The following is a 115,343-nucleotide window of genomic DNA, read 5'->3' as shown; positions in this document are numbered from 1 at the left end:
TGCTGCGTGCGGCCACAGGTCAGTTGACCCGACCGAGGTAGGACCCGTCGCGCGTGTCCACCTTGACCTTGTCACCGGTGTTGAGGAAGAGCGGGACGCCGATCTCGGCGCCCGTCTCGAGGGTGGCGGGCTTGGTGCCCCCGGTCGAGCGGTCGCCCTGCAGGCCCGGCTCGGTGTACTGGATCTCGAGGACGACCGACGCGGGCAGCTCGATGAAGAGCACGTTGCCCTCGTGCCGGGCGACGATCGCGTCCTGGTTCTCGAGCATGAACTTCGCGGCGTCCCCGACGACCGCCGGCGTCACCGTGATCTGGTCGAAGGTGTCGCCGTCCATGAAGACGTAGTCGGTTCCGTCGTTGTAGAGGTACTGCATGTTGCGCTTGTCGACGCTGGCCGTCTCGACCTTGGTGCCGGCGTTGAACGTCTTGTCGACGACCTTGCCCGAGAGCACGTGCTTGAGCTTGGTCCGCACGAAGGCCGGGCCCTTGCCGGGCTTGACGTGCTGGAACTCCACCACGGTCCACAGCTGGCCCTCGAGGTTGAGGACGAGGCCGTTCTTGAGGTCGTTCGTCGATGCCACGTGTGTGTCGCTTTCGCTGGAGGTCGAGGATCCCGTATGCCGTCGCGCCGGGCGCGCACGAACGTCCCGGAGGACTGGGGTGCCGGAGTCGCGGGCGAGTCTAACGGTCGCGGACACCCCTCCCCGAATCGCCGACGCGGGAAGCGGCGGCTCAGAGGAACTGCGCCGGGTCGAACTCCTCGATGGGGATGACCCGGATGCGCGGCAGCGGTGACGTGAACGCCTTGACGTCGAACTCGAGGTCGAAGCTCTCCAGGCCGTCGGCCTGCAGCGCCGTGAACCCGCTGTTGCGGAACTCGCGGAACGCCATCACCCCGACCCGTCGCTCGTCCTCGAGCAGCCCCTCGAGCTCCTCGAGGAAGTCACCGTCGTGGCTGACGAGCATGACGTCGGCGTCGCGGTCGCGGATGGCGCGCAGGGTGCGCTGGATCGCGACGTCGACCACCTTGACGTCGGAGTCACCGGACAGCGGGACCGGCTGGAACCCCAGCGCCTTGAGGGCCTGGATGAAGGACATCGGCATGCCGGAGCTGGCGTTGAGGAAGAACAGCCCCCGCACCTCCTGGCCCCAGGTGTCCCTGGCGAAGGTGAGGAGGCGGTCCCAGCGGGGCCGCTCGTCGGGCTGCGGGCGCCGGCCGAGGATCGACGTGCCGAGGGTGGCGTCGATGTTCTCGCCGTCGACGAGGAGGTAGGTCAGCACGTCGCTGCCGCCGTCGTCGGTCGAGGACGCGGACGGGGGCGGGGACTGCGCGGCTGCCATGCCCGGAGTCTAGGCGGCCCGCGGTCTCAGACGCCGATGGTCAGGTTGGCGACGTAGCCCGACGACGCGTCATCGGTGACGGTCGCGAGCTGGTGGACGCCGCCGGCGTCGCCGAAGACGGTGTCGGAGGGGAGCGAGGTCCGCTGCATGGTGCGGACGCTGTCGTCGTGGCCCGCGGTGGCGTAGACGGCGGCGCAGGGCGGCGGTCGAGGAGCGTGGCGACGTCGAACTCGAGCCCGCGGTCGTGGTCCGGGTGCGGCTGCTGCGGGAGGTGTCGTTCGCTCAGGTGCGCCACCCTCCCGGGGAAGGCCGTCACCGAGGTGTCCGTTCCTGTGCGCCTCCGTGAGCGCGTAACCCGGGCACCGGGCCCCCGCCGGGGGCAGACTGCGGGACATGAAAGCGAAGTCGCTCATCGGTGTCGCCGTCGCAGGTCTGGCCGGGGTTGCGGTCCGTGACCTGACGCAGAAGAAGCACGCCCTCAAGCGGAACTTCCCGGTGATCGCGCACGCGAGGTACGCGTTGGAGCGGGTCGGGCCCGAGCTGAGGCAGTACATCGTCACGAGCAACGACGAGGACCGGCCCTTCTCACGCGACCAGCGAAGCTGGGTCTACGCGAGCAGCAAGAAGGAGAACAACTACGTCGGGTTCGGCACCGACAACGACGTCGAGCACCTCGAGAACTACCCGATCGTCAAGCACCGCACCTTCTCCCCGTCCGCACCCTCGACCGCCGTGGCCCACGGGCACGCAGACGACGAGCTGTCGCTCCCCTCGGCGAAGGTCCTCGGAGGACCGCGCGGACGCACCCACGCGTTCCGCCCGAGCTCGGTGGTCAACGTCTCCGCGATGAGCTTCGGCGCACTCTCCGGTCCCGCCATCGAGGCGTTGAACCGGGGCGCGGCCCTCGCCGGCGCGATGCACAACACGGGCGAGGGCGGCCTGTCCGAGCACCACCGCAAGGGTGGCGACCTCATCTTCCAGATCGGCACGGCCTACTTCGGGTGTCGCGACGAGCAGGGCCGGTTCGACCTCGCCAGGCTCGTCGACCTCGTCCAGTCGGCCCCGGTGCGTGCCATCGAGGTCAAGCTCAGCCAGGGGGCCAAACCCGGACTGGGCGGGCTGCTCCCGGCGGCGAAGATCACCGAGGAGATCAGCGCGATCCGGGGCATCCCCATGGGCGTCGACTGCGCCAGTCCCTCCCGCCACTCGGAGTTCGACAGCGTCGACTCGATGCTCGACTGGGTGGAGCGGGTCGCCGACGCCACGGGACTGCCCGTCGGCATCAAGTCCGCCGTCGGCGAGCTCGACTTCTGGGAGCACCTCGCGCAGGAGATGTCGAGCCGGACCCGCGGGGTCGACTTCGTCACGGTCGACGGCGGCGAGGGCGGCACCGGAGCAGCGCCGCTCGTCTTCACCGACTCGGTCGCCCTCCCCTACCGGGTGGGTTTCGCCCGCGTCTATGCGGAGTTCGCCAAGGCCGGCCTCACCGACGACCTCACCTTCATCGGCAGCGGCAAGCTCGGGCTCCCGGCCAACGCTCTCGTCGCGTTCGCCCTGGGCGCGGACATGCTCAACGTCGCCCGCGAGGCGATGCTCGCCGTCGGCTGCATCCAGTCGCAGAAGTGCCACACCGACCACTGCCCCACCGGCGTCGCGACCCAGAACCCCTGGCTCGTGCGGGGACTGGACCCGACCCTGAAGTCGGTGCGGCTCGCCAACTACCTCCAGACGCTGCGCCGGGACCTGCTCAAGGTCTCGGAGTCGTGCGGGGTCGCCCACCCGGGCCTCATCGACGCCGACGCCGTCGAGATCCTCGACGGCAACCGCCGTGGCACTGCGCTGCGCGAGGTCTACGGCTACGAGCCGGGCTGGGGTTCGCTGGGCCCGGCGCTCACCGAGGAGATCACGTCGATCATGTGGCCGCAGCGCGACCTGGACACCGAGGCTCCGGAGTCCACCACCGCCACCGCCTGACCCCGCCCCCGAAGGGACGTGTCGTTCCCGGGGGCGGCCACGGCACCACCCGGGTTGCCCATGGACGTGGCCGGAGGGGCCGGAGAAGACTCGATCGAGCCGGGCCCTGACGGTAGACGACACACTCGACTGGTGAGGAGTCCCGACATGACGACCCCTTGGTGGAGGCGCGCAGCGATGCTCGTCGCCCTCGTCCTCCCCGTGTTCCTCGGCCCCCTCCCGGCGGCCCGCGCCGATGCCGGTGGGGTCCAGCTCAAGCCGATCGGCACCCCGTCGTGGCAGCCGGTCGACTGTCACCTCTTCTCGGCGCCCGTCGGCACCGCAGCGTCGGGCTATGCCGAAGCGTCCGACACGGTCGGCCGACTGTTGCCGCCTCCCGACCACGTGCCACGACCGCCGTTGCTGGCCATCGGGCCCGGGGCTGCGCACACGCCCCCCTACGACACCGAGCTGGGAGACGGCATACGGGCCCTGGGCTTCCACCGGGGTCATCGGTTCACCGCCTCGGAGTTCTCCGAGGGCGCGGGAGTCTTCCTCGTGTGCATGGTCGTTCCCGACCCCGGGGTCGTCGGGTCGTCGCCGGACTTCGCCTCGGGCCCGATCATCCCCAACTCGACGTTCCCGATCCACGTCGAGGGTGTGGCCACCCGGAACGGCGACCCGTTCGACCCCTTCCTCACGAACTTCGACGTGCCGCCGCTCACCACCTCGATCGACCCGGCGTTCGACGTGGACGGCCACAGTCATTTCCCCATCTTCGTCGCCACGAACGCGGACTTCGGCCCCGCGGACAGCGACCTCCGGGGTCGATACGTCTACCGCTTCACGATGGTCGACGCGTCGGGCGCGGGCTGGACGGTTGGGGCGCACTTCGTCGTCAGGCCGTAGGACGACCGACGCCCCGGCCCACGGCCCCCGGCCTTCTGCCTACGGTGGAGCGTGAGCCATCCAGCCATCGAGCCCGTCTCCACGATCGCACCGGACCTGCGTGGTCCGGTCATGATGACCCAGAGCTGGCAGGACCTGACGTTCCTGCACTGGGCGGTCGAACCGGGAGCCGTCGCGCACCGGATGCCACCCGGCGTTCGCCCGGACACCCTTGGTGGTGTCACGTACGTCGGACTGATCCCGTTCCGGATGGTCGGCGCCGGAATCGCCCGCGGTCCCGGGGTCCCGTGGCTGGGGTCGTTCCTCGAGACGAACGTGCGGCTCTACTCCGTCGACGACACCGGCCGCCGTGGCATCGTGTTCCTCAGCCTCGACGCCGACCGCGCGGCGGTGGTGGTCGGCGCACGGGCGGCGTTCGGGTTGCCGTACCGCTGGGCGCGGATGAGCCACGGAGTGAGCGGTGACGTGCACACGTACGACGTCCGACTCCACCGTCGCGGCAGGTCGCCGGAGAGCCAGGTGGTCGTCCGCGCCGGTGGACGGCGCGAGAGCACCGAGCTGGACGACTTCCTCAGCGCTCGCTGGGGACTTCACGTGCACGCGTGGGGCCGGACCCTGTACGTCCCCAACCGCCACCAGGCCTGGCCACTGCACGACGCGGAGGTGCTCTCCCTGCACGACGAGCTGATGGCATCAGTGGGGCTGCCGGATCTCGCGGCACGTCCACCCGACCATGTGGCGTTCAGTCCCGGGGTGCGCACCCAGTTCGGCTTCCCCGGGGACGCGAGCCGACCCCGGCGCCACTGATCCCCGACGTCCGGGGAGCGACTCCGGCTGTGGCGGGGCTGGCAGAGCCCGGCTCACAGTTCGCGGACGACCCTCGCAGGCGAGCCGACGGCGACCACTCCGGCCGGGAGGTCCCGGGTCACGACGGACCCCGCTCCGACGACCGTGTCGGCCCCGATGGTCACGCCGGGACAGACGATGACGCCTCCGCCGAGCCAGACGTTGTCGCCGATGGCGATGGGCTCTGCGGCCTCCCACTTGTCTCGGCGGGGCTGTGGGGCGAGAGGGTGGGTGGCGGTGAGCAGCTGCACGTTCGGGCCGATCTGCACGTCGTCGCCGATGGTCACCGTGGCGACATCGAGGAAGATCGCGCCCCAGTTGACGAAGCATCGTGCTCCGACCGTCGTCTGGTAGCCGTAGTCACACTGCAACGGCGGACGGACCTCACTGCCCTCACCGAACCCTCCGAACAGCTCCACCAGCAGTCGTCGGCGCGCGTGCGCGTCATGCGGGTCCATCGTGTTGAGCCGATGCGTCAACCGCTGAGCGCGCTGCGACTCCTGCGTGAGGACGGGGTCGTCTGCGATGTACGGCTCGCCACCCAGCATCCGTTCACGCATGCTCTTCTCGGTCATCCGGCAACCGTACCCAGCCCCTCAGCCTCGATCAGGGCGCACGGCGCACGGGCACGGGCACGGGCACTGGGAGGCGTGGAGCCGAGTCAAGTCCCCCGCAGTGGGTATGGAGCCCCCGTGGTGACAACCCCAGCCGACGCGGGCGTGGCGACCACTCAGCTGTGGTTCCTGCCATCCGAGCCGGGATCTGCTGGGCTGCTGCGCCAGCTCCTCCGCGCCCTTCTCGAGCCCTCACCGCCGCAGTGGGCCGAGGACGCAGTGCTCGTGGCGAGCGAGGTCGTGACCAACGCCGTGCTCCATGGTGAAGGACCGGTGATGGTGCGGGCGCGGCGGAGTCCGGGCCTGCTGCGAGTCGAGATCACCGATGTCGGCGCGGCGCTGCCTCACCCGACGTTCACCGCCGAGGACGCGGAGGACGGCAGGGGGCTGCTCATCGTGGAGGCACTGGCAGCGCGATGGGGCGTGGATGCGGCGCATCCGGAACCCGGAAAGACGGTGTGGTTCGAGATGGGCACCGCGCCCAGCGGCGCGCAGTGAGATGAGGTTCGACCTGGTCACGCGGGCCTCACCCGAGCAGGTCCTCGAGGCGATGACGGACTTCACGGATCGCCGGCTCACGATCTGGAGCGCGCTCGACCCCGGGATCTACGGCGACATGGCCTGATGCGTCGCGGGGCCACCATCCACGATGACTCCGTGTCAGCGGGTTGGGGCGCTCCGTCCTGGGGCGTCACCTGTCATTCGCTGGACCGCCTCGTCGATGGTCTCCTCCGGAGCTTCCACGGGCTCGAGGTAGAGCCGGCCCCAGCTGATCCGGCCGTCACGGACACCGACGATGATGACGCCGGCCATGTCGAGGAGGCTTCCGTCCCGTCGCGTGCCGGTCCATCGCCACTCCGACCATCCCTCGCCTTCGTCCTGGCAGTGACGCACGAGGTCAGCCGCGAAGTCGGGCACCCCCGAGAAGATGGCCGACCAGTTCGTCCGGACCTGGTCACGACCACCGAAGCCGCGACCCGGATGAGCGGGTTGTTCGCTTCGGTAGTCCTCGTGGAAGCACTCCAGCAAGGCGTCGATGTCGTGACGGTTCATCGCATCCCGAAGACGGGTCAGCGCTGTCATCATCAGTCCTCCTCGGACCCATTGTCGTCCCCGCGCCACGACCAGGTCCAGGTCCGCGCGCGTCACCCGGTGTCCGGCTGTCGACCCGGACTGTCCGCGCCAGCGGTGATGATGAAGCGATGACGACCTACTCGGGTACGAAGGAGTTCGAGGGCGCGACCTTCGTCAACGTGAGCTTCAAGGGCGCCACCCTGCGATTCGCCGATGTCAGCGGCGTGACGATGCGCGGCGTCGACGTGGACGGACTCGACATCGACAGCCACGACCTGTTCTTCGGCAGCCTCGTCGTCAACGGGGTCGACGTGGTGCCACTCGTCGATGCCGAGCTCAACCGGCGGTTCCCGGGACGCGAGCTGCAGAAGGCGCGGACGCCCGAAGGCCTGCGTGCGGGTTGGGGCGCCGTTCAGGCCGCGTGGCAGACGACGGTCCTGGACACGCCGCCGGACCTGGTGGATGCCCACATCGAGGACGAGTGGTCCCTGGCACAGACCCTGCGGCACCTCATCCTGGCGACCGACGCCTGGCTCCGCGGCGGGATTCTGCGGATGCAGCAGCCGTTCCACGAGATCGGCCAGATCTTCACCGGTGCCGACGAGATGGGCTTCGACATGTCGATCTTCCGCGCGGAGCCACCGACCTATGCGGAGATCCTTGCGGTCCGTGCCGAGCGCCAGCGCCTGGTGACCGACTTCCTCGTCACGGTCACGCCGGAGCTGCTCGCGGAGGAGCGCGAGGACCCGTGGGGTCGCGGTGACTGGCGTCCCAGCGTCGGCGACTGCCTTCGCGTGATCCTGGAGGAGGAGTGGGCGCACCTGCGCTCCATCCGTCGGGATCTGGACCGTCTGCGTTGAGCCGGAACCAGCCAGCCGAGCCGGCGGCTCAGTGCGAGAGGGCGGCGTATGCCGTGTGCAGCTGTTCCGTGGTCGGGCCCTCCAACCGGGTCGGCCGGGCCACGTCCTCGAGGACGACGAAGCGGAGCAGCGCTCCCCGCGTCTTCTTGTCGCGGCGCATCGCCGCCTCGAGCTCGTCCCAGCGTCCCGGCCCGTAGGACGTCGGCAGCCCCACCGACGTGAGAACCTCACGGTGGCGGTCGACGACGTCGCGCGCCAACACCCCTGCAGCACAGGCAAGCTCGGCGGCGAAGACCATGCCGATCGCGACGGCCTCGCCGTGGCGCCGGCGGTAGTGCTCGACGTGCTCGATGGCGTGCCCGAAGGTGTGCCCGTAGTTGAGGATCTCGCGCAGCGAGGACTCCTTGAGGTCGACGCTCACGACGTCGGCCTTGACCCGGATGGCACGCTCGATGAGCTCGAGCGTGTGGGGTCCGTCGGGCCGGGTGGCCGCGTCGGGGTCAGCGGCCACGAGGTCGAGGATCACCGGGTCGACGATGAAGCCCGCCTTGACGACCTCGGCCAGGCCGGCGACGTAGTCCGCTCGCGGCAGCGTCGCGAGGACGTCGGGGTCGCAGAGGACGGCCCGGGGCGGGTGGAAGGACCCCACGAGGTTCTTGCCCTCGGCCGTGTTGATCCCCGTCTTGCCACCGACGGCGGCGTCGACCATGCCGAGCAGCGTCGTCGGCACCTGCACCACCGGGACACCGCGCAGCCACGTGGCGGCGACGAACCCGGCGAGGTCGGTGACGGTGCCTCCCCCGACGCCGACGACGACGTCGGTCCGGGTGAAGCCGTGCCGGCCGAGCACCGCCCACAGCTCGGAGGCGACCGCAGCGGTCTTGGCGTCCTCGGCGTCCGGCACGGGTGCGGCATACGCCTCCACACCGTCCGCGCGCAGTGCGGTGGTGACCTGCTCACCCAGCGCGCGCATCGAGTGGGTGTGGACGACGAGGGCCCGCCGCACGCCCTCGCCGATGACGTCGGAGACCCGCCGCGAGCAGCCACCCTCGAGGACGACGTCGTAGGCGTCGCCGACGGGGACCACGCTCACCGGGCCGCCCCGAGGTGCTCGACGATCTCGGCGACGACGTCGGCGACGTCTCGCCCCGCGGTGTCGACCCGCACGGTCGCCACGGCCTCGTACGTCGGCCGCCGCTCGTTCATCATCCTGGTCCACGTCGCGCGTGGGTTGATGGCGAGCAGCGGTCGGCTGCCGTCGAAGCCCACCCGCTTGGCGGCGTCGGCGATCCCGACGTCGAGGAAGACGACGACGTGGCCGGCGAGGACCTCGCGGGTGTCGGCGTCCATCGGGGCGCCTCCACCGAGGGCGACGACGCCCGGCTCGGACGCGACGGCCCGGGCGACCTCGGCACGCTCCAGGGCGCGGAAGGCCGGCTCACCGTCGAGGACGAAGATGTCGGAGATCGAGCAGCCCTGCTCGCTCTCGATGGCGGTGTCGGTGTCGTGGAACGCCACCCCGAGGGCGTCAGCGAGCGCCTGCCCGATCGTGGACTTCCCGGCGCCGGGCGGGCCGACGAGGACGGCAACCGGGCGGCTCTCGCTCACCACGAGCGCATCGTCTCGGGGATCGCGGAGAGGTAGGCCGCGTGGTTGCGTCGCGTCTCGCCGACCGAGTCGCCGCCGAACTTCTCGAGGCAGGCCTCGGCGAGGACGAGGGCGACCATGGCCTCGGCGACGACTCCGGCGGCGGGGACGGCCGACACGTCGGAGCGCTGGTGGATCGCCTTCGCCTCGCCCTCCCCCGTCGTGTCGATGGTGTCGAGGGCGCGGGGCACCGTCGAGATCGGCTTCATCGCGGCCCGGACGCGCAGCACGTCACCGGTGGACATCCCGCCCTCGGTGCCGCCGGCGCGACCCGTGCGCCGGCGGATCGTGCCGGTCTCGTCGCGCTCCATCTCGTCATGGGCGGCCGACCCCCGGCGGCCTGCGGTGCGGAACCCGTCGCCGACCTCGACCCCCTTGATCGCCTGGATCCCCATGAGGGCGCCGGCGAGCCTGGAGTCGAGCCGGCGGTCCCAGTGCACGTGCGACCCCAGCCCCGGCGGCAGCCCGTAGGCGAGGACCTCGACGACCCCGCCCAGGGTGTCGCCGGCCTTCTTGGCCGCGTCGACCTCGGCGACCATCGCCTCCGACCCGGGCCCGTCGAGCGTCCGGACCGGGTTCGCGTCGATCTCGTCGACCTGGTCCGGCGTGGGCAGCGCGGCGTCGTCGGCCACCCCGGCCGGCCCCATGGAGACGGTGTGCGAGACGAGGCGGATGCCGTACGCCTGGGCGAGGAAGCGGGCGGCGACCTCACCGAGGGCGACCCGGGCCGCGGTCTCCCGGGCCGAGGCCCGCTCGAGCACCGGGCGGGCGTCGTCGAAGGCGTACTTCTGCATGCCGACGAGGTCGGCGTGCCCGGGACGCGGGCGCGTGAGTGCCCGGTTGCGGGCCACCTCCTTCTCGGCGTTCACGTCGTTCGACGCGGCGTACGCGTCGTCGGAGACGGGGTCGGCGGACATCACGGTCTGCCACTTGGGCCACTCGGTGTTGCCGATGCGGATCGCCACGGGCGACCCCATGGTCACCCCGTGCCGGACGCCCCCGAGGAACTCGACCTCGTCCTGCTCGAAGGCCATCCGCGCCCCCCGCCCGTAGCCGAGGCGGCGGCGGGCGAGCGCCCCGGCGAGGTCGTCACGGGTCACCTCGACCCCGGCCGGGAGTCCGTCGATCGTCGCGAGGAGCGCGGGGCCGTGCGACTCGCCTGCGGTCAGCCATCGGAGCATGCCGTGATCCTCCCACGGGCCCCGCGCCGCGGGTCGGCCGCGGTCGGAGCATGGTCGTCGCCCACGCCGTCCCCGGCCCGCCCCTTGACAGGAAACCTCATGGTTTCCTATCGTCGTCCTGTGGACCTCATCTTCCGGGCGCTGGCCGACCCGACCCGACGGGCGCTGCTCGACGCGCTCTTCGTCGCCGACGGCCAGTCGCTGGCCGCCCTCGCCGGCGGCTTCGACATGACGCGCATCGGCGTCGCCAAGCACCTCGGCCTCCTCGAGGAGGCCGGCCTGGTCGTGTCCCGGCGACGCGGACGGGAGAAGCTGCACTTCCTCAACCCGGTCGGCATCCGGCAGGTCCACGACCGTTGGGTCAGCAAGTACACCGAGCCCTGGGCCGCCGGCCTCGTCGGGCTGCGCACCGAGCTGGAGGAGGAGCACGTGACGACGACGAAGGTCTTCGAGATCTACATCCGGACCACACCCGAGCGGCTGTGGCACGCCATCACCGACCCGGAGGTCCGCCGTCGGTTCCACTTCGGCAGCTCGCTGACGTCGGACTGGACCCCGGGCTCGCCCTACGCCCTCACCCACGCCGGGGTCGAGGGCGCACTCGTCGACGGCGAGAACCTCGTCGTGGACCCGCCGCACCGCCTCGTCCAGAGCTTCCACGCCCACTGGGACGACGACGCGGAGTCCGCGGGCACGTCACGGGTGACGTGGGAGATCGAGCCGGTGGGCGACTCGTGCCGCCTCACCCTCGTGCACGACCAGCTGCCCGAGGGCGTCAGCGAGGCCCTCCACGGCGGCTGGCCGATGGTGCTCTCCGGCCTCAAGACGTGGCTCGAGACCGGCACCGAGCTCACCACCCCCGGCTCCCTGATGTACGGCTGAGCCGGACCCCCATTCGCGCCGCGCGGGACGAGTGCCCCGTTCACGGCGCCCGGTTGCCCCGCTCCCGCTCCTGCTCGACGAGAGGACCGAGGTCCGTGAGCCGGTCGAGCCCCTGCACGGCGCGCGCCATCCGCGGGTTGCCCGCCAGCGCCTCCCGGTTGCGGTCGAGGAACCACCAGTAGCCCGCCGTGAACGGACAGGCGTTCTCACCGACCCGCACCCGCGGGTTGAACCGGCACGAGCCGCAGTGGTCGCTCATCGTGTTGATGTAGGCCCCGCCGGAGGTGTAGGGCTTCGTCGCCATCACTCCCCCGTCGGCGTGCTGTGACATGCCGACGACGTTGGGGACCATGACCCAGTCGTAGCCGTCGACGAACGCGCGGTGGAACCAGTCGGTCACCTGCGTCGGCGCCCACCCCCGTTGCAGCGCGTACGAGCCGAGCACCATGAGCCGGGGGATGTGGTGCACCCACCCGTGGGTCGCGACCTGGTCGAGGGTGTGCGACAGGCACCGCGCGTCGGTGGCAGCGGAGTCCAGCTCGGCGAACCACTGCGGCATCCGCTCGGTCGCCCGCAGCGCGTTGCGGCGCCGGTAGCCCTCGCCCTGGTGCCAGTACAGGTGCCAGACGTAGTCCCGCCAGCCGATGACCTGCCGGACGAAGCCCTCGACGGCGGCCACGGGCGCGTCCCCGGCGAGGTGGGCCACCTCCGCCCGCGCGACGACCTCGAGCGGGTCGAGCAGCCCGAGGTTGAGGGGCACGCTGAGGAGGCTGTGCGCCATCCACGGGTCACCCTCGAGGATCGCGTCCTCGTGCGCACCGAAGTCCGCCAGCCGGTGCTCGACGAAGTGCTCCAGTGCCTCCAGCGCCTCGGCCCTGGTGGCGGCGAACCGCCGCGGACCGTCCCGGCCGATGAAGCCCACGTCACCGTCCTGCTCCCAGCGGTCGAGGTCCTCGCGGACCTCCGCGTCGATGTCGTCCTCGGTCGGCCACCACGGTTCGGCGACCCCGAGCGAGCTCGCACCCTTCGGTGGGGGCTCCCGGTTGTCGTGGTCGAAGTTCCACCTCCCGCCCGCCGGCTCGGTCCCGTCCATGAGGACGCCGTGCCGGCGGCGCGCGTCCTGGTAGAAGTCCTCCATGAGCAGCCGCCGCCCACCCCGACCCTGCGCCCACCGGGTGAAGTCCTCACGACTGGTCGCGAACCCGCGCGGGTCGAGCACGTCGACGCCGAGGCGGCGCACCAGTCCGAGGGCGGCATACGAGCTGGGGTGCACGACCTCGACGTCCTCGAGCGTCCCGACGACCTCCGCGTACGTGTCCGCGCGGTGGTAGGTCGCGCGGCCCTCCAGCTCGGCGGCGCGGTGCCTCATCGCGGACAGCACGAGGTGCGCCTTGGCACGGTGGAAGCGGGTCCGCGTGAAGACCGCCCGTGACTCGACCATGACGACCGGCCCGTCGTGGTCGTCGATGAAGTGCGGCCCGAGCTGGTCACCGAACACCCAGCGCGTCGTCATGAGGGAACGCTAGCCGTCAGCGGCCGAGGAACCCGTCGTAGAAGGGCTCGGTGACCGCGAGCGCGACGAACAGGCCCGCGCACATGAACGGGCCGAAGGCCATCGCGGTCTTCCGTCCGGCTCGCCCGGTGACGAGGAGCACCGCGGCTCCGACGCCCCCGAGGAGGAACGCGGCCATGGTCCCCACGACGACGTGCCCGACGGAGAACCAGCCGAGCAGCAGCCCGATGGTCGGTGCGAGCTGGATGTCGCCGCCACCGAACCCCCCGCCGGGCAGGAACGCGACGACGAGGTAGCAGGCCATGAGGACCGCGCCGCAGACCACGGCGGTCAGCAGCCGGCCCCACTCCCCCGTCGCGATCGTCGGCGGCAGCAGGAGCAGCGCGAACGCCGGCAGCGCCGGCCGGGTGAGCCCGACCGGGAGCCGGTGCACGTCGATGTCGATCCAGACGAGGCACACCGTGAGCCAGGCGAACAGCAGGTATGCCGGCAGCGCGGCATACGCCGCCGTGTCGCCGACCGAGAACGCGGCGACGAGGGCGAGGGCCGCGAGCAGGGGGGCGACCCACCACGACGGGGGCGTCGCGTGGGACGCCTCGTCCTCGCGGATGCGGTAGCCGCCGGTGGCCAGCTCACGGGCCGTGAGACGACCGACGACGACGGCGCCGACCACGAGGGCGACGACCAGCAGGGACGTCACGAGCCGTGAGTCCATCAGGCACCCACCTCGCGGCGCGCGGCCTCGGCCATCGCCTCGAGCGGGGCCGCGCGGCCGGTGAAGAGCTCGACCTGGAGCGCCGCCTGGCGGACGAGCATCTCCAATCCGGAGACGACGTCGGCGCCGTGGGCCTGCGCGGCACGCGCCAACGGCGTCGGCCACTCGGCGTAGACGACGTCGAGCAGGGTCACACCACCGAGGTCGGTCCGGTCGTGCTCGAGCAGCGCACCGACGGCGGTGCTGGCCGACGGCGGGAGCGTCGAGACGACGAGGCGTCCCGGCTCGCGCACCCAGTGCTCCAGCGGGACGTGCCCGGCCGCGACACCGTGCGACTCGAACAGAGCGACGACGGCAGCCGCGGCCTCGGTGTTGCGGGCCGCGACGCGGACCTCGCGCACGCCCAGGTCGACGAGCGCCAGGGCGGCCGAACGGCTCGTGGCGCCCGAGCCCAGCAGGGTGGCACGGTCGTCGTGCCCGTCGACGGCGAGCGCTGCGTCGAGCGCTGCGTCCAGCGCGCCGGCGAGGCCGGCGACGTCGGTGTTGTGTCCGTCCCACCCCCCGTCCGTCCTGCGCACGAGGGTGTTGACCGCGCCCGCGTCGCGGGCGACGTCGGACACGGTCGCGGCGACGTCGAACGCGGCCTCCTTGAGCGGCATCGTCAGGCTGAGTCCCCGCCACGACTCGTCGAGCCCGGCCACGACCCCTGCCAGCTCGTCGGCGGTCACCTCACGACGCGTGTAGGTCCAGTCGGTGAGTCCGAGCGCGGCATACGCCGTCGTGTGCAGGAGAGGAGAGAGCGAGTGCGCGACCGGCGACCCGAGGACGGCCGCCCTCAGCACTTGTCCTTGTTCTGCGAGCACCACGCGTTGAACTCCTGGACGTTGCGGTCGTGCTCGGCCTGGGTCGCGGCGAACTTCGTCTCCCCGGTGTCGGGGTTGACGGCGACGAAGAAGAACCACGGCCCGTCGGCGGGCTTGGCCGCGGCCTCGATGGAGGCGGCGCCCGGGTTGTTGATGGGGCCGGGAGGCAGCCCCTTGACCCGGTAGGTGTTGTACGGGCTGTTCGAGGCACGCGCCGCGTCGGAGGTCCCGGCGCGGCCGCGCTTCTGCTCGATGTAGTGGACGGTCGAGTCCATCTGGAGCAGCCCCACGGTCGGACCGTTGGGGTCGGCGAGACGGTTCTCGATGACCCGCGCGACCTTGGCGCGGTCGGCGTCACCGTTGACCTCGCCCTCGATGATCGAGGCGACGGTGAGGATCCGGGTGTAGTCCTTGGGCTGGACGCCGGCCTTCTTGAGCTCGGAGAGGGTCAGCGCGACCATCTGCTTGAGCTGGGCCGCGGCCGGAGTGTTCTTGTCGAACTCGTAGCTCGAGGGGCGGCCGCCGGCCTCCGCGGGCAGGCCCAGCGCTGCGGGGTCCTTGAGCGCGGCCTGGTAGTCCGCGACGGGCACTCCCGTGGCCTTGCTGAGGCGCTGGATGATCTCGCTGACCCACAGCCCCTCGGGGATCGTCTGACGCGCGACGCTGCGGTTGGCGGGGTCGACCAGCGCGGTGAACGCGTCGATCGCCTTCATGCCCTTCTTCAGCGTGTACGTGCCGGGCTGGATCTGCGCGCTGCCCTGCGGGTCGGCGGCGGAGGCGTCGAGGTAGGCCGTACGCGTCTTGACGACGCCGGCGGACTTGAGGGCGGTGGCGATCGACTCACCCGTGTCGCCCTGCTTGACCGTCACGGTCACCTCCTCGTCGCCCGGGCCGGGGAAGTCCTCGGCCCCGCTGTCGCCGTCGCCGAGGATCGACGCGACGACGGGGCGCAGCAGGGTGAAGGCAGTGGCCGTGGCGGCACCGACGAGGACGAGGGCCACGATGAGGACCAGCACGCTGCGGCCTTTGCTGCGCTTCTGCCGCGGGCGCCGCCGTCGGCGCGGCTCGTGGTGCTCGGGCTCCCCGAAGAGAGTCGTCTCGAGGTGTTCGTGGCTCACCGTGGCCCGTCCTTCATCTTCGGCCTGCGCCGTTTGTGGATGACCGGCTCGCCCGGTGGGCGACCCGCACTGCGTTCCTCGTCCAGAGCGGCCTGGAGGATCAGCACCGCCGCGGCCTGGTCGACCACGGCTCGCTGTCGCCGCCCGGACACTCCACTCTCGCGCAGTGCCCGGTGAGCGTCCACACTCGTGAGGCGTTCGTCGACGAGACGGACGCCCACGGGTGCGATCCGGCGGGCCAACTCCGCAGCATACGTGCGGGCAGCCTGCGCAGCGGCGCCCTCGGCCCCCGCGAGGGTGCGTGGCAGGCCCACGACGACCTCGACGGCGCCACGCTCGGTGCACAGGGCGACGACCTCGCTCACGTCGTCGGTGTCCGGGTGGCCGTCCGGCCACCGTCGCGCCAGCGTCTCGTGCGGCGTCGCGAGGATCCCCGCGGGGTCGCTGATGGCCACGCCGACACGCACCGTGCCGACATCGACCCCCACCCGAACCCCGGGGCGGACGCTCAACCGGCCAGCTCTCCCACGCGCCACTCGACGGCGTTGATCGCCTCGGCGGTCCGGGAGAGGTCCTGGCCGCCGCCCTGGGCGATGTCGTCCTTGCCGCCGCCACCACCACCGAGGGTCTGGGCGGCGATGCGGACGAGCTCCCCTGCCTTGATCCCCTTGTCGCGGGCCGCCTGGTTGGTCGCGATGACGACCACGGGCCGGCCCTTCGCGCCACCGGTAACGGCGACGACGGAGGCAGTGGCCTCACCGAGGCGGTGGCGGGCGTCGAGCACCATGGCGCGCACGTCGTCCGCGCCGGCGTCGCCGCCGGCGTCGTGGCCGACGAAGCGCACCCCGCCGACGTCCTTGACCGAGTCGGTGAGCGAACCGGCCGCGGCGAGCACGGCCTGCTTGCGGGTCTTCTCGAGCTCGCGCTCTGCGTCCTTGAGCCGGGTGACCATGGCCGCGACGCGGTCGGTGAGCTCACCGGGCTGGGCTCCGACGATGCCGGAGAGCTCGGCGACGATCGCCCGCTCCCGGGCGAGGTGGCGCAGGGCGTCCATGCCGACGAACGCCTCGAGGCGGCGGACGCCGGAGCCGACGGAGAACTCGCCGGTCATCGTGATCGCACCGACCTGGCTGGAGTGCCCGACGTGGGTGCCGCCGCAGAGCTCGCGCGACCAGGGGCCGCCGATCTCGACGACGCGCACGGCCTCGCCGTAGGTCTCACCGAAGAGCGCGAGCGCTCCTGCCTCGCGGGCCTGCTCGAGCGACATCCACTGTGCCGACACCGGGAGGTCCCGGCGCACGGCGAGGTTGGCGACCTCCTCGATCTCGCTGCGGGTCTCGGGCGAGAGCGCCTGTCCCCACGCGAAGTCGAGTCGGAGGTAGCCGGGCTTGTTGTAGGACCCGGACTGCAGGGCCGACGGGCCCAGCACCTGGCGGAGCGCGGCGTGGACGACGTGGGTGCCGGAGTGGGCCTGGCACGCCGACAACCTCCATTCCGGGTCGACCTCGGCGAGCACGGGCACGCCGGAGCGCAGCGGTCCGTGGACGACCTCGACGGTGTGGGCGATGAGCCCCTTGACCGGTCGCTGGACGTCGACGACCTTGAGGTGCACGCCGTCGGCGGTGATGATGCCCTCGTCGGCGATCTGGCCACCGGACTCGGCGTAGAACGGGGTGCGGTCGAGGACGACCTGACCGCGCTGGCCCGGCTCGATCTCCTCGACGCGCTCGCCGTCGATGACGAGGCCGATGACCTTCGCCTCGCTCGTCAGCTCCTGCCACGCCCGGAAGTCGGTCTCGCCGGCGGCGCGCATCGCCTTCCACACCTCGGTGTTGGCGTGACCGGACTTCTTCGACTTGGCGTCGGCCTTGGCCCGGTTGCGCTGCTCCTGCATGAGCCGGGTGAAGCCATCGCGGTCGACGGAGAGTCCCTGCTCCTCCGCCATCTCGAGGGTGAGGTCGATCGGGAAGCCGTAGGTGTCGTGGAGCTGGAACGCCTGGTCGCCCGCGAGCGTCGTGCCACCGGACTCCTTCGTGCGCGCGACCGCGGTGTCGAGGATCGTCGTGCCTGAGGCGAGGGTGCGACGGAAGGCCTCCTCCTCGGCATACGCGATCTGGCTGATCCGGTCGAAGCCCGACTCCAGCTCGGGGTAGGACTGCTTCATCCGCTCCATCGAGATCGGCAGCAGGTGCGGCAGCGCCGGGTCGTCGTAGCCGAGGAGCCGCATCGAGCGCACCGCGCGGCGCAGCATGCGACGCAGGACGTAGCCGCGACCCTCGTTGCCGGGCGTGACCCCGTCACCGATGAGCATGAGCGAGGACCGGACGTGGTCGGCCACGACGCGGAGCCGGACGTCGTCCGGGTGGGACTGCTCGGCGGAGTGGCCGGAGTGCGCACCGTAGGACTTGCCAGTCATCTCGGCCGCCCGGGCGAGGACGGGGTAGACCTCGTCGATCTCGTAGAGGTTGTCGACGCCCTGGAGGACCGAGGCGATGCGCTCCAGGCCCATGCCGGTGTCGATGCTCTTCGCCGGCAACGGGCCGGCGATGACGAAGTCGTCCTTGGCGCGGACCTCGGACAGCTCCTCCTGCATGAAGACGAGGTTCCAGATCTCCATGTAGCGGTCCTCGTCGACGGCGGGTCCGCCCTCGCGGCCGTACTCCTCGCCGCGGTCGTAGAAGATCTCGCTGCAGGGGCCGCCGGGGCCCGGAACTCCCATGTGCCAGTAGTTGTCGAGCTTGCCGCGGCGCACGATGCGCTCGAGCGGGATGCTCGTGTACTCGGCCCAGAGCCGCTCGGCCTCGTCGTCGTCCTCGTAGACGGTCGCCCAGAGGCGGTCGGGGTCGAGGCCGTAGCCGCCGTCGTCCTGCGAGCGGGTGAGCAGATCCCAGGCGAACCGGATCGCGTCCTTCTTGAAGTAGTCGCCGAAGGAGAAGTTGCCGTTCATCTGGAAGAACGTGCCGTGGCGCGAGGTCTTGCCGACCTCCTCGATGTCACCGGTGCGGACGCACTTCTGCACGCTCGTGGCTCGCTCCCACTGCGGGGTCTCCTGGCCGGAGAAGTACGGCTTGAACGGCACCATGCCCGCGTTGACGAACAGCAGGTTGGGGTCGTCGTGGATGAGCGGCGCGGAGGGCACCACCGTGTGGCCGTTCTTCTCGAAGAAGGCCAGCCAGCGGCGCCGGATCTCAGCGGTTTCCATGTCGTCAGTCCTGAGGTTGAAAAAGGCATCGGGTCGAGTGCGTCGGGCCCGCGTGGGGGCACCGGTGAATCCTACGTGGCGCACCTCCGCCGACGCCGCCGCGTTCCTCGGGCCCTGCCAGCGGAGGGAAGCGTGGGGGTCCGGACGCTTCCGAAGCCTCCGGACCCCCACCCTTGCCGCATGGGGAGCAAGAGCTGGGGTCAGCCGCGCCCGAGGCGGTCCTTGAGCCAGGTCCAGCGCTCCTGCAACCGGGCCTCGAAACCGCGGTCGGTCGGCTGGTAGTAGTCGGCGCTCCCGTGCAGGTCGTCCGGGAGGTACTGCTGCCGGGCCACCCCGTCGCTCTCGTCGTGCGAGTAGACGTAGCCGGCGCCGTGCCCGAGACGGGACGCACCGGCATACCCGCTCCCGCGCAGGTGGGGTGGCACCGCTCCCCCACGTCCGGCACGGATGTCGGCGATGGCGGCGTTGATCCCGGCATACGCCGCGTTGCTCTTGGGTGCGAGGGCGTTGTGGACGACGGCCTGCGCGAGGATGATCCGCGCCTCCGGCATGCCGATCTGCGCGACCGCGTGCATCGCCGCGACCGCCGTCTGCAGCGCCGTGGGGTCACCCATCCCGACGTCCTCGCTCGCGGCGATGACGATCCGGCGGGCGATGAACCGCGGGTCCTCGCCGGCCTCGAGCTGGCGGGCGAGGTAGTGCAGCGCGGCGTCGACGTCGGAGCCGCGCATCGACTTGATGAACGCCGACGCCACGTCGTAGTGCTGGTCCCCGGTCTTGTCGTAGCGGACCATGGCCTGCGCCACCGCCTGCTCGGCGTGCGCCAGCGTGATGGTCAGCGGCTCGTCACCGCCGCGCCCGGCCGGGGCGTCGTCGAGCGCCACCCCCGCGGCCGCCTCGAGCGAGGTGAGGGCCCGGCGGGCGTCCCCTCCCGCGACCCGCACGAGGTGCTCGCGGGCGTCGCCCGACAGCGCGTATGCCGCGTCCAGACCTCGTGCGTCGCTCACCGCGGAGTCGAGGACGTCGCCGACCTGCCCGTCGTCGAGCGAGGTGAGCGTGATGAGCATCGAGCGGGAGAGCAGCGGGGCGATGACGGCGAACGACGGGTTCTCGGTCGTCGCGGCGACGAGGATGACCTGGCGGGTCTCGACGCCCGGGAGCAGCGCGTCCTGCTGCGCCTTGGTGAAGCGGTGGATCTCGTCGAGGAAGAGGACGGTCTGCCGGTCGTAGAGGTCGCGACTGCGCGCCGCCGCCTCCATGACAGCACGGACGTCCTTGACACCCGCGGTGACGGCGGAGAGCTCGACGAACTCCCGCTCGGAGGCGGTCGCGACCAGGTGGGCGAGGGTGGTCTTGCCGGTGCCCGGTGGACCCCAGAGGATCGCGCTGAGCGGGCCGGCCGTGCCACCCGAGCCCTCGATGAGGCGCCGGAGCGGGCTGCCGGGCCGGAGGATGTCGCCCTGGCCGCGCACCTCGTCGATCGAGGCCGGGCGCATGCGGACGGCCAGCGGCGGGAGCAGAGAGCCCCCGCCCCCGTCCGTGGACGCGAAGAGGTCGTCACCGGCTGGCACCGAAGCAGCCTAACCGCCGCGGCGGGTCAGCCTTCCCGCCCGCCGTGGGGCCGCGCTGCGTAGGGTGAGTGACGACCACCGATCGTCGAAGGGTGAACCCATGTCCGACATCTCGACCGTCGCCGTGCACCACGAGGACACCGGCGGCGACGGGCGCCCCGTCGTCCTCATCCACGGCTGGCCGCTCAGCGGCGCGTCGTGGGCCGACGCCGTGCCCGCGCTCACCGCCGCCGGCCTGCGCGTCATCACCTACGACCGTCGCGGATTCGGCGACTCCGACCCGGCACCCGACGGTCGCTACGACTACGACGCCCTCACGGCCGACCTCGCGGCGCTCCTCGACGACCTCGACCTGCGTGACGTCTCGCTCGTGGGCTTCTCGATGGGCGGCGGCGAGGTCGCCCGCTACCTCGGGACCCACGGCCAGGACCGGGTGAGCAGTGTCGTGTTCGCTGCCGCGATCCCCCCGTGGCTGCTCCGGAGCGACGACAACCCCGACGGTGGCCTGCCCCGCTCCGACGCCGAGGGCATGCAGCAGGGCCTGCGGGAGGACCGCGAGGCCTTCCTCGAGGAGTTCATGACGAACTTCTTCAGCGCCGCTGGCGAGCTCAGGATCACGGAGGGGCAGCGGCAGGCCGCGCTGCGCCTCGCCGCGCAGGCGGACCTCGATGCCGCCGTGGCGTGCATCGGGTCCTGGCTCGAGGACTTCACCGAGGACGTCGCGTCGATCACCGTGCCGACCCTCGTCATCCACGGTGACAGCGACGCCATCGTGCCTCTTGAGGTGTCGGGCCAGCGCACCCACGACGCCATCCCGGGCAGCGAGCTCGTCGTCGTGGAGTCGGGACCGCACGGCATCAACGTCAGCCACGCACAGGAGTTCAACGACGCCCTCGTGGCCTTCCTCACCCGCTGAGGAGCGCGGCATCCCGGTTCAGCCGGGAAGCCGGGGGTTCAGCCCTGGGAGGGGCGCACCTTCTCGAGGCGCGCCGTGAGCGACTCGACGCGGTGACTGTTGCTGTGCAGCCCGATGTAGCGGGGACCGAACACCGCGAGCAGCACGTCGTCGAGGCGTCGCACCGCGCCTGCGGGATAGCGGTAGCCCATGCGTTCGTCGATGCCCTCGACGTCGATGGACCCGAGGAGGCCGGCCAGCTCGTCGAGTGAGGTGATGCCGAGCTCGAGCAGCAGGCCCGAGATCCACGAGTAGTGGTCGGTGCGCGACCAGCCGGCGTCCTGGAAGTGGGCGGAGAGGAACGCGGCGAGGTCCGGACCGCTGATGCGCGGGTCGTCGTCGACGGTCTCGAGGTCCTGCTCCGAGACGCCGGCCTGGAGCCGGTCGCGGATGGCGGTGAACTCGCGGTCGGCGAGCTCGAGCAGGCCGGCGGCGAGGGTGAACCTGCGGTCGAGGTCGGAGACGTCGGCTGCCGGAACCGAGCCCTTGTAGCGCACGTCGTGCTCGAACTCGGCCCAGGCGTGCTGGAGGATCGTGCGCACCTGCACCGAGGCCGACCGGCCGCGGAGGTGGGCGTATGCCGCGTCGACGTCCTCGTCGGCCAGGGTGACGAGGAGGTGCCGGCTGGCGTAGCCGAAGCGACCCTCCAGTGCCGTCTCCTGCCCGAGGTCGCGGTCGTCGAGCACGCTGAGCTCCCCTGCCAGCAGCTCGGCCACGGCGGCGACGTCGCCCTGGAGATAGGTGACGACGCGCACGCCGATCTGGTCGGTGATCTCGTCGAGCGGGTCGGTGTAGATCGGCACGCCGTCGACGGCCCGGGCGGCCTTGCCGGCGAACGAGGCCACGCTCTTGGCGCGTCCGGTGACGCTGACGTAGTTGATGCCGGCGTCGTCGAGCATCCCGGTGACCATGGCGACGAACTGGTCGGCGACTTGGCGGATCTCGGGATGCAGCTCGGCGTAGCGCTGCACGGCACGGTGCACCGCGTCCGAGGTCGGGTTCACGGTGAGGTCGTCGCTCATGCCGGCCACCCCAGCGCCGAGCGGAGCCCGGCGACTCCCGACTCCGGGTCGTGGTGGACCGCGCGGATGCCGAGCTCCCTGGCGGTGACGACGTTGTCCCGCCTGTCGTCGACGAACCCGACGTCGTCCGCGTCGATGCCCAGCGCCTCGAGCACCCGCTCGAAGTAGGCCGTCTCGGGCTTCATCGCGCCCAGGTCGCACGAGTAGAAGGACCGCTCGAAGACGTCGTCGTAGCCGAAGCGTCGTCGCAGGTAGGCCTTGCGGTGGTCCTGCTGGTTGGTCGCGAGGACGCACCGGACCCCGGAGGCGGCGACCTCCGCCACGAGGTCGACGGCCTGCGGGTCGGGGTCGACCTGCTCCCACAGGGTGAGCAGGTCGTCGACCCCCGCGGTGACGTCGGGCCACGCGGTGAGCAGGTCCGCCAGGGCGTCGCGGAACGGCACCTCGCCCCGCAGGGCCGGCACCTCCGCGGCGAACAGCGCCGCGGCGAAACCGTCCCCGCCCCACGCGGCCAGCCTCGGCGCCCACTCGTGGCGCGGGTGCTGGAGCACTCCGTCGGCGTCCCACAGCAGCACCCGGACCGGCCGCGCCGCGAGCAGCGGCCGGTCGTCGGCGGTCTCGAGCACGGCCGCGTGGGTCATCTCAGGCCCGCTGCGCGACGGGCGGCTCGAGCTGGCCCGGCTGCTCCGGCGTGGCGTCGACGCCGGCTTCCTTGCGCTGCTCCGCCGTGATCGGCGCGGGCGCCGCGGTGAGGGGGTCGTATCCCCCGCCGGACTTGGGGAAGGCGATGACGTCGCGGATCGACTCGGTCCCGGCGAGGAGCGAGACGATGCGGTCCCAGCCGAAGGCGATGCCACCGTGCGGGGGCGCGCCGAACTGGAAGGCGTCGAGGAGGAAGCCGAACTTCTCCTGCGCCTCCTCCTCGGACAGGCCCATGACGGCGAAGACGCGCTCCTGCACGTCACGGCGGTGGATACGGATCGAGCCGCCGCCGATCTCGTTGCCGTTGCAGACCAGGTCGTAGGCGTAGGCCAGCGCCGGACCTGGGTCGGTGTCGAAGCTGTCCATGAACTCGGCCTTGGGCGAGGTGAACGCGTGGTGCACCGCCGTCCACGCTCCCCCACCGACGGCGACGTCACCGGCGGCGAGCGCCTCCGACGTGGGCTCGAACAGCGGCGCGTCCAGCACCCAGACGAACGACCACGCGTCCTCGTCGATGAGGTCGCAGCGCTTGCCGATCTCGAGCCGCGCGGCACCGAGCAGGGCCCGCGACGACTTCACCGGGCCGGCGGCGAAGAAGACACAGTCGCCGGGCCTGGCGCCGACGTGGGCCGCGAGGCCGGCCTTCTCCTCGTCGGACAGGTTCTTGGCCACCGGTCCCGAGAGCTCGACGGCCCCGTCCGCGTCTTCGTTGACCAGCACGTAGGCCAGGCCCTTGGCGCCGCGGCTCCGGGCCCAGTCCTGCCAGGCGTCGAGCTGCTTGCGCGGCTGGCCGGCGCCCCCGGGCATGACGACGGCACCGACGTAGTCGGCCTGGAAGACCCGGAACGGGGTGTTCGCGAAGTAGTCGGTGCACTCGACGAGCTCGTTGCTAAAGCGCAGGTCGGGCTTGTCGGACCCGAAGCGCTTCATCGCGTCGGCGTAGGTCATCTGCTCGAACGGCGTCGTGAGGTCGACCCCGATGAGCTTCCAGACCTCGTCGATGATCGCCTCGCCGAGCTCGAGCACGTCGGCCTGCTCGACGAACGACATCTCGACGTCGAGCTGGGTGAACTCGGGTTGGCGGTCCGCGCGGAAGTCCTCGTCGCGGTAGCAGCGGGCGATCTGGTAGTAGCGCTCCATGCCGGCGACCATGAGCAGCTGCTTGAACAGCTGCGGGCTCTGCGGCAGCGCGTACCAGGAGCCGGGCGCCAGGCGGGCCGGCACGAGGAAGTCGCGCGCGCCCTCGGGGGTGGACCGCGTCAGGGTCGGGGTCTCGATCTCGACGAAGTCGCGGTCGCCGAGGACCCGACGGGCGGCCGCGTTGACCTTGGAGCGCAGCCGCAGCGCGGCGCCCGCCGAGGACGCCCCCGGACGGCGCAGGTCGAGGTAGCGGTGCTTGAGGCGGGCCTCCTCGCCCACGGTGACGCGCTCGTCGATCTGGAACGGCAGCGGTGCGCTCGGCGCGAGGACGTCGATGGCCGTCGCGACCACCTCGACCTCCCCGGTCGGCAGGTCGGCGTTGACGTTGGACGCGGTGCGGGCGACGACGGCGCCGGTCACCTTGATGCAGAACTCGGCACGCAGGTCGTGCGCGGCACCGGTGAGGACCTCGTCGCGGGCGACGACCTGGACGACGCCGCTGGCGTCCCGCAGGTCGATGAAGGCCACTCCACCGTGATCGCGACGCCTGGCCACCCAACCGGTGAGCGTGACGGTCTCTTCGGTGTGGTCGGCGCGCAGGGTGCCGGCCTCATGGGTGCGGAGCACAGGTGGTCCTTCGGGACGGGGGTGGATGAACCCCGTCATCCTACGGAGTCGCCTCCTCGCCGCACGAACCGCATTTGCCGCTTGCGTCCGCAGAGGTGGTCGGCTTCCCGACCAGGGTTGCGGACGCTGCGGCGCGCCCCGTCGCCTGCGTCCGCAGAGGTGGTCGGCTTCCCGACCAGGGTTGCGGACGCTGGGGCGCGCCGTCGGCAGGGCAGTCGGATCGGACCGGCTCAGGCCGTGACGTCCCGACCGTCGCGGTACATCCAGCGTCCGGCCCGCCGGGTGAAGGTGCTCCGTTCGCGGACCGCGCCCCGCTGCCGGAGCCGGCCCTCGCCGGAGGTCCAGTGCGCCGCGAACACCACGGTGCCCTCCACCTCGTCACCGTCGGCGGAGAGGACGTCCAGGCCGGCCCAGACGAGTGACCCGTCCACCTCGACGTCCCGGGGCCGCGTGGCGGGGTGCCACGTGCGGAAGAGGTGGTCGCGCTCCCCCAGGGCGTATGCCGTGTAGCGCGACCGCATCAACGCCTCCGGTGTCGGGGGCCAGGCCTCACCGGCGAGGAACGGGCCGCAGCAGGCGGCGAGCGCGGCCCCGTCCGGCACGCCGCCGCACGGGCAGCGGCCGGGGTCGGGCGCCACGATCACGTCCGCTGGGCGCCGTCGGGGCCCTGGGGCCACGGGGCGTCGTGCGGTCGCAGCGTGCTCCAGCCCCGCTCCTGCGCCACGTGGGCGGCGAGGACCGACGCGGCGACGATCCCGTTCTGGACCCGGCCCTCGAGCACCGCGGCCACCGCCTCGTCGAGCGCGACCCAGACACACGGCATACCGTGCTCCTCCGCCTCGCGGACGTGACGGTCGTCGTCGGCGACCGAGGTCACGTCGCGGGCGAGGTAGACGCGGATCGCCTCGTCGAGGCCACCGGGTGAGGGGCGGAGGTCGAGCAGGACGTCGAAGCGCCCGGCGACGAGGTCGGCCTCCTCGTGCAGCTCGCGGGCGGCCGCCTCCCAGGGCGGCTCGCCGGGCACGTCGAGGAGCCCGGCGGGCGCCTCCCAGTCGCGGGTGCGGATGGGGTGGCGGTACTGCTGGATGAGGCAGATGCGGCGGTCGTCGTCGATGGCCAGGACGGCCACCGCGCCGGGGTGGCGCACGTACTCGCGCACGTGCCTGCCGGCGTCACCGAGGTCCACCTCGTCGCGCACGACGTCCCACACACGGCCGTGATGGACGACCTCGGTGCTCCGGACGGGCTGGGGGTCGAACTCGTCGGCCAGCCGCCCCGCGGTCACGGGGCGTCGACCTCGACGGCCACCTTGGGACGTTCCACCTCGACGAGCCGGGCCGCGCGCTGCTCCTCGATCGCCGCACCGACGAGGCCGGCGAAGAGGGGGTGCGCGCGCGTCGGGCGCGACTTGAACTCCGGGTGCGCCTGCGTCGCCACGTAGTACGGGTGGTCCTCGGGGGCGAGCTCGACGAACTCGACGAGCCCCAGCTCGGGGTGCGTGCCGGAGATCCGCAGACCGGCGTCGACGAGCTGCTGGCGGTACGCCTCGTTGACCTCGTAGCGGTGACGGTGCCGCTCGTCGGCGCTCGTCGCGCCGTAGACGGTCGCCACGACCGAGCCGGCGACGAGGTCGGCGCGCTGCGAGCCCAGGCGCATCGTGCCACCGAGGTCGCCCGCGCCGTCGACGAACGCCTTCTGCTCCTCCATCGTCGCGACGACGGGAGCCGGTGTCTCCGGGTCGAACTCGGTCGAGCTCGCGCCCTCGATGCCGGCGACGTTGCGGGCGTACTCGATGACCATGCACTGCAGGCCGAGGCAGATGCCCAGGGTCGGCACGCGGTGTTCCCGCGACCACGTCAGGGCGCCGAGCTTGCCCTCGATGCCGCGGACCCCGAACCCGCCGGGCACGAGCACGGCGTCGACCCCTCCCAGGGCCTTCTGGGCCCCGGAGGGGGTCTGGCACTCGTCGCTGGCCACCCAGCGGATCGCCACCTTGGCGTCGTGGTGGAAGCCCCCGGCGCGCAGGGCCTCGGTCACGGACAGGTAGGCGTCGGGCAGGTCGACGTACTTGCCGACGAGGGCGACCTCCACCCGGTGCTCGGGGTTGTGGACCCGCTCGAGCAGCCGGTCCCAGTCGCTCCAGTCGACGTCACGGAACGTCAGGCCGAGCCGGCGGATGACGTAGGCGTCGAGACCCTCGCGGTGCAGGACCTTGGGGATGTCGTAGATGCTCGGCGCGTCCACGCAGGCGGCCACGCCCTCGGTGTCGACGTCGCACATGAGCGAGATCTTGCGCTTGATCCCGTCGGGGATCTCGCGGTCCGCCCGCAGCACGAGGGCGTCGGGCTGGATGCCGACCTGGCGCAGGGCCGCGACCGAGTGCTGGGTCGGCTTGGTCTTCAGCTCGCCGCTCGGCGCGAGGTAGGGCACGAGCGAGACGTGGAGGAAGAAGACGTTGTCGCGGCCGAGGTCGTGACGCACCTGGCGGGCGGCCTCGAGGAAGGGCAGGCTCTCGATGTCGCCGACGGTCCCACCGATCTCGGTGATGATGAGGTCCGGCGCCTCGCGGTCGTCGACGTCGGGGGCGCCGGCCGCCTGGGCCCGCATCCGGTCCTTGATCTCGTTGGTGATGTGCGGGATGACCTGGACGGTGTCGCCGAGGTACTCACCGCGCCGCTCCTTGGCGATGACCTTGTTGTAGACCTGACCGGTCGTGACGTTGGCCTTGCCGATGAGGTTCCGGTCGAGGAAGCGCTCGTAGTGCCCCACGTCGAGGTCGGTCTCGGACCCGTCGTCGGTGACGAACACCTCCCCGTGCTGGAACGGGTTCATCGTCCCGGGGTCCACGTTGAGGTAGGGGTCGAGCTTCTGCATCGTCACTCGCAGGCCGCGCGAGCGGAGCAGGAATCCGAGGCTGGATGCCGTGAGGCCCTTGCCGAGCGAAGAGGCAACGCCTCCGGTCACGAAGATCTGTTTCGTCTGGGCCACCACGGGCTTCAACGATACGTCATGGACCGGGCCGCCCCTGCGGCGACCCACCGTGACCCGTCCGGTCCCGGTCGCGGAGTGTCCCGGCGGGTCACAGGACGGACTCGTATGCCGTGAGCGCGGCGTCGAGCGCGTCCGCACTCGTCGGGAGCTCACCTCCGCGCGAGATGGCGCGAGAGCGCAGGTCGTCGCGCACCGCGCCGTGAAGGAGCACGTCGGCGAGCGCTCGGGCCATCGACGCGACGTCGCCGACGGGGACGAGGATGGCGGCGTCACCGACGACGGCACCGGTGCCGCCGGCGTCCGTGGCGACGATGGCGGCTCCGGCGTGCAGGGCCTCCTGGAGCCCGACCGGCTGGCCCTCCCACCGCGCGGTCGACACCACCGCATCGGCCGCGGCGATGAGGTCGGCCACGTCGGTGCGGTGGCCGAGGAGGCGCACCGGCACCCCGGCCGCGTCGATGCGCTGCTGCAGCCGGTCCCGGTCGGGGCCGTCGCCGGCGACGGCGGCGAGCACGTCGATGTCGTGCCGGCCGAGCATCTCCGCGACGGCGTCGACGAGGAGGTCGAGGTCCTTCTGGGGCGCGAGTCGGGCGACGGTGACGAGCAGCATGGTGCGACTGCCGATCCCGAGGGACTGGCGCACGGCGAAGCGGTCCCGGGTCGCCGGTGCGGGCGGCGGGGCCGCGATCACCGCGAGCTCCGCACGGCTCGCGCCCAGCCCCCGTTGCACGTCGACGATGTCGGCGGACACGCCGAGCACGAGGTCGGAACCCCGGGCGACGACGCGCTCGAGCACCGCGTGGATGCGGCCGGCGACACCTCGGCCGGGCGACGCGTTGTGGAGGGTGACGACGAGCGGCGTCCTGCTGCCGAGGACGGCCACCGCGGACAGGGCACCGACGCGCGCGCCGTGCGCGTGGACGACGTCCGCGCCGCGGAGCACGTCGCGCAGGGTCGCCAGGGCACGCGCGTCCCGGGTCGGGTGCGGCCGGTCGGAGACGGTGAGCTCGACCGTGCCGGCGCCCGTCGCGCCGAAGGCGAACTGGTCGAGCTCGCCGGCGGGTGCGAGGACGACGACGTCGTGGCCCGAGCCGACGAGGCCGGAGGCGAGGTCGTGGACGTGACGCCCGGTGCCCCCGGCGCTCGTCCCCATGACGAGGGCGACCCTCACGGTGTGCGCTCCTTCCGGCGGCGGCGACCGCGTTCCCGCAGCTCCTGCACCAGGGAGCGGTCGGCCAGGGACATGACGAGGACGTGGACGACCATGGTGAGCCCGCCGACGACGACGCCGGTGAAGAGGGCCCCGAGCACGCCCGGCGCGTCGATGACCCGGGCGACCGAGTCACCGACGGCGATCGCCACGGCGGCGGCGACGACGGCGGCACCGATCGTCCGGCCGCTGCCCGCGAGGGCCCCGGAGCCCCACTCCCGGCGCACGAGGACCCCGAGAACCACGGCCGACGTCGTCATGCCGAAGGTCGACGAGATGCCGAGGACACCCAGGGTCGTCCCGGCGTCGGACCCGTCGGGGACCCACGCCAGGGGCAGGAGGCCGGCCAGCAGCCATCCGACGGCCACGGCGAGCGCCCCGTGGAGGGGTCGGCCGCGCACGTAGAGCGCCCGGGTCAGCAGCGCCGCGACGCTGAAACCGACGAGCCCCGGCGCGTAGGCCGCCAGACCACCCGGGAGGGCACTGAGCGCCTCGCGGCCGGCGCCGGCGCTCCCCTTGTCCCAGGCGAGGAAGAAGTCCCCGACGGGCCGGGCCACGGTGATGAGCGCCGCGGCTGCGCCGGACGTGAGCAGGATGATCGCGCGCAGGCTGCGTGCCAGCGTCCCGGGGGCGCCCGACTCCCCCGGCGCCTCCTCGCTCGCGCCCTCCGCGTGGGCGAGCGCCGGGAAGGCCGCGGTCGCCACCGGGACCGCGAGGACGGCATACGGGAGCAGGTAGACGGCCTGGATGTAGGCGTAGGCGTTGACGACGCCGGTGTCGAGCGTGCGAGGCGCATGGGTGAGCCACAGCGTCAGGGCGACGGTGACCTGCTGCGCGGCGAGGGCGAGGACGCCGGCGCCGGCGAGCTGGGAGGCGCGGCTGCCGAGGCCTCCCGGGAACGTCAGGGTGGGGCGCAGCCGGATCCCCGTCCGCAACGCCGGGACGAGAAGCGGCAGGCTGAGGACGACGACGCCGAGCGTGGTGCCGCCGGCGAGGACCCAGACGGCTGCGTCGCCGACGTCGTCGGCACCGACCGGTCCGTCGACGAGCCGCCCGTAGGCCACGTAGGCGCCCATGACGACGAGGCTCGAGAGCAGGGGTGCCAGGGCCGCGGCGAGGAAGCGCCGGTGCGCCTGCAGGACACCGGCGAGGACGACACCGATGCCGTAGAGCGCCACCTGTGGCGCGAAGATCCGCAGCATCACGGTGCCGAGGTCGACGCTGCCGGGCCGCGTGGTGTCGTCGAGGAGCAGCTCGCTGAGCCACGGCGCCGCGACGAAGACGACGGCGGCGAGGGGCACGAGGATGACCACGGCCCACGTGAGCAGGGCGGAGGCGCTGCGGTCGGAGTCCTCCCGGTGACCGGCACCGAGACGGCCCGCGACCAGCGGAACGGCGATCGCGGCCAGGGCACCGCCGGCGGCGACCTCGTAGACGACGTTGGGCAGGGTGTTGACCGTCTGGTAGGCGTCACCGACCGGGCTGGTGCCCACGCTGTGGGAGAAGACGAGGGTCCGCAGGAACCCCGCGAGGCGGGCGAGGAGCGTGGCGACCGCGACGACGACGGCGGCCCGGGCCACGGACTGCCCGACGGCGCGGCCGGTCACGGGCGACCCCAGCGGTCGAGACGGCGCAGCGGCGGGGTGTCCTCGATGACCGCGCTGAACGAGACCCGCTCCGAGAGGACGGTGAGGGCGGCGCTGACGCCGAGCACGACGAGCCGTCCCCGCACGCCCAGGCGTTCGACGAGGGCGAGCCCGATGAGGGCGCCGGCGGTGTTGGCCCCGGTGTCGCCGAGCATCGAGTCGCCGCGCAGGTCTCCCCGGGCGGTGCCCGCCGCGGCCCCGAGGGCAGCCGCCGCGGTGGCGGCGCCACCCGCCGACGGGGGCACGAGCAGGGGCGCGGCGGTGAGGGCGACGGCCTTGAGGGTGCGCCCGGGGCGCAGGTCGAGGAGGTTGGCGACGTTGGCGGCGCCCGCGATCGCGGCACCGCCGACGAGGGTGGCGACGGGGCCCCGGCCGGTCACCCGGTCGGCCAGCGCGGCCCCGACGAGGCCGCTCGCGCCGAGACCGATGATCTTGACGGCGCCGGTGGTGACCTCGCCGCGCGTCAGGGCACCGAGGTGGCCCTTGAGGCCCTTGCTCGTCGCGTCGCCGGCCAGGTCGTCGAGGGCGCCGAAGGCACCGACCCCCAGGCTCACGGCGAGCCCGGGCAGGACCGGGCGGCCGCCGGCGGCACCACCGAGGGCGGCCGCGACCGCGTACACGGGCCCTTCGAGCAGCGTCACTGTCGAGCCGGCGTGGTTGGTGCGGTCCCAGCGGGCGAGCGTCGTGGCCGGGAGCCGGTGCCGCAGCGCCATGCCCGCGACGGCGACGGCGCCGGCGACGAGGGCCGCCGCGAGCGGACGCCGGCTCACGGCGCCGGGATCGGCGGGTAGCCGGCGGACACGCCGTCACCGAGGCCGTACTGTCCGACGCCTCCGCCGAGCTGCTGGACGAGGGCGTAGACCACGCTGACCTGGCCCAGGGGCAGGCTCACGTCGTCGACGGTGGAGAGCGCACGCGATGTGCCCGCGTCGCCGCGAGCGGCCCGCACGACCGAGGACACGCCCTCGAACCCGGAGACTCCCACGTCGGACGCGAGGACCGCTCCTCGGCCGCCGGCGTCGAGGGCCAAGGAGAGGGAGGCGAGGCGGGTGGCGGCACGGTCGCGGTCCGCGACGACGTCGCCCTGGACCGGACCGCCGATGACGACGGCCGTGGTGGCCCGCGCGAGGTCGGCCGTCTCGACGTCGATGAGCTGCTCGCCCGCGAGCGAGTCGAGCGCGGCCTTGGCCGCGTCACTGGCCTCCGCGGCGCCGGTGTCGACGAGGACGTCGGCGAGCACCTCGTCCAGCGGGGTCGAGTCGGACTCCGCTGCCGGGGGAAGGCCCAGCGAGCGGCGCAGGTCGGTCGCGAGCGTGCTCTGCTTCGTCGTGGCGTCCGCGCCCTGCGGCACCCAGGACTCCTCGATCGTCGTGCGCGACACGACCTGTGCGCCCGCCGTCGCGAGGAGCTCCTCGACCTCGCTCACGTGGTCGGCATCCGCGCGCGGCAGGACGACGACGGCGACCGTGGTGCCGGTGAGCGTGCCCCCGACGAGCCGGGTCGCGGCGTCGCGGGCGAAGTCGTCGCGGGCCGTCGAGCCCTTGCGGGCGGCGTCGAGCTCGGTGCGCAGGGCGGCCCGGTCCTCCCGCAGCTGGGTGACCTCCTGCGTGAGCGTGTCGCCGATCGATCCCTTGAGCGGGCCGGCGCCGAGGACGATCCCCACGGCCAGCGCCATGAAGATCGAGACGATCGAGACGAGGTGGTAGCGGAAGTCGATCACGTGAAGATTCCTCCGAGGGCGGACCAGAGAACGTCGAGGCGGGCGCCGATCACCTGGAGGAAGACCTTGCCCCCCGGAGTGGCCCAGAGGGCGGCGGCCAGGGCGAGCAGGCCGACGAGGACCATGAGGGCCAGCCACGAGCCGGAGATCCGCGAGCGGTAGAGCCGGCTCACGCCCTTGGCATCGACGAGCTTGCCGCCGACCCGGAGCCGGGTGAGGAAGGTGCTCGCCATGCCGGAGCGGCCCTTGTCGAGGAACTCCACGAGGGTGGCGTGGGTGCCGACCGCGACGATGAGGGTCGCCCCCTTGTCGTCGGCGAGGAGCATCGCGACGTCCTCGCTCGTCCCCGTCGCGGGGAAGACGACCGGCTCGACGCCGAGTGCGCGCACCCGTTCGAGCCCGGGCGCGCGACCGTCGCGGTAGGCGTGGACGACGACCTCCGCGCCGCACCGCAGCGTCGCGTCGGAGACGGAGTCCATGTCCCCGACGATGAGGTCCGGCTTGTGCCGGGCATCGACGATGGCGTCGGCTCCCCCGTCGACCCCGATGAGGATCGGCTTGAACTCGCGGATGTAGGACCGCAGCATCTGCAGGTCCTCCTTGTAGTGGTACCCACGCACGACGATGAGGACGTGGCGCCCGTCGAGGTCGGTCCTGATGTCGGGGACGCCGACGCCGTCGAGGAGCAGCGCGCGCTCCTGCTTGAGGTACTCCATGGTGTTCGCCGCGAACGCCTCGAGCTGGTCGTTGAGCCCGGCCCGGGCCTCGCTCATCGAGTCCGTCACCGACGCGGCGTCCAGGGCGGCGCCGCTGGCCACGACCGTGTCGCCGGCGAGGAGGTCGTCGCCCTCGAGCCGGACCACGGTGCCCTCGGCCACGGCCATGACGCCCTCGCCCACCGAGTCGAGCAGGGGGATGCCGGCGGCGAGGATGATCTCGGGGCCGAGGTTGGGGTAGCGCCCGGAGATGGAGGCGGCCGCGTTGACGACCGCCGAGGGGCGGCAGGCCACGAGCGCCTCGGCGCTGACCTTGTCGATGTCGATGTGGTTGATCACCGCGATGTCGCCCGGCTTGAGACGCTTGGTGAGGTCCTTGGTGCGCGGGTCGACGCGTGCGGGTCCGTGGACACCGGCAGGGCCGGGGTCACGTTCGCGGCGCATGCGGGTCGTGAAGGGCATCCCGCACATCGTGCCACGCTCGGCGGGTGGGCTCGCGCACGGCGCGGCCGCTCAGGCGTCGATGCTGCGACCGAGGTCCGAGAGCAGGTCCCGCGCGTGCTCGAGGGCGGCCTCGCTCACCGACCCGGCCATCATCCGGGCGAGCTCGGTGACGCGGTCCTCGCCGGTCACCCGGCGCACGCCACTGCGCGTCACGTGGCCGTCGTCGGACTTCGAGACCACGAGGTGGTGGTCGGCGTGCGCTGCCACCTGGGCCAGGTGGGTGACGACGATGACCTGCGCCGACGACGCGAGGGCTGCCAGCCGGGCCCCGACGTCGAGCGCGGCCCGGCCACCGACCCCGGAGTCGACCTCGTCGAAGACGAACGTCGGCACCGACCCGGTGGCCTGTGCGGTGGCGACCTCGATGGCGAGCATCACCCGCGACAGCTCACCACCGGAGGCCACCTTGCTCACGCTGCGTGGCGCGCTGCCGACGTTGGCGGCCAGCCCGATCTCCACGTCGTCGCCGCCGTGGGGACCGAGCCGGGCGGCCGGAGTCACGGCGACGACGACCCGCGCCGACCCCATCGCGAGGTGCGCGAGCTCGTCGCCGATGCGCTCCCCCAGCCGGGAGGCGGCGGCCCGCCGGGCCTCGCCGAGGTCCCCCGCCAGCCGGGTGCGCTCCTCGTCGAGCCTCGTCACGTCCCGCTCGAGGTCGGCGATGCGGCCGTCGTCGCCCTCGAGCTCGAGGACGCGTCGGGACGCGGTGAGCCCCCACGCGATGACGTCGTCGACGGTGTCGCCGTAGCTGCGGGTCAGCTCGCTCAGCTCCGCTCGCCGCTGCTGGACCCAGGTCAGCCGACCGGGGTCGAGGTCGACGTCGGCGACGTAGCCCGAGAGGTCCGAGGCGAGGTCGTTCACGAGGTGGGCCACCTCGGTGAGGCGTCGCTCGAGGTCGGCCAGGGCCGGGTCGTTCGCGCTCACCTGGCCGAGCGCCGCCCGAGCCCGCGCCAGGGCGCCGATGATCCCGTCGTCGGCGTCGCCGGAGGCGTCGTCACCGCCGGCGAGCAGCAGCTGCGCCTCGGACGAGCCCTGCCGCAGCTCCTCGGCGTGGGCGAGGCGCTCGTCCTCCACGCGGAGCGCGGCGTCCTCGCCGGCCTGCGGCGCGGCGGCCTCGATACGCTCGAGGCCGCGGCGGAGCAGGTCCAGCTCCTGGGCCCGTTCGCGGGCCGCGGCACGCAGGGTCTCGAGCGTGGCCACGGCGGTCGCGTGGGCGGCATACGCGCTGGCGTATGCCGTCCGCGCCGCCGACACGGTCTCGGCACCGAAGGCGTCCAGCAGCTCCCGGTGCTCGTCGGGGCGGCGCAGCCGCCACTGGTCGGCCTGCCCGTGGACCGCGACGAGGTGCTCCCCGAGCTCGCCGAGGACACCCACCGGGGCACTGCGGCCGCCGACGTGCGCCCGGGACCGACCCTCGCCGCTGACGGTGCGGACGAGCACGAGCGCACCGTCGACGTCCCCCCCGGCCTCGGTGGCTCGCAGGGTCGCCGGGTGGTCGACGGGGACGTCGAAGACCCCCTCGACGACCGCGCGGTCGGCTCCCTCGCGCACGAGCCCGGAGTCGGACCGCGCCCCGAGGAGCAGGCCGAGACTCGTCACGACCATCGTCTTGCCGGCACCGGTCTCGCCGGTGAGCACGGTGAGGCCCGGGCCGAACTCGATGAGCGACTCGTCGATGATCCCGAGGTCCTGGATCCTGATCTCCTGGAGCACGGCGCGCCGTCAGCCCCGGTCCGCGTCGGCCTCGGCGGCACGGCGGGCCGTGCCGCGCCAGCCGTGGACGGACAGGTCGAACTTCTCGACGAGCCGGTCGGTGAAGGGTGAGCCGGCGAAGCGCGCGAGCCGCACGGGGTCCTCGCTGCGGTGCACCTGGATCCGCGCGCCGGGCGGGAGGTCGACCGCACGGCGCCCGTCGCACCAGACGACGCCGGAGCCCTGGGTCCGGGGCACCACCTCGACGGCGAGCTGGCTGTCGGGGCCGACGACGAGGGGGCGGGCGAAGAGGGCGTGCGCACTGATGGGGACGAGCAGCAGGGCGTCGACGTCGGGCCACACCACCGGCCCCCCGGCCGAGAACGCGTAGGCGGTGGAGCCGGTCGGGGTCGCCATGACGACCCCGTCGCAGCCCCACGTGGACAGGGGACGCCCGTCGATCTCGACGGTGAGCTCGATCATCCGCTCCCGCGAGGCCTTCTCGACGGTGACCTCGTTGAGGGCCCAGCTCTCGAACACCGTCTCGCCGTCGTGGAAGGCCGTGACCTCGAGGGTCATGCGTTCCTCGATGGTGTAGTCGCGGGAGACGATGCGCTCCACGGTGACGTCGAGGTCGTCGCGTTCCACCTCGGCGAGGAAGCCGACGTGGCCGAAGTTCACCCCGAGGAGCGGCACCCCCGACCCGCGGGACAGCTCGGCGGCGCGCAGGATCGACCCGTCCCCGCCGAGGATGCAGACGAGCTCACACCCGTGGGTGGGGTCGTCGGGGTGCGCGGCGAGGAGGTCGGGTTGTCCCTCGAGCGGGGTGCCCCGCATCTCGTGGCCGATGACGGCGACGTGGACGCCGGCGGCGTTGAGACGCCGGACGACGCCGAGCGCGTGGTCGTGGACCTCCGGGCGCGCGGGGTGGACGACGAGCAGGATGCGTCGCGGCTCACTCATGCGCGTCCTTCCCTGGCGAGGTCCCGGACGGCGGCGTGCACCGCGTCCGGGTCCATCGTGCCCGAGACCCCGGACCTCCCCCACAACAGGTACTCGGTGTTGCCCTCACCACCGGTGATGGGGCTGCGGATGAGTCCGTGGAGGCCCAGACCCGCCTCGCCGGCCGCCGTGACGACGCCGGTGAGGGCGCGGCGGCGGTGCCTGGGGTCGGTGACGAGGCCGTTCTTGCTCAGCCGGCCCCGCCCGACCTCGAACTGGGGCTTGACGAGGACGACGACGTCGCCGCCGGCGCGGGTCAGCCCGGCGATCGCCTCGAGGACGAGCGTCAGGGAGATGAAGGACAGGTCGGCGACCACGAGGTCGAAGGTGCCGAGCTCGTCGGCGGTCGCGTCGCGGATCGAGGTGCCGCTGCGCTCGGTCACCCGTGGGTCCTCCCGCAGGCCGGCGACGAGCTGGTCGCGCCCGACGTCCAGCGCGACAACGTGCTCCGCGCCGCGGTGCAGCAGGACCTGGGTGAACCCGCCCGTCGAGGCTCCGACGTCGAGACAGCGCCGTCCGGTCGCCGTCAGGCCGTCCGGCTCCCACTGGGCGAAGGCATGGTCGAGCTTGTGCGCGGCCCGGCCGACCCACCGGGGACCGTCGTCCGCGACGACGAGGTCCGTGTCGGGCCCGACCGGTGCCGCCGCCTTGCGCAGCACCCGTCCCTGCACCGTGACCTGCCCGGCCTCGACCAGCTCCCGCGCCTCACCGCGCGAACGAGCCAGGCCGCGCCGGACGAGCTCGGCGTCGAGCCGAGCGATGTCAGCCGCCCAGGTCGCCGAGACGGCCCTGCAGGGTGCGCTGGACCTGCTCGCCGCGCTCGATCTGCGCGTCGAGGTCGTCCTCGGGCGCTGCCGCGAGGTCGCGCAGGGCGGCGTCGATGACGAGGTCGCCCGTCTCGGGGGCGTCCGAACCGGCTCCCGGAGGGTCGGCGGACCCCCCCGGTGCGTGGGTCGGCGCCGGCACCGCGTCGGCCTCGACCTCCGGCACGGCGTGGGGGTGCTCGCTCACGCGCTGCCCGCCGACGCCGAGCTGCTCGACGGCGTCCCGGCCGACGCCTTCTTCGCGGTCGACGACGTCGTGGGGGTCGAGGTCTTCCTCGCCGGGGACGTGCGGGAGGCCGACGTCTTCGTCGGCGACGCCTTGGTCGCCGACGTCTTCGCGGCGGTGGACGTCTTCGCCGTCGAGGTCGACGAGGCCGTCTTCTTCGCGGAGGAGGCAGCGCCGGTGGACCTCTTCGCCGTCGCCTTCGTGGCCGTCGACTTCCTGGTCGACGACGTCGTGCCCGTCGTCTTTCTGGCCGTCGCCTTGGTGCCCGTGGACTTCTTCGCGGTGGACTTCTTCGCGGTGGACGTCGTGGGCGTCGCCGTCTTCGCCGCAGCCTTCCGAGGCGAGGACGTCGTGGACGTCGCCGTCTTCGCGGGCGTCGACGCCGTCTTCTTCAGGGACGATCGGGCTGGGCGGCGGGTCGGTGTCGCCGTCACCGGCGCCGTGGTCGCGGCGGCGGTGTCGGCCACCGCGTCACCGGCGGCGTCGGCCACCGTGCTCACTCCGGTGGCGGCGGTGCCGACGGTCGCGACCGAACGGCCCGAGAGCGTGCTGGCGAGGTCCTCGACCTGTCCGCGGAGGGAGTGCACGGTCGCGGACACCTGTGACAGCTCCTGCTGCAGGGTGGCGACATCGAGGCGGCCGACGGCCTTGTCGACCTCGGCGCGCACGAGGGCGACGAGGTTGCGGCGGTTGGTGTTGGCGGCGGCGACCAGCTCGTCGGCGAGCTTGCCCGCCTGCTTGGTGACCTTCTTCGGCGAGAGGTCGTTGTTGGTCAGGGCGACGAGCTCGGCTGCTGCGTCCCGGGCAGCGCTCTTGGTCATCTCGCCCAGCCCGGAGGCGAGCTCGACATATCCCTGGATCATCGACCGCTTGGCCATGGTTCCTCCTGTGGTTCGGGGTGGTTGTCGCACACGCTACTCGGCCACGCCCGTCCGCAGCCGGAGCTGCGTGGAGCTCAGTCGGAGAGCGACGCCAGCACCGGTGGCATCGCGCGGCTGATGTCGGCCCCCGCCGGCGCGTCGTCACGGACAGCCCACTCCTCGCGCAGCGCCTTCGCAGCCGGCTCGAGATCCCGCTCGTCGGCCGAGAGCGCCCGCAGGTCGGCCGCGATCCACGTCGGTCGTGCCGCGCGCCGCGCCGTCAGGGCGTCGCGCACGCCGTGCACACCGGTGAGCACGAGCAACGAGTCCATCCCCGCCGCGGTGGCCCCCTCGATGTCGGTCTCGAGGCGGTCGCCGATGGCGAGGATGCGGCTGGGGTCCACCCCGAGCCGCTCGGCGCACAGGAGGTACAGGGGTTCGTCCGGCTTCCCGGCGACGAGCTCGGGTCCGCGCCCGACGGCGGCACCGACCGCGAGGACGAGCGCTCCGTTGCCCGGCGCGAAGCCGGCCGCGGTGGGAAGGGTGTGGTCGGTGTTGGTGGCCAGCCACAGGGCACCGCCCTGCACGGCGTATGCCGCCTGGGCCAGGTCGTCCGCGGTCACCGCGGGGCCGTAGCCCTGCACGACCGCCGCCGGCTGGTCCGCCGCCGAGGTCACCGGCACGAAGCCCTGCTCTCGCAGGGCGTCGGACACCCCGGGTCCTCCGATCGCGAGGACCCGGGCGCCGACGGCCACGTGCCGAGTGAGGACCCACGCCGCCGCCTGGCTGCTCGTGGCCACGGAGGTGTCGTCGACGGCGAGCCCGAGACGTCGCAGGTGGTCGCCCACCTCCGACGGAGGTCGAGAGGCGTTGTTCGTCGCGAACTGGACGGGGAGGCCGGCCGTCGACAGCTCCTCGACCGCGTGCGGGACCGCCGGGTCGCCGCGGTAGACGACGCCGTCGAGGTCGACGATGAGCGCGTCGTACCGGTCGACCAGCCTCACTCGTCGACCTCGTCCTCGTCCTCGTCGGCACCCCCGAGCAGGTCGGTCGGGCTCACGCCGTCGAGCTCCTCGAGCCGCTCCACGGCATCGGTCTCGTACTCCACGTCGGCGTCGGCCGCCCGCTGGAACCACTCGCGGGCCTCGTCGGTCCGGCCGAGCCCGAGCAACGTGTCGGCGTACGCATACGCCAGCCGCGGCTGGTTGTGCTTCTTCAGCTCGGGGATCTGCAGGGCGACCAGGGCCGCGTCGGTCTGGCCGAGGTCTCGCCGGATGCCGCTGATGACGATGGTGAGCTCGACCCGCTCCTCCTTGGGCAACCGCTTCGCCTCCGGGGACTGCGCGAGGTCGAGAGCCCGCTCGTGGCGCCCCAGTCCCCGCTCGCAGTCGACCATGAGCGGGAGAAGGTGGTCCGAGCCGCTGATCCGGCGCACGGTGCGGAACTCCCCGAGAGCCCGAGCGAAGTCACCGGAACGGTAGGCCACCATCCCGAGGGCCTCCCGCGCTGCCGGCACGCGTCCGGCGCGACGGACCGCGGTCTCCGCGTGGGCCATGGCGTTCTCGAGCTCGTCGGCCTCGAGCAGGGCGGCGACCATGACGAGGTGCTTGGCCACCCCGTCGGCGTTCTCCTTGCTCAAGGTCCTCAGCTGCTGGTGGACCGACCGGTCGAGCTCCTTGCCGGTGACCCCGTCCGGGATGCTCGGCTCGGGTCGCCGGCCCGTCTTGGGCACCAGCCGCGGGCCGCCCCTGTCGTCCCGGTCCACTCCTCCACGCGCGGGACGGCCACCGTCCCGCCCGCGGTCGTCGCGGGAGTCGCCGCGCCGGTCGTCCCGGGAGCCGGCTCGACCGCGGTCGGGAGCACCCGAGCTGCGCGGGGGACGGCCACTGGCCTCGCGACCGCGGGAGCCGCCCTCACGACCGGGGCCATCACGACGGGAGTCGTCCCGTCCGCCCGCGCGTCGTGGTCCGCGATTCTCGTCAGTCATCGGAAGCCTCCAGGGGCCGTCGGGGCGGCGCGGGGCGCCACCGGAGCACACACAGTCTAGGACGACCGCGCTCGTGCGCGTCCGTCATGAATTCCGACCGAGAAAGGGGCCGGAAATGAGAAATGGCCCGCCGAATCGGCGGGCCATTTCTGGAAAGTATGTCCGGCTGCGTCCTACTCTCCCACACCGTCACCAGTGCAGTACCATCGGCGCTGAAGGGCTTAGCTTCCGGGTTCGGAATGGAGCCGGGCGTTTCCCCTTCGCTATGACAGCCGAAACTCTATGGAGATGTCAATCGGGTTCACCACTCGGAGGTGGGAACAGCCGACCGTATCTCGGGAACTGCACAGTGGACGCGAAGCATTCTTTTTAATGTGTATCAAGTTATCGGCTTATTAGTACCAGTCAGCTACATGCATTGCTGCACTTCCACGTCTGGCCTATCAACCCAGTAGTCTAGCTGGGAGCCTCTCGGGGTAAACCCCATGGAAATCTCATCTTGAAGCGTGCTTCCCGCTTAGATGCTTTCAGCGGTTATCACTTCCGAACGTAGCTAATCAGCGGTGCTCTTGGCAGAACAACTGACACACCAGAGGTTCGTCCATCCCGGTCCTCTCGTACTAGGGACAGCCCTTCTCAAATTTCCTACGCGCACAGCGGATAGGGACCGAACTGTCTCACGACGTTCTAAACCCAGCTCGCGTACCGCTTTAATGGGCGAACAGCCCAACCCTTGGGAGAGACTCCACCCCCAGGATGCGACGAGCCGACATCGAGGTGCCAAACCATGCCGTCGATATGGACTCTTGGGCAAGATCAGCCTGTTATCCCCGGGGTACCTTTTATCCGTTGAGCGACGCCGCTTCCACAAGCCAGCGCCGGGTCACTAGTTCCGACTTTCGTCCCTGCTCGACATGCCTGTCTCGCAGTCAAGCTCCCTTGTGCACTTACACTCAAAACCTGATTACCAACCAGGCTGAGGGAACCTTTGAGCGCCTCCGTTACCTTTTAGGAGGCAACCGCCCCAGTTAAACTACCCACCAGGCAATGTCCCTGATCCGGATCACGGACCTAGGTTAGATATCCAGAACGACCAGAGTGGTATTTCAACGTTGACTCCACACACACTGGCGTGCATGCTTCACAGTCTCCCACCTATCCTACACAAGCCGTACCGAACACCAATACCAAGCTATAGTAAAGGTCCCGGGGTCTTTCCGTCCTGCTGCGCGTAACGAGCATCTTTACTCGTAGTGCAATTTCGCCGAGTTCATGGTTGAGACAGTGGAGAAGTCGTTACGCCATTCGTGCAGGTCGGAACTTACCCGACAAGGAATTTCGCTACCTTAGGATGGTTATAGTTACCACCGCCGTTTACTGGGGCTTAAATTCTGAGCTTCGACCCTAAGATCTAACCCGTCCTCTTAACCTTCCAGCACCGGGCAGGCGTCAGTCCGTATACATCGTCTTGCGACTTAGCACGGACCTGTGTTTTTAGTAAACAGTCGCTTCTCCCTGGTCTCTGCGGCCGTTCTCCCTAGTGAGCTAGTCACTTCAGGATCCGGGCCCCCCTTCTCCCGAAGTTACGGGGGTATTTTGCCGAGTTCCTTAACCATGATTCACTCGATCGCCTTGGTATTCTCTACCTAACCACCTGAGTCGGTTTGGGGTACGGGCGGCTCGAACCTCGCTAGAAGATTTTCTTGGCAGCATAGGATCACCCTGCTTCCCGCATTCGCGGTCACTATCAGGTCTCAGGATATGTGTGAGACGGATTTGCCTATCTCACTCCCTACACCCTTGGACGTGGACTACCATCGCCACGCGGAGGCTACCTTCCTGCGTCTCTCCATCGCTTGACTACTACCAAATCGGGTCGTGCGCTCCGCTCGAATCTGTCCGAAGACGTCATCGAGTTTCAGGCACTTAGCATCAAAAGGTTCGTCATGGGCGGTTCTTCGCCGGTTCCGGAATATCAACCGGATGTCCATCGACTACGCCTGTCGGCCTCGCCTTAGGTCCCGACTTACCCAGGGCAGATTAGCTTGACCCTGGAACCCTTGGTTATTCGGCGGACGGGTTTCTCGCCCGTCATTCGCTACTCATGCCTGCATTCTCACTCGTGTGGCCTCCACGGCTGGATCACTCCGCCGCTTCCCTGGCCACACGACGCTCCCCTACCCATCAACACGCTTGGATCGTGAACCCGCAGGTATCACAACCGGGCAAAGTGTCAATGCCACAGCTTCGGTGGTGTGCTTGAGCCCCGCTACATTGTCGGCGCGGAATCACTTGACCAGTGAGCTATTACGCACTCTTTAAAGGGTGGCTGCTTCTAAGCCAACCTCCTGGTTGTCACTGCAACTCCACATCCTTTTCCACTTAGCACACGCTTTGGGACCTTAGATGGTGGTCTGGGCTGTTTCCCTCTCGACTACGGAGCTTATCCCCCGCAGTCTCACTGCCACGCTCTCACTTACCGGCATTCGGAGTTTGGCTAACGTCAGTAACCTGGTGAGGCCCATTAGCTATCCAGTAGCTCTACCTCCGGTAAGAAACACGTGACGCTGCACCTAAATGCATTTCGGGGAGAACCAGCTATCACGGAGTTTGATTGGCCTTTCACCCCTACCCACAGCTCATCCCCTCAGTTTTCAACCTAAGTGGGTTCGGTCCTCCACGACGTCTTACCGTCGCTTCAACCTGGCCATGGGTAGATCACTCCGCTTCGGGTCTAGACCCAGCGACTCATTCGCCCTATTCGGACTCGCTTTCGCTACGGCTTCCCCACACGGGTTAACCTCGCCACTGAGCACTAACTCGCAGGCTCATTCTTCAAAAGGCACGCTGTCACCCCACAAGGAGGCTCCAACGGATTGTAGGCACACGGTTTCAGGATCTATTTCACTCCCCTCCCGGGGTACTTTTCACCTTTCCCTCACGGTACTTGTCCGCTATCGGTCACCAGGGAATATTTAGGCTTAGCGGGTGGTCCCGCCAGATTCATACGGGATTTCTCGGGCCCCGTATTACTTGGGATGACTCTCTGGAGTTCGCGTCATTTCGTCTACGGGGGTCGCACCCTCTGTGCCGGGCCTTTCAATGCCCTTCGACTATAACGCGAATTTTTGACTCCATGCCAGGATGTCAGTCCTGACTGAGAGGTCCCACGACCCCGACCATGCAACGCCTGACAGCTATCACACATGATCGGTTTAGCCTCATCCGCTTTCTCTCGCCAATACTCACGGAATCGCGGTTGCTTTCTCTTCCTGTGGGTACTGAGATGTTTCACTTCCCCACGTTCCCTCTACCTGCCCTATATATTCAGGCAGGAGTGACTGGACTTGCCTCCAGCCGGGTTTCCCCATTCGGAAATCCACGGATCATAGTCTGGTTATCGACTCCCCGTGGCTTATCGCAGATTCCTACGTCCTTCTTCGGTTCCTGGTGCCAAGGCATCCACCGTGCGCCCTTAAAAACTTGAGCCACAAAGATGCTCGCGTCCACTGTGTAGTTCTCAACATACGGGCGGCCCTTCACCAGGCTTGGCGCCTCCCGAGATGACTCGGTGGTTCGCCATGGTGAAGGTCCTGACCGGATACCGGCCTTCAGGTCGAGCTTTCGCCCGAGCCCTCAGGACCCAACAACGTGTCAGGCGCCGGCTCCCCCACAGACGCTTTCCGTCCTCCGAAGAGGTGTACTTGCGTGTTGCGAGAGTTCGCGGCGCCAAATAATCGATGTTCCACCCTTGAGCACCTGCTGTCGAACGTACGCCGACAGACCAGGCTCTGGACGCTTGCGCGCCAGTGCTCCTTAGAAAGGAGGTGATCCAGCCGCACCTTCCGGTACGGCTACCTTGTTACGACTTAGTCCCAATCGCCAGTCCCACCTTCGACGGCTCCCTCCACAAGGGTTGGGCCACCGGCTTCGGGTGTTACCGACTTTCGTGACTTGACGGGCGGTGTGTACAAGGCCCGGGAACGTATTCACCGCAGCGTTGCTGATCTGCGATTACTAGCGACTCCAACTTCATGGGGTCGAGTTGCAGACCCCAATCCGAACTGAGACCGGTTTTTTGGGATTCGCTCCACCTTGCGGTTTCGCAGCCCTTTGTACCGGCCATTGTAGCATGTGTGAAGCCCAAGACATAAGGGGCATGATGATTTGACCTCATCCCCACCTTCCTCCGAGTTGACCCCGGCAGTCTCCTATGAGTCCCCGCCATTACGCGCTGGCAACATAGAACGAGGGTTGCGCTCGTTGCGGGACTTAACCCAACATCTCACGACACGAGCTGACGACAACCATGCACCACCTGTATACCGACCTTGCGGGGCACCTGTCTCCAGATGTTTCCGGTATATGTCAAGCCTTGGTAAGGTTCTTCGCGTTGCATCGAATTAATCCACATGCTCCGCCGCTTGTGCGGGCCCCCGTCAATTCCTTTGAGTTTTAGCCTTGCGGCCGTACTCCCCAGGCGGGGAACTTAATGCGTTAGCTGCGGCACGGACCTCGTGGAATGAGACCCACACCTAGTTCCCAACGTTTACGGCATGGACTACCAGGGTATCTAATCCTGTTCGCTCCCCATGCTTTCGCTTCTCAGCGTCAGTAATGGCCCAGAGACCTGCCTTCGCCATCGGTGTTCCTCCTGATATCTGCGCATTTCACCGCTACACCAGGAATTCCAGTCTCCCCTACCACACTCTAGTCTGCCCGTACCCACTGCAAGTCCGGGGTTGAGCCCCGGATTTTCACAGCAGACGCGACAAACCGCCTACAAGCTCTTTACGCCCAATAATTCCGGACAACGCTCGCACCCTACGTATTACCGCGGCTGCTGGCACGTAGTTAGCCGGTGCTTCTTCTGCAGGTACCGTCACTTTCGCTTCTTCCCTGCTGAAAGAGGTTTACAACCCGAAGGCCGTCATCCCTCACGCGGCGTCGCTGCATCAGGCTTTCGCCCATTGTGCAATATTCCCCACTGCTGCCTCCCGTAGGAGTCTGGGCCGTGTCTCAGTCCCAGTGTGGCCGATCGCCCTCTCAGGCCGGCTACCCGTCATTGCCTTGGTGAGCCGTTACCTCACCAACAAGCTGATAGGCCGCGAGTCCATCCCAGACCGAAAAACTTTCCAGACGGTAGTCATGCGACTCCGTCTCATATCCGGTATTAGACGCCGTTTCCAGCGCTTATTCCAGAGTCTGGGGCAGGTTACTCACGTGTTACTCACCCGTTCGCCACTGCTCACTCGAGAGCAAGCTCTCGAGATCACCGTTCGACTTGCATGTGTTAAGCACGCCGCCAGCGTTCGTCCTGAGCCAGGATCAAACTCTCCGTTGATGTTCAGCGCCCGATCCCGAAGGACCGGACAAAACTAAACCCGATGAAGGGTTGTCACACTGGCTGAGCAAGAACAACTAGCTATTGCTAGATGATCATTGTCAACCAAAGGATTTTCGTTCGAGAGTGATCGCTCCCCGACCTGAGGCCGGCTCGCCACCACCTCGAGACGAGGTAATTGGCATCGATTTTTGACACGCTGTTGAGTTCTCAAGGTTCGGACGCGCACCATCACCCGACTCGGTGAGTCGTGATCCGGGGCAACTGTTCAAACTTACCCGCGTCCATGCTTGGGCGTCAAATCCGTGATCCGCTCGCTGAGCGGGCCGGTCATGATCGCGCTTGGATCTTGGCGGGCTCCCACCGTAGCAGCCTCTCGGCGGCCGTTCCACACCGGCGTCTCGCGCTGGTGTGGCCTGGTGGGCGGTGCCACTGTAACTGCCTTTCGGCGCTACTCCAACTTCGCGTCTCCGCAGCTGTCGGTGTGGACTTTCCCAACCGTAACACCCTCTGGGCGTTGCTCCGTCCGCGGCGTTTCCGTCGTGTCTGGCTGTTGGGGTCTGCCCCGGGACCGGCCTACTTCGTGCGAGGCGCTGGGCCTCACGCGGTGGTGTCCGTTCCTCCCTGTCGGGCTGACGTCGAGAACATTAGAGGACGTTCTCCGCAGAACACAAATCGGCCCTGCCCTCGCGTGGTGCTGGAGCGCCCATACCTTCGCGATTCCGTTGCGACACAACGGTTCTAGGCCTTGCGACCCGCCGCCATGGACTTGCGCCCGCGCCTGAGGATGGCCACGGAGCCGTGCAGGAAGTGCTCGTCACCGAGCGTGAGCTCGGGATCGGTGACCTTCTTGCCGTTGACCGAGGCCCCGCCGTCACCGATCGCACGCCGTGCCGCGTTGCGGGAGTCCACGAGTCCCACGGCCACGAGCGCGTCGGTCATCGTCATCCCCGGGGACACCTCTCCCCCGGGCAGCTCGGCGGTCGCGTCCCGCAACGTCGCGGCGTCGAGGGCGGCGAGGTCGCCCTTGCCGAACAGGGCCTCGGAGGCCGCCTGGACCGACGCCGTCGCCGCGGGCCCGTGGACCAGGGTCGTGACGTCGGCGGCGAGGGTGCGCTGGGCCGCCCTGCGGAAGGGCTCCTCCGTCACCTGTCGCTCGAGCTCGGCGACCTCCTCGTGCGTCCGGTCGGTGAAGATCTTCAGCAGCTTGACCACGGAGGCGTCCTCGACGTTGACCCAGTACTGGTAGAAGGCGTAGGGGCTGGTCATGTCGGCGGAGAGCCAGACGGCGTTGCCCTCGCTCTTGCCGAACTTGTTGCCCGCGGCGTCGGTGACCAGGGGGGTCGTGAGCAGGTGCACCGACTCGCCCTCGACCTTGTGGATGAGGTCGGAGCCGGCGGTGAGGTTGCCCCACTGGTCCTGCCCCCCGGTCTGGAGCGTGCATCCGTGCGAGCGGTAGAGCTCGAGGAAGTCGAGCCCCTGGAGGATCTGGTAGCTGAACTCCGTGTACGAGATCCCCTCGTCCGAGGCGAGCCGGGCCGCGACCGCCTCCTTCCTCACCATCTGGTTGACGCGGAAGTGCTTGCCGATGTCGCGCAGGAAGTCCAGCGCCGACATGGGCTCGGTCCAGTCGAGGTTGTTGACCATCACCGCGGCGTTGTCCCCCCCGAACTCGAGGAAGGGCTGCACCTGCTCCTGGATGCGCCCCACCCACTCGGCCGTCTGCTCCTTGGTCTTGAGCACCCGCTCCGAGCTCGGCCGCGGGTCGCCGATGAGGCCGGTGGACCCTCCGACGAGACAGATGACGCGGTGGCCGGCCCGCTGCAGGTGCCGCAGAACCACGAGCTGGACGAGGTTGCCGAAGTGCAGGGACGGTGCCGTCGGGTCGAAGCCGCAGTAGGCCGTGACCTGCCCCCCGGTCAGGGCGTCCCGCAGGGCGCTCTCGTCCGTGGTCTGGGCCACGAGGCCGCGCCACTGCAGTTCCGCGAGGATGTCGTTCACGAGCGCCAGCCTGCCACGGGCGTCGCAGTGGACGACCACGCGCGTCGCGGGGTGGTCGTCGAACACCCCGGTGTAGCCACCGCGCACCTCCCCCACGCCAGGGTTGGCGGGCGCCACCGGGTCGCTCTCCGGCTGAGAGACTGCCGGCCATGACCGATGAGGCAGCAGACACGCACGGCAGGCACACGGCATACGCGGGGTTCATCTCCGGCTTGCCCAAGGCGGAGCTGCACGTGCACCACGTCGGGTCGGCGCGGCCCGAGACGGTGGCACGGCTGGCGGAGCGTCACCCGGACTCCGGTGTGCCGCACGGGATCGAGGCGCTCCGCGACTTCTACAGGTTCTCCGACTTCGCCCACTTCATCGACGTCTACCTCGCCGTCGTCTCGCTCCTTCGCACCCCGGAAGACCTCCACCTGCTCACGTACGAGGTGGCGGAAGGTCTGGCGGCGCAACGAGTCCGCTATGCCGAGCTGACGATGACGCCGTTCACCAGCGTGCGGGCCGGCATCCCGATCGAGGCCTACACCGAGGCGATCGAGGACGCCCGGCGCATGGCGGAGCGGGACCACGGCATCGTCCTGCGCTGGATCTACGACATCCCCGGTGAGGCAGGTCTGGAGTCGGCCGACGCGACGCTGGGCTACGCGCTCGAGCACGGACCGAGCGCACTCGTCGGCTTCGGCCTCGGGGGTCCCGAGGTGCCGCGGCGACAGTTCGCCCCGCACTTCGACCGTGCCCGGGCGGCCGGCCTGCGATCCCTGCCCCACGCGGGCGAGTCGACCGACGCCCAGTCGGTGTGGGACGCCCTCGACGCCCTGGGCGCCGAACGCATCGGCCACGGGATCCGGGCCGTGGACGACCCCGCCCTCGTCGAGCGACTCGTCGCCGAGCGCATCCCGCTCGAGGTGTGCCCGACGTCGAACGTCGCCACCCGCTGCGTCGCGGACCTGGCCGAGCACCCGATCCGGGCGCTGCGCGACGCCGGTGTCGTCGTCACGGTCAACAGCGACGACCCCCCGATGTTCGGCACCACCCTGGGGCGGGAGTACGCCATCGCCGCCGACCTGCTCGACCTGGACGAGGACGGGCTGGCCGACCTCGCCCGCACCGCGGTCGACGTGAGCTGTGCGCCGGACGACGTGAAGCGGCGCGTGCGTGACGAGATCAGGACGTACGTCGACGGGCGACCGCCGGCCGGTAGGCGCTGACCGTCGGCTCCGCGTCGAGCCAGAACCGGAAGGGGTATGCCGTCCCGTCGCCACCGGGACCGCTGACGCCGACCCTCGGCCCGGTGCGGACCGCGTCCGGACGGACCGGCTCCACGGGAGGAGCGAAGGTCACCGCAGCCCCCGGAGCGCAGACGTCCGCTCCGTCGTGGGACCGGTCGACCCCCAGCGTGCTGGTGAGCCGCGCGGGGCCCCGGGCCCAGTCGCGTTCGCGCACCCGGGCCCGCCGCAGGGCGGCGACGTCGTGGCCGGCGACCACCTCACCGGCCCGGAGCAGCACGGCCTGCGCCTCGCCCTCGTCGCCGCAGACGACGTTGGCGCACCAGTGCATGCCGTAGCTGAAGTAGACGTAGAGGTGCCCGGCCTCGCCGAACATCACCTCGGTCCGCGGGGTCCGGCCACGGAAGGCGTGCGACCCGGGGTCGGTCCCCTCGCCGGTGTAGGCCTCCACCTCGGTCAGCCGGACGGTCACGCCTGCATGGGTGACCAGGCACCCGAGCAGCTCCGGCGCCACGACCGGTGCCGGACGCGCGAAGAACGACCGCGGCAGGGTCACCGCGTGACGGGAGGGGCCGCGGTCCACGCGCGGGCGTCCGAGGCGACGTCGGAGGCGCGCTGCAGCTGCTCCGCGACCCGCACCGGAGCGGTGCCGCCCTTGGCGTCCCGCGACGCGAGGGACCCCTCGACCGTGAGGACCTCGCGCACCGCGGGGGTCAGGTGCCCCGAGATGGCCGCGAGGTCGTCGTCGGAGAGGTCCCACAGCTCGATGCCGCGGGACTCGCACACCTGCACGCACTCCCCCGCGACCTCGTGCGCGACCCGGAACGGCACCCCCTCACGGACGAGCCACTCGGCGATGTCGGTGGCGAGCGAGAAGCCCTGTGGTGCGAGCGCCGCCAGGCGGTCGGCGTCGAACACCAGCGTCTCCACCATCCCGCTGAACGCCGGCAGCAGGACCTCGAGCGTGTCGATCGAGTCGAACACCGGCTCCTTGTCCTCCTGCAGGTCGCGGTTGTAGGCGAGCGGCAGCCCCTTGAGGGTCGTGAGGAGCCCGGTGAGGTTGCCGACGAGCCGGCCGGCCTTGCCGCGTGCGAGCTCGGCGACGTCGGGGTTCTTCTTCTGCGGCATGATGCTCGACCCGGTCGAGTACGAGTCGTCGAGCGTGACGAAGCCGAACTCCTTGGTCGCCCAGAGGATGACCTCCTCGGCGAGGCGTGACAGGTCGACCGCGACCATCGCGGTGACGAACGCGAACTCGGCGACGACGTCTCGGGCCGCGGTGCCGTCGATGGAGTTGTCGACGGAGCCCGCGAAGCCGAGGTCGGCGGCCACGGCCTCGGGGTCGAGGCCGAGCGAGCTGCCGGCCAGGGCGCCCGACCCGTAGGGGCTGAGCGCGGCACGCCGGTCCCAGTCACGGAGCCGGTCGACGTCGCGCAGGAGCGGCCACGCGTGGGCGAGCAGGTGGTGGGCCAGCAGGACGGGCTGCGCGTGCTGGAGGTGCGTGCGTCCGGGCATCGCCACGGCCGGGTGCCGCTGGGCCTGCGACATGAGGGCGTCGACGACGTCGAGCACCAGCCCGCCGACGGTGCGTGCGTGCTCGCGAAGGTACATGCGGACGAGGGTGGCGACCTGGTCGTTGCGGGAGCGTCCGGCACGGAGCCGGCCGCCGACGTCGGACCCGGCCCGCTCGATGAGGCCTCGTTCGAGCGCGGTGTGCACGTCCTCGTCGTCCGGGGCCGGCCGGAAGGCGCCCGACTCGACGTCGGCCGCCAGGGTCTCGAGCCCGGCCAGCATCGCCGACAGGTCGTCGTCGCCGAGCAGCCCGGCCGCGTGCAGGACCCGGGCGTGGGCGCGGGAACCGGCGATGTCGTGCAGGGCGAGCCGCCAGTCGAAGTGCGTCGAGCGGGAGAGCTCGGCCAGGGCGTCGGCGGGGCCCCCGGAGAAGCGCCCGCCCCACAGGCTGAGGCGCCCCTGGTCCGGCGCGGTCGAACCCGAGTCGCTCACACGTTCTCCTTGCGGGTGTAGGCCATGAGGCGCGCGGCCACCGTGCGGGAGGTCGAGGCACTCGTCGTGATCACCATGATCGTGTCATCCCCGGCGATCGTGCCGACGACGCCTCGCACGCTCGTGTGGTCGATGGCCGAGGCGAGGAAGTTCGCGGCCCCCGGTGGTGTCCGGAGGACGACGAGGTTGGCGGATACGTCGGCCGACACGAGGAGCTCGTGGCACCGCTGGGCGAGCCGGCTCGTGGTCTCCTGCCCGTCCGGCGCCACGCGCACGGTGCGGTCACCGCCCTCGCCCGGCACGGCATACACGAGGCTCTTGCCGACACGCACCTTCTCCGCGCCGACGTCGACGAGGTCGCGGGACAGGGTCGCCTGGGTGACGTCGATGCCGTCGGCCGCGAGGATGCCGAGGAGCTCGGTCTGCGACCGGACGGCGCGGCTGGAGAGGATCGAGACGATGCGCTGCTGTCGGGCGGTGCGGCTGGAGGAGATCGTCATCGGCGGTCACCGCCGGACTTCTCGACGAGCCACGACAGCACCGCCTTCTGGGCGTGCAGCCGGTTCTCGGACTCGTCCCACACGACCGACTGGGGCCCGTCGATGACCGAGGCGTCGACCTCGAAGCCGCGGTACGCCGGCAGGCAGTGCAGGAAGATCGCGTCCGACGCGGCCAGGGCCATCAGCTCGGCGCTCACCGCGTAGCGGGCGAACGGGCTGGTCGACCCCTGCCGCGACTCCTTCTCCTTCTCGAACCCCATGGAGACCCACGTGTCCGTCGCGACGACGTCCACGCCCGCCACGGCCTCGGCCGGGTCCTCGACGATCGTCACCGACCCGCCGGTCTCGGCGGCGAGCGCCCGGGCCCGGGCGAGCACCGACGGGTGCGGCTGGTAGGTCGCCGGCGTCCCGATGCGCACGTGCAGGCCCGACATCGCCATGCCGAGCAGGTAGCTGTGGCTCATGTTGTTGGCCCCGTCGCCGACGTAGGCGAAGCTCAGCCCGGCGAGCCGCCCCTTGTGCTCCTTGATGGTGAGGAGGTCGGCGAGGATCTGGCACGGGTGGAACTCGTCGGTGAGGGCGTTGACGACCGGCACGCTGGAGTGCGCGGCCATCTCCTCGATGCGCTCCTGGCCGTAGGTGCGCCACACGATCGCGGTGGCCTCCCGGGTCAGCACGCGCGCGACGTCGGCGATCGACTCGCGCACCCCGACCTGGGCGAGCTTGCCGTCGATGACGAGGGGGAACCCTCCGAGGTGGGCGATGGCCGCCGCGAACGAGACCTGCGTGCGCAGGGTCTGCTTGTCGAACAGGACGGCGACGACCTGCGGACCCTCCAGGGTGCGGTCGCTGAACGGCCGCGACTTGATGGCGGCGGCGCGGTCGAGGATCTCGGCCTGCTCCTGCGGCGAGATGTCGTCGTCCCGGAGGAAGTGGCGGACGGTCGTGGTCATGGTGCCGACTCCTTGGTGGTGGCGATGAGCGAGGGCAGTGCGGTGACGAAGAGGTCGAGCTCGTCACGGGTGATGGTGAGCGGGGGGACGAGCCGGAGCGCGTCGGGGGCCACGGGGTTGACGAGGAAACCGGCGTCCCGCGCCGCGGCGGTGACTCCGGCGGCGAGGTCGGAACGCAGCACGATGGCCCGCAGCAGTCCCCGTCCACGGACGCCGGCCACGTCGGGGTGCTCGAGCGCGGTCACCGCGTCGACGAGGTGCTCGCCGGTGCGGGTCACGTGGTCCAGCAGGCCGTCGGCCTCGATGGTGGCCAGCACGCTCAGCGCCGCCGCCGCCACGAGCGGGTTGCCGCCGAACGTCGAGCCGTGCTGCCCGGCGGTGAGGAGCCCGGTGACGGCCGGGCCGAAGGTCACGAGTGCCCCGATGGGCAGCCCACCGCCGAGGCCCTTGGCGAGGGTCATCGCGTCGGGGACGATGCCGCTCGCCGTGTGCCCGAACCAGTCGCCGGTACGGCCGACGCCGGACTGGACCTCGTCGATGACGAGCAGCGCGCCCGCGGCGGTGGTGATCTCGCGGGCGGCACGCAGGTATGCCGGGTCCGCGACGACCACGCCCGCCTCACCCTGGACCGGCTCGAGGACGACCGCGGCGGTCGAGCCCGTCACGGCGGCGCGCAGGGCGTCGACGTCGTTGAAGGGGACATGGCTCACGTGCTCGATGAGCGGCGCGAAGGGCGTGCGGTAGGCCGGCTTGTGCGTGAGGGCCAGGGCCCCCGTGGTGCGTCCGTGGAAGGCGCCCTCGGCGGCGACGATGCCGGTGCGACCAGTGCGCCGCGACAGCTTGATCGCGGCCTCGATGGCCTCGGCCCCCGAGTTCGCGAAGAACACTCCGGATCCCTCCGGTGCGGCGGCGATCGCGAGGACGCGCTCGGCGAGCTCGACCTGGACCCGGGAGGTGAAGAAGTTGGAGATGTGCGCCATCTCGCCGACCTGCTTCGACACCGCGGCGACGAGAGCGGGGTGGTTGTGACCGAGGGCGTTGACGGCGATGCCGCCGACGAGGTCGAGGTACCGCTTGCCGTCGACGTCCCAGACCCAGGCACCGTCGCCGCGCTCGAGGACGAGCTGCGGGGTCCCGAAGACCGTGATGAGGGAGTGCTCGTAGCGGTCGAGCAGCTCCTGCGACCGTGACGTGCGGGCCGGGGTGCTCATGTGTCCTCCTCGATCAGCGTGCCGATGCCCTCGGAGGTGAAGACCTCGAGGAGCAGGGCGTGGGGTTCGCGGCCGTCGATGACGTGCGCCTGCGGCACGCCGTTCTCGACGGCCCGGATGCAGGCCTCGAGCTTGGGGATCATGCCGCTGTCCACCGTGCGGAGGAGCTCGCGGGCGCGGCTGAGGGGCAGGGTCGAGAGGAGCGACGTCCGGTCCGGCCAGTCGGCGTACACGCCCTCGACGTCGGTGAGGACGACGAGCTTGCGTGCCCCGAGCGCCGCCGCCAGGGCCGCCGCGGCCGTGTCGGCGTTGACGTTGAGGACCTGGCCCTCGTGGTCGAGGTCGGGTGCCACCGTGGACACGACGGGGATCCGGCCGGCGTCGAGGAGGTCGACGACCGACTGCGTGTTGACGGTGACGACGTCGCCCACCAGTCCGAGGTCCTCCTCCACGCCGTCGACGACGACACCGCGACGACGGGCGCCGAAGAGCGCGCCGTCCTCGCCCGACAGGCCGACGGCGATCGGACCGTGCTGGTTGAGCAGGCCGACGAGCTCGCGACCGACCTGCCCGGTGAGCACCATCCGCACCACGTCCATGACCTCGGGTGTCGTGACGCGCAGGCCGCCCTTGAACTCGCTGGCGAGACCGAGCCGGTCGAGCATCGCCTGGATCTGCGGACCGCCGCCGTGCACGACGACGGGGCGCAGGCCGGCATACCGGAGGAAGGCGATGTCCTGCGCGAAGGCGAGCTTGAGGTCGTCGTCGACCATGGCGTTCCCGCCGTACTTGACGACGACGAGCGCCCCGCGGAACCGCTCCAGCCACGGCAGTGCCTCGACGAGGGTCGTCGCCTTCGCCCGGTGGCCGTCGTGGGTCATCGCTGGCTCCTTCACGAGCTGTACGCGGAGTTCTCGTGGACGTAGTCGTGGGTGAGGTCGTTGGTCCACACCGTCGCCGTGGCGGTGCCGGCGTGGAGGTCGACGACGACGCGGACCTCGCGCGGGGTGAGGTCGACGAGCGACCGGTCGTCGCCGACCGTCGCCGCGCGGCAGACCTGGACGCCGTTGATCTCGACGTCGAGCAGGGCCGGGTCGAACGCGGCGGTCGTCGTGCCGACGGCGGCGAGCACCCGACCCCAGTTGGGGTCGGCACCGAAGATGGCCGCCTTGAACAGGTTGCTCCGGGTGACCGAGCGGGCCACCTCGACGGCGTCCGCCTCGGTCGCGGCCGACCGCACCTCGACGGCGATCTCGTGGCTCGCGCCCTCGGCGTCGGCCACGAGCTGCCGCGAGAGGTCCCCGCACACCCGGGTGAGCGCTGCCGTGAGGGCGACGGGCTCGACTCGCACTCCCGACGCGCCGGAGGCCAGCAGGACGACGGTGTCGTTCGTCGACATGCAGCCGTCCGAGTCGACGCGGTCGAAGGTCGTCGCCGTGGCCGCACGCAGCGCGGCGTCGAGGTCGGCGGCGTCGGCGACCGCGTCGGTCGTGAGCACGCACAGCATCGTCGCCAGCCCGGGAGCGAGCATGCCCGCGCCCTTGGCCATGCCACCCACGGTCCACCCGTCACCCGTGACCACGGCCTCCTTGGGCACGGAGTCGGTCGTCATGATGGCGCGGGCGGCGGCCTGGCCGGCCTCGGCCGACAGCCCTGCGGCGGTCAGCCGGATGCCGGCCTCGATGCGGTCCATCGGCAGGTACTCCCCGATGAGCCCGGTGGAGCACACGACGACGTCCGTGGCGCTGACGCCCAGGGTGGCGGCCACGAGCTCGGCGGTGCGGTGGGCGTCCTGGAACCCGCGCGCGCCGGTGCATGCGTTGGCGCCGCCGGAGTTGAGGAAGACGGCGTCGGCCCGACCGTCCGAGACGACCTGCCGCGACCAGGTGACCGGGGCCGCCTCGACCCGGTTGCTCGTGAACACGGCGGCGACATGGCGGTCGGGGCCGTCGTTGGTCACCAGGGCGACGTCGCTGGCGCCCGAAACCTTGAGACCCGCCGTGGCACCAGCTGCTCGAAAGCCCTGTGCCGCAGTGACACTCATGACCCGCTCCGCCCGGTGAGGACGGTCGGGGTGATGATGAGACCTGCCTTGCGCCACACGGCCTCCGCGACGGCGATCCCGCCCTCCGGCACGAGGATCCAGTCGGTGTCGTAGGTCGAGAGGGCGAGGACGCTGATGCCGGCGGGGACGAGCGGGGTGAGGATCTCTGCCATGACACCGACGGCGTCGAAGGCGAGGGGGCCGGCGACCTCGACGGCGCGGAACGGGCCCTCGGTGAGGACACCCGCGGGCACGACGTCCTCGAGGCACACGACGGAGGTCTCCTGGGGTGACCGGCTCAGGGAGGCGAAGGGGCCTGGCGTCCAGTCCCAGTCGGGCTCGGCGCCGGCGTCGAGCCGCGCGACGACGAGCGCCTCCGGGTGGGTCATGAGGTGCAGTGGCATGGCGCTCACGGCGCCACCCCCGATCCGAGGAGGCCGGTCGACTCGGGCAGTCCGACGGCGAGGTTGAGGCACTGGACGGCCGCGCCCGCGGTGCCCTTGGCGAGGTTGTCGACGGCGGCGACGGCGACGACGCGGCCGGCGCGCTCGTCGAGGACCACCTGGACGACGACGTGGTTGCTGCCGACGACGTGTGCGGTGGCCGGCCACGTGCCGGGCTCGAGCAGGTGGACGAACGCCTCGTCGGCGTATGCCGCCCGCCACGCCTCGCGCACGTCCGCGGCCGACGTGCCCGGCACGACCCTCGCCGTGCACGTCGCGAGGATGCCGCGGGGCATCGGGGCCAGGGTCGGCGTGAACGAGACCCGGACCGGCGCGCCCGCCGCCGCCTCGAGGTTCTGCTCGATCTCGGGGGTGTGTCGGTGCGTCCCACCGACGCCGTAGGGCGACATCGACCCCATGACCTCGGAGGCGAGCAGGTGGGGCTTGAGCGCCTTCCCCGCGCCGGAGGTGCCGGAGGCGGCGACGACGACGACGTCATCACCCTCGACGACGCCGGCGGCCAGGCCGGGGGCGAGGGCCAGGCTCACCGCCGTCGGGTAGCACCCGGGGACGGCGATGCGCCGCGTCCCGGCGAGGTCGTCCCGCCCGCGACCTCCGCCGGCCAGGGGCAGCTCGGGGAGTCCGTAGGCCCACGAGCCGGCATACGCAGTGTCGTAGAAGGTCGTCCACGCGGACTCGCTGCGCAACCTGAAGTCGGCGCCGCAGTCGATGACGACGGCGTCGGCCGCGAGCACGGACGACACCGACGCGGAGTGGCCGTGCGGCAGGGCGAGGATGACGACGTCGTGCCCGGACAGCGTGTCGGGGGTGGTCTCCAGCAGCACCCGGTCCGCCAGCGAGCGCAGGTGGGGGTGGATCGTGCCGAGCGTCGTGCCCGCGTTGCCACCGGCCGTCACCGCGCCGATCTCCACCTCGGGGTGCGCGAGCAGCCAGCGGAGGGCCTCGCCCCCGGCGTAGCCGCTGGCACCGGCGACCGCGACCTTCAGCATGTTGCATAGTCTTGCATGCCGCAACAACTCTATGCAATTCCGTGCATGGCGTATCAGGTGGGCCGGGTTCGCGCTCCTTCCCCGTAGCGACCTCGCACAGGGCAGGGTCAGGAACGAGGGAGAACCACCATGTCCGGTGTCAACGACGCCATGTCCGCCGCCACGCGCCTGGGCGAGATCGGCTTCGTCGAGTTCACGACGAAGCTCGTCAGCGACGTGTTCGACACGCTGGTCGCGTCGAACCTGCGGCAGCAGCAGGCCTTCATCGAGCTGCTCCAGGCGACGAGCAAGTCGCTCACCACCTACGTCAACGAGACGAAGGACGACATCGGGCCCGGTGAGGTCATGCAGGTCCTCACCGCGATCGCGCCCCGCAACGCCGAGACCCCCGCGACGAGCGACAGCCCGACGGCGGTCGTCGCCGGCGGCAAGCTCAGCGCCGACGAGGCCGCGACGATCAACACGGCCCTGACGATCACGGACCCCGACACCAACGCCGTGACCAACGACAAGGCCGCCAAGGCCGGCAACCTCGACGCCAAGGCCATCGACGCCCTGCGCGAAGCGGTGGCGCAACGGGTCGCCGCGAACAAGTACACGCTGCTCAAGGAGATGGTCAAGCTCGGCATGCTGCGCCTGGTCGTCACCGACGGCACGATCGAGAGCGGGCTGAACTTCCACTCGTACGGGTCGGACTTCCTCCGCAACAACTCGAGCCGCTACTCGAGCCAGCAGTTCCAGCTCAAGGCCAACGCTCAGACGGGGAGCATCCTCTCGGCCTGGGTCAAGGCGTCCGCGAGCACCGCCTACACGTCGGTGAACGTCAGCACGAGCAACACCTCCAGCGGGTCGAGCTCGGGCGTCGACGTCACCATCACCGGTGGCGTGAAGATCAACTTCAAGACGGACTACCTGCCCCTCGAGACCCCCTGACCGCCGACGCCCCCAGGAGGTGAGCCATGCCTGAGAGCACTGTCTCCGACGTCGGATTCGCGGAGTTCGTGGCGGTCCTCCTCGTGGAGACTCTCGACTCGATCGTGGCGTCGCATGCCAGCCAGGAGGATCGGCTGCGCGCCCTCGAGGCGGCGGCGGACTTCACGGCGGAGGAGGTCGCCGCGACGTCCATCACCGCCGGGATGGTCGACCTGACCCTCGTCGAGCTGTTCCCGGACGGCAAGGGTGGGACGTCCGTGGTCGTCGGTGGCCCGTCACCGTCCCAGGACGTCCTCGCCGAGCTCGGCGTCACGGTCCCGCGGCGCGACGGAGGGTTGTCGAGCGGTGACGTCGGCGCGATCCGCAACGCGGTGGCGCTCCTCCTCGCGCGCCGTCACCTCGAGTCGGTCCAGGAGGTCCGCCGTCGCGGGGTCCCGCGGGTCGTCGTCGACGGGGGCACGCTGCGCGCCAAGCTCGCGTTCACCACGACGCGGCGCGCGGACACCACGCCGGCGACCCCCCGGCGTGCGGGCGCAGGACTCACGCCGGCCGCGACGCGGGACGTGCTCGGCTCGCTTCCGGTCAGCCGCATCGGTGACCTGCTGGGGCCACGGGCGACCGTGCTGCGCCCCGAGGTGCTCGACGGCATCCGCGACCTGCGCCTGCGGGTCCGGCCGCCGGAGACGAACCCGGAGCCGGGGACGCCCGTGGAGAAGGCGGACGTGTTCGGCGAGATCGAGATCCGCTTCCGGACCGAGCTCTGACGTGGGACCGCAGGAGCTCGCCGCCCTCGTCGCGCGCGAGGCCGACGCCGGTGTCGCCGGAGCCCTCCGGGCGTTCGACTCGGCGGGTGCGTTGACCGTCGAGACCGTCGTCGGCCGGATCGGGTCCCGCCCGGCCTCGGTCGACACGCCGTGGGAGGACGTGGTCTGGCAGGCCGAGGTCGTCATGCGCCCCAGCGGTGTCGTGCGCGACCCGACGTCGGAGCCGTCCGAGGCACCGGTGTCCGACCTCCCGGACCTCGTCCGCAGGCTGTCCGTCTCCGCGCTGCGGGGCGTCGGTCCGCGATGGGCCGACCGGCTCGCGCAGCGGGGGGTGCTCACCGTGGGCGACCTCGCCTCGCTGTCCCCCTCGACCGTGGCGTCGTGGGCGGGCGAGGAGGACGGCGGGTATGCCGTGCAGCTCGTCGCGAGGGCGCGCACCTGTGCCGGCGACTGGCCGCAGACCGACGCCTCCGACGCCCGCTCCGTGCTCGAGGTCTCCGAGGCGGACCCGGGCGCGGCCGCGGGCTGGCCGCCCGGGAGCCGCGCGGACGCCCATGCCCTCTGGTCCGCCTGCCTGAGGCTTCGGGCCGCGGTCGACGACGACGTGCTGGCAGAGGTCCGCGTCAACGCCGGCTGAGGCACCTGGGCGGGTCCGGGAGGGTCAGGTCAGCGGGTCGTCGTCCCCCCACGGGATGAGCCCCAGGGTGCGGTCGAGCTCGCCGAGGCCCGCGCTCGCCCGGGCGGACAGGGAGGACGGCGTGTCCAGCCCGGCGCGCACGAGCCGGCCGCTCCAGGCATCGAGGTCACCTGCGGCGATCGCGAGCAGCAGCTCGGTCACCTCCCCGGGTGAGGTCCACTCCGTGCGGCCCCGGTGCATGACCATCGACTCGGTCATGTCGGTGCGGACGACCCCGGGCGCGAGGTCGAAGACGAGGGCCGCGCGGTCCTCCCCCAGCCCGAGCTGCGACGTGAGCCGGGCGAGGGCGCCCTTGCTGACGTTGTATGCCGTCGCGACGCCGGCGTTGCGGTAGGCGGCCCCGGAGTTGATGTTGACGATCCGACCCGTGCCCGGCGTGAGGTGCGGCAGCACCGCCCGCGTCATGAGGTAGGGGCCGCGCACGTTCACTTCGACCGTCTCCCACCACTGGTCGGGGTCGCTGTCGGCCAGGGGCACCTCGGCATCGATGACTCCGGCGTTGTTGACGAGCAGGTCCACGTGACCGTGGCGCCCGACGACCTCGGCCACCCACGCCTCGACGGCGCCACGGTCGGTCACGGGAGCCGTGGAGCGCGACCCGCGCTCGACGGCATACCCTCCCTGCTCGAGCGCATCGGCGACGTGCGCGCCGATGCCCCGGGACGCCCCGGTGACGATCGCCACCGGGCTCATCGCTGCACCGCAGCGGTGCGTCGAGCCGCCGAGGCCACCGCGGAGTCGCGCAGGCCCGACACCTCCTCGGTGGTGAGGGTGCGGTCGGCGGCGCGGAAGGTGAGCCGGAAGGCGAGCGACTTCCGGCCCGGCTCCAGCTGGTCGCCGCGGTAGACGTCGAAGAGGGAGACCGTCTCGAGCGTCTCCCCCGCCCCCTCGCGCAGCGCCGCCTCGACGTCGGCCACGGGGACCGCGTCGTCGACCACGAGCGCGACGTCGCTCTGGGCCATCGGGAAGGTCACGAGCGTGGACGCCTGCACCGTCGGCTCGGCCGCGGTGACGAGGACGTCGAGGTCGAGCTCACCGGCCACCGACCGCGCGGGAAGGCCCAGCGCGGCGACGACCTTCGGGTGGAGCTCGCCCACGTGGCCGACGAGCGTGCCGTCGGCGAGCTCGACGCGGGCGCACCGGCCGGGGTGGTAGGGCGCGACGCCGTCGGCGACGGTGGTGACGGGCACCGCGAGGGCGACGCCGAGCACCCGGACGAGGTCGACGACGTCGGTGACGTCCGCGGCCCGACCGGGACCCCACCAGCCGCCACGGTCGCGCTCGCCCGCGAGGACGAAGGCGAGGTGTCGCGGCTGGGCGGGGACGGCCGCCCGGATCTCGGCCAGGGTCTCCTCGGAGGGGCGCACCCCGACGTCCTCGGTGGGTGCCGGGCGTTGCTCGCCCCGGCGGTCGACGACCAGCCCGATCTCGAAGAGACCGACGTCGCGCGTCCCGCGGGCGACGTTGCGGCGCAGGGCCTCCACCATCGTCGCGAGCAGCCGGGTCCGCATGAGGGGCTGCTCGTCGGACAGCGGGTTGGCCAGGCGCACCGACCGGGCGAGCTCGGCGTCGACGTCGAGCCCGAGGGCTGCGTAGCGTTCCGCGCTGACGAAGGGGGCGCCCCACACCTCGAAGAGGCCCTGCCCGGCCAGCACGTCGGCGACGATGCGGCGCACCCGCTGGGCATGGGTGAGCCCGGCTCCGCCGGGCGGCGTCGGAAGCGCCGACGGGATGCGGTCGTAGCCGTGGATCCGGGCGACCTCCTCGACGAGGTCCGCGGCCGTGGTGAGGTCCGGGCGCCACGTGGGCGGGACGACCGTGAGCTCGTCCGCGTCGCGCGTCACGGTGCAGCCGATGGCCCGGAGGATCGAGACGACCTCCTCGGCGGAGTACTCGACGCCGACGATGCGTGAGGGGAAGTCGACCGGCATGGTCACCGCCTCAGGCGCGTCCGGCGTCCCGACGTCGGTGACCCCGGCGTCGGCGACCCCGCCGCCGTGCTCGACGAGCAGGTCGACCGCCAGCTGCGCCGCCGCGGCCGCGAGGGCCGGGTCGACCCCCCGCTCGAAACGCCGGGAGGCCTCCGACGGCAGCCGGTGGCGCCGGGCGGACCGGGCGATCGACACCGGCTCGAAGTGGGCGGCCTCGACGAGGACGTCGTGCGTGCCCTTCCCCACCTCGGTCTGCGCGCCGCCCATGACACCGGCGATCGCGACGGGGCGCTCACCGCCGTGGTCGGTGATGAGCAGGTCCCCGGTGTCGAGGGCGCGGTCGACACCGTCGAGCGTCGTGAGGCGCTCCCCCGCCCGGGCGCGGCGGACGACGACCGGCTCCTCGAGCGTGGTCAGGTCGAACGCGTGGAGGGGCTGGCCGAGCCCGAGCATGACGTAGTTGGTGACGTCGACGGGCAGCGAGATCGGACGCATTCCGGCCTCGGTGAGACGGGCGGCCAGCCAGGCCGGGGTCGGCGCGGCCACGTCGATGCCCCGCACGACGCGGGCGACGTAGCGGTCGCACCCCGGCCTGCCGCGCACCGGGTCGTCGTCCGTGAGCCGGACGGCGAAGCCCGCCTCGTTCGCGGGGGGCGCCGCCGCGTCGAGCGCCAGCGCGGGGTCGGTGAACTCCGCACCCGTGGCGTGGGAGTACTCACGGGCGACGCCGCGCACGGAGAAGCAGTACCCGCGGTCCGGCGTGACGTTGACCTCGACCGTCTCGCGGTCCAGGCCCAGGAGCGGGATCGCGTCGGTGCCGGGCGTCAGTCCCGCGAGCAGGTCGTCCTGTCCGGCGAAGCGGCGGCCGAGGACCATGATCCCGTCGTGGTCGTCGCCGATCCCGAGCTCGCGCTCCGAGCAGATCATCCCGGCGGAGACGTGTCCGTAGGTCTTGCGGGCACCGACCTCGAGCCGGCCCTGCGGGGTCGTGAGCACGCCCCCGGGCAGGATGACGGCGACGAGGTCACCGGGGGCGAAGTTGTGGGCGCCGCACACGATGCCCTGCGGCTCGCCGGTCCCGTTGGCGTCACCGACGTCCACGGTGCACCAGTTGATCGTCTTGCCGTTCTTCTGCGGCTCGGGCTCCATGGTGAGGACCCGGCCCACGACGAGCGGTCCGGTGACGCCGCCGGTGTGGAGCCCCTCCTCCTCCAGCCCGATGCGCACGAGGTCGGCGGCGATCTGCTCTCCCGTGGCGTCGTGCGGCACGGCGACGTACTCGCGCAGCCAGTCGATGGGAACCCGCATCAGATCTCCATCCCGAACTGTGCGGCGAAGCGCACGTCTCCCTCGATCATGTCCCGCATGTCGCTGACGCCCGTCCGGAACATCAGCGCCCGGTCGATGCCCATCCCGAACGCGAACCCCGTGTACCGGTCGGGGTCGACGCCGCACGCGGTGAGCACGTTGCGGTTGACCATCCCGCAGCCACCCCACTCGATCCACCCGGTGCCCTTGCAGGTCCGGCAGTCCGGGTCGGAGCCGCCGCAGACGAAGCAGCGCAGGTCGACCTCGGCGCTGGGCTCGGTGAAGGGGAAGAACGAGGGCCGCAGGCGGGTCTTGACGCCCTCGCCGAAGAGCTCGGCCGCGAGCCGGTCGAGGGTGCCCTTGAGGTGGGCCATGGTGATGCCCTCGTCGACGGCGAGCCCCTCGACCTGGTGGAACGCGGGCATGTGGGTCGCGTCGAGCTCGTCGGTGCGGAAGACCCGGCCGATCGCCGCGACGTAGACCGGCACGCCGCGCTCGAGGAGGGTGCGGGCCTGCACGGGCGAGGTGTGCGTGCGCAGCACCAGCCCGTCCTCGGGGGGGTCGACGTAGAAGGTGTCCTGCATCTGCCGCGCCGGGTGGTCGGCGTCGAAGTTGAGGGCGTCGAAGTTGAACCACTCGGCCTCGATCTCCGGCCCCTCGGCGATCTCCCAGCCCATGCCGACGAAGAGGTCGGCGATCCGCTGCGACATCAGCTCGATCGGGTGCCGGCGACCGAGCGGCCGGCGGGCGGTGGGGAGGGTGACGTCGACGGCCTCCTCGGTGAGGATGCGCTCGTCGCGCTCGGCCTCGAGCTCGCCCTGGCGGGTCGTGAACGCCTGGGCGACCCGGGCGCGCGCCTGTCCGACGCGCTTGCCGGCCTCGGCCTTGGCGCTGGGCGGCAGCGCCCCGATCTCGCGGTTGGCCAGCGCCAGCGGCGACCTGTCACCGGCGTGCGTCGAACGCAGCGCCTTGAGGTCGTCGAGGGTGGCCGCCGAGGCGATCGCCGTCAGGGCGTCGGTCACCGCGGCGTCGATGGTCTCCGGGTCGAGCGCGGCGACCTCGACGGGGTCGAAGTTCGTGTTGGGTCCTGACATGGGTCTGCACTCTCGTCGCGGGCGCGATCACGTCGCGCGTGCGGGCTGGGGCGTCGGATGGGTCGAGGTGACGGGCCCCCGGGCGAAGCGTGGACGTCGGGCGTCCGATCCGGCGTGGATCAGGCCTGCCGCGTCACCGCACCCGGGGGCACCGTAAATCGGCGCACGGCACGCGGGGTGCGGGGGTCGGAGACGGGCGGCATGCCCGCCAGCCTAGCGGGAGGGGGCCCGACGCCGCCGACGGGTTTGCACCGCACCGGCGCCGAGGACGGCGATGACGAGGCCCACGAGTGCCGGCGCGACGAACCCGCCTCCCGGGCCGGTCTCGTCGATCGCGAGCCCGGCGAACGGCGCCCCGAGCGCTCCCCCGAGGGTGAGCGCCGACCCGTGCCACCCCATCGCCTCCCCGCGGGCGGAGGCCGGGACGATCCGGCTGGCCTGGTCCACGCTCGCCGTGATGGTCGGCGCGCACAGCAGGCCCGCGACGAACCCGAGGGCCGCCAGCGAGACGGTGCCGCCCGCGAGGGCCATGGGGAGGGTGACCAGGGCGAGCGCCCCGAGCAGCCAGAACGTCGAGATCGAGCGGCTCAGCCCGCCGTAGACCAGGGCCCCGATGAGCGAGCCGAGACCCCAGAGGGCCAAGACGAGGCCGATGGCGGTGGGCTCACCGAGCTCGCGCATCCGCGCCACGATCCCGAGGTCGGTGCCGGACAGGACGAACGTCGCGCTCGCCGCGGCCAGGCAGACGGCGACGAACGGCAGTCCGAACCAGTCCGACAGCGCCGGCCGGCGGGCATCGGCCGCGTCCTCACCCTCCGACCGCAGGACCGGGTTGGCCACCCAGAGCGCGGCGCCGCCGACGACCCCGAGCATCTGGATCCCGAAGAGGACCCAGCGCGTGTCCCAGTGCGCGGCCGCCCAGATGGCCGTCGCCGGCCCGACGATGAAGGACAGTTCCACCGCCACCGCGTCGAGCGAGATGGCGGTGCGCCGCTCCGACGACGGCACCGCCGCGATGACGGCCTGCCGGATGATCGAGAACGTCGGCACGACGAAGAGACCGGCGACGCCGGCGAGCACGAGGAGGGGGAGGTAGCCGACGAACGGGGCCACCGACCAGCAGGCCAGCGCGACGAGGGTCGAGGGCAGGACCACGCGACGCAGCCCGATCCGGTCGAGGAGGCGCCCCCGCCACGGGCCGCTGACGGCGATCGCCACGGTGGCGACGGCGGCGAGGAGCCCGGCGGCGGCATACGTGCCACCGAGCGTCGTGACGACGTGGACGGTGAGGAGGACCCCTGCCGAGAACACGGGGATGCGCACGAGCGTGCCGAGCAGCAGCGCCGACTTCAGGCCCGGGCTGGCCAGGACGACGCGGTAGGGCGCGATGGACAGCGCGGGCACGCAGGAACCCCTCTCTGACGAACCCGGGGTGCCCGGGCCCTCGGCAGGCTACGTCCGCCCGGGCCGGCGGCCCAACTCGGCTCCACGCGGCGCCCTGCCAAGCCCTTTCCGCGGCTGCAGCCCGGCCGGCCGGGTCGACTCAGACCGGCTCGGCCGGGAAGAACACCCGCACGACCGCGCCGCCCTCCGGGGCGTCGTCGATCTCGGCCCACCCACCGTGGGCCTCGACGATCCCCTTGACGATGTAGAGGCCGAGCCCGGTGCCGGTGCCGCTCGGGCCGTGCCAGAACCGGCTGAAGACGGCTCGCCGCTGCTCGGGCGGGATGCCGTCGCCGTCGTCGGTGACGCTGATGAGGACGCCCGGCCCGGACGGTCCCACGTGGCGGGTCGCCTTGAGGTCCACCTTGCCGGAGCCGTGGCGCACGGCGTTGTCCATGAGGTTGGCCAGCACCTGGTCGAGGCGGTCGGCGTCGGCGTAGACCTCGTCGGCGTCGTCGTCCACCGAGACGGTGAAGTCGTCCTCGTCCCGGTCCGAGGCGACGGCGCGCTCCACGTGACGCCGCAGGGTGGCCCGCACCGAGAGCGGGACCTCGTGGATGCGCAGCCGGCCCGCGTCGATGCGCGAGACGTCGAGCAGGTCGGTGATGAGCCGGGTGAGACGGTCGGCGTCGGCGTCGACGGCGGCGAGCATGGTCAGCCGCTGCTCCTCCGTGAAGAGGTCCCACCGGCGCAGCAACGTCGACGAGAAGCCTTTGATGCCGGTGAGCGGCGAACGCAGCTCGTGCGCGATCGTCGAGATGAGCGCGGCGTGGTCCTGCTCGGTGCGGCGGCGGCCCTCCGCGTCACGAAGCCCGAGGACGACGGCGGTGAGGGCCCCGGCCTTCACGGCACGCAGGTAGCTCGCCGTGACGAGCAGCTCACGGCCGTCGGGCAGCTGGAGGAGCTTCTCGCGGTGGCCGGTGCGGATGCGCAGCCCGCGCCAGGGGTCGGCGAGCGTCCACCACGACTCCCCGTTGCGGGTCTCGAGCGGCAGCGCGACCCGGATGTCCTGGCCGACCATCTCCTTGGCGGCCGACCCGAGGATCTGCTCGGCACGTCGGTTCACCGATGCGACGATCCCGTCCGGCCCGGCCGTGATGAGGCCGTCCGGCAGGAGATGCGCCGCCGTGAACGCCGCCGACACGGGGAAGGTGTGGGCGTCGGCGTCGAACGTCTGCGTGTCGGCCATGCGCCCATCCCACCACGTCAGGGGCGTCGCGTCGCGCCTGCCGAGGTCGCCAGGCAGATCGTGGCGGCCATCGCGAGGTTGAGGGACTCGACCCGCTCGTGGGTGGGGACCCGAACGACGTCGTCGCAGCGGGCCCGGATCGGCTCGGGCAGCCCCCAGGCCTCGTTGCCCATCACCCAGGCGTGCGGGAGGCCGACGTCGACGTCCGGCAGGAGGGTGTCGCCGGCCCCGTCCGCGGCGAACAGGCGGATGCCGTGTCGCGCCAACGCGTCCAGCGTCGCGTCGACGTCGAGACCCGTCACGACCGGCAGGTGGAAGATCGACCCCGCCGTGGAGCGCACCACCTTGGGGGAGAACACGTCGACCGACCCCTCGGTGAGCAGCACCGCGTCGGCGCCGAAGGCGTCGGCGCCGCGGATGACCGTGCCGGCGTTGCCGGGGTCACGCACGTTGCTGAGCAGCACGACGAGCCGCGGGTCGGCGGCGAGCACCTCGTCGAGGGTGGCGGTCCGCGTCGCGACGACCGCGAGCAGCCCCTGTGGCGACTCGGTGTCGGACATCGCCTCGAGCACGGCGTCGTCGGTCTCGTGCACCCGGATGCCGACCTCGAGGGCGGCCTGCACGATCGCGTCGTGCCGCTCGAGGGCCGCGGAGGTGACGTACAGGTCGTCGACGCGCTGGGCGGCATACCGGATCGCCTCGCGCACGCCCTGCGGGCCGTCGACGACGAACCGGCCGGCCCGCTCACGCGCAGAGCGCCGGGAGAGCGATCGCACCGACTTCACCCGATCGGATCGGACGTTCGTCAGCACGGCTCTCCCGGCGCTTCAGGAAGGACGCAGGGGTGCGCCCCGGGATGGCTCAGGCGGAGACCTTGTCGGTCACCGGCTGGGCCGGGACGTTCGCGCGAGCGATCTCGACGAGGGCGGCGAAGGCGGCCTCGTCGTTGACGGCGAGCTCGGCGAGCATGCGGCGGTCGACCTCGATCTCGGCGACCTTGAGGCCCTGGATGAGGCGGTTGTAGGTCATGCCGTTGGCGCGGGCCGCAGCGTTGATGCGCTGGATCCACAGACGACGGAAGTCACCCTTGCGGGCGCGACGGTCGCGGTAGGCGTAGCCGAGGGAGTGAGTGACCTGCTCCTTGGCCTTGCGGTAGAGACGGGACCGCTGACCGCGGTAACCACTGGCGCGCTCGAGGACGACCCGGCGCTTCTTATGGGCATTGACTGCCCGCTTCACGCGTGCCACGTGAGACTCCTTGCTGTTCTTGGACGTTCGGGGGGCTCGGCTCAGATGCCGAGAAGCTTCTTGACCTTCTTGACGTCGGCCTTGGAAACGAGGACGTCCTTGCTGAGGGCGCGGGCCTTCTGCGGGGTCTTCTCGTGGAACTTGTGGACGTGACCGGCCTGCTCGCGCATGACCTTGCCGGAACCGGTGACGCGGAAGCGCTTCTTGGTGCCGCTGTGGGTCTTGTTCTTCGGCATGGCTGCCGATCTCCTTCGCTGTCGGTGCTGCTGTGGTGCTGTCTCGTCGTGCGGGAAACCTGGGGGCGGTCGACTACTCCGCGGGGGTGGGCGCGTCGGCCCGGGGAGCCTGCTCGGCCTGCTGGGCCTGCGCGACCTGCGCGTCGAGCTCGGCGGCGACGTCGACCTCACCTGCGGTGTCGACCTCACCCGAGGCCTCGTGCTCACCGGCGGCGTCGTCCCTCTTGCGACGCTGCTCGGCGCGCGCCTCGGACTTCTTGCGGGTCGGACCGAGCACCATGATCATGTTGCGGCCGTCCTGCTTGGGCGCGGACTCGACCGTGCCCAGCTCGAGGACGTCCTCGGCGAGGCGCTGGAGGAGGCGGAAGCCCAGCTCGGGACGCGACTGCTCGCGCCCGCGGAACATGATCGTCACCTTGACCTTGTCGCCGCCCTTGAGGAACCGCTCGACGTGGCCCTTCTTGGTGGCGTAGTCGTGCGGGTCGATCTTGGGTCGGAGCTTGATCTCCTTGATGACCGTGTTGACCTGGTTCTTGCGCGCTTCTCGGGCCTTCATGGCGGCTTCGTACTTGTACTTGCCGAAGTCCATGAGCTTGGCGACCGGCGGCTTGGCCATGGGGGCCACCTCGACCAGGTCGAGGTCCGCCTCGGCGGCGAGGCGCAGGGCATCCTCGACGCGGACGATGCCGACCTGCTCGCCGTTGGGGCCGACCAACCGCACTTCCGGAACCCGGATGCGGTCGTTGATGCGAGGCTCGCTGATGTCGTACTCCTTGAGGTCTGGGACAGGCGTCGTGCGTGACCGGACATGAGGAGAGGCCCCTCGCGCAGCGCCCGAGAAGCCTCACATCCGTCCACGGGAGCCCACGGCATACGCGTATGTCGCGGACCGGTGGAGAAACCCGGCGACCCGGAGGTCGACGCGGGTGGAAGCGAGCTTCACTTGCGCACCGTGCCCGCCACCTCGAGAGGTGTCACGCACAGCCGGTCAGGGGCCGACACTACCAGCCGCGCGGACCACACCCAAAATCCGTCCCGTCCGCCTGCGTCCGCAACCCTGGTCGCCTTCCCGACCACCCTTGCGGACGCTGCCGTATGCCGGCACCGCCCGTTTGCGTCCGCAACCCTGGTCGCCTTCCCGACCACCCTTGCGGACGCTGCCGTATGCCGTCCGCCGCCCCGCCTGCGTCCGCAACCTTGGTCGCCTTCCCGACCACCTTTGCGGACGCCGCCGTATGCCGGCCCGCTGCGTCCGCAACCCTGGTCGCCTTCCCGACCACCCTTGCGGACGCTGAGGGTCTGGGGGGTCAGACGATGCGGAAGGCGAGGCCGTCGATGCGGGCGCGCAGCTCACCGTCGGTGGCGAGGCGCTCCCCCACCCGGGTCGCGACCGCCTGCACGGCGGGTGCGTCCAGGCCCTCGGTGAGCTCGAGCCAGATGCCCAGGACCCCCTGCCCGGACGGGGCGCCCTCCTCCACGTGGTGCGCGCGCACGTCGGCCTCCTCGGCCACGGCCCGTGACACGCCGGCGGCGACGAACGGGTCGAGGTGCGGGGCGACCCACTCGCGTTCCTGGGCGAGCGCCCACACCATCGACGGACGGAGCACGCGGGTCCGGGGACCGGCGACGTCGATCACGACGACGTCGCAGCGCTCGCTGACGGCAGCCTGCGCGGCCCGGGCGGCCGTGACCGGCACCGGCCGGGCGGCGGGGTCCCAGGCGGCCAGCGCCGCGAGGCTGCTGAAGACGGGGAGCGCCCGCTCACCGTCGGGCGCCACGAGGGTCACCGCCGCCAGGTCCGTCTGCGTGTCGACGGTGAGCCCGCCCTCGGTCGCCGTCTCGACCGGCTCCGCGACGATCGGCACGAGCAGCCGCGAGGCCGGGAGCGCCGCCATGAGCGCGGTGGGGTCCTCCCCGGCGAGGGCGGTCGTGAGCGTCTCCTCCGGGGAGCCGTCGTCGCCGTCGAAGCCGGTGAAGACGAGGTCGCGCGTCACGGGCGGCCGGCGGCGTCAAGCGCCTCGGGCAGCGTGAAGGCGCCGCGGTAGAGCGCTGAGCCGATGATCGCTCCCTCGACACCGTCGCCGACCATGCCCCGAAGCGCCTCGAGGTCGGCCAGCGTGGACACGCCACCCGACGCGATGACCGGCCGGTCGGTGCGGGCACAGACGTCGCGCAGGAGCTCGACGTTGGGGCCCTTGAGCATGCCGTCCTTGTTGACGTCGGTGACGACGTAGCGGGCGCACCCCTCGCCGTCGAGGCGCTCCAGCGTCTCCCAGAGGTCGCCGCCCTCCTGGGTCCAGCCGCGTGCGGCCAGGGTCGTGCCGCGCACGTCGAGGCCGACGGCGACCCGGTCACCGTGGTCGGCGATCGCCGACGCGGTCCACTCGGGGTTCTCGAGCGCGGCCGTGCCGAGGTTGACCCGGCGGCACCCGGTGGCGAGCGCCCGGTCGAGGGTCTCCGCGTCACGGATGCCGCCGCTCATCTCGACGTCGATGTCCAGGGCGCCGACGATGCGGGCGAGCAGCTCGGCGTTGTCTCCGCGGCCGAACGCGGCGTCGAGGTCGACGAGGTGGAGCCACTCGGCGCCCTGCTCCTGCCAGCGCATCGCCGCCTCGAGCGGGTCGCCGAACTCACCACCGGTGCCGGCGACCCCCTGGACGAGCTGGACGGCGCGGCCGCCGGCGACGTCGACGGCGGGCAGGAGCTGGAGACGGGGGGTGGTCATGACACCTTCAGGGTTCGGACGAGCAGGTCGGGCGGTGGTCGGCGGTGGTCGGGCGGGTCAGAGCGAGCGGACCCAGTTCTCGAGCAGGTGCAGCCCGGCGTCGCCGGACTTCTCCGGGTGGAACTGGGTCGCGGACAGGGGGCCGTTCTCGACGGCGGCGACGAAGCGCTCGCCGTGGGTCGCGTGGGTGACCCGGGGCGCCACGACGGCGAAGGCGCCCTGGGGCTCGGGCAGCGTCCACTCGTGGACGGCATACGAGTGCACGAAGTAGAAGCGCTCGGTCTCGACACCGGCGAAGAGCGCCGACCCCGTCGGCACGTCGACCTCGGACCACCCCATGTGCGGGACGACGGGGGCGATGAGCCGCTCGACGGTGCCCGGCCACTCGGCCAGACCCTCCTCGGGCGTCTCGGTCGGCTCGGTACTGGACTCGAAGAGGGCCTGCATGCCGACGCACACGCCGATCACCGGCCGGCCACCGGCCAGCCGGACGTCGATGATCCGGGGCGCCTCGGCGGCCCGCATGCCGCGCACGCACGCGTGGAAGTTGCCCACCCCGGGCAGGAAGAGGCCGTGCGCGTCCAGGGCCCGCTGGCGGTCGGCGGTGAGCTCGACCGCCGCGCCGACCCGCTCGAGAGCCCGGACGGCACTGTGGACGTTCCCGCTGCCGTGGTCGAGGACGACGACCCGTCGGGCGGTCATCGCTCCAGCTCCGACCGGTGAGCGTCCTCCTCGGCGACCAGGGCGTCGAAGGCGGCGATGGAGCGGGGGCTGGGGTCGACCCGCTCGTGCGACTCGTCGGCGCCGTCGCGCAGGAGCTCCTCGCCGGGGAGCCCGAGCAGGCGCATCAGCCCGATGAGGACGTCGACCGGCTCGCCCCGGGTGTCCCCGAAGTGCTCGGTGACCTCGGCGGCCGAGGTCCGCGACCGGGCGCCCGCGACGTCGACGACGAGGCCGGCCGGGAGCGCGGGCAGGTCGGGCGTGCGCCGCACCCCGGTGCCGGGCTCCCAGACGAGCCACCGCTGGTCGAGCCGCCAGCCGCGCGGCTGCACGGTGACGACGGCGCACCCGTCGATGACGAACAGCCCGAGGGCGGGGCGGCGGCGGGTGGGCACCCGGCGCGCCGCGAGGATCTCGAGTCCGATGTCGTAGGGCGGGGCCGAGAAGGCCCGGGACTCGGCGAGGCAGACACCCGTCCAGCCGGCGAGGGGCACGACGCGGACGGCCGCCAGCCCCCGTCGGACCCAGCGCGCCGACGCCCCGGCGCTGCCGCGGACGAGGACGAGCCCGTGTCCGAGGTGGGGGGTCCGGTCAGTGCTGGCCACGGCTCAGAGCGCACCCTTGGCGCTGGGCACCCCGACCACGCGGGGGTCGCGGGCCACCGCGGCGCGCAGCGCGCGGGCCACGGCCTTGAACTGGGCCTCGACGATGTGGTGCGGGTCGCGACCGGAGAGGACGCGCACGTGCAGGGCGATCCCCGCGTGGAAGGCGAACGACTCGAGAACGTGCCGCGTCAGCGACCCGACGTAGTTGCCGCCGATGACGACGTACTCCTGGCCCGCCGGCTCACCGGTGTGGACGACGTAGGGACGGCCGGCCACGTCGACGACGGCCTGCACCAGCGCCTCGTCGAGCGGGACCGTGGCGTCACCGAAGCGGGCGATGCCGCTCTTGTCGCCGAGTGCCTCGCGCAGCGCGTCGCCGAGGACGATGGCGACGTCCTCCACGGTGTGGTGCGCGTCGACGTCGACGTCACCGACGGCCTTGACCCGGAGGTCGATGAGGGAGTGCTTGGCCAGCGACAGGAGCATGTGGTCGTAGAACCGGACACCCGTGCTCACCTCGCCCACCCCCGTGCCGTCGAGGTCGAGGGTCAGCTCGACGCTGCTCTCCGAGGTGGTGCGCGTCACCGTGGCGGTGCGGTTGCTGGTCACGACTGTCCTTCCAGGTGGTCAGGACCCAGGGCGGCGACGGCGTCGAGGAACGCCGTCACCTCCTCCGGTGTCCCGGCGGTCACTCGAAGATAGTGGGCGATCCCCACGTCCCTGACGAGAACCCCCTCGTCGAGCAGCGCCTGCCACGTCGTGTGGCTGTCGCGCAGCCCCCCGAAGAGGACGAAGTTGGCGTCGCTCGGCACCGGGTCCAGCCCGAGCCCGGCGAGGGTGTCGACGATCCGGTCGCGCTGCGCCTTCACGACGTCGACGGTCCCGAGCATCGTGTCGGCGTGGCCGAGGGCGGCACGGGCGATCGCCTGGGTCGGTGTCGACAGGTGGTAGGGCATGCGGACGAGGCGGAGCGCGTCGACGAGCTCAGGGTCGGCGGCGAGGTAGCCGAGGCGGCCGCCGGCGAACGCGAACGCCTTGCTCATCGTGCGCGTGACCACGAGCCGGGGCCGGCCGTCGAGGAGGGTGAGGGCGCTCGGCGTGCCGGGCCGCGCGAACTCCGCGTAGGCCTCGTCGACGACGACCACGGCCCGGGGCGCGGCCTCGAGGACGGCACCGACGATCTCGAGCGGGAGCGCGGTGCCGGTCGGGTTGTTGGGCGAGCAGAGGAAGACGAGGTGCGGGTCCGCCTGCTCGACCTGCGCCACGGTGGACTCGACCGACAGGTCGAACGCCCCGCCCCCGGGGACGCCGCGCATCCCGTCGACCCAGGTCGTGCCGGTCGTCGCCGCGATGATCGGGTGCATCGAGTAGGCCGGGGTGAACCCCAGCGCCGTCCGGCCCTGACCGCCGAACGCCTGCAGCAGGTGCAGGAGCACCTCGTTGGAGCCGTTGCCGGCCCAGACCTGCTCCCGTCCCACCGTGGTCCCGCTGCGCGAGAGGTATGCCGCGAGGTCACCTCGCAGGTCCGTGAACTCCCGGTCGGGGTAGCGGTTCAGACCGGAGGCCACGGCCGCGACGGCGGCGACGATGTCGTCGACGACCGCCGGCGGGACGGCATACGAGTTCTCGTTGGTGTTGAGCGCCACGGGCACGTCGAGCTGGGGTGCGCCGTACGGGGTGCGACCACGGAGGTCCTCGCGCAGGAGCTCCTGGATCGACCAGGCGGAGCGGGGGACCCGGCTCGAGCGGGTGCTCATGCGAGCTCGGGGAGCCGCGCGATGACCGCTTCGCCGTGGGCAGGCAGGTCCTCGGCGCGCGCCAGGGTCACGACGTGGGCGCCGACCTCGCGCAGGGCCGCCTCGGAGTACTCGACGACGTGGATGCCCCGCAGGAAGCTCTGCACGGACAGGCCGCTGGAGTGCGAGGCGCAGCCGCCGGTGGGCAGGACGTGGTTGGACCCGGCGCAGTAGTCGCCCAGGCTGACCGGCGACCAGGCGCCGACGAAGACCGCACCCCCGTTGCGGACCCGTGCGGCCACGGCGCCCGCGTCGGCGGTCTGGATCTCCAGGTGCTCTGCGGCGTAGGCGTTGACGACGTCGAGGCCCACGTCGACGCTGTCGACGAGGACGACGGCGGACTGGCGGCCGGTGAGAGCGGTCGTGACGCGCTCGGAGTGCTTGGTCGTCGCCACCCGCCGCTCGACCGCGGCGGCGACGGCCTCCGCGAGCTCGGGACTGTCGGTGACGAGCACGGCAGCGGCGAGGGGGTCGTGCTCGGCCTGGCTGATGAGGTCGGCGGCGACGTGCTCGGGGTCGGCGGTGGCGTCGGCGAGGATCGCGATCTCGGTGGGACCGGCCTCGGCGTCGATGCCGATGAGGCCCTTGAGCAGGCGCTTGGCCGCGGCGACGTAGACGTTGCCCGGACCGGTCACGAGGTTGACCGGGTCGAGGTCGTCGAGGCCGTGCGCGAACGCCGCGACCGCCTGCGCCCCGCCCATCGCCCAGACCTCCTCGACGCCGAGCAGCGCGCACGCGGCGAGGATGGTCGGGTGCGGCCAGCCCCCGAAGTCCTTCTGCGGCGGGCTGGCCACGGCGATCGACCCGACGCCGGCGATGAGGGCGGGCACGACGTTCATGACGACGCTGCTCGGGTAGACCGCCACCCCGCCCGGGACGTAGAGACCGACCCGGTCGACCGGCACCCAGCGCTCGGTCACGGTGCCTCCCTCGGCGACCGTGGTCGTCGTCGTGACGCGGCGCTGCTCCTCGTGGACGATGCGGGCGCGGCGGACGGACTCCTCGAGGGCGGAGCGCACCTCCGGGTCGAGGTCGTCGAGCGCCGCGGCGAGCACGTCGGCCGGGACGCGCAGCGAGGTCGGGCGCACGCCGTCGAAGCGCTCGGAGGCGTCGAGGACCGCGTCGGCGCCGCGCGCGGCCACGTCGTCACAGATCGGGCGCACCGTCGTGACGGCCGCCTCGACGTCGAGCTCGGCTCGCGGGAGGGTCGCGCGGAGCTCGCGCACTCCGGGCGTGCGGCCACGCAGGTCGAGGACGGGGATCATGCGGGCAGTCTATTTCGCCGCGGTCCACCGCTCGTGACCACGTCCGCGCCCACGAGTCGGCGCGGACGCTCAGGAGTCGCCGTAGAACACGTGCTCCGCCGCGTGCCGGGCGCGCCGGGCGACGCGGCGGTAGCGGTTGGCGAGCTCCTGGCCGGACTTCGGGGGCAGGCCCATGATCCGGGCCATCCCGTCGGCGTCCCGGACGTCGGAGGGCACCGAGTCCACGGTGCGTCCCCGCGCGAGGAGCCCGGCGTTGCGCATCGTCGAGGCGAGCCGCCACGCCTCGGCCAGGGCGAGGGCGTCGTCGGCGCCGACGAGCCCGGCGGCCTCGGCGGCGGCGAGGGCGCCCAGGGTCGACGTCGTGCGCAGACCTGCGTGGTCGTGGGCGTGCTGGAGCTGGATGAGCTGGATGCACCACTCGACGTCGCTGAGACCGCCGTGGCCGAGCTTGAAGTGGGTCTTGGGGTCGGCGCCGCGCGGCAGGCGCTCGGACTCCATCCGGGCCTTGAGGGTGCGGATCTCGCGCACCTGTCCGGCGTCGAGGCCACCGTCGGGCCAGCGGACCGGGTCGATGAGCGCGACGAACGCCTCACCGAGCGAGGGGTCGCCGGCCACCGGTGAGGCACGCAGCAGGGCCTGGGACTCCCAGACGAGCGACCACCGCTCGTAGTAGGCGCGGTAGGAGTCGAGCGAACGGGTCAGGGGGCCGTTCTTGCCCTCGGGCCGCAGGCCGGCGTCGACCTCGAGCCGGGGGTCGGGGGCCGCGAGCGCGAGCAGCCGGATGAGCTCCTTGACGACCTCGAGCGCCTGCTCCTGCGCCGCCTGCGGGTCGGCCCCCGCGACGGGGTCGTGGACGAAGAGGACGTCGGCGTCGCTGCCGAACGCCGCCTCACCGCCGCCGAGCCGTCCCATCCCGACGACGAGGTGACGGCTGAGCGGTGCGGCCCCCGTCTGCTCCTCGACGCCGGCGAGGACGACGTCGAGGGTGACGTCGATGAGCGCACCGCTGAGGTCGGCGAGCGCGGTGCCGAGCTCGTCGAGGGTGACGTGCCCGAGGAGCGAGGCGACGGCGAGCCGGAACAGCTCGGAGCGCCGGACCGCCCGGGCCGCGAGTACGGCGGGCTCGGGGGCGTCCTTGCGGCGGGCGGCGGCCCGCATCCGGTTCTGCACCTCGTCGCGCGGACGCGGCCGCAGGCCGCTGGGGTCGCCGAGGAACTGCACCGACTCCGGCCCCTGTTCGAGCAGCTCGGCGGCGTAGCGGCTGCGCCCGAGGGTGTGTGCGAGGCGCTCGGCGGCGCTCCCCTCGTCGCGGAGGAGCCGGAGGTACCACGGCGTCGTGCCGAGCTGCTCGCTGATTCTTCGGAAGGCGAGCAGGCCGGCGTCCGGGTCGGCCTCGTCGGCGAACCACCCGAGCATCACCGGCAGCAACTGCCGCTGGATCGCCGCGCGCCGGCTGACGCCGTCGATGAGGGCCTGCAGGTGGTTGAGCGCCCCCCGGGGGTCGCGGAAGCCGAGGGCCGCGAGGCGCTCGCGCGCCGCCTCCGGCGTGAGGCGCACCTCGTCGGGCCCGAGGCGGGCGACGGCCGAGAGCAGCGGACGGTAGAAGATCCGCTGGTGCAGCCGGCGCACCTCGCGCGCGGCGGTGCGCCACTGCGCGGTGACCGAGTCCTCCGGGTCGCGCGTGTGCCCCAGGGCGCGTCCGAGCCAGCGGAGGTCCGCGGGCGCCGTGGGCATGAGGTGGGTGCGGCGGAGCCGGTGCAGCTGGATGCGGTGCTCGAGCGTGCGCAGGAGCCGGTATGCCGTGTCGAGCGTCTGCGCGTCGTCCCGCCCCACGTAGCCCCTCTGGGAGAGCGCCGCGAGCGCGGTGAGGGTGGTGCCGGAGCGCAGCGACCGGTCGGAGCGCCCGTGGACGAGCTGGAGGAGCTGGACGCTGAACTCGATGTCGCGCAGGCCGCCCGGGCCGAGCTTGAGCTGGCGCTCCGCCTCGCCGTGGGGGACGTTGTCCTCGACCCGGCGGCGCATGGCCTGCACGTCCTCGACGAAGTGCTCGCGGGAGGCGGCCGACCACACGAAGGGGGCGACGGCCTCGACGTAGGCCCGCCCGAGCGCCCGGTCGCCGGCGATGGGCCGCGCCTTGAGCAGGGCCTGGAACTCCCACGTCTTGGCCCAGCGCTCGTAGTACGAGAGGTGGGACTGCAGGGTGCGCACGAGCGGGCCGTTCTTGCCCTCGGGGCGCAGGGCCGGGTCGACCTGCCAGAGTGCGCCCGCGGCGGTGGCGCTGGAGCAGATCCGGATGAGCCGGGTGGCGAGGTCGGTGCCGGTCGAGAGCGCCTCGCCCTCGTCGGCGCCCTCCGCGGGCTCGGCCACGAAGATGACGTCGACGTCGCTGATGTAGTTGAGCTCCCGCCCCCCGGTCTTGCCCATACCGATGACGGCGAAGCGGCACTGGTCGGCGGCGGGGCCGACGGCGGCGCGGGCGATGACGAGGGCTGCCTCGAGGGCGGCCTCGGCGAGGTCGGCGAGGGCCGCGGCGGTCTCGGGGAGCCGGGCCGCCGGCTCGGGGCGCGAGACGTCGAGCGCGGCGATGCCGAGCAGCTGGCGACGGTACTCGATGCGCAGGGCGTCCTCCGGGGTCGTGCCCTGCGGCGGGGCGCTGACGGCGGCGGTGAGCAGCTCGACCCGCTCCTCGACCTCGAGCTGGACGGCGTCGACGACCGACGTCCAGTGCTCGGGCCGAGCGACGAGGTGGTCGCCGAGCGCCGTGGACGCGCCGAGCACGGCGAAGAGCCGGTCGCGGGCCCGGCCCGGCTCGCGCAGCGCGGGGACGATCGCCTCCCGCAGGTGCGAGCGTGGCGTCGTCCCCACGGCCTCCATGAGCCGCACGAGGGTCAGCAGCGCCTGGTCCGGGTCCGCCACCTTCGCCAGGGCAGCCGCCAGCCCGTCGGTCTCGACCCGGGACCGGTCCTTGACCAGCGGCTCGAGCACCGGGTCGGCGAGGAGGCCGATGGCCCGGCGCGGGTCGGCGAACCCCAGCCGGGTCAGGTCGCCGGGCACGGTGGGGATGCGGGCACTCATCGTGCGCCGGTCACAGGCGCGGCAGGTACCGCTCGAGCTCGAACGCGGTCACCTGGCCGCGGTAGTCGGCCCACTCGGAGCGCTTGTTGCGCAGGAAGAAGTCGAAGGTGTGCTCACCGAGGGTCTCGGCGACGAGCTCGCTCTCCTCCATGACCTCGATGGCCTCGTTGAGCGAGGCGGGCAGCGGCTTGATGCCCATCGCCTTGCGCTCGGAGTCGGAGAGGCCCCACACGTCGTCCTCGGTCTCGGGGGCGAGCTCGTAGCCCTCCTCGATGCCCTTGAGCCCGGCCGCGAGCAGCACCGCGAACGCGAGGTAGGGGTTGCAGGCGGAGTCGATGGACCGGACCTCGACGCGGCTGCTCTGCCCCTTGTTGGGCTTGTACATGGGCACCCGGACGAGGGCGGAGCGGTTGTTGTGCCCCCAGGTGAGGTGGGCCGGCGCCTCTCCCCCGCCCCAGAGCCGCTTGTAGCTGTTGACCCACTGGTTGGTGACGGCAGTGATCTCGGCCCCGTGGTGGAGCAGCCCCGCGATGAACTGCCGCCCCGTCCTGGACAGCGAGTACGGCGCGCCCGCCTCGTAGAAGGCGTTGCTGTCGCCGTCGAAGAGCGACATGTGCGTGTGCATGCCCGAGCCGGGGTGCTCCGCGAGGGGCTTGGGCATGAAGGAGGCGTAGATGCCCTGCTCGAGCGCGACCTCCTTGATGACCGTGCGGAAGGTCATGATGTTGTCGGCCGTCGACAGGGCGTCGGCGTAGCGCAGGTCGATCTCGTTCTGGCCCGGGGCGCCCTCGTGGTGGCTGAACTCGACGCTGATGCCCATCGACTCGAGCATGGTGATCGCCGCGCGGCGGAAGTCCTGCGCGGACCCGTTCGGGACGTGGTCGAAGTAGCCGGCCTGGTCGATCGGCGTCGGCTGCTCCCCCGGCTTGAAGCCCTTCTCGAAGAGGAAGAACTCGATCTCGGGGTGGGTGTAGAAGGTGAAGCCCTGGTCGGCGGCGCGGGCGAGCGTCCGCTGCAGCACGTGGCGCGGGTCGGCCATGCTCGGTGCGCCGTCGGGGAGAGTGATGTCGCAGAACATGCGAGCCGTGCCCGGGCTCTCACCCCGCCACGGGAGCACCTGGAATGTCGCCGGGTCGGGCTTGGCGAGCATGTCGGCCTCGTAGACCCGGGCGAAGCCCTCGATGACCGACCCGTCGAAGCCGATCCCCTCGGCGAAGGCTCCCTCCAGCTCGGCCGGGGCGACGGCCACCGACTTGAGCGCACCGAGAACGTCGGTGAACCAGAGGCGGACGAAGCGGATGTCCCGCTCCTCGATGGTGCGGAGCACGAACTCCTGCTGACGATCCATGTCGGCATCCTAGGGGGAGGCAGGGCAAGGGCCCCGGAGCATGTCGCTCCGGGGCCCTCCCCCTCCTGCAGGTGACTCAGCCCAGGGCTTGAGTCACTTGGCGCCGAGAGTGATCTTGAGCTGCATCTCCGTGCCGCCCTTGGTCGTCCGGGCGACGGTGATCTTCGTGCCGAGACCGGCGACCTTGACCGAGCTCATCGGGTTGTCCGCGGTCCAGTAGCGGTTCGGGTCGGTGTCGTCGAAGGTCGGGATCGCCGCCTGCTTGCCGATGGTCACGGGAACGCCGTTGCGGTGGAAGGTGACCGAGTCGGTCTTCTCCTGGCCGAACGTGGCGTCCCACGGCTGACGACGGTTGCCGAGCAGCTGCCCGCCGGGGAACTTCACGGGAGCCGGCCGGGCGTCCACGGGCAGCGACATGCCGCCACCCGGGTGGGTGATGGTGTTGTTGTCGGCGAACGAGCCGTCGACGTACCAGACGAGCATGCCGTTCTGGTAGGGGAAGCGCTCGACCCAGTCCGGCTTGGTGCTGGACCAGCCGAAGTTGTACGGGCCGGTTTTGAGCGTCGTGTCGTAGCCGGAGTACACACGGTTCTCGGCCATGTACCAGCGCGGGTACATCTTGTCCGTCGTGCCGCTCATGATGGTGAAGCCCACGGCCGTCCAGCCGTTGGCACCGGACTCGACGGTGTCGTTGAGAACGGTGGCCCCGTCGGCGGTGATGGTGATGTCGTCGATGAACGCACCCTTGAGGGCGAGTCCGCCGTCGGTGACGTAGTTGAAGCGCACCTTGGCCTGCTTGCCGGCGAACGCCGTGAGGTCGAAGGACTTCTGCGTCCAACCGTTGCTCGCGCCGTCGATGGCGGCGACATCGGTCCAGGTGGCGCCACCGTCGGCGGAGGCCTGGACGTAGAGGTAGTCGTAGCCCTCTTCGATGTCGTAGTCCAGCCACGCCGACATGCTGGCCGACGTCTTGCCGGTGAGGTCGACGTCCCGGGTGATCGAGTTCTTCAGGTCGTTGCCCGAGCCGCTCCACCACTCGGCGGTGCCGCTGTGCGGGGTGTTGTACTTCGTGACGACCTTCTTGTCGGGCAGCGGGACGATGACGGCCTGCGGCGTCGTGGCGCCGTCGAGGTCCGCCTGGCCCAGCGTGTAGGTGCCACTCTTGCCGGCGACGGTGTAGTCGAGCCAGCCGAGCTGGAGCTTCTCGAGCGGGCCCATGTAGCCGGGCTTGGAGCCGATGTCCTCGCCGCCGTCGTTGAGCCAGGAGCCGCCGGACATGAGCGTCCAGAACCCGGTGCCGTTGTCGCCACCGGCGGTGTCGTAGTAGTCCGGCAGGCCGAGGTCGTGACCGAACTCGTGCGCGAACACGCCGAGGCCGCCGTTCTCGGGCTCCGTCGTGTAGTCACCGATCCAGATCCCGGTGTTGCCCAGGGGCACACCGCCGGCCTTGTTGAACGCCGGGCCGGTCTTGCCGGCCTGGTTGTAGTTGACGTACCAGCGGTGCGACCAGATGGCGTCCTCGCCCTGGGCGCCGCCGCCGGCCTCCTCACCAGCACCGGCGTGGATCGCCTGGAAGTGGTCGATGTAGCCGTCGGCCTCGGCGAAGTTGCCGTCACCGTCGTAGTCGTAGCGGTCGACCTTGTCGAACTGCTCGAGGTAGGTCTTGATCTCGGCGTCGGTCTTGCCGGCGGCCTTCTGGGACTCGAACCACGCGGTGGCGGAGTGCTCGACGAACGGCCAGGCGCCCTGGGCGTCGCTGATCTTGTTGCTGCCGTAGCGCGCTGCGTTGTAAGGGACCTTCACCCAGTCGGACACGTCGCCCTTGGCGAGGAAGCGGCCGTTGGACTGCTTGAGGTAGAAGTCCTTGAAGGACTCGCCCTCACCGAACATGAGGTCCTGGTAGTGCGCGCGGTCGTAGTTGGCCGACCACTCCGTGCTGTTGTCGTCGGTCGCGTCGCCGTCCCAGTTGCGGTCCGGCTCGGCGATCTGGTTGTGCAGCGGGCCGGGCGTGCCACCGGTGGTGGGGTGGACCTGCGAACCGAACTCGCCGAGGATCGTGAAGATGCTCTCCTCGCGGTTGACCGGGTAGGACACGAACCGGTCCTTCGCGGCGGGGCTGCCCTTGGCGGCCTTGGGGTTGCCCTTGAGCTTGATGACGCGCTGCCCACCACGGGTCTCGGTGGTCGCCGTGCCCTTGACGAGCTGGGTGACGGCGTCCTGGCGCAGCGTGCGCGCGGCGTCGCCGAGGGGGTTGGGCAGGTCGTCCTGCTTCTTCGTCGAGGCCTTCGTGTCTGCTGCAGGGGGCGCGGCGTCCTTGGCCTGCGCGCCCATCGGCGCGAGGCTCACCACCAACGCGGCCCCGGCCAGTCCGGCCAGGGCGCGAGTGTGTCGTTGTGTCACGGTTCCTCCGAGTGTGATCGCCCGCCAGGGGTCAGGCGCGGCTACTGCAGAGAAACATGTGCATTGCGATTGCACAATGGTTTGTGGGGTTTCCTTGACCTGCTTTTTACCTTCCCAGCACGAGGGCCCCGTCGAGCGGCCTCTGACAGGATCGCCCCATGAGCGCCCAGCCCACTCCCCCCGCAGAGACCACCAACCCCTACGGCACCGGAGCCCAGGCGGCCCCGCAGAAGCGCATCCGGGTCCCCCATCTGCAGAAGATGAAGGAGACGGGCGAGAAGTGGGCGATGCTCACGGCATACGACATGTATGCCGCCGAGATCTTCGACGAGGCCGGCATCCCCTGCCTTCTCGTGGGCGACTCCGCCGGCAACAACGTCTACGGGTTCGAGACCACGGTGCCGGTCACCGTCGACCACCTCGTGCCCCTCTGCCGCGCCGTGACCTCGGCGGCCAAGCACGCGATGGTCGTCGCCGACCTCCCGTTCGGGTCCTACCAGGCGAGCCCGCAGCAGGCGCTCGCCACCGCGACGCGCTTCATGAAGGAGGGCATGGCCCACGCCGTCAAGCTCGAGGGCGGCATGGCGATGGTGCCGGAGGTCGAGCTCCTCGTGCGCGCCGGCATCCCCGTCATGGGGCACATCGGCTTCACCCCGCAGAGCGAGCACGTGCTCGGTGGCTACCGGGTGCAGGGGCGCGGCGCCGGGGCCGACCGCCTCCTCGAGGACGCGATCGCGCTGCAGGAGGCCGGGTGCTTCGCGGTCGTCATGGAGATGGTGCCCGCGCCCGCCGCGAAGCGGGTCACCGAGGCGCTGCGCATCCCGACCGTCGGGATCGGCGCCGGCCCGGACTGCGACGCCCAGGTGCTCGTCTGGCAGGACATGGCCGGGCTCCGCGGTGGGCGTGCGCCGCGCTTCGTCAAGAAGTACCTCGACATGCGGACCGACCTCGGCAACGCCGCGAGGGCGTATGCCGGCGAGGTCGCCTCGGGAGCCTTCCCCGCCGCCGAGCACAGCTTCGAGGAGTGAGTCAGTCCTCCTCGTCCTTGCCCTCCCAGGCGCGGTCCTCGGCGTCCCACTTCTCGGTGTTCTCGCGGGCGCTGGCGAGGGCGCCGCGGGCCTCGTCCTCGGTGTCGTACGGTCCCATGACGTCGTCGTTGCGGCTGCGGTTCTCGTCGGTCTCGACCTGCTGGGTCGCGATGTTGTACCAGTAAGCCACGCTGTCCTCCTCGTCAACCTGTGCGGCACTCTGCCTAGACTCCACCGTATGCCGATGACCTACGGAAGTGTCGCTCCGGGGGAGGTCTCCCCGAGACGCGCCGTGACCGCCACCATCGAGCGCCCGGAGTACGTCGACCGGCCCACGCCCGACAAGTTCCTCTCCCCGGAGGTCAAGGACGCCGAGACGATCGAGCTCATGCGGGTGGCGGGTCGGATCGCGGCCCGGGCCATGGCCGCCGCCGCCGCCGTCATCGCTCCCGGAGTCACCACCGACGAGGTCGACCGCGTCGGTCACGAGTTCCTCCTCGACCACGGCGCCTACCCCTCCACCCTCGGCTACCGCGGGTTCCCCAAGTCGCTCTGCACGTCGGTGAACGAGGTCGTGTGCCACGGCATACCGGACTCGCGCCGGCTCGAGGACGGGGACATCGTCAACATCGACATCACGGCCTACATCGGTGGGGTGCACGGTGACACGGACGCGACCTACCTCTGCGGTGACGTGGACGAGGAGTCGCGCCTGCTCGTCGAACGCACCCACGAGGCGATGATGCGCGGGATCAAGGCGGCCCTGCCCGGCCGTCGGGTCAACGTCATCGGCCGGGTCATCGAGAGCTACGCCCGCCGGTTCGGCTACGGCGTCGTGCGCGACTTCACCGGCCACGGGATCGGCCGGTCCTTCCACTCGGGGCTCGTCATCCCGCACTACGACGCGGCCCCGTCCTACGACACGCTCATCGAGCCGGGGATGACCTTCACCGTCGAGCCGATGCTCAACCTCGGCACGGAGGCGTGGGAGATGTGGGACGACGACTGGACCGTCGTCACCGCGGACCGCAGGCGTTCGGCACAGTTCGAGCACACCATCCTCATCACCGACAGCGGCAACGAGATCCTCACCCTCCCCTGACCCCGCACGACACCCCCCTCGACACCCGCACGACTCGACCCCGGACGAAGGAGTCCCCATGAGCAAGAAGACCGGTCTGCCGCTGGGCATCGACGTCGGCGGGAGTGGGATCAAGGGAGCGCCGGTCGACCTCGCCAAGGGCGAGTTCGCCGCCAAGCGCAAGCGCATCGACACGCCGGCGAAGTCCACGCCCGAGGCCGTCGCGGACGTCATCGACCAGATCGTCGACCACTTCGACGACGTCCGGGGCGACTCCCCCATCGGCATCACCATCCCCGGGGTCGTCACGCGGGGCGTGGTGCGCTCCGCCGCGAACATCGACAAGTCCTGGCTCGACTTCGAGGCCGAGAAGCTCCTCGAGAAGAAGCTCGGCCACGACATCGTCCTCGTCAACGACGCGGACGCGGCCGGGGTCGCCGAGCTCCACTACGGCGCGGCCAAGGGGCAGAAGGGCCTGGTCATCCTCACGACGCTGGGCACGGGCATCGGCACCGCGCTCATCCACAACGGTGTCCTCGTCCCCAACTCCGAGCTGGGTCACCTCGAGCTCGACGGCTTCGACGCGGAGAAGCGCGCGGCCTCCTCGATCAAGGACATCGAGGGCCTGAGCTACCCCGAGTGGACGAAGCGGCTGCAGCGCTACTACAGCCACCTCGAGAACCTCCTGTGGCCCGACCTCATCGTCGTCGGCGGCGGCGTGTCCAAGGACGCCGAGCAGTTCCTCCCGCTCCTCAGGCTCCGCACCAAGATCGTCCCGGCGACGCTCGAGAACAAGGCGGGCATCATCGGTGCCGCGCACCTCGCGCAGGAGTACCACGACTCGCGCTGACGATGCCGACGCCATGTCGTTCTCGCGGCGGCCTGTCGCCCTGGCGCCGTGCCCGGACGAGAACGACGTGCCGGCGCACGGACGACCCGACGGCCCCCGGAGGTCAGCGGACGGTGAACTCCACCGCACCGGATGCGGCGAGGTCGCGCACCTCGGTGTCCGCTCCCCCGAGCGTGCGGGCCTGGCCGAGGTAGAGGTCGCGCCCGGACTCGTTGAGCAGCCCGTCGTGGATGGGGACCGCGACCGGCGGGTTGAGCCGGCGCAGGAAGCCGGCCATGTCCCGGCTGCGCTGCCACGGCGCGTTGAGCGGGAAGGCGACGACGTCGACCTCGCCCGGCTCGCCGTCGAGGCTGTCACCGGGGTGGTAGAGGCCGGGTTCGCCCTCGGCCCGCAGCACGACGCCGACGTTGGGGATGCGCGCGATGTCGTCGTGGATGAGGGCGTGGACCTCGCCCACGGGGGTGAGCGTCACCGAGCCGAGCGTCGTCCCCCCGTCGTGGGCCTGCGCGTCGATGCCCAGCCCGGACAGCACGTCGAGGCTGCCGGGGTCGGCGAGGACCCTGGCCTGCGGGTTGCGCTGCACCAGCGCGGGGAACCTCCCCCGGTCGAGGTGGTCCGGGTGCTGGTGGGTCACGACGACGGCGGTGAGGTCACCCACCGCCTCGAAGCCGGGCGTGAACCCGCCCGGGTCGATGAGGACGCGCTGGTCGCCGATCTCGACGAGCAGGCAGGCGTGGCCGAGGTGCGTGAGTCGCATGTCTCCACCGTATGCCGGGTCCCGGCGTGGGTGCGGACGAGTCAGTCATAAGCCGGGTTCTGTCACGTGGCCGGTTGCCCGGGTCACGTTGACGGTCATCCATCTCGGACCGCTGTTGCCAGCGGCCTCCAGCGCCCTACCCGTGTGCTCGGGCGGGCCGCCCTCGAACGCACACTGTCTGAGCTTGCTCCGGGTGGGGTTTACCGAGCCGACTCCGTCACCGGAGCCGCTGGTGGTCTCTTACACCACCGTTTCACCCTCACCGCCCGGTCGAGACCGGGAGGCGGTCTGTTCTCTGTGGCACTGTCCCGCGGGTCACCCCGGGTGGCTGTTGGCCACCACCCTGCCCTGTGGAGCCCGGACTTTCCTCGACGTGGTTGCCCACGCCGCGACCGTCGGACTGACTCGTCCGCGTCCCCAGCATAGGGGTGGACGGCCGGGTCAGGCGACGACGAACCGCACCTGGCCCGTGGCGACGTCCGCGGACTCCAGCCGGACGGACACGGACGCGCCGAGGTCGCCCTGCCCCTTGGCCCGGGCGAGGACCGGGATCTCGAGGAGCTGGACCTCGAGCCCGCGGTCGTCGCGGTCGACGACCACGGCGTCGAAGGTCTCACCGACGTGCGCGTGGAGCACGGCCGCCTCGACGGCGTCGGCGCACATCCGGTCGGCCGCACCGGCGCGGCGGTCGGACTCCTTCATCAGCTCGGGGATCGACGGCAGCGCCTTGCGGACCCAGACCGGGACCTCGCGGTCCGCGCTGATCGCCTCGCAGACGACGAGCCCGAACCGGTCGACGAGGCGGCGCAGCGGGGCGGTGACGTGGGCGTACGCCTCGGCCACCGCGGCGTGCCCGACCTGCTCGGGCACGTCGCCGTCGAACGGCGTGTAGCCCGCACCCCGGAAGAGGGCGGTGGCCGCGTGGATGAGCGCGAGGTGCCTGGGGTCGTCGCGGTCGAGGGAGCGCAGGAAGTCGCCGTAGCCCTGCTCGGCCGGCCAGGGAGCGCCCAGGGCCTTGGCCTGGCGCCGGAACCGTGCGACCGCGTCGTGGTCGGCGTCGGGCATCGTGCGCAGGATGCCCATGCCGGCGTGCAGCATGAGGTCGGCGGCGGCCATGCCGGTGAGCAGCGAGATCTGGGCGTTCCAGTCCTCGCAGGTGCGAGGAGGCCGCAGCGCCAGGGTGAAGTTGCCGTCGTCGCCGAGGTGGACCTCCTGCTCGGGCATCGGCAGGCTGGCGCCGCCACGCAGCTGCTCCTGCCGGATGCGGCGCTCGCCGATCTCGCGGAGCAGGACCCACCGCTCGTCGGTCGTGCCCGCGTCGACGAGCTCCTGCACCCCGGCGTAGTCGAAGCGCTCGACCGAGCGGACGAGCGCGCGGTAGACCTCCGCACTCGTCCCCTCACCCTCCGCGTCGAGCCGCAGGTCCCAGACGAACGCCGGCCGCACCTCACCCGGCAGCAGGCTGGCCGCACCTTCGCTGAGCACGGGAGGATGGAGCGGGACCCGGAGGTCCGGGCAGTAGATCGTCTGGCCACGGCGTCGGGCCTCGGCGTCGATCGTCCCACCGGGCTCGACGAAGGCGGGCACGTCGGCGATGGCGTAGCGCACGCGGTAGCCGTCGCCGTCGCGCTCGAGGCACATCGCCTGGTCGAGGTCCATGGACGTCGGCGGGTCGAGGGTGACGAAGGGGACGGCCGTCTCGTCGCGCTCGGGCAGCGCGGGCGGCGTCTGCGCCAGCCGGTCGGCCTCGGCCTGCACCTCCGGGGGGAACACCTCGCTCGCGCCGACCTCGGCCCGGATCGCCGCGAACCGGGCGAGCAGCGTGTCCCGGACGGTGTCGGAGGTCGTGGGGTCGACGGGGGCGAGGCGGATCGCGCGATGTGGCATGCCCGCCAACCTACCCAAGGGGCCGCACGTAGGGTGGCCGCGTGCTCATCGTCCTCCCTCCGTCGGAGTCGAAGTCGAACCGCCGTCGCGGACGACCGGCCGACCCGGCCACGTGGTCCTTCCCGGAGCTGGCCACGACCCGCGAGCGGGTGGCAGCGCACCTCACGAGGGCGAGCGCATCGCCCACGGCCGCAACGGTGCTCGGCGTCTCACCGGGCCTCGCCGACGAGGTGGCCCGCAACCTCACGCTGGGCACCGCACCCGCCACCCCCGCGGCCGACGTCTACACCGGGGTGCTCTACGACGCGCTCGGCCTCGCCACCCTGGACCCCGCGGCGCGGCGCCGGGCCAACCGGTGGGTCGTCGTCGTCTCCGCGCTCCACGGTGCGGTCCGGCTGGGTGACCGGATCACGGCATACCGCCTGTCGATGGACGTGAACCTGCCCGGCCTCGGACCGGTGGCGGCCGCGTGGCGACCGGTCCTCGACGAGGTGCTGGCTCCCGCTGCCGGGCGCGAGGTCGTCGTCGACTGCCGGAGCTCGACGTATGCCGCCGCGTGGACTCCCGTCGGTGACGTCGCCGACCGCTGGGTGCAGGTGCGCGTGCCGGGTGCGAGCCACATGGCCAAGCACACCCGGGGCCTCGTGGCCCGCCACCTCTGCGTGGTGGGTCAGCGGGCCCGCACTCCCGAGAAGCTGGCCGCGATCGTCGCCGAGGAGTTCGACGTCACCCTCACTCCCCCGGCACGCCGCGGGAGGCCGTGGGTCCTGGACGCCCTCCCGCGTCAGCCCTGAAGCGCGCCGACGAGGGCGGCCTCGACGTCCTCGACGAGGTCGTCGACCGACTCCAGTCCCACCGAGATCCGCACCGTCCCGTCGGTGATGCCGACCGCGGCGCGGGCCTCCTCGGTGAGCCGCCGATGGGTCGTCGTGGCCGGGTGGGTCACGAGCGACTTGGCGTCACCGAGGTTGTTGGAGATGTCGACCAGGCGAAGCGCGTTCATGAGGCGGAACGCGACGTCCTTGCCCCCGTCGACCTCGAACGTCACGACCGTGCCGCCGCCGCCCATCTGGCGCAGGGCCAGCTCGTGCTGCGGGTGGCTCTCGAGCATCGGGTAGACGACCTTGACGACGCCCTCGCGTCCGTCGAGGTGGCGGGCGAGAGCCAGCGCGTTGTCGGCCATCTGCCGGACCCGCAGCGACATCGTCTCGAGGCCCTTGAGGAGCACCCACGCGTTGAACGGGGACATCGCCGGGCCGGTGTGCCGCATGAGGTTCTTGACCGGGCCGTCGATGAACTCGGCCGGCCCGAGGACCGCACCGCCGAGGACCCGCCCCTGCCCGTCGATGTGCTTCGTGGCGGAGTAGACGACGACGTCGGCGCCGTGGTCGAGCGGGCGCGAGAAGACGGGGGTCCCGAAGACGTTGTCGACGACGACGACGGCGCCGGCGGCGTGCGCGAGCCGCGACACCGCCTCGATGTCGACGAGCTCCTGCATCGGGTTGCTGGGCGTCTCGAAGAAGACCGCGGCGGTCGGCACCGAGAGCGCCTCCTCCCACTGCGCCAGGTCCGGACCGTCGACGACGACGGTCTCGACGCCGAAGCGCGGGAGGATCTCGTCGACGATGACGAAGCACGACCCGAAGAGCGCCCGCGACGACACGACCCGGTCGCCCTGCCCGCACAGGGCGGCCAGGGCCACCCAGACGGCGGCCATGCCCGAGGCGGTCGCGAAGCAGGCCTCCGCGCCCTCGAGCAGGCGCAGCCGCTCCTCGAACATGCGCACGGTGGGGTTGCCGTAGCGGCTGTAAATGAACTTGTCGATCTCGTCCTTGAACGCGGCCTCGGCCTGCTCGGCGGACTCGTAGACGAAGCCCGAGGTGAGGAACATCGCCTCGCTGGTCTCGTCGAACCCGGTGCGCGACAGGCCTCCTCGCACGGCCAGGGTCTCGGGCCGGAAGGACCGGCCCGGCTCGTCGCCCGTGCTCACCCCTGCGTCCACGGGAGACCGGCGGCCTTCCAGCCGCCGACGGTCCGGTGGCCGTCGGCGCCGTGCGGCCCCTCGAAACCCTCGAGGACGTTGTATGCCGGCCCGAGACCGGCCGCGGTCGCGGCCTCCGCCGCCGCGACCGACCGCACCCCCGAGCGGCAGATGAAGTACAGGGGCGTGCCCTCCGCGACGCCGGCCGCCCGCAGCTCCTCGACGAACGCGTCGTTGACGCTGCCGTCGGGCCAGCGCTGCCACTCGACGAGGAGCGGCGTCCGTCCGGTCTCCAGCTGCGGGACACCGACGTAGGTCCACTCGGCGCGCGTGCGCACGTCGACGAGGACGGGGTCGTCGGAGTCGGTCACCGCGGCATGCGCCTCGGCGGGAGTGACGTCACCGGCATAGCTCATGCGGCCAGCGTAGGCGCGGGCGGCCGGGTCGTCAGGAGCCGTTCAGAGACCGGACTCGGGCAGGCGCACGAGGATCCGGCGGCACTCCTCGCAGCGGATGACCTCGTCCTCCGGGGCCGCCTTGATCCGGGCCAGCTCGACCGGGTTGAGCTCGAGCTGGCAGCCGCCGCAGCGTCGCTGGCGCAGGGGTGCCGCACCCGTCCCGCTCGTGGCGCGGATCTTGTCGTAGAGGGCCACGAGGTCGTCGCCGACGAGCTCGACCGTGCGGGTCCGGGGCGCGACGATGTTGGCCGCGTCACCGTCGAGCTCGGCGAGCCGGTCGTCGCGCGCGGACTCGAGCGCACTGAGGCGCTCGGTCAGCTCGCCGCGGCCACGCTCGAGCTCGCGCACGTCGTTCTGGATGGCCTCGGCGCGCTCCATCACCTCGAGCTCGACGTCCTCGAGGGCGGACTGCCGGCGACCGAGGGACTCGAGCTCGTGCTGGATCGCGGTGAGGTCCTTGGCGGTGCCGACACCGGAGTCGAGCCGCTGCTGGTCGCGGGTCACCCGGTCCCGGACCTGCTGGACGTCCGAGTCCGCCTTGGAGAGCTCGCGCTGCACGTCGCCGAGCTCGGTGCGCGAGCGCACGAGCTGGTCGTCGAGGACCTGGGCCTTGCCCTCGAGGTCGGCGATCTCGGCGTGCTGCGGGAGGGTCTTGCGGGCGTGCTCGATCTGCGACAGCCGGGTGTCGATGGTCTGGAGGTCGAGCAGCTTGGACTGACGCGCTGGGTCCGCTTTCACGGCATACCTCCGAGGTTCTCCGCCCCGACCGTGAAGGTCCACGGGTCGGTGCGCACTGTGCTGATGTCGATGTCCACCCTAAGCGCACGGGCGAGGGCGTCCCGCACGGTCGGCAGCCACACCGCCTCGCTCGACCAGTGGCCCGCGTCGACGAGGAACGGCGGGCCGCCGCGCGACTCCTCGCGGGCCTCGAGCGCGGGGTGGTGGCGCAGGTCCGCCGTGACGTAGACGTCGGCGCCCGAGACGCGGACGGCCTCGAACTGGTCGTCGCCCGAGCCACCGAGGACCGCCACCGTCTCGACCGTCGCCTCCGCCGGGCCCGCGACGCGCAGGCCACCCGCGGCCCGGGGCAGGGCGGCCTGCAGGGCGGTCGCGAACTCGCCCAGCGTCGTCGGCGCGGCGAGCCGGCCCACGCGGCCGAGCGGCTGGTCCTCGACCATGACCAACGGCCGGGTGTCGGTCAGCCCGGCAGCGGTCGCGAGTGCCTCGCAGACGCCCACGGCCGCGACGTCGGCGTTGGTGTGGGCGACGTAGAGCGCGATGTCGCCGACGACGAGCCGGGTCACGCTCGCCCCCTTCGCCGTCGTCGTCGCGACCGAGTGGACGCCGCGCAGGAGCAGGGGGTGGTGCGTGAGGAGCAGGTCCGCGTGCCTCTCCCGCGCCTCCTCGATGACGGCCAGGGTGGGGTCGAGCGCGAGCAGCACCCGCTCCACGGGCTGCTCGGGGTCGCCCGTGACGAGTCCCACCTGGTCCCAGGACTGGGCGGTCGTCGTCGGGTAGAGGCGTTCGAGGACGTCGACGACGTCCCGCAGGAGAACAGTCATGTGGGCCCGGCCGGCCTCGAACCGACGACACCCGCGGTGTAAACGCGGTGCTCTACCAACTGAGCTACAGGCCCTGACGCGGCGGCGGGCCGCGACGGGGCGCCCATTCTGTCAGGGAGGGTCAGGCGCGGGCGAGGGCGTCGTGGTAGCCGCTGAAGTCCCGCCGCTCACCGATGCCGCTGACGAGGGACCACCGGATGACCCCGTCGGGGTCGATGAGGAACGTGCCGCGGCGGGCGACCCCGGCCTCCTCGTCGAAGACGCCGTAGGCGCGGGCGACCTCGCCGTGGGGCCAGAAGTCGGACAGGAGCGGGAAGAAGTAGCCGTCGCGGTCGGCATAGGCCCGCAGCGAGAACATCGCGTCGCACGAGACCGTGACGACCTGGACGTCCTCGGTCACGAACCGGCCGAGGTCGTCGCGGATCTCGGTCAGCTCCCCGGTGCAGATCCCCGAGAAGGCCCACGGGTAGAAGACGAGCAGCACGTGACGCTGCCCGAGGTGGTCCGCCAGTGCGACCTCGGCACCGTTCTGGTCACGCAGGCTGAACGAGGGCGCACGTGTCCCCACGGGGAGCCCGGCCGAGGTGTCCGTCATGGCGTGCAGTCTGCCCCAACCCCCTGTCAGCGGCGTGTCTTGGGGGCGACGAGCTTGGTGGCCCGCCAGCGTGGCGAGGCGTTGAAGGAGCCGGCCGCGTGGAGCCCGGCGGTGGTCGACGCCTCGTCGATCTCGGCGGGGTCGACGGCGCCGTCGTCGCGGCCCTTGGGGGTGAGGGCCAGGACGAAGCCGGCCTCCCCGAGCACGACGACGAGGTCGACGAGGGCGTCGGTGAGGTCACCGTCCTGGGCTCGCCACCACAGGAGGACGGCGTCGGTCTCGCCGGTGTAGTCCTCGTCCTCGAGGTCGGAGCCGATGACGTCCTCGACGGCGAAGCGGAAGGCGTCGTCGACGTCCTCGGCCCAGCCGAACTCCTGCACGATCTGCTCGGCGGCGAACCCGAGGCGTTCGACGCCGGCCGGGCCGTCCGCCCCCGGGTCGGCGGGCGGTGGTGCAGGGGTGTTCACGGTCGGGTTACCTCTCGTCGGTTCGGGCTGGGGGCACTAGTTGACTAGGAACTTCGGGTTCGGTGCAAGCGCTTCGCGAGATTGCCCGTGCCGCACGGGCCCGGCTCGCCTCGTCGCGGAGGAGCCGGGTGGCCGTCGCGGACGCGAGGTGGTGGATGCTCACGTCGACCGGGCCGGGCGTGGACACGAGCGCCACGGTGACGAGGTCGAGCCGACGTTCGAGGGGTCCCTGCGCCAGGCTGAGCGACTGGACCCGAGCGTGCGGCATGACGGAGACCCGCCGCCACAGCCGGCCGGTGCGCACCATGAGCGAGTGCTCCGAGACGGCGAACCCGGAGCGCTGCCAGCTCAGCGGGTCGAGCCTCCTGGCCCGCTCGGAGACGAGCGTCCACCCACCGTCGACACCGTCGCCGAGCGCAGCGCTGCGCAGGTCGGCTTCGGACAGGGCCGGGTCGAGGAGGGTGAGGACGGCGAGCGCCTGCTCGAGCGTCCCCACCGGGAGCACGGTCGTCTCGTTGTCGGAGCTGCCCGTGCCGTCGTGGGCGATCCCCGCGACGTTGACCTTGACCCGCCACCAGCCGAACGGCCGCCACCACATCGGCTGGACCATCCCGACGGCCTGGATGCGGTGCAGCGGGATCGTCGTCGTGCGCTTGTCGGTGAGCCCGTGCTGGATCCGGGCCGCGGTGCCGGTGTCGGCCAGCCGGAAGTTCCCGTGCTTGAGCAGCTCACCGACCCGGTTGACGGCGAGACCGAAGGCGAGGGGCCCGAGGGCGGGCAGCGCGATGACGACACCGGTGAGCACCCTGACGGAGGAGCCGTAGGTCGCGAGGGCGATGGTGCCGGCGAGGAGCGCGAGGGCACCGAGGACGATCGTGCCGCCGTGCAGGATCGTCGCGACGAAGAGGCGAGAGTTCGGGACCCGGAGGACCTCGCGGCCGCCGTCGACGTCGCCCACGCCCCCGGCCAGCGGGCCGGCGGCCGAGCCGTCACCACGGGGAACACCGTCACCACCGGCGTCGGCGCGGCCCACGTCGGCGCGCCCCGCCTCGTCCCGGCGTCCGGCGAGGACCAGCAGCTCACGTCGCACCTCGTCGGCGCGGGCGGCGCCGAGGAAGGCCAGCTTGAGGTGGGAGTCCCCTCCACCCGCCGACTGGACGATGACCTGCGAGAGCCCGGTCAGCTGGGCGAGCAGGGGCCGGCTGATCTCGATGGCCTGGACGCGCTCGAGCGGGACCTGCCGGTGCTCCCGGAACAGCCAGCCCTTGCGGAACTCGATCTGCCCGTCCGCGACGCGGAACTTGGAGAAGCGCCAGGTGAGCCAGCCGACGAGGCCGATGAGGCCGAGGACGGCCACCACCACGGCACTGGCCACGAGCGAGTGGTCGAAGAGGAAGCCCAGCCCCTCACGCAGGCCCTGGTCGGTGCCGTCGTCCGGGTCCCGCTCGCGCTCTCCCCCGCCCAGCCCGAGGAAGAGGTCGTCGACGAACTGGGACGCGGCGTACCCGAGGACGGCCACGCCGACGAGGCCGCCGCGCAGGACGGGTGAGAGCGGGTGCAGGTGCTGCCACTCGTGCAGGGCGAGCTCGCGTCGTGGCGGCGGCGCGGGGGTGGCGTCGGGCTCGGTCACAGTCCGGCTCGCTGGGCCTCGCCGCGAGCGGCCAGGCGACCGCGCAGGGCCTCGGCCTCCTCCGTCGGCAGCCCGGGCAGGGTGCCACCGCTCTCCGGTGAGGCGGTGTGGAACTCGCATGACGCGATGCCTCGCGAGCGCATCAACGGCCCGGACTCGACGTCGATGTACTGGAGGCGGCCGTACGGGATGCTCACGAGCGAGCGGAAGAGGCGGCCCTTGCGGATGACGATCTCGTCGGGCAGCTCGATCCACGTGATCGCCGAGACCTGCCGGACGATGAGCCACGCACCCCATGCGACCAGCGCGGCGAGCACGCCCGCCCCGACCCAGAACCACGGTGAGACGACGACGGCGAGGACGGCGAGGACGACGACGAACGGCGTGAGCCACGCGAAGAGGGTGATGAGCCGCACGGTGCGCAGCGCGGGGCTGACGCTCCGCCAGGGAAGCTCGTCCCCTCGCAGGGTCACGGCGTCGGGGTCCGCCCCCGTCGGTGCGGGGTCCACGTCCGTCGTCATGGCCCCCAGCCTGCCAGCCGACCCGCGTGTGACGACGGCCACTCCCCAGTGACAGGATGGAGCGAGTCGACCTCACCGGTCGTGGACGCAAGAGAAGGGACACCGTCGTGACGTTTCGCGAGGAAGCCGGCCCGATCCTCAATGGCCTCCCGAGCAGCCTCACCGACATCGACCCCGAGGAGACCTCGGAGTGGTTGGACTCGCTCGACCAGCTGATCGACGACGGTGGGCGCCAGCGTGCCCGCTACGTCATGCTGCGGCTGCTCGAGAAGGCCCGCGAGAACCAGATCGGTGTCCCGTCACTCACGGCGACGGACTACGTCAACAGCATCGACCAGGAGCAGGAACCCTGGTTCCCGGGTGACGAGGACGTCGAGCGCCAGTACCGCCGGTGGATCCGCTGGAACGCGGCCGTCATGGTGCACCGCGCGCAGCGACCCGGGGTCTCGGTCGGGGGGCACATCTCCACCTACGCCTCCGCGGCCACGCTGTACGAGGTGGGCATGAACCACTTCTTCCGCGGCCTGGACCACCCCGGCGGCGGCGACCAGATCTTCTACCAGGGCCACGCCTCCCCCGGCATGTACGCCCGGAGCTTCCTCGAGGGCCACCTCGGCGAGACCGACCTGGACGGCTTCCGCCAGGAGAAGAGCCACATCGTCGACGGGAAGATCCGCGCGCTGTCGTCCTACCCGCACCCGCGGATGATGCCGGACTACTGGCAGTTCCCGACGGTGTCGATGGGCATCGGCCCGATGAACGCGATCTACCAGGCCCAGTTCAACAAGTACCTGCACAACCGCGGGCTCAAGGACACCTCCGACCAGCGGGTGTGGGCCTTCCTCGGCGACGGCGAGATGGACGAGCCGGAGTCGCGCGGGCTGCTCCAGCTCGCGGCCAACGAGGAGCTCGACAACCTCACCTTCGTCGTCAACTGCAACCTCCAGCGCCTCGACGGCCCGGTGCGCGGCAACGGCAAGATCATCCAGGAGCTCGAGGCGTTCTTCCGGGGCGCCGGCTGGAACGTCGTCAAGGTCATCTGGGGACGCGGGTGGGACCCGCTGCTGGCCGCCGACCGCGACCACGCCCTCAAGCACATCATGAACACGACGACCGACGGTGACTACCAGACGTTCCGGGCCAACGACGGCGCCTACGTCCGCGAGCACTTCTTCGGACGGGACCCCCGCACCCGCAAGATGGTCGAGGGACTCACCGACGACCAGATCTGGCACGACCTCCAGCGCGGTGGGCACGACTACCGCAAGGTCTTCGCCGGCTACCAGGCGGCGGTCAACCACACCGGCCAGCCGACCGTGATCCTCGCGCACACCATCAAGGGCTACGCCCTCGGCAGCCACTTCGCCGGTCGCAACGCGACGCACCAGATGAAGAAGATGACCGTCGACGACCTCAAGACGTTCCGCGACGTCCTGCGCCTGCCCATCACGGACAAGCAGATCGACGACAACCCGTACCAGCCGCCGTACTTCCACCCCGGAGAGACCGATCCCACCCTCGAGTACATGCTCGAGCGGCGTCGCGTCCTCGGCGGCTCGATCCCCCAGCGCCGCAGCAAGTACACCCAGCTGTCACTGCCCGGGGACGACGCCTACAAGCAGGTGCGCAAGGGCTCCGGCAAGCAGACCATCGCGACGACGATGGCGTTCGTCCGGCTGCTCAAGGACCTCATGCGCGACAAGGAGTTCGGCAAGCGCGTCGTGCCGATCATCCCCGACGAGGCCCGCACCTTCGGGATGGACTCGTTCTTCCCGACGTTGAAGATCTACAACCCGCACGGCCAGAACTACACGCCGGTGGACCACGACCTCATGCTCAGCTACCGCGAGTCGGTGTCGGGGCAGATCCTCCACGCGGGCATCAACGAGGCCGGGTCGGTGGCGGCCTTCACCGCCGCCGGCACGAGCTACTCGACGCACGGCGAGCCGATGATCCCGATCTACGTCTTCTACTCGATGTTCGGGTTCCAGCGCACCGGCGACGGGATCTGGGCGGCGGCCGACCAGCTGACCCGTGGCTTCCTCATCGGCGCCACGGCCGGCCGGACGACCCTCACCGGTGAGGGCACGCAGCACGCCGACGGGCACTCGCCGCTGCTGGCGTCGACCAACCCTGCGGTGCTCGCCTACGACCCCGCCTTCGGCTACGAGATCGGCCACATCATGCGCGAGGGCCTGCGGCGCATGTACGGCGACGACCCCGAGAACCTCATCTACTACATCACCGTCTACAACGAGCCCAACGTGCAGCCGGCCGAGCCCGAGGACGTGGACGGCGAGGGCATCCTGCGCGGCCTGTACCTCCTCAACAAGGCCGAGACGGAGGGCTGGACCCACCAGCCCCCCCGCGCCCAGCTGCTCGCCTCGGGGGTCGGCGTGCCGTGGGCCCTCGAGGCCCAGCGCCTGCTCGCCGACCACTGGGGGGTCGCGGCCGACGTCTGGTCGGTGACGTCGTGGGGCGAGCTGCGCCGCGACGGGCTCTCCTGCGACGAGGAGGCCTTCCTCCACCCGGAGAACGAGGTGCGCGTCCCCTACGTGACACAGCGCCTCCAGGACGCCGATGGCCCGGTCCTCGCGACGTCGGACTACATGCGGGCGGTGCCCGACCAGATCGCCCAGTACGTCCCCGGCGAGTTCCACTCGCTCGGCACCGACGGCTTCGGCTTCGCCGACACCCGTCCGGCGGCGCGACGCTTCTTCCACGTCGATGGACCCTCGCTCGCGGTGCGCACCCTCCAGGTGCTCGCGGCGCGCGGCGAGGTGGCCGCGGACGTCCCGACGAAGGCGGCCGAGAAGTACGACCTGCTCGACGTCCGCGCCGGCACGAGCGGCAACGAGGGCGGGGACTCCTGACCCCGGTGGGGTGACCCGCCGGTCACGTCACCCCTGCGTCCGCAACCCTGGTCGGGATACCGACCAGGGTTGCGGACGCCAACGGGGGTATGCCGGTCAGAGCCACCCGCGGTCCCGGGCGTGGTTGGCCGCCTCGGCCCGGGTCGCCGTCCCGGTCTTGGCCATCGCCGACGACAGGTGGTTGCGCACCGTCCCCTCGGACAGGTGCACCGCAGCCGCGACGACCGAGACCGGGGCGCCGGTGAGCGCCGCCCGGAGCACGTCCTGCTCGCGCGGCGTGAGCGGGTTCGGCCCCTCGATGAGCGACTCCGCGGCGAGGGCGCCGTCCACGACGCGCTCCCCCGCGTGCACCCGGCGGACGGCGTCGGCGAGCTCCGACGCCGGCGTGTCCTTGACGACGAACCCGCCGGCGCCCGCCTCGAGCGCCCGCCGCACGAACCCGGGCCGACCGAAGGTCGTGACGATGAGGGCACGGGTCGGCACGCCCGCGGCCGTCATCGCCCGGCACACCTCGATCCCGTCGAGCCCCGGCATCTCGACATCGAGCAGGGCGACGTCGATCTCGTGGCGGCGCAGGACCTCGAGCACCTCGTCTCCGCGACCCGCCTCGGCGACGACGTCGAGGTCCGGCTCGAGCCCGAGGAGGGTGACGATGGCGCCGCGGACGAGGGCCTGGTCGTCGGCCACGAGGAGCCGGATCACAGCGTGACCACGAGCCGCGTGCCGGGTGACGCGTCGCTGACCCGCAGCGCACCACCGGCGGCGTCGACCCGCTCGCGCACACCGCGCAGCCCGTTGCCCTCACGCAGACCGGAGGGCCCGCGACCGTCGTCCTCGACGGTGAGCGACGCCGGGCCCAGGACCACACGGCACACGGACGCGTCGCTGTGGCGCACGACGTTGGTGACGGCCTCCCGGAGCACCCACGCCAGCACGACGCGGTGGCGCGGGTCGACCACCGAGAGGTCCTTGGGCATGTCGGCGGCGATGCCGGCGGACGCGAGCACCCGCTCCGCGGAGGCGATCTCGTCGTCGAGCCGGGCCGAGCGGATGCCGCCGACCGCGGCGCGCACCTCGGCGAGAGCCTGGCGGCTGAGCACGCCGACCTCGGCGATCTCCTGACGCGCGCGCTCCGGATCGGTGTCGAGGAGCCGCTCGGCGACGTCGGCCTTGAGGCTCATGGCCGTGAGGGTGTGACCGATGACGTCGTGGACGTCGCGCGCCAGCCGGTCCCGCTCGGCCGACACCGTGAGCTCCGCGGCCAGCTCGTCGTGCAACAGGCCGCGTCGCTCGATCGTCCGGACGACAGCGGTGACGACGGCCACGAGCAGGACGACACCCGACAGGTACCAGGTGTCCGCCAGCTCGCTGGACACCGTCGTGAGCCAGGTCGTGACGAGCAGGACCACCACGGTCACGCCCACCGCCGCCCACATCGGCAGGACGAACATCGCGAGCGCGACGAGGTACGGACCACCGCCGACCGACGCCGACCCCACGAGCAGGTGGATCATCACGCAGATGAGGGTGAGCGCGACGAGGTGTGCGACGCCCCGTCGCACCACGTCGGCACGGGAGACGGCCCGCGACATGGCGCGGAACCCCCGGATGTAGACACCGGCGAAGACGACGTAGAGGGCGACCCCGGCGATGATGCGTGGCCGGCTCTCACCACTGTCGACGACACCGGCGATGGGGAACGCGAGGAAGACCAGCCACACCCCACCCATGACCCAGCCCCACCGCTGCCAGGGGTGGACCTGCAGCGGTGGGGAGGGCTGCGCCGAGGCGTGGGCGCTCACTGCCGGCCGCGGCTGCGGCGCACGAGCCAGGTCGCGAGCACCGCGAAGATTCCCGTCCACACCGCAACGTTAGTCACTGACATCCACAGCGCCTCGTGGACGAGGCCGCCCTGGCTGTCGACGACGTGCCCCTCGGTCAGTGGGTAGCGCGCCAGCGAGACGTACCCGTAGAGCGGCGTGAACCGGGCGATGTCGAGCAGGATGCCGCTCAGCGGGAAGAAGATGTTGCCGAGGAAGCCCAGGACCACGAGCGAGCCCCCCGCCGCCGTGACGGCCGACTCGGACCGGAACGCCAGCCCGAAGACCAGTCCGTAGAGCGCGAACATCACGGCTCCCACCACGAGGATCGCCGCGCTCCCGAGCCAGGCCGTCGCCGTGCCCTCGGCGCCCGTGAGCACCCCCAGGACGTAGACGACGAGGATCGGCAGGGCGGCCACGACGAGGGCCACGACGGCCTTGGTCGCGACGTACGTCCCGTCCCTCAGCGGCGTGAGCCCGAGCTGGCGTCCCCAGCCCTGCATCCGCTCGACCGCCGCCGTCCCACCGATGCCGACGGTCGCGGTGACGGCGCCGTAGGCCGCCATCGAGATCATCACGTAGAGGGCGACGTTGCCGTTGCCGGCGTTCTCCTGCGAGTAGCCAGCGCTGGCACCGAAGAGGACGTACATGAACGCGGGCAGCCCCACGACGAAGAACATCGTGACGAGGTCGCGCACCGTCCGTCGCAGCTCGAGGCGCACGTATGCCGTCCGCTCCCCTCGCGACCTCGCCTCGCGTCGCGTGGTGCCGAGCTCCGGGGTGGCGCGGCCGGGACCGGGTCGGCGGTCGGGTGAGGTCATGGTCGTGGCGGTCATGCTGCTGCTCCTTCGGAGGCGGTGTCGGTGGTGCCCGTGAGGGCGAGGAAGGCGGACTCGAGCGAGCCCGTGGTGACCTCGAGGTCTCGTGCCGCGAGGCCGTTGAGCAGGGCACGGGCCACGGCGTCGGAGTCCGACGTCGTCACGGTGAGGCGGTCGCGGTCGACCCGGACCTCGTGCACCGCCGCGAGGGAACGCAGGTGGCTGACGGCCGCGTCGACGAGGTCGAGGTCGAGGCGGGCCGCCACGGTGCGACCCAGGGCCCGGCCGCGGATGACGTCCGTGGGGCCGTCCGCCACGACCCTCCCGCCCGCCACCAGGACGATGCGACCGGCGAAGGAGTCGGCCTCCTCGAGGTAGTGGGTCGCGAAGAGGATGGTGCGGCCGGCCGCCGCCTCGGCGTGCATCGAGTCCCAGAAGGTGTGGCGCGCGGAGACGTCCATGCCGGCCGTCGGCTCGTCGAGGATGAGCAGCTCGGGGTCGGGCAGGAGGGCGAGGGCGAAACGCAGGCGCTGCTGCTCGCCGCCGGAGCACTTCGAGACCTTGCGGCTCGTGACCGTGGTGAGGTTCGCGCGCCGCAGCACGTCGTCGACCGGTGCGTGCACGGCATACGTGCTCGCGATGAGCTCCACGGTCTCGCGCACGGTGAGGTCACGCAGGAGCCCGCCGGTCTGCAGGACCGCGGAGACCCGACCGGCCCGGACCGCGTCGCGTGGCGACTGCCCCAGGACGCGGACGCCGCCGGACGTCGGGGACGTGAGGCCGAGCACGAGGTCGAGGGTCGTCGTCTTACCGGCGCCGTTGGGCCCGAGGAACGCGACGACCTCGCCGCGGTCGACCGTGAGGTCGATGCCGCGCACCGCCTGGACGGCTCCGGCGCGGCCCGGGAAGGACTTGGTGAGGGCCGTCAGCTCGACGGCGGGACTGTCGTGGTGGGTCATGCCTCAAGGTTCGGTCGCCGCGGGGGTGCGACGACAGTGCCGGGAGACACGACCTCACCATGACATCTGTCAGGGGCACGTCACGGGTGGTCGACGACGTAGGCCGGGACACCGGTCCGCGTGTTGTCCACCTGGTCCCCGACGTCGTTGACGACGTGCCGGATCGTGCCGGCCCCGAGGTTGACGGTGAGGAGGTGGTGGAGGGTCACGCCCGGGGTCCGCGGCGCCTCGAAGCCGCGTTCGGTGACGATCGCGGGGTTGTTCTGGTTGAACACGTAGGAGCCACCGCCGAACAGGCGGTGCGTCCGCACGTCGGGGCTCACGAGGAAGCCGGTCCATCCCAGGGTGCCGTCCGGTCGCTGCCAGTCGGCCTGGGTCGGCGGGTCGTACGGCAGCTCGTTCTGGTAGAGCACGACCACCCCTCGTTCACCGTTCCAGATCGTGTTGTGCTCCTGGAAGTGCTCGACGAACAGCCCCGTGGCCGTCACGTCGTCACCGTCCACGACCAGCCCGTTCCGTGCGGTGTTGGTGCGCCAGCGGTCGGTGTCGCCGTTGACGCCCTCGGTGAAGCCCTCGATCCCGTGGTCGGCGCGCCACACCCAGGTGTGGTCGACGAGGACGTGGTCGCTGAGGATCTCGAGCGCGACCTCGGTGCGGCCGACGTGCGGCCCGCCGACCCGGAAGTAGACGTCACTCAGCGTGAGCGGGTCCGCAGCGGAGGAGCGCTTGCCCGCCCCGTCGGGGGGCGTGCCGCGGCTCGGGCCGACGGTCATGAGGGATTCGGACTCGACCTTCCCGGCGTCGATGGTCACGCCGGCGATGACGGTGCCCGCACGGTCCGCGACCCGCAGGGGGGTCGCTCCCCCGACGGAGGTGAGCGTCGCCTGGCCCATGCCGAGCACGACCGTGCCCGCGCGGCGCACGTCGAGGGTGCGGTCGATGTCGTAGAGGCCCGGGGTGAGCAGCAGGTGCTTGCCGCGGGCGAGCTGCGTGTTGAGCGTCCGGGCGGAGTCCGCCGGAGTCGCGACGTGGAAGTCCGTCAGCGGGATGGTGCGGCCGGGGGTGAGTCCGTCGGACCACGTCGTGCCGCGCGTCTCGGCGCCAGCGGAGGGGACACGAACCTGCCACGCACCGGACCCGTCGACGTGGAGGTAGGGCTTCTCACGGCTCAGCGGTGTGGTCGCGAGCGTCGTGTAGGGCGGGGTCGGGAAGCCGTCCTCGCTCGGTGCGCCGTCGACACCCGAGAAGACCTGGTTCCAGACGCCGTTGCTCCATCCGGCCACGGCGCTGTTGCGGGTGATCCACTGCTGCTGCGAGCCGTTGATGACGAAGGGCAGGGCGGAGTCGGCGATGAACCCGCCGCTCGCGAACTGCGGTCCTGCGGTGCAGTAGTCCATGAGCGACAGGTTGGCGCCGGTGACGTGCACCCGACGCATCGAGGACGCCTGGGACACTGCCCAGAAGTTCGCCGAGGACCGGCAGCCGTCCTGACCGACCGAGCTCACGGCGATGGTGAGGTTCGACAGGCTGCGCCAGAAGTTGTTGAGGGCGATGCAGTTCTGCGTCCCCCCGGCGTCGAGACAGCGGTTGTAGACCTCGACCTTGCCGTTGATCGTCACGTCGCCCGGTGAGGCACCGAGGCCCGCGACCTCGGTGTAGTAGCCCACCTTGACCTGCAGCGGCTGCGCCGCCGTGCCATAGGTGCCGGGCTTGAACAGGAGGCTCCAGCGTGCGTCACCCATCTCCGCGTCGACCTGCTGGGCATGGATGGCGTCGACGTGCGCCTGAATCTGCGCCGTCGGCATGCTCGGGTCGAAGACGAGCACGTTCGTGCCGAAGGGATGGTCGTCCGGCGGCGCCGCGGTCGACGTCGCGGCCCCGGTGACCGTCAGTGCGGCAGCGAGCGTCGCCACGAGGGCGAGGCGGCCGAGCGTGCGGCGGGGCCGCGGGGTTCGGACGAGGGGTTCGAGCATGACGGCCGCCTTCCGCGGGCGCCGCTCCCGCTGAGGACGCTCCCTCCGTCAACCAACCACAGCGGGGGCGGCACCACAACAGGTGACGAGAGGTTGTGCGCCCAGCGGGTGAGGAAGGCCGTGCAGGAACGTCTGGCTCCCTCGCCCCGCTCGAATTTGTGGTTATGCGCCACTCTGTATAGTCTTGCACTCGTGTCCAAGGTACTCACTTCCCTGCCCGTCGGCGAGCGCGTCGGCATCGCCTTCTCCGGAGGTCTCGACACCTCCGTCGCCGTCGCCTGGATGCGGGAGCGAGGGGCCGTTCCCTGCACGTACACCGCGGACCTCGGCCAGTACGACGAGCCGGAGATCGACACCGTGCCCGACCGTGCCGGGGAGTACGGCGCCGAGCTGGCCCGCCTCGTCGACTGCCGGAGCGCCCTCGTCGAGGAGGGGCTGTCGGCCCTGGCCTGTGGTGCCTTCCACATCCGCAGCGGTGGCCGGACCTACTTCAACACCACTCCCCTGGGGCGCGCCGTCACGGGCACCCTGCTCGTGCGGGCCATGCAGGCCGACGACGTGTCGATCTGGGGCGACGGGTCGACCTTCAAGGGCAACGACATCGAGCGCTTCTACCGGTACGGGCTGCTGGCCAACCCGGGGCTGCGCATCTACAAGCCGTGGCTCGACGCGGCCTTCGTCAGCGAGCTCGGTGGCCGGCACGAGATGAGCGAGTGGCTGACGGCGCGCGACCTCCCCTACCGGTCCAGCACCGAGAAGGCCTACTCCACCGACGCCAACATCTGGGGCGCCACCCACGAGGCGAAGACGCTCGAGCACCTCGACGAGTCGATGGAGGTCGTCGAGCCGATCATGGGCGTCAAGCACTGGGACCCCTCGGTCGTCATCGAGCCGGAGGACGTGCGCATCCGTTTCGTCCAGGGGCGCCCGGTCGCCGTCAACGGTGAGGACCTCGACCCCGTTGCCCTCGTCGACAAGGCCAACACCATCGGCGGTCGGCACGGCCTCGGCATGTCCGACCAGATCGAGAACCGCATCATCGAGGCGAAGTCGCGGGGGATCTACGAGGCCCCGGGCATGGCGCTGCTCCACATCGCCTACGAGCGGCTCCTCAACGCCGTCCACAACGAGGACACGATCGCGAACTACCACGCCGAGGGTCGCCGCCTCGGCCGGCTGCTCTACGAGGGTCGGTGGCTCGACCCGCAGTCGCTCATGATGCGGGAGGCGATCCAGCGCTGGATCGCCTCGGTCGTCACCGGCGAGGTCACCCTGCGGCTGCGGCGCGGGGACGACTACTCGATCATCGACACCCGGGGCGAGAACTTCAGCTACCACCCGGACAAGCTGTCCATGGAGCGGGTCGAGAACGCGGCGTTCGGGCCCCTGGACCGGATCGGCCAGCTGACCATGCGCAACCTCGACATCGCCGACAGCCGGTCCAAGCTCGAGCTCTACGCGAGCCAGCCCGTCGACCAGGGGCAGCTGCTCGTCGAGAACGGCACGCTCTTCGGCGACCTGCCTGCCGGCGGGTACGACCGGATCACCGACAACCCGGTCGACCACGGCCCCGACGTCGACGCCCTGGACCGGGCCGCCATGGAGTCCGGCACGGACTGACGACGACCCCGCCGCCTCGTGTGCCTCAGCGCGAGGAATACCTCGCGCTGAGGCACACGAGGCGGCTCGGGGGTGGATGCTGGGACCGTGGACGGACGTCAGATCCTCGAGCGCGCGGCCGCGTCGGTCGGTGTCCTCGGGCTCGTCGCGGTGCTGCCCTTCTACGTCTCGTCGGGGCTCGCCGCGCCCCTGTGGGCGATCATCCTGCTGCTGCTGCTCTGGGCCGCCCTCGCCGTGTGCGCGGTCCGCTGGTTCACGCGGCGGCCGTGGGTCGTCCTCGTCCTGCCGGTGGTCGCGGTCGTCGTCTGGCTGCTCGCCCTGACACTCGGTGAGCAGCTGCTCGGCTGGCAGGCCTGAGCCACCACGCGACGCACGATGCACACCGTCGGTTGTGCACGGCATACAAATAGACTCCTCCGGTGGCCACCTCCCGCAACCGCCCCTCGGCGGCGACCCGACGCCGGTTCGAGCGCGCCGCCGGCGACCTCGGCGCGGCAGCCGTGCAGCAGATGGAGACGCAGCACGCGTGGTACCGCGCGCTGCCCGCCGAGGAGCGCTCGTGGGTCGGGCTCGTGGCGCAGGCCGGCATCCGCTCGTTCATCGAGTGGTTCACCGGGAGCCAGGACCGCGCGCATGTCACGGCCGACGTCTTCGGCACGGCGCCGCGCGAGCTGACCCGCTCGATCAGCCTCGGCCAGACCCTCGACCTCGTCCGCACCGTCGTCGACGTCGTCGAGCGCGAGTCGAGCGGTCTCGCGGCCCGCGGCGACGAGGTCAAGGTGCGCGAGGCGGTGCTGCGCTACAGCCGCGAGATCGCGTTCTCCGCCGCCGAGGTCTACGCCCACGCCGCAGAGGCCCGCGGTGCGTGGGACGCCCGCCTCGAGGCCCTCGTCGTCGACGCCGTCATCCGTGGCGAGGCCGACGACTCGATGCAGTCGCGGGCGTCCGCGCTCGGCTGGGGCACGACGACCGACGTGTGCGTCATCGTCGGCTCCACGCCCGAGCTGGGGCCCGCCCAGGTCGTGGACCGCCTGCACCGCGAGGCCAAACGCCTCGGTGTCGAGGTGCTCATCGCCATCCACGGGCGCCGGGTGGTCTGCATCACCGGCCAGGTCGCCGACCCGCTCGAGACGGCGTCGGCGCTCGGGGAGTGCTTCGGTGAGGGCCCGCTCGTCGTCGGCCCGGTCGTCCCCCACCTGTATGCCGCGGGGCGCAGTGCTCGTGCGGCGCTGTCCGGCCACGCCGCCGCGCCGGCCTGGCCGATGTCCCCCCGCCCGGTGCTCAGCGACGACCTCCTGGCGGAGCGTGCCCTGCTCGGGGACCTGCCGGCGCGGGCGATGCTCGTGGCGAGGGTGTACGCGCCGCTGGCCGCGAGCGGCGGGGGCAACCTGCTCGAGACCGCGGCCGCCTACCTCGACGGCGGCCTGGGGCTCGAGGGCACGGCCCGCGAGCTCTTCGTGCACACCAACACGGTCCGCTACCGGCTCGGCAAGATCGCCGACAGCATCGGCTACGACCTCACCGACCCGCACGACGCGCAGACCGTCCGGCTCGCCCTGGCGTACGGGCGGGTAGCCCCCGAGCCGTCGACCCGGGTCACTCGGGTTCCGAGACAGGCGTTGTAGGAACCCTCCAAATCTGCGTCGAGAGAATCGTCTGGCTCCGTCTCGCCGGAAGTGCCCTCGCGCGGCGACGCTGAAGGGGTGCTCGTCATCGTGTGCCCTGGACAGGGCTCCCAGACCCCCGGTTTCCTCACCCCCTGGCTCGCCATCCCCGGCGTCCGCGAACGGCTCGGCTGGCTCTCCGCCGTGGCCGGCATGGACCTCCTCCGGCACGGCACCGAGTCGGACGAGGCAACCATCACGGACACGGCGGTCGCCCAGCCGTTGATCGTCGCCTCCGGTCTCGTCTCGCTGCTCGCCCTGTTCGAGCACCCGGCGGACGGCTTCCGTCTCGTCGGTGCCGGCGCCGGGCACTCGGTCGGCGAGATCACCGCCGCCGCGGCCGGTGGCGTCATCTCGGCTGAGCAGGCGATGGTCTTCGTCCGAGAGCGCGGACGGGCCATGGCCGAGGCCAGCGCGGTGCAGCCGACCGGGATGAGCGCCGTCGTCGGCGGCGACCCCGACGAGGTGGCCGCCGCCATCAGCTCGCACGGCCTCACGCCGGCCAACATCAACGGCGCCGGGCAGGTCGTCGCCGCCGGCACCATGGACCAGCTCGCCGCGCTGAGCGCCGCTCCCCCGGCCAGGGCCCGCGTCATCCCGCTCAAGGTCGCCGGCGCGTTCCACACCGAGCACATGGCGCCGGCCGTCGACGTGCTGTCCGGCTACGCCAAGGCGATGTCCACCCACGACGCCCGCGTCCCCCTCGTGTCCAACCGCGACGGAGCGGTCGTGCACAGCGGCCGCGACGTGCTCGGCCGGCTCGTCAGCCAGGTGAGCAACCCGGTGCGCTGGGACCTCACGATGGAGACCTTCGCGCAGCTCGGCGTCACCGGCATCATCGAGGTCCCGCCCGCGGGCACGCTCGCCGGTCTCGCCAAGCGCGTCCTCAAGGACGTCGAGATCCTCGCACTGAAGTCCCCCGACGACCTCGAGCAGGCGCACCGCATGGTCAAGGAGCACGGCGTCTCCTCGGGCGTGGCCCAGGACCCGACGTGGCGCCTCGTCATCAGCCCCGCCAAGGGCATGGTCTCGTTCACCCACAGCGAGGTCGGCACGGCCGTCGAGACCGGCAGCGTCGTCGCCACCGTCGGCACCCTGCGCGACACCTACGAGGTCGTCGCCCCGCATGGCGGTCGCGTCGTCGAGTGGCTCGTCGAGGACGGCGACCCCGTCTCCCCCGGCCAGCCGATCCTCCGTCTGCACCCCCAGGAAGGCTGAGCCGGTGTCCGTCTCCATCACACCCCCCAGCGGCACCGCCCACGCCCGGATCGCCGGCATCGGTGCCTACCGCCCCCGACGCGTCGTCCCCAACTCCGAGCTCATCGAGGCGATCGACTCCTCCGACGAGTGGATCCAGGAGCGCTCCGGCATCAAGACCCGGCACTTCGCCGGCGAGGGCGAGAGCATCATCGACATGTCCGAGGCCGCCACCCGCGACGCCCTCGCGATGGCCGGGCTCGAGGCCGGCGACGTCGACGCCGTCATCCTCGCGACCGTGACCCACCCCTACCAGACCCCGGCCGCCGCCCCCCAGCTCGCGGACCGGATGGGCATGGACAAGCCGGTCGCCTTCGACATCTCGGCGGCGTGCGCCGGCTACTGCCACGGGATCGCCCTCGCCAGCGACATGGTCCGCGGCGGCAGCGCCCACAACGTCGCCGTCATCGGCGTCGAGCGGCTCTCGGACTTCACGAGCCGCACCGACCGCGGGACGGCCTTCATCTTCGGTGACGGAGCCGGGGCGGCCATCGTCACGGCCGCCGAGACGACGGGCATCGGCCCGACCGTCTGGGGCTCCGAGGGTGACAAGTGGGACGTCATCGCCCAGAACGAGAGCTGGATCGACGTCCACGAGCAGAAGCTCGACTGGCCGACCATCGGGATGCAGGGTCAGCGCGTCTTCCGCTGGGCGGTGTGGAGCATGGCCCCGGTCGCGCAGCGTGCCCTCGACGTGGCCGGCGTGACGGTCGACCAGCTCGACGCCTTCATCCCCCACCAGGCCAACACCCGGATCATCGACGCCCTGTGCAAGCAGCTCGGCGTGCCCGAGCACGTCGCCGTCGCGCGCGACATCGTCGACTCCGCGAACACCTCCGCCGCCTCGGTGCCGCTGGCGACCGAACGGATGCTCCGGGAGGGCCTGGCACCCCGCGGCGGCCTCGCCCTGCAGATCGGCTTCGGTGCCGGCCTGTCGTATGCCGCGCAGGTCGTCACTCTCCCCTAGAGACTCCCGCGGTCCGCGGGTCACCAAGGGCCACCGCACCACGCACCACCACGAGAGGTCCGCACCGGGCGGGCCCGAACCACGAAGGAGCACAACATGGCTCAGAGCGAGCAGGAGATCCTCGCGGGTCTCGCAGAGATCGTCAACGAGGAGACCGGGCTCGACCCGGAGAGCGTCCAGAGCGACAAGGCGTTCACCGACGACCTCGACATCGACTCGCTGTCGATGATGACCATCGTCGTCAACGCCGAGGAGAAGTTCGGCGTGCGCATCCCCGACGACGAGGTCAAGAACCTCCGCACCGTCGGCGACGCCGTCTCGTTCATCCAGTCCAGCCAGAGCTGATCCGACGGCGCCGCCCCACCGACGTGGGGCGGCGCCGGGATCCTGTCACCACCCCACGTCCTCTGCAAGGAGTCAACGAAACATGAGCACCGAACGTCGTGTCGTCGTCACCGGTCTCGGAGCCACCACCCCTCTCGGTGGGACGATCACCGAGACGTGGGACGCGATCCTCGCAGGCCGGTCCGGCGCCCGAACGCTGACCGCGGACTGGGTCGAGAAGTACGAGCTCCCCGTGACCTTCGCCGCCTCGATCCACACCTCCCCCGAGGAGGTGCTCACCAAGGTCGAGTGCCGCCGGATGGACCCGAGCGCCCAGTACGCCATGGTCGCCTCGCGGGAGGCCTGGGCCGACGCCGGGTCGCCCGAGGTCGACCCCGAGCGCTTCATGGTCGCCATCGGCACCGGCATCGGCGGCGTCCACACGCTCCTGGCGCAGTGGGACAACCTGCGCGAGAAGGGCGTGCGGCGCGTCTTCCCGCTCGCCGTCCCGATGCTCATGCCCAACACGAGCAGCGGCAACGTCTCGCTCGCCCTCGGCGCGCGCGCCGGTGCGCACACGGCCGTGTCGGCCTGCGCCTCCGGTGCCGAGTCGATGGCCCTCGCGGTCGACCAGATCCGCCTGGGACGCGCCGACATCGTCGTCGCCGGCGGCACCGAGGCAGCCATCCACCCGCTGCCCTTCGCCGGCTTCACGCAGATGCAGGCCCTGTCGACCCGCAACGACGACCCGCAGCACGCCTCCCGCCCCTACGACACGGGCCGCGACGGCTTCGTCATGGGTGAGGGCGCCGCGGTCATCGTCCTCGAGTCCGAGGAGCACGCGCGGGCCCGCGGCGCCCGCATCTACGCCGAGCTGGCCGCGGCCGGGATGTCCTCCGACGCGCACCACATCACCGCCCCCGAGCCCGAGGGCGCGGGTGCGAGCCGCGCCATGCGCGAGGCGGTCGAGCGCGCCGGTCTCACCCCGGCCGACATCGTGCACATCAACGCCCACGCCACGTCGACGCCCGTCGGGGACGTCGCCGAGTCCAACGCGATCCGCCGCGCCTTCGGCGACGCGACCGACGGCATGTGCGTCAGTGGGACGAAGTCGATGACCGGCCACCTGCTCGGTGCCGCCGGGGCCCTCGAGGGCCTCTTCACCATCCTCTCGGTGCACCACCGGATCGCGCCGGCCACGATCAACATCGAGGACATGGACCCTGCGATCCACCTCGACGTCGTCCGCGGCGAGCACCGCAAGCTTCCGCAGGGCGACATCGCCGCGCTCAACAACTCCTTCGGGTTCGGCGGGCACAACGTCGCACTCACCGTGAAGAGCATCTGATGGCCCACCAGCCCAACGAGGCCTCCGCCTCCGCGTCCGCCGCCACCAAGCCCAAGCCGGACAAGGCCAACGACCCCCGCAACCCCCGCCTGCGGCTCGCCGCCTTCTTCGACGAGGGCTCGGTCGAGCTGATCAGCCCCGAGGACGACAGCGGCATGCTCGCCGCCGTCGGCACCTGCCAGGGCACCCCCGTCGCCGCGTTCTGCTCGGACGCGACGATCATGGGCGGAGCCATGGGGGTGGCCGGCTGCAAGGTCGTGCTCACGGCGTACGAGCGGGCGCTCGCGGACGGCATACCGGTCGTCGGCATCTGGCACTCCGGAGGTGCGCGGCTCCCGGAAGGTGTGGTGAGCCTGCACGCCGTCGGTGAGGTCTTCGCGATCATGACCCGGGCCTCGGGCAGGATCCCGCAGATCTCGGTCGTCATCGGCGCTGCGGCCGGCGGTGCGGCCTACGGGCCCGCGCTCACCGACATCGTCATCCTCGCCCCCGACGGCCGGATCTTCGTGACCGGACCCGACGTCGTGCGCTCTGTCACGGGCGAGTCCGTCGACGCGCTCCGGCTCGGCGGTCCCGAGCCGCACGGCCGCCGCAGCGGTGTCGTCCACGTCGTCACCGACTCGACCGAGCAGGCCTACGAGCGTGGGCGCCAGCTCGCCTCGCTGCTCGCCGACCAGGGCACGCTCGACGTCGCCGGTGTCGCGGACTTCGACCTCGAGGAGACCTTCCCCGAGTCGGCCAAGCGCGCCTACGACGTGCACCCGTTCGTCGACAACGTGCTCGACAAGGGCGCCGACTCCGTCGAGCTCCACCCCCGGTGGGCCCCGAACATCGTCACCCAGCTCGGCCGCTTCGGCGGACGCACCGTCGGCGTCATCGCCAACAACCCCATGCGTCTCGGTGGCTGCCTCGACTCACCGTCGGCCGAGAAGGCCGCGCGGTTCGTGCGCATGTGCGACGCCTTCGGCGTGCCCCTCATCGTCCTCGTCGACGTCCCGGGCTACCTTCCCGGCGTCGGACAGGAGTGGGACGGCGTCGTCCGACGCGGTGCCAAGCTGCTCCACGCGTTCGCCGAGGCGACCGTGCCGCGGGTGACGCTCGTGACCCGCAAGACCTACGGCGGCGCCTACATCGCGATGAACGCACGATCGCTCGGCGCCACCCGCGTCTTCGCGTGGCCCACCGCGCACGTCGCCGTCATGGGCTCGGTCGCCGCGATCCGCATCCTGCACCGCCGGCGACTGGCCGAGGTCGACGACAGCGAGCGTGCGGCGGTCGAGCAGCAGCTCGCCGAGGAGCACGACCGTCTCTCCGGCGGCCTGGCCCGCGCGGTCGAGATCGGCGTCGTCGACGAGATCGTCGAGCCCTCCGTCACCCGGTCCGCCCTGGCCCGCGCCATCGCGGACGCCCCGCAGCGCCGCGGGGACCACGGCAACATCCCCCTGTAGGCCCTCCCTCACTGCACGAAGCGGTTCGCGAACCGTCCCGTGGTTCGTGCTCCGGTTCGAACGGGACCGCGAGTCACGTCGAGGTTCGCGAACCCTTTCGTGCGCACGCACGAGGCCCGCTCCCCCTGTACGGGAGCGGGCCTCGTGTCGTCCGTGGTGGTCGGTCAGCCGACCTGGTGCAGCCAGCGCACCGGAGCGCCGTCACCGGCGTAGCGGAACGCCTCGAGCTCGTTGTCCCACTCCGTACCCAGAACCTCCTCGATCATCTCCTCGATGGCGTCGGGCGATCCCTGCGCGAGCATGAGGATCTCCTTGAGGCGCTCCTCGCCCACGACGGCGTCCCCGCTCGACGAGGTCGCCGTGTGGTGGATCCCCAGGCTCGGGGTGTGCGACCAGCGTGAGCCGTCGCTGCCGGCGCTGGGGTCCTCGGTCACCTCGTAGCGCATCCCCTGCCAGCCTCGCAGCGTGGACGCGAGGCGGGCACCGGTCCCCTGCTCACCGATCCACGACCACTCGCCCCGCATCAGGCCCGGCGCAGCGGGCTGCGGGGTCCAGTCGATGGTGACGCGCGAGCCCGTCGCGGACTCGAGCGCCCAGGTGATGTGAGGGCACAGCGCTGCCGGGGCCGAGTGGATGAACACCACTCCCCGGGTCGACACACGTCGCGTAGCGACAGACATCCTGGCCTCCTTCACGTGCAAGGGACGTCTTCCCCAACGCCGTCGCACGTGTTCTCGGAGGGCACCGGTCCGGTATGCCGCTCAGCTCGCTGTGCAGGTGCCGTCAGCACCGTTGTCAAACGCCTCACGAGCGGACTCGTGAACCGTGGGCCTCATCATGCCCCATGAGCACCGCTGACACCATCCGGAACACGCCGGGGTGGCAGAGCCCGCACCGCTGCGAGCCCAGCCGAGCCCGGTCGGTGAAGGTGGCGCATCGTATAGTCCTTTTGAGCCATTTGCGAGTTCTGAGTTGCCTAACCTCTGATCCACCTTGACTATTAGGGCCTGACCCGTTCGGGTCAACCCCCTGCGTCTTTCACGAGGAGCGCCCACGATGGGTACCCGCCCCCTGTCCACCCGTCCCCTGCTCGCCGCCCTGGCCGCCACCGCCGTCAGCGTCGGCTGCGTCGGCGGCCTGGCCGCCGCCCCGGCCCAGGCGAAGAAGCCGGCCCCGCCGACCCCGGTGACCACCACCACCGTCCTCCCGACCTACCCGACCTCCATCGTCGGTGTGAGCCCGCAGGCGCTGGCCAAGTCGACCACGTCGGGCAAGACGATCCGCAGCCTGACCATGGACAACGGCAAGTTCTACGTCGGCCACGGTGACTACCTCGGCAACTCCGGACCGACGAAGGTCAGCACCTTCGACCCGGTGACCCGGACCTTCGCCGAGTCGGGCCTCACGGCTCCGACCGAGGAGATCACCACCTTCCGCAAGATCAACGGCAAGCTCTACGCGCCGTGGACCGACCCGACCGGCTCCGCGACCGCCAACCAGGGCTTCTCCACCAACGCCAGTGGCACGTGGACCAACCAGTTCAAGGCCCCCGCCGAGCACGTCTTCGACGTCGCCAGCCTCAACGGCTCCGACCTGTGGATGGTCGGTTCGGCGAAGAACGTCGTGGGCACGAAGGGCGGCGCGGCCGCGTACCGCTCCACCGACGGCGGTGCCTCCTGGTCGCTCGTGGCCAAGGACACCTCCGTCGTCGAGCTGGGGCAGGAGCGGTACTACTGGGCCGCTGCGCTCAACGGCAAGATGTACCTCCAGGCGCACGGCGTCACGGAGGACGCGCCTCTGCGCGTCTTCAACGGCACCTCGTGGTCGACCGTTCCGGGGGCCAACCCCTGCAACACGGTCGAGTCGCGCTCGGTCGAGGTCTTCAAGGGCAGGATCCTCTGCACGAGCTTCGGGATCGGCGTCGTCGCGTTCGACGGCACGAAGACCACCACCGTCCTGCCCTCCACCAAGTGGAACATCCTCGACTTCGACGTCCCGGGTGACGGCTACATCTACGCCCTCTCGCGCGGCGGTGTCTACCGCAGCGCGGACGGCCTCAGCTGGACGGGCCTGACCACCGTGCCGACCTACGCCTGGTCGATCGGTGTCCACAACGGCACCATCTACCTGGGCGAGCGCCTCAACGCCACGATCCGCAAGGTCGACGGCCTCAACCTCGCGTCTGTGACCACCACGGCCACGACCACCACCGCGGCGACGACCACGACCACCCCGTGCAAGGGCAAGTCCGGCAAGGGCTGCTGACCTCCGCACGCGCGTGAAGGCGGGTCGACCCACACCGGGTCGGCCCGCCTTCGCGCTGTCGCCGGCGTCCGGCAGTCACGCCGCAGTCAGAGTGGGGCTGTAGGCCTTCGGGTGATGGCTGACGGTGTGACACCGGTTGATCCTTGACACTCCTAATCTTCAGTCTGTCGTGTGCTTCTTGGTGAGCGCACCTCCTAGGGGTCTTTTGTTGCGGACGGGGCCGGTGCTGTCGCGGCGGACGGTGCGCAGGAGCTCGTTGCCGATCCAGAACTGGAGGGTGTCTGGGCCGACGTGGACGTCGCAGCGTTCGCCGGCACGGTGACGTCCCACGGACACTTGTTGCCAGGACACGCAGACGACGCCGACGGTGGAGACCTTGCGGGCGACCCAGTCGGGTCCGTCGCGGTCGGGGTGCTCACGTAGAGGCCGGGGCGCGGCGACGGTGAACTTCTCTGCGGGGGTGGCCATGTCCAGGGACTGGTGGGGCCGGTCCTGGTTGTAGGTGGCGACCCATTCGTCGAGGGCTTGCTGCGCGGTGGCCTGTGAGGTGAACGTGGCGCCGGTGAGGAGCTCGGCACGCAGGGTGCGGTGGAACCGCTCGATCTTGCCGGTGGTGGTGGGCGAGCGGGGTTTGGTCAGCAGGTGCTCGACGCCGTTCTCCCGGCAGATCCGGTCGAAGAGGACCTCGGTGGGCGGGTGGTTGAACCGGCCGGTGAACACCTTCCCGTTGTCGGTCAGGACCTGTTCGGGCACCCCGTGGGCGCGCAGTGCTGCCGTGAAGGCGTCACAGACCAGCTGGGTGCGTTCCTTGACCAGCAGGGCCGCGCATACGCAGAACCGCGAGTGGTCATCGACCCCGGTCAGGCACTTGAGCGTGGTCCCGTCACGCAGCCCGATCCCGGAGCCTGTCAACTTATCTGTGTAAGAGAGGGTCATTGGGTCAGAGGTAGGCGTTGATGCGGTCGGGGTAGACGAGGGCGAGTTCGCCCAGGGCAGCTTTCCAGCCGTGGACTGCGGCGCCTTCGACCAGGCGAGGGATGGATTGCCGGTCCTTGCCTTTGCCGGCCTGCTTGGCGCGTTCGCGGGCGCGTTTGTCCTCGATGTTGCGGATCGCCAGCCAGAGCAGCTTCACGACGGCGTCGTCGCTGGGGAAGTGGCCGCGGTTCTTGATGATCTTGCGCAGCTGGTAGTTCAAGGACTCGATCGAGTTCGTGGTGTAGATGACCTTGCGCAGCGCCGGCCCGAATGCCAGGAACGGGGTGAACCTTTCCCACGCCCTGTGCCAGGCGGCGACCGCGGCCGGGTACTTCTTGCCCGCGGCGGAGTCGGCGAACGCTTCGAGCGCAGCCAGGGCGGTGTCCTCGTCGGCGGCGGTGTAGATCGGGCGCAGCAGCGCCGCGACGGCCTTGCGGTCCGAGTACGACACGAAGCGCATCGAGGCCCGGATGAGGTGCACCACGCACGTCTGAACCATGGCCTTGGGCCAGGTCGCCTCGATCGCCTCGGGGAACCCGGTCAGGCCGTCGCAGCAGACGATCAGGACGTCCTTGATGCCACGGTTG

At 71.5% G+C, this 115,343-nt stretch carries 107 protein-coding genes, 1 tRNA gene, 3 rRNA genes, 1 other RNA gene and 1 pseudogene (1 of these 113 running past the window's edge); 26 read left to right on the top strand and 87 right to left on the bottom strand.

The features are described 5' to 3' along the window. From nusB to N801_RS21690, 4 genes are all read right to left on the bottom strand, one after another. Nucleotides 1-16, bottom strand: partial view of a transcription antitermination factor NusB gene (gene nusB, locus N801_RS03410; RefSeq protein ID WP_035932796.1) — the 5' end (the start) only. Its footprint begins 395 nt before the window's first position; 16 of the gene's 411 nt are visible here — the first part of the coding sequence; its start codon is at nt 14-16; its stop codon lies beyond the left edge, outside the window. 3 nt (nt 17-19) lie between these two features. Beyond that, complete coding sequence (efp, locus tag N801_RS03405; protein ID WP_035932795.1) at nt 20-580, bottom strand: elongation factor P; 561 nt, start codon at nt 578-580, stop codon at nt 20-22. A gap of 151 nt (nt 581-731) precedes the next feature. Beyond that, entirely contained in the window at nt 732-1,340 is a 609-nt protein-coding gene (locus N801_RS03400) for an NYN domain-containing protein (protein ID WP_084108099.1), read from the bottom strand. A 26-nt stretch (nt 1,341-1,366) separates the two neighbouring features. Beyond that, nucleotides 1,367-1,489, bottom strand: a complete 123-nt coding sequence (locus tag N801_RS21690) for a hypothetical protein (RefSeq protein WP_281175656.1) — start codon at nt 1,487-1,489, stop codon at nt 1,367-1,369. Between the two features lie 244 nt (nt 1,490-1,733). On the opposite strand from N801_RS21690, the gene N801_RS03395 reads away from it, so the two are divergent. The 3 genes from N801_RS03395 (at nt 1,734) to N801_RS03385 (ending at nt 5,009) form a co-directional block, all read left to right on the top strand. After that, entirely contained in the window at nt 1,734-3,314 is a 1,581-nt protein-coding gene (locus tag N801_RS03395; RefSeq protein ID WP_035932794.1) for an FMN-binding glutamate synthase family protein, read from the top strand. A 147-nt stretch (nt 3,315-3,461) separates the two neighbouring features. Beyond that, nucleotides 3,462-4,202 (top strand): hypothetical protein, encoded by a 741-nt coding sequence (locus tag N801_RS03390; protein WP_156996437.1) that lies wholly within the window; start codon nt 3,462-3,464, stop codon nt 4,200-4,202. Between the two features lie 51 nt (nt 4,203-4,253). Beyond that, entirely contained in the window at nt 4,254-5,009 is a 756-nt protein-coding gene (locus tag N801_RS03385) for a YqjF family protein (RefSeq protein WP_342666892.1), read from the top strand. Between the two features lie 53 nt (nt 5,010-5,062). Here the strand turns inward: N801_RS03385 and N801_RS03380 are convergent, their stop codons facing one another. Next, entirely contained in the window at nt 5,063-5,623 is a 561-nt protein-coding gene (locus N801_RS03380) for a sugar O-acetyltransferase (RefSeq protein WP_035932790.1), read from the bottom strand. 117 nt (nt 5,624-5,740) lie between these two features. On the opposite strand from N801_RS03380, the gene N801_RS03375 reads away from it, so the two are divergent. Together N801_RS03375 and N801_RS21685 are read left to right on the top strand one after the other, a co-directional pair. Continuing rightward, nucleotides 5,741-6,160 carry an ATP-binding protein gene (locus tag N801_RS03375; protein WP_052112548.1) on the top strand — a complete coding sequence of 140 codons (420 nt, stop codon included), beginning with the start codon at nt 5,741-5,743 and terminating at the stop codon, nt 6,158-6,160. A gap of 1 nt (nt 6,161) precedes the next feature. After that, on the top strand, nt 6,162-6,287 hold the full coding sequence (locus N801_RS21685; RefSeq protein ID WP_281175655.1) for a hypothetical protein: 126 nt from the start codon (nt 6,162-6,164) through the stop codon (nt 6,285-6,287). A gap of 35 nt (nt 6,288-6,322) precedes the next feature. On the opposite strand, the gene N801_RS03370 is transcribed toward N801_RS21685, so the two are convergent. After that, a complete protein-coding gene (locus N801_RS03370) occupies nt 6,323-6,748 on the bottom strand; it encodes a nuclear transport factor 2 family protein (RefSeq protein WP_035932787.1) in 426 nt (141 codons plus the stop codon). Nucleotides 6,749-6,864: 116 nt separating this feature from the next. Between N801_RS03370 and N801_RS03365 the strand changes: the two genes are divergently transcribed. After that, complete coding sequence (locus tag N801_RS03365) at nt 6,865-7,596, top strand: DinB family protein (protein ID WP_035932785.1); 732 nt, start codon at nt 6,865-6,867, stop codon at nt 7,594-7,596. A gap of 28 nt (nt 7,597-7,624) precedes the next feature. Here the strand turns inward: N801_RS03365 and aroB are convergent, their stop codons facing one another. Genes aroB through aroC form a run of 3 tightly spaced genes read right to left on the bottom strand, consistent with a single transcriptional unit; the run spans nt 7,625 to nt 10,424 of the window. Continuing rightward, entirely contained in the window at nt 7,625-8,689 is a 1,065-nt protein-coding gene (gene aroB, locus N801_RS03360; RefSeq protein ID WP_035932783.1) for a 3-dehydroquinate synthase, read from the bottom strand. Further along, a complete protein-coding gene (locus N801_RS03355; RefSeq protein ID WP_035932782.1) occupies nt 8,686-9,207 on the bottom strand; it encodes a shikimate kinase in 522 nt (173 codons plus the stop codon). Before N801_RS03355 ends, aroB begins: the two co-directional genes overlap by 4 nt. Next, on the bottom strand, nt 9,201-10,424 hold the full coding sequence (gene aroC / locus N801_RS03350; protein WP_035932779.1) for a chorismate synthase: 1,224 nt from the start codon (nt 10,422-10,424) through the stop codon (nt 9,201-9,203). Before aroC ends, N801_RS03355 begins: the two co-directional genes overlap by 7 nt. A gap of 120 nt (nt 10,425-10,544) precedes the next feature. Between aroC and N801_RS03345 the strand changes: the two genes are divergently transcribed. After that, the gene (locus N801_RS03345) at nt 10,545-11,306 is read left to right on the top strand and encodes an ArsR/SmtB family transcription factor (RefSeq protein WP_035932776.1); all 762 of its coding nucleotides are present in this window, start codon (nt 10,545-10,547) and stop codon (nt 11,304-11,306) included. Between the two features lie 40 nt (nt 11,307-11,346). On the opposite strand, the gene N801_RS03340 is transcribed toward N801_RS03345, so the two are convergent. The 7 genes from N801_RS03340 to N801_RS03310 all read right to left on the bottom strand — a co-directional run bounded on the left by N801_RS03340 (nt 11,347) and on the right by N801_RS03310 (nt 20,288). After that, the gene (locus tag N801_RS03340) at nt 11,347-12,819 is read right to left on the bottom strand and encodes a cryptochrome/photolyase family protein (RefSeq protein WP_035932774.1); all 1,473 of its coding nucleotides are present in this window, start codon (nt 12,817-12,819) and stop codon (nt 11,347-11,349) included. A gap of 16 nt (nt 12,820-12,835) precedes the next feature. After that, nucleotides 12,836-13,534: a prepilin peptidase gene (locus N801_RS03335; protein ID WP_052112547.1), complete on the bottom strand. Its 699-nt coding sequence runs from the start codon at nt 13,532-13,534 to the stop codon at nt 12,836-12,838. Continuing rightward, complete coding sequence (locus N801_RS03330) at nt 13,534-14,376, bottom strand: shikimate dehydrogenase (RefSeq protein WP_342666891.1); 843 nt, start codon at nt 14,374-14,376, stop codon at nt 13,534-13,536. Before N801_RS03330 ends, N801_RS03335 begins: the two co-directional genes overlap by 1 nt. Then, complete coding sequence (gene mltG, locus N801_RS03325) at nt 14,370-15,515, bottom strand: endolytic transglycosylase MltG (RefSeq protein ID WP_052112546.1); 1,146 nt, start codon at nt 15,513-15,515, stop codon at nt 14,370-14,372. The genes N801_RS03330 and mltG overlap by 7 nt, the downstream gene beginning before the upstream one ends. Next, nucleotides 15,512-15,970 carry a Holliday junction resolvase RuvX gene (gene ruvX, locus N801_RS03320; protein WP_245618186.1) on the bottom strand — a complete coding sequence of 153 codons (459 nt, stop codon included), beginning with the start codon at nt 15,968-15,970 and terminating at the stop codon, nt 15,512-15,514. Before ruvX ends, mltG begins: the two co-directional genes overlap by 4 nt. Nucleotides 15,971-16,023: 53 nt before the next feature. Beyond that, nucleotides 16,024-18,717, bottom strand: a complete 2,694-nt coding sequence (alaS, locus tag N801_RS03315; RefSeq protein WP_035932770.1) for an alanine--tRNA ligase — start codon at nt 18,715-18,717, stop codon at nt 16,024-16,026. A gap of 200 nt (nt 18,718-18,917) precedes the next feature. After that, nucleotides 18,918-20,288, bottom strand: coding sequence for a replication-associated recombination protein A (locus tag N801_RS03310; protein WP_035932769.1), 1,371 nt, complete (start codon nt 20,286-20,288; stop codon nt 18,918-18,920). A 100-nt stretch (nt 20,289-20,388) separates the two neighbouring features. Between N801_RS03310 and N801_RS03305 the strand changes: the two genes are divergently transcribed. Beyond that, nucleotides 20,389-21,204, top strand: a complete 816-nt coding sequence (locus N801_RS03305) for an alpha/beta fold hydrolase (protein WP_035932767.1) — start codon at nt 20,389-20,391, stop codon at nt 21,202-21,204. 38 nt (nt 21,205-21,242) lie between these two features. Here N801_RS03305 and N801_RS03300 read toward each other — a convergent pair whose 3' ends face one another. The 22 genes from N801_RS03300 to tyrS form a co-directional block, all read right to left on the bottom strand. Continuing rightward, on the bottom strand, nt 21,243-22,265 hold the full coding sequence (locus N801_RS03300) for a GTP pyrophosphokinase (protein ID WP_035932884.1): 1,023 nt from the start codon (nt 22,263-22,265) through the stop codon (nt 21,243-21,245). Then, nucleotides 22,262-22,906 carry an HAD family hydrolase gene (locus tag N801_RS03295; protein ID WP_052112545.1) on the bottom strand — a complete coding sequence of 215 codons (645 nt, stop codon included), beginning with the start codon at nt 22,904-22,906 and terminating at the stop codon, nt 22,262-22,264. The genes N801_RS03300 and N801_RS03295 overlap by 4 nt, the downstream gene beginning before the upstream one ends. Before the next feature lies 1 nt (nt 22,907). After that, entirely contained in the window at nt 22,908-24,734 is a 1,827-nt protein-coding gene (gene aspS, locus N801_RS03290; RefSeq protein WP_035932766.1) for an aspartate--tRNA ligase, read from the bottom strand. A 230-nt stretch (nt 24,735-24,964) separates the two neighbouring features. Next, nucleotides 24,965-25,372 carry a YchJ family protein gene (locus N801_RS03285; RefSeq protein ID WP_052112544.1) on the bottom strand — a complete coding sequence of 136 codons (408 nt, stop codon included), beginning with the start codon at nt 25,370-25,372 and terminating at the stop codon, nt 24,965-24,967. Between the two features lie 2 nt (nt 25,373-25,374). Further along, nucleotides 25,375-26,019 carry an NUDIX domain-containing protein gene (locus N801_RS03280; protein WP_035932763.1) on the bottom strand — a complete coding sequence of 215 codons (645 nt, stop codon included), beginning with the start codon at nt 26,017-26,019 and terminating at the stop codon, nt 25,375-25,377. After that, nucleotides 26,016-27,725: a CTP synthase gene (gene pyrG / locus N801_RS03275; RefSeq protein WP_156996435.1), complete on the bottom strand. Its 1,710-nt coding sequence runs from the start codon at nt 27,723-27,725 to the stop codon at nt 26,016-26,018. The genes N801_RS03280 and pyrG overlap by 4 nt, the downstream gene beginning before the upstream one ends. Before the next feature lie 88 nt (nt 27,726-27,813). After that, entirely contained in the window at nt 27,814-28,896 is a 1,083-nt protein-coding gene (locus N801_RS03270; RefSeq protein ID WP_035932760.1) for a glycosyltransferase family 4 protein, read from the bottom strand. After that, complete coding sequence (murJ, locus tag N801_RS03265) at nt 28,893-30,542, bottom strand: murein biosynthesis integral membrane protein MurJ (protein WP_035932759.1); 1,650 nt, start codon at nt 30,540-30,542, stop codon at nt 28,893-28,895. The genes N801_RS03270 and murJ overlap by 4 nt, the downstream gene beginning before the upstream one ends. After that, nucleotides 30,539-31,351 (bottom strand): hypothetical protein, encoded by an 813-nt coding sequence (locus N801_RS20535; protein WP_035932757.1) that lies wholly within the window; start codon nt 31,349-31,351, stop codon nt 30,539-30,541. Before N801_RS20535 ends, murJ begins: the two co-directional genes overlap by 4 nt. After that, nucleotides 31,348-32,301 (bottom strand): copper transporter, encoded by a 954-nt coding sequence (locus N801_RS03255; RefSeq protein ID WP_052112543.1) that lies wholly within the window; start codon nt 32,299-32,301, stop codon nt 31,348-31,350. The genes N801_RS20535 and N801_RS03255 overlap by 4 nt, the downstream gene beginning before the upstream one ends. Continuing rightward, the gene (gene steA / locus N801_RS03250; protein WP_035932755.1) at nt 32,298-33,479 is read right to left on the bottom strand and encodes a putative cytokinetic ring protein SteA; all 1,182 of its coding nucleotides are present in this window, start codon (nt 33,477-33,479) and stop codon (nt 32,298-32,300) included. The genes N801_RS03255 and steA overlap by 4 nt, the downstream gene beginning before the upstream one ends. A gap of 51 nt (nt 33,480-33,530) precedes the next feature. Further along, nucleotides 33,531-35,234, bottom strand: coding sequence for a DNA repair protein RecN (gene recN, locus N801_RS03245; RefSeq protein ID WP_035932753.1), 1,704 nt, complete (start codon nt 35,232-35,234; stop codon nt 33,531-33,533). Between the two features lie 9 nt (nt 35,235-35,243). Continuing rightward, a complete protein-coding gene (locus tag N801_RS03240) occupies nt 35,244-36,176 on the bottom strand; it encodes an NAD kinase (protein ID WP_035932751.1) in 933 nt (310 codons plus the stop codon). Further along, the gene (locus N801_RS03235; RefSeq protein ID WP_245618189.1) at nt 36,173-36,910 is read right to left on the bottom strand and encodes a TlyA family RNA methyltransferase; all 738 of its coding nucleotides are present in this window, start codon (nt 36,908-36,910) and stop codon (nt 36,173-36,175) included. Before N801_RS03235 ends, N801_RS03240 begins: the two co-directional genes overlap by 4 nt. 67 nt (nt 36,911-36,977) lie before the next feature. Then, nucleotides 36,978-37,226 carry a hypothetical protein gene (locus N801_RS03230; RefSeq protein ID WP_035932748.1) on the bottom strand — a complete coding sequence of 83 codons (249 nt, stop codon included), beginning with the start codon at nt 37,224-37,226 and terminating at the stop codon, nt 36,978-36,980. Continuing rightward, complete coding sequence (locus N801_RS19510) at nt 37,223-38,143, bottom strand: hypothetical protein (protein ID WP_052112542.1); 921 nt, start codon at nt 38,141-38,143, stop codon at nt 37,223-37,225. The genes N801_RS03230 and N801_RS19510 overlap by 4 nt, the downstream gene beginning before the upstream one ends. 77 nt (nt 38,144-38,220) lie before the next feature. Next, complete coding sequence (locus N801_RS03220) at nt 38,221-39,129, bottom strand: HAD-IIA family hydrolase (protein WP_035932746.1); 909 nt, start codon at nt 39,127-39,129, stop codon at nt 38,221-38,223. Then, nucleotides 39,126-39,890, bottom strand: coding sequence for a tetratricopeptide repeat protein (locus tag N801_RS03215; RefSeq protein WP_245618185.1), 765 nt, complete (start codon nt 39,888-39,890; stop codon nt 39,126-39,128). The genes N801_RS03220 and N801_RS03215 overlap by 4 nt, the downstream gene beginning before the upstream one ends. A 382-nt stretch (nt 39,891-40,272) precedes the next feature. Then, nucleotides 40,273-40,389, bottom strand: a 5S ribosomal RNA gene (gene rrf / locus N801_RS03210). 98 nt (nt 40,390-40,487) lie between these two features. Then, nucleotides 40,488-43,601, bottom strand: a 23S ribosomal RNA gene (locus N801_RS03205). A gap of 331 nt (nt 43,602-43,932) precedes the next feature. Then, nucleotides 43,933-45,456: ribosomal RNA gene (locus tag N801_RS03200) — 16S ribosomal RNA — on the bottom strand. The 16S, 23S and 5S rRNA genes sit together here, the layout of an rRNA operon. Nucleotides 45,457-46,197: 741 nt before the next feature. Beyond that, a complete protein-coding gene (gene tyrS / locus N801_RS03195; protein ID WP_035932870.1) occupies nt 46,198-47,457 on the bottom strand; it encodes a tyrosine--tRNA ligase in 1,260 nt (419 codons plus the stop codon). Between the two features lie 149 nt (nt 47,458-47,606). Here tyrS and N801_RS03190 point away from each other — a divergent pair, with 149 nt between their 5' ends. Further along, complete coding sequence (locus N801_RS03190; protein WP_052112541.1) at nt 47,607-48,668, top strand: adenosine deaminase; 1,062 nt, start codon at nt 47,607-47,609, stop codon at nt 48,666-48,668. Here N801_RS03190 and N801_RS03185 read toward each other — a convergent pair. From N801_RS03185 to argC, 9 genes are read right to left on the bottom strand one after another with little or no spacing between them, the layout of a single operon-like run. Further along, nucleotides 48,625-49,242: a DNA-3-methyladenine glycosylase gene (locus N801_RS03185; protein ID WP_035932866.1), complete on the bottom strand. Its 618-nt coding sequence runs from the start codon at nt 49,240-49,242 to the stop codon at nt 48,625-48,627. The two genes, N801_RS03190 and N801_RS03185, sit on opposite strands and share 44 nt — an antisense overlap. Next, nucleotides 49,239-50,690 carry an argininosuccinate lyase gene (gene argH, locus N801_RS03180; protein ID WP_035932744.1) on the bottom strand — a complete coding sequence of 484 codons (1,452 nt, stop codon included), beginning with the start codon at nt 50,688-50,690 and terminating at the stop codon, nt 49,239-49,241. The genes N801_RS03185 and argH overlap by 4 nt, the downstream gene beginning before the upstream one ends. Then, the gene (locus N801_RS03175) at nt 50,687-51,190 is read right to left on the bottom strand and encodes an arginine repressor (protein WP_035932742.1); all 504 of its coding nucleotides are present in this window, start codon (nt 51,188-51,190) and stop codon (nt 50,687-50,689) included. Before N801_RS03175 ends, argH begins: the two co-directional genes overlap by 4 nt. Next, nucleotides 51,187-52,143, bottom strand: coding sequence for an ornithine carbamoyltransferase (gene argF, locus N801_RS03170; RefSeq protein WP_035932740.1), 957 nt, complete (start codon nt 52,141-52,143; stop codon nt 51,187-51,189). Before argF ends, N801_RS03175 begins: the two co-directional genes overlap by 4 nt. Next, nucleotides 52,140-53,354, bottom strand: coding sequence for an acetylornithine transaminase (locus N801_RS03165; RefSeq protein ID WP_035932738.1), 1,215 nt, complete (start codon nt 53,352-53,354; stop codon nt 52,140-52,142). The genes argF and N801_RS03165 overlap by 4 nt, the downstream gene beginning before the upstream one ends. Further along, entirely contained in the window at nt 53,351-54,235 is an 885-nt protein-coding gene (argB, locus tag N801_RS03160) for an acetylglutamate kinase (RefSeq protein WP_035932737.1), read from the bottom strand. Before argB ends, N801_RS03165 begins: the two co-directional genes overlap by 4 nt. Before the next feature lie 11 nt (nt 54,236-54,246). After that, the gene (gene argJ, locus N801_RS03155; RefSeq protein WP_035932736.1) at nt 54,247-55,398 is read right to left on the bottom strand and encodes a bifunctional glutamate N-acetyltransferase/amino-acid acetyltransferase ArgJ; all 1,152 of its coding nucleotides are present in this window, start codon (nt 55,396-55,398) and stop codon (nt 54,247-54,249) included. Continuing rightward, nucleotides 55,395-55,802: an ACT domain-containing protein gene (locus N801_RS03150; RefSeq protein ID WP_035932864.1), complete on the bottom strand. Its 408-nt coding sequence runs from the start codon at nt 55,800-55,802 to the stop codon at nt 55,395-55,397. Before N801_RS03150 ends, argJ begins: the two co-directional genes overlap by 4 nt. A gap of 5 nt (nt 55,803-55,807) precedes the next feature. Continuing rightward, complete coding sequence (gene argC, locus N801_RS03145) at nt 55,808-56,851, bottom strand: N-acetyl-gamma-glutamyl-phosphate reductase (protein WP_035932734.1); 1,044 nt, start codon at nt 56,849-56,851, stop codon at nt 55,808-55,810. Nucleotides 56,852-56,980: 129 nt separating this feature from the next. On the opposite strand from argC, the gene N801_RS03140 reads away from it, so the two are divergent. From N801_RS03140 to N801_RS03130, 3 genes are read left to right on the top strand one after another with little or no spacing between them, the layout of a single operon-like run. Next, the gene (locus N801_RS03140) at nt 56,981-57,784 is read left to right on the top strand and encodes a hypothetical protein (protein ID WP_035932732.1); all 804 of its coding nucleotides are present in this window, start codon (nt 56,981-56,983) and stop codon (nt 57,782-57,784) included. A 26-nt stretch (nt 57,785-57,810) separates the two neighbouring features. After that, a complete protein-coding gene (locus N801_RS03135) occupies nt 57,811-58,548 on the top strand; it encodes a hypothetical protein (RefSeq protein WP_035932730.1) in 738 nt (245 codons plus the stop codon). Nucleotide 58,549: 1 nt separating this feature from the next. Continuing rightward, on the top strand, nt 58,550-59,185 hold the full coding sequence (locus tag N801_RS03130) for a hypothetical protein (RefSeq protein WP_035932728.1): 636 nt from the start codon (nt 58,550-58,552) through the stop codon (nt 59,183-59,185). A 24-nt stretch (nt 59,186-59,209) separates the two neighbouring features. Here N801_RS03130 and N801_RS03125 read toward each other — a convergent pair whose 3' ends face one another. The 19 genes from N801_RS03125 to N801_RS03030 form a co-directional block, all read right to left on the bottom strand. Next, on the bottom strand, nt 59,210-59,938 hold the full coding sequence (locus N801_RS03125) for an SDR family oxidoreductase (RefSeq protein WP_035932727.1): 729 nt from the start codon (nt 59,936-59,938) through the stop codon (nt 59,210-59,212). Further along, a complete protein-coding gene (pheT, locus tag N801_RS03120; RefSeq protein WP_035932725.1) occupies nt 59,935-62,484 on the bottom strand; it encodes a phenylalanine--tRNA ligase subunit beta in 2,550 nt (849 codons plus the stop codon). The genes N801_RS03125 and pheT overlap by 4 nt, the downstream gene beginning before the upstream one ends. Then, nucleotides 62,484-63,578 carry a phenylalanine--tRNA ligase subunit alpha gene (gene pheS / locus N801_RS03115; protein ID WP_035932723.1) on the bottom strand — a complete coding sequence of 365 codons (1,095 nt, stop codon included), beginning with the start codon at nt 63,576-63,578 and terminating at the stop codon, nt 62,484-62,486. Before pheS ends, pheT begins: the two co-directional genes overlap by 1 nt. 213 nt (nt 63,579-63,791) lie before the next feature. Further along, entirely contained in the window at nt 63,792-64,982 is a 1,191-nt protein-coding gene (locus N801_RS03110) for an MFS transporter (RefSeq protein WP_156996433.1), read from the bottom strand. Nucleotides 64,983-65,121: 139 nt separating this feature from the next. Next, complete coding sequence (locus tag N801_RS03100; protein ID WP_052112540.1) at nt 65,122-66,210, bottom strand: PAS domain-containing sensor histidine kinase; 1,089 nt, start codon at nt 66,208-66,210, stop codon at nt 65,122-65,124. A 17-nt stretch (nt 66,211-66,227) separates the two neighbouring features. Further along, a complete protein-coding gene (locus N801_RS03095) occupies nt 66,228-67,022 on the bottom strand; it encodes a TrmH family RNA methyltransferase (protein ID WP_035932717.1) in 795 nt (264 codons plus the stop codon). Between the two features lie 49 nt (nt 67,023-67,071). Further along, nucleotides 67,072-67,458, bottom strand: a complete 387-nt coding sequence (gene rplT, locus N801_RS03090; RefSeq protein WP_035932715.1) for a 50S ribosomal protein L20 — start codon at nt 67,456-67,458, stop codon at nt 67,072-67,074. A gap of 41 nt (nt 67,459-67,499) precedes the next feature. Then, complete coding sequence (rpmI, locus tag N801_RS03085; RefSeq protein WP_009775194.1) at nt 67,500-67,694, bottom strand: 50S ribosomal protein L35; 195 nt, start codon at nt 67,692-67,694, stop codon at nt 67,500-67,502. Between the two features lie 73 nt (nt 67,695-67,767). Next, nucleotides 67,768-68,415, bottom strand: a complete 648-nt coding sequence (infC, locus tag N801_RS03080) for a translation initiation factor IF-3 (RefSeq protein WP_052112539.1) — start codon at nt 68,413-68,415, stop codon at nt 67,768-67,770. A gap of 586 nt (nt 68,416-69,001) precedes the next feature. Further along, nucleotides 69,002-69,688: an SseB family protein gene (locus N801_RS03075; RefSeq protein WP_035932714.1), complete on the bottom strand. Its 687-nt coding sequence runs from the start codon at nt 69,686-69,688 to the stop codon at nt 69,002-69,004. After that, nucleotides 69,685-70,419, bottom strand: coding sequence for a bifunctional 1-(5-phosphoribosyl)-5-((5-phosphoribosylamino)methylideneamino)imidazole-4-carboxamide isomerase/phosphoribosylanthranilate isomerase PriA (gene priA / locus N801_RS03070; RefSeq protein WP_035932712.1), 735 nt, complete (start codon nt 70,417-70,419; stop codon nt 69,685-69,687). The genes N801_RS03075 and priA overlap by 4 nt, the downstream gene beginning before the upstream one ends. 57 nt (nt 70,420-70,476) lie before the next feature. After that, a complete protein-coding gene (gene hisH / locus N801_RS03065; protein ID WP_035932710.1) occupies nt 70,477-71,121 on the bottom strand; it encodes an imidazole glycerol phosphate synthase subunit HisH in 645 nt (214 codons plus the stop codon). Continuing rightward, nucleotides 71,118-71,744, bottom strand: coding sequence for a hypothetical protein (locus N801_RS03060; protein WP_035932708.1), 627 nt, complete (start codon nt 71,742-71,744; stop codon nt 71,118-71,120). The genes hisH and N801_RS03060 overlap by 4 nt, the downstream gene beginning before the upstream one ends. A gap of 3 nt (nt 71,745-71,747) precedes the next feature. Next, complete coding sequence (gene hisB, locus N801_RS03055; protein ID WP_035932707.1) at nt 71,748-72,353, bottom strand: imidazoleglycerol-phosphate dehydratase HisB; 606 nt, start codon at nt 72,351-72,353, stop codon at nt 71,748-71,750. Continuing rightward, nucleotides 72,350-73,501, bottom strand: coding sequence for a histidinol-phosphate transaminase (locus tag N801_RS03050; RefSeq protein WP_052112538.1), 1,152 nt, complete (start codon nt 73,499-73,501; stop codon nt 72,350-72,352). Before N801_RS03050 ends, hisB begins: the two co-directional genes overlap by 4 nt. After that, nucleotides 73,498-74,805: a histidinol dehydrogenase gene (gene hisD, locus N801_RS03045; RefSeq protein ID WP_035932705.1), complete on the bottom strand. Its 1,308-nt coding sequence runs from the start codon at nt 74,803-74,805 to the stop codon at nt 73,498-73,500. The genes N801_RS03050 and hisD overlap by 4 nt, the downstream gene beginning before the upstream one ends. A 69-nt stretch (nt 74,806-74,874) precedes the next feature. After that, nucleotides 74,875-77,880 carry a bifunctional [glutamine synthetase] adenylyltransferase/[glutamine synthetase]-adenylyl-L-tyrosine phosphorylase gene (locus N801_RS03040; RefSeq protein ID WP_035932703.1) on the bottom strand — a complete coding sequence of 1,002 codons (3,006 nt, stop codon included), beginning with the start codon at nt 77,878-77,880 and terminating at the stop codon, nt 74,875-74,877. Nucleotides 77,881-77,890: 10 nt separating this feature from the next. After that, nucleotides 77,891-79,228 (bottom strand): type I glutamate--ammonia ligase, encoded by a 1,338-nt coding sequence (glnA, locus tag N801_RS03035; protein WP_035932702.1) that lies wholly within the window; start codon nt 79,226-79,228, stop codon nt 77,891-77,893. Between the two features lie 93 nt (nt 79,229-79,321). Further along, nucleotides 79,322-81,628, bottom strand: coding sequence for an immune inhibitor A domain-containing protein (locus tag N801_RS03030; RefSeq protein WP_245618184.1), 2,307 nt, complete (start codon nt 81,626-81,628; stop codon nt 79,322-79,324). Nucleotides 81,629-81,786: 158 nt separating this feature from the next. Here N801_RS03030 and panB point away from each other — a divergent pair, with 158 nt between their 5' ends. Continuing rightward, the gene (panB, locus tag N801_RS03025) at nt 81,787-82,656 is read left to right on the top strand and encodes a 3-methyl-2-oxobutanoate hydroxymethyltransferase (protein WP_035932699.1); all 870 of its coding nucleotides are present in this window, start codon (nt 81,787-81,789) and stop codon (nt 82,654-82,656) included. A gap of 1 nt (nt 82,657) precedes the next feature. On the opposite strand, the gene N801_RS03020 is transcribed toward panB, so the two are convergent. Further along, nucleotides 82,658-82,846, bottom strand: a complete 189-nt coding sequence (locus tag N801_RS03020) for a hypothetical protein (RefSeq protein WP_035932697.1) — start codon at nt 82,844-82,846, stop codon at nt 82,658-82,660. A 48-nt stretch (nt 82,847-82,894) separates the two neighbouring features. Here N801_RS03020 and map point away from each other — a divergent pair, with 48 nt between their 5' ends. Both map and ppgK read left to right on the top strand, forming a co-directional pair. Then, a complete protein-coding gene (gene map, locus N801_RS03015; protein ID WP_035932694.1) occupies nt 82,895-83,758 on the top strand; it encodes a type I methionyl aminopeptidase in 864 nt (287 codons plus the stop codon). Between the two features lie 58 nt (nt 83,759-83,816). Further along, the gene (ppgK, locus tag N801_RS03010) at nt 83,817-84,587 is read left to right on the top strand and encodes a polyphosphate--glucose phosphotransferase (protein ID WP_035932692.1); all 771 of its coding nucleotides are present in this window, start codon (nt 83,817-83,819) and stop codon (nt 84,585-84,587) included. Nucleotides 84,588-84,690: 103 nt separating this feature from the next. On the opposite strand, the gene N801_RS03005 is transcribed toward ppgK, so the two are convergent. The 3 genes from N801_RS03005 to N801_RS03000 form a co-directional block, all read right to left on the bottom strand. Continuing rightward, entirely contained in the window at nt 84,691-85,344 is a 654-nt protein-coding gene (locus tag N801_RS03005) for an MBL fold metallo-hydrolase (protein ID WP_035932690.1), read from the bottom strand. 33 nt (nt 85,345-85,377) lie between these two features. Beyond that, nucleotides 85,378-85,752: RNase P RNA component class A (rnpB, locus tag N801_RS19515), an RNA gene on the bottom strand. A 33-nt stretch (nt 85,753-85,785) separates the two neighbouring features. Further along, entirely contained in the window at nt 85,786-87,231 is a 1,446-nt protein-coding gene (locus N801_RS03000) for an RNB domain-containing ribonuclease (RefSeq protein WP_035932688.1), read from the bottom strand. Nucleotides 87,232-87,272: 41 nt separating this feature from the next. Between N801_RS03000 and N801_RS02995 the strand changes: the two genes are divergently transcribed. Continuing rightward, a complete protein-coding gene (locus tag N801_RS02995; RefSeq protein ID WP_035932687.1) occupies nt 87,273-88,025 on the top strand; it encodes a YaaA family protein in 753 nt (250 codons plus the stop codon). Here the strand turns inward: N801_RS02995 and N801_RS02990 are convergent. The 9 genes from N801_RS02990 to N801_RS02950 all read right to left on the bottom strand — a co-directional run bounded on the left by N801_RS02990 (nt 88,016) and on the right by N801_RS02950 (nt 94,445). Continuing rightward, the gene (locus tag N801_RS02990; RefSeq protein WP_035932685.1) at nt 88,016-89,221 is read right to left on the bottom strand and encodes an O-succinylhomoserine sulfhydrylase; all 1,206 of its coding nucleotides are present in this window, start codon (nt 89,219-89,221) and stop codon (nt 88,016-88,018) included. The two genes, N801_RS02995 and N801_RS02990, sit on opposite strands and share 10 nt — an antisense overlap. Beyond that, a complete protein-coding gene (locus N801_RS02985) occupies nt 89,218-89,628 on the bottom strand; it encodes a rhodanese-like domain-containing protein (protein ID WP_035932683.1) in 411 nt (136 codons plus the stop codon). The genes N801_RS02990 and N801_RS02985 overlap by 4 nt, the downstream gene beginning before the upstream one ends. Before the next feature lie 42 nt (nt 89,629-89,670). Then, a complete protein-coding gene (locus N801_RS02980; RefSeq protein WP_035932682.1) occupies nt 89,671-90,408 on the bottom strand; it encodes a zinc ribbon domain-containing protein in 738 nt (245 codons plus the stop codon). Continuing rightward, nucleotides 90,405-91,232, bottom strand: a complete 828-nt coding sequence (locus N801_RS02975) for a Nif3-like dinuclear metal center hexameric protein (protein ID WP_035932680.1) — start codon at nt 91,230-91,232, stop codon at nt 90,405-90,407. The genes N801_RS02980 and N801_RS02975 overlap by 4 nt, the downstream gene beginning before the upstream one ends. A gap of 1 nt (nt 91,233) precedes the next feature. Beyond that, a tRNA-Val gene (locus tag N801_RS02970) sits at nt 91,234-91,306 on the bottom strand. A 47-nt stretch (nt 91,307-91,353) separates the two neighbouring features. After that, nucleotides 91,354-91,827, bottom strand: a complete 474-nt coding sequence (locus N801_RS02965; protein WP_035932679.1) for a peroxiredoxin — start codon at nt 91,825-91,827, stop codon at nt 91,354-91,356. Nucleotides 91,828-91,853: 26 nt separating this feature from the next. Further along, nucleotides 91,854-92,294 carry a DUF3052 domain-containing protein gene (locus N801_RS02960; RefSeq protein ID WP_035932678.1) on the bottom strand — a complete coding sequence of 147 codons (441 nt, stop codon included), beginning with the start codon at nt 92,292-92,294 and terminating at the stop codon, nt 91,854-91,856. Between the two features lie 7 nt (nt 92,295-92,301). Beyond that, a complete protein-coding gene (locus N801_RS02955) occupies nt 92,302-93,924 on the bottom strand; it encodes a PH domain-containing protein (RefSeq protein WP_035932675.1) in 1,623 nt (540 codons plus the stop codon). Continuing rightward, the gene (locus N801_RS02950) at nt 93,921-94,445 is read right to left on the bottom strand and encodes a PH domain-containing protein (protein WP_035932848.1); all 525 of its coding nucleotides are present in this window, start codon (nt 94,443-94,445) and stop codon (nt 93,921-93,923) included. The genes N801_RS02955 and N801_RS02950 overlap by 4 nt, the downstream gene beginning before the upstream one ends. Nucleotides 94,446-94,552: 107 nt before the next feature. Between N801_RS02950 and aceE the strand changes: the two genes are divergently transcribed. Continuing rightward, nucleotides 94,553-97,318: a pyruvate dehydrogenase (acetyl-transferring), homodimeric type gene (gene aceE, locus N801_RS02945; protein ID WP_035932843.1), complete on the top strand. Its 2,766-nt coding sequence runs from the start codon at nt 94,553-94,555 to the stop codon at nt 97,316-97,318. Between the two features lie 96 nt (nt 97,319-97,414). Here the strand turns inward: aceE and N801_RS02940 are convergent, their stop codons facing one another. The 5 genes from N801_RS02940 to N801_RS02920 form a co-directional block, all read right to left on the bottom strand. Next, complete coding sequence (locus N801_RS02940) at nt 97,415-98,020, bottom strand: response regulator transcription factor (RefSeq protein ID WP_035932673.1); 606 nt, start codon at nt 98,018-98,020, stop codon at nt 97,415-97,417. Beyond that, nucleotides 98,017-99,120 carry a sensor histidine kinase gene (locus tag N801_RS02935; RefSeq protein WP_156996431.1) on the bottom strand — a complete coding sequence of 368 codons (1,104 nt, stop codon included), beginning with the start codon at nt 99,118-99,120 and terminating at the stop codon, nt 98,017-98,019. Before N801_RS02935 ends, N801_RS02940 begins: the two co-directional genes overlap by 4 nt. Then, entirely contained in the window at nt 99,117-99,974 is an 858-nt protein-coding gene (locus tag N801_RS02930) for an ABC transporter permease (protein WP_245618183.1), read from the bottom strand. Before N801_RS02930 ends, N801_RS02935 begins: the two co-directional genes overlap by 4 nt. Next, a complete protein-coding gene (locus N801_RS02925) occupies nt 99,971-100,915 on the bottom strand; it encodes an ABC transporter ATP-binding protein (protein ID WP_035932671.1) in 945 nt (314 codons plus the stop codon). Before N801_RS02925 ends, N801_RS02930 begins: the two co-directional genes overlap by 4 nt. 80 nt (nt 100,916-100,995) lie before the next feature. Further along, nucleotides 100,996-102,888 carry a pectate lyase-like domain-containing protein gene (locus N801_RS02920; RefSeq protein ID WP_035932670.1) on the bottom strand — a complete coding sequence of 631 codons (1,893 nt, stop codon included), beginning with the start codon at nt 102,886-102,888 and terminating at the stop codon, nt 100,996-100,998. Nucleotides 102,889-103,080: 192 nt separating this feature from the next. Between N801_RS02920 and argG the strand changes: the two genes are divergently transcribed. The 8 genes from argG to N801_RS02880 all read left to right on the top strand — a co-directional run bounded on the left by argG (nt 103,081) and on the right by N801_RS02880 (nt 111,516). Then, nucleotides 103,081-104,508, top strand: coding sequence for an argininosuccinate synthase (gene argG / locus N801_RS02915; RefSeq protein WP_035932668.1), 1,428 nt, complete (start codon nt 103,081-103,083; stop codon nt 104,506-104,508). An 87-nt stretch (nt 104,509-104,595) separates the two neighbouring features. Further along, nucleotides 104,596-104,865, top strand: coding sequence for a hypothetical protein (locus N801_RS02910; RefSeq protein WP_035932666.1), 270 nt, complete (start codon nt 104,596-104,598; stop codon nt 104,863-104,865). 62 nt (nt 104,866-104,927) lie between these two features. After that, nucleotides 104,928-106,133: a PucR family transcriptional regulator gene (locus tag N801_RS02905; protein WP_035932664.1), complete on the top strand. Its 1,206-nt coding sequence runs from the start codon at nt 104,928-104,930 to the stop codon at nt 106,131-106,133. A gap of 78 nt (nt 106,134-106,211) precedes the next feature. Further along, entirely contained in the window at nt 106,212-107,390 is a 1,179-nt protein-coding gene (locus tag N801_RS02900) for an acyltransferase domain-containing protein (RefSeq protein WP_035932662.1), read from the top strand. A gap of 4 nt (nt 107,391-107,394) precedes the next feature. After that, on the top strand, nt 107,395-108,396 hold the full coding sequence (locus N801_RS02895) for a beta-ketoacyl-ACP synthase III (RefSeq protein WP_035932660.1): 1,002 nt from the start codon (nt 107,395-107,397) through the stop codon (nt 108,394-108,396). Between the two features lie 96 nt (nt 108,397-108,492). Further along, nucleotides 108,493-108,741, top strand: a complete 249-nt coding sequence (locus tag N801_RS02890) for an acyl carrier protein (RefSeq protein WP_035932658.1) — start codon at nt 108,493-108,495, stop codon at nt 108,739-108,741. Nucleotides 108,742-108,823: 82 nt separating this feature from the next. Continuing rightward, a complete protein-coding gene (fabF, locus tag N801_RS02885) occupies nt 108,824-110,068 on the top strand; it encodes a beta-ketoacyl-ACP synthase II (RefSeq protein WP_035932657.1) in 1,245 nt (414 codons plus the stop codon). Beyond that, nucleotides 110,068-111,516, top strand: coding sequence for an acyl-CoA carboxylase subunit beta (locus N801_RS02880; protein ID WP_035932655.1), 1,449 nt, complete (start codon nt 110,068-110,070; stop codon nt 111,514-111,516). The genes fabF and N801_RS02880 overlap by 1 nt, the downstream gene beginning before the upstream one ends. 164 nt (nt 111,517-111,680) lie before the next feature. Here N801_RS02880 and N801_RS02875 read toward each other — a convergent pair whose 3' ends face one another. Next, entirely contained in the window at nt 111,681-112,196 is a 516-nt protein-coding gene (locus tag N801_RS02875) for a DUF3145 domain-containing protein (protein ID WP_035932651.1), read from the bottom strand. 376 nt (nt 112,197-112,572) lie between these two features. On the opposite strand from N801_RS02875, the gene N801_RS02870 reads away from it, so the two are divergent. Beyond that, nucleotides 112,573-113,781 (top strand): WD40/YVTN/BNR-like repeat-containing protein, encoded by a 1,209-nt coding sequence (locus N801_RS02870; protein WP_035932649.1) that lies wholly within the window; start codon nt 112,573-112,575, stop codon nt 113,779-113,781. Between the two features lie 159 nt (nt 113,782-113,940). Here N801_RS02870 and N801_RS02865 read toward each other — a convergent pair. Together N801_RS02865 and N801_RS02860 are read right to left on the bottom strand one after the other, a co-directional pair. Further along, a pseudogene (locus N801_RS02865) lies at nt 113,941-114,720 on the bottom strand (integrase core domain-containing protein); the annotation flags it as partial. A 1-nt stretch (nt 114,721) separates the two neighbouring features. Continuing rightward, nucleotides 114,722-115,343: IS256 family transposase (locus N801_RS02860; protein WP_035932647.1), on the bottom strand; the 622-nt coding region annotated here is incomplete at its 5' end.

This window comes from Knoellia aerolata DSM 18566 (assembly GCF_000768695.1).
Taxonomy (GTDB): domain Bacteria; phylum Actinomycetota; class Actinomycetes; order Actinomycetales; family Dermatophilaceae; genus Knoellia; species Knoellia aerolata.
Note: the sequence above shows the minus strand (reverse complement) of the source record. Positions and strands in the feature narration are given on the sequence as shown.

Excerpts from the sequence above, each read along its gene's own strand:
- N801_RS03380 (WP_035932790.1), bottom strand. The coding sequence starts at position 5,623 with ATGACCGAGAAGAGCATGCGTGAACGGATGCTGGGTGGCGAGCCGTAC.
- N801_RS02870 (WP_035932649.1), top strand. The coding sequence starts at position 112,573 with ATGGGTACCCGCCCCCTGTCCACCCGTCCCCTGCTCGCCGCCCTGGCC.
- N801_RS21685 (WP_281175655.1), top strand. The coding sequence starts at position 6,162 with ATGAGGTTCGACCTGGTCACGCGGGCCTCACCCGAGCAGGTCCTCGAG.
- steA (WP_035932755.1), bottom strand. The coding sequence starts at position 33,479 with ATGCCCTTCACGACCCGCATGCGCCGCGAACGTGACCCCGGCCCTGCC.
- N801_RS03040 (WP_035932703.1), bottom strand. The coding sequence starts at position 77,880 with ATGAGTGCCCGCATCCCCACCGTGCCCGGCGACCTGACCCGGCTGGGG.
- N801_RS03300 (WP_035932884.1), bottom strand. The coding sequence starts at position 22,265 with ATGAGCGACGACCTCACCGTGAACCCGACCTCGGACGCGGTGCACCGT.
- aroC (WP_035932779.1), bottom strand. The coding sequence starts at position 10,424 with ATGCTCCGATGGCTGACCGCAGGCGAGTCGCACGGCCCCGCGCTCCTC.
- N801_RS03240 (WP_035932751.1), bottom strand. The coding sequence starts at position 36,176 with ATGAGTGAGCCGCGACGCATCCTGCTCGTCGTCCACCCCGCGCGCCCG.
- N801_RS03140 (WP_035932732.1), top strand. The coding sequence starts at position 56,981 with ATGTCCGGTGTCAACGACGCCATGTCCGCCGCCACGCGCCTGGGCGAG.
- N801_RS03165 (WP_035932738.1), bottom strand. The coding sequence starts at position 53,354 with ATGAGCACCCCGGCCCGCACGTCACGGTCGCAGGAGCTGCTCGACCGC.
- N801_RS03000 (WP_035932688.1), bottom strand. The coding sequence starts at position 87,231 with ATGCCACATCGCGCGATCCGCCTCGCCCCCGTCGACCCCACGACCTCC.
- N801_RS02920 (WP_035932670.1), bottom strand. The coding sequence starts at position 102,888 with ATGCTCGAACCCCTCGTCCGAACCCCGCGGCCCCGCCGCACGCTCGGC.
- hisH (WP_035932710.1), bottom strand. The coding sequence starts at position 71,121 with ATGACCGCCCGACGGGTCGTCGTCCTCGACCACGGCAGCGGGAACGTC.
- N801_RS03295 (WP_052112545.1), bottom strand. The coding sequence starts at position 22,906 with ATGACCCACGCGGCCGTGCTCGAGACCGCCGACGACCGGCCGCTGCTC.
- N801_RS03340 (WP_035932774.1), bottom strand. The coding sequence starts at position 12,819 with ATGACGACGCGCTGGGTGTTCGGTGACCAGCTCGGGCCGCACTTCATC.
- N801_RS03050 (WP_052112538.1), bottom strand. The coding sequence starts at position 73,501 with ATGAGCACCCGCTCGAGCCGGGTCCCCCGCTCCGCCTGGTCGATCCAG.
- N801_RS03005 (WP_035932690.1), bottom strand. The coding sequence starts at position 85,344 with ATGCGACTCACGCACCTCGGCCACGCCTGCCTGCTCGTCGAGATCGGC.
- N801_RS21690 (WP_281175656.1), bottom strand. The coding sequence starts at position 1,489 with ATGCAGCGGACCTCGCTCCCCTCCGACACCGTCTTCGGCGACGCCGGC.
- argJ (WP_035932736.1), bottom strand. The coding sequence starts at position 55,398 with ATGAGTGTCACTGCGGCACAGGGCTTTCGAGCAGCTGGTGCCACGGCG.
- N801_RS03190 (WP_052112541.1), top strand. The coding sequence starts at position 47,607 with ATGACCGATGAGGCAGCAGACACGCACGGCAGGCACACGGCATACGCG.
- priA (WP_035932712.1), bottom strand. The coding sequence starts at position 70,419 with ATGACCACCCCCCGTCTCCAGCTCCTGCCCGCCGTCGACGTCGCCGGC.
- ppgK (WP_035932692.1), top strand. The coding sequence starts at position 83,817 with ATGAGCAAGAAGACCGGTCTGCCGCTGGGCATCGACGTCGGCGGGAGT.
- N801_RS02975 (WP_035932680.1), bottom strand. The coding sequence starts at position 91,232 with ATGACTGTTCTCCTGCGGGACGTCGTCGACGTCCTCGAACGCCTCTAC.
- N801_RS03400 (WP_084108099.1), bottom strand. The coding sequence starts at position 1,340 with ATGGCAGCCGCGCAGTCCCCGCCCCCGTCCGCGTCCTCGACCGACGAC.
- N801_RS02985 (WP_035932683.1), bottom strand. The coding sequence starts at position 89,628 with ATGAGCTATGCCGGTGACGTCACTCCCGCCGAGGCGCATGCCGCGGTG.
- map (WP_035932694.1), top strand. The coding sequence starts at position 82,895 with ATGCCGATGACCTACGGAAGTGTCGCTCCGGGGGAGGTCTCCCCGAGA.
- panB (WP_035932699.1), top strand. The coding sequence starts at position 81,787 with ATGAGCGCCCAGCCCACTCCCCCCGCAGAGACCACCAACCCCTACGGC.
- pheS (WP_035932723.1), bottom strand. The coding sequence starts at position 63,578 with ATGTCAGGACCCAACACGAACTTCGACCCCGTCGAGGTCGCCGCGCTC.
- alaS (WP_035932770.1), bottom strand. The coding sequence starts at position 18,717 with ATGGAAACCGCTGAGATCCGGCGCCGCTGGCTGGCCTTCTTCGAGAAG.
- N801_RS03175 (WP_035932742.1), bottom strand. The coding sequence starts at position 51,190 with ATGACGATCTCCTCCAGCCGCACCGCCCGACAGCAGCGCATCGTCTCG.
- argB (WP_035932737.1), bottom strand. The coding sequence starts at position 54,235 with ATGACCCACGACGGCCACCGGGCGAAGGCGACGACCCTCGTCGAGGCA.
- N801_RS02930 (WP_245618183.1), bottom strand. The coding sequence starts at position 99,974 with ATGACCGCCACGACCATGACCTCACCCGACCGCCGACCCGGTCCCGGC.
- N801_RS03335 (WP_052112547.1), bottom strand. The coding sequence starts at position 13,534 with ATGGACTCACGGCTCGTGACGTCCCTGCTGGTCGTCGCCCTCGTGGTC.
- N801_RS03125 (WP_035932727.1), bottom strand. The coding sequence starts at position 59,938 with ATGAGCCCGGTGGCGATCGTCACCGGGGCGTCCCGGGGCATCGGCGCG.
- N801_RS03305 (WP_035932767.1), top strand. The coding sequence starts at position 20,389 with ATGTCCGACATCTCGACCGTCGCCGTGCACCACGAGGACACCGGCGGC.
- pheT (WP_035932725.1), bottom strand. The coding sequence starts at position 62,484 with ATGCGGGTTCCCATCGACTGGCTGCGCGAGTACGTCGCCGTGCCGCAC.
- N801_RS02875 (WP_035932651.1), bottom strand. The coding sequence starts at position 112,196 with ATGTCTGTCGCTACGCGACGTGTGTCGACCCGGGGAGTGGTGTTCATC.
- N801_RS03370 (WP_035932787.1), bottom strand. The coding sequence starts at position 6,748 with ATGATGACAGCGCTGACCCGTCTTCGGGATGCGATGAACCGTCACGAC.
- N801_RS02950 (WP_035932848.1), bottom strand. The coding sequence starts at position 94,445 with ATGACGACGGACGTGGACCCCGCACCGACGGGGGCGGACCCCGACGCC.
- N801_RS02925 (WP_035932671.1), bottom strand. The coding sequence starts at position 100,915 with ATGACCCACCACGACAGTCCCGCCGTCGAGCTGACGGCCCTCACCAAG.
- N801_RS19510 (WP_052112542.1), bottom strand. The coding sequence starts at position 38,143 with ATGGCCAAGCGGTCGATGATCCAGGGATATGTCGAGCTCGCCTCCGGG.
- rpmI (WP_009775194.1), bottom strand. The coding sequence starts at position 67,694 with ATGCCGAAGAACAAGACCCACAGCGGCACCAAGAAGCGCTTCCGCGTC.
- fabF (WP_035932657.1), top strand. The coding sequence starts at position 108,824 with ATGAGCACCGAACGTCGTGTCGTCGTCACCGGTCTCGGAGCCACCACC.
- hisD (WP_035932705.1), bottom strand. The coding sequence starts at position 74,805 with ATGATCCCCGTCCTCGACCTGCGTGGCCGCACGCCCGGAGTGCGCGAG.
- N801_RS03150 (WP_035932864.1), bottom strand. The coding sequence starts at position 55,802 with ATGCCACTGCACCTCATGACCCACCCGGAGGCGCTCGTCGTCGCGCGG.
- N801_RS03365 (WP_035932785.1), top strand. The coding sequence starts at position 6,865 with ATGACGACCTACTCGGGTACGAAGGAGTTCGAGGGCGCGACCTTCGTC.
- N801_RS02890 (WP_035932658.1), top strand. The coding sequence starts at position 108,493 with ATGGCTCAGAGCGAGCAGGAGATCCTCGCGGGTCTCGCAGAGATCGTC.
- N801_RS02880 (WP_035932655.1), top strand. The coding sequence starts at position 110,068 with ATGGCCCACCAGCCCAACGAGGCCTCCGCCTCCGCGTCCGCCGCCACC.
- argC (WP_035932734.1), bottom strand. The coding sequence starts at position 56,851 with ATGCTGAAGGTCGCGGTCGCCGGTGCCAGCGGCTACGCCGGGGGCGAG.
- glnA (WP_035932702.1), bottom strand. The coding sequence starts at position 79,228 with ATGGATCGTCAGCAGGAGTTCGTGCTCCGCACCATCGAGGAGCGGGAC.
- argF (WP_035932740.1), bottom strand. The coding sequence starts at position 52,143 with ATGACCACGACCGTCCGCCACTTCCTCCGGGACGACGACATCTCGCCG.
- N801_RS03390 (WP_156996437.1), top strand. The coding sequence starts at position 3,462 with ATGACGACCCCTTGGTGGAGGCGCGCAGCGATGCTCGTCGCCCTCGTC.
- N801_RS03135 (WP_035932730.1), top strand. The coding sequence starts at position 57,811 with ATGCCTGAGAGCACTGTCTCCGACGTCGGATTCGCGGAGTTCGTGGCG.
- N801_RS02965 (WP_035932679.1), bottom strand. The coding sequence starts at position 91,827 with ATGACGGACACCTCGGCCGGGCTCCCCGTGGGGACACGTGCGCCCTCG.
- N801_RS03395 (WP_035932794.1), top strand. The coding sequence starts at position 1,734 with ATGAAAGCGAAGTCGCTCATCGGTGTCGCCGTCGCAGGTCTGGCCGGG.
- N801_RS03100 (WP_052112540.1), bottom strand. The coding sequence starts at position 66,210 with ATGGCCGACACGCAGACGTTCGACGCCGACGCCCACACCTTCCCCGTG.